The following is a 115,343-nucleotide window of genomic DNA, read 5'->3' as shown; positions in this document are numbered from 1 at the left end:
GGCGGCTCAGCACATTCACCGGCTTGCGGCCAACAATCAGCCTCGAGCCGTCCGTATATCCCTCTTCTCTTCCGCGCAGCTCGCCGATCAGCCGTCCGCGCCATAAATCCAGCAGCTCCTCGTGCTGCTGCTGCCCTGCCAGGTTGATTCGTTCCTGCGGGTCATGCTCCAGATCGAAAAACTGCTCTTCGCCCGTTTGCGAGAACCAGATATATTTGCGTTTACCGTCCGTCAAGAAGTGGTACGACAGCTTGTCATAGGCATGTTCCCCGTGAATGTACGCTCTCCATGCCGGCTGCTCATCCGGCCGGGCGAGCGGGATGATACTCTTGCCGTCGACCGTGCCTGGGATGGCTACGCCCGCCGCGTGGAGCAAGGTCGGCATAATATCCCGGAGCTCGATGACCTCATCGACGAATTTGCCTTTCTTCAAGCCGAGCGCGCCTGTCGGGTCGTTCAGAATGAACGGCACCTTCGCGCTGCCTTCATACGGCAAGATCTTCTTATACAATTGATGATCGCCCATCAAATCCCCGTGATCCGAGGTAAACAGAATGATCGTATTGTTCTGAACGCCATACTCGAATAGCGCATTCAATAGACGTCCGATTTGATGATCAATGTGGGTAATGAGCGCATAATAGGCGGCTAACGCGCGCTGGCGCATACGCTCGTGAACGATGCCGCGGCTTGTGGTCGGATTCATGCCGTCGCGTTCGTCATCGGACAGATCCGCCCAATCGCCGATCGGCGGAGACGGCAGCTCGATGCCGTCATACAAGTCCAGGAAGGCTTGCGGCGGATCCAGCGGCGGATGCGGACGGACGAACGACGTCCATAAGAAGAACGGCTTGCCGGGATCGCGCCGGCGCAGGAAGTCGATCGACTGCGTCACCGCCCAATTGGTCGGATGCAGCGATTCGTCCAGATGCCAAGGCCGCGCCACGGTCGAGGCGTTGCAATCCAGGCCGTTGTCCATGATATCGACGCCGGAGCCCGCTCTCTCCCGAAGCCAGACCGTATAATCATCGCATTGATCCCACCATTCCCGGGCGGACACCGCGGACCGGTTCCGGTTGTAATGCATGTAGCCGTCATGCAGCACCACGTTGTGGAAGCCGCATAGATTGCGCGTCGGATAGACATGCATTTTACCGACGCATTGGGTATGATAGCCGGCATTGGCGAATTCGCCTGCGATCGTATGCTCATAGTTCCACGGCACCTTATCCTGGTAGCCGACTCTGCCGTGATGCTCCGGCTTCATGCCCGTCATGATCGCTGCCCTGGCCGGCACGCAGGAAGGCGTTGCCGTATACGCATTCGTGAAGGCCGCCCCGTTCCGCGCCAAGTTGTCCAAATTCGGGGTCTGAATGACCGGATGGCCTAAGTAGTGGAGACAGTCCCCTCTCATCTGATCTACGGTAATCAACAATATATTCGGCTGCATATCGTACCTCCTTATTCGATGCTGAACCTCAGCAAATCTATCGTCTGAGCGGTTCGCCTTTCCTTACCCTGTTCGGTAACGCAGCATGGAACCGCATCGGCGGTTTTTTTTGACGTCTTCCGGCTATCGCGGGGATGCCGCTTTGGCGCCACCTCCGTCACGCACCAGAACGCATGCTGCGATCCGCTAATCCTCCGATCGCAATCCCGAGTATCGCCGTATGAGCCGGTCAGCCTGCTCAACGGTCTGCTTCACGATTTCCGCGGCCGTGACCTGATCTTGAGCCAATCGGATGCCTTGGCCGGCCCAGAGCGACATGTACTCGGGGTTGTGCAGCTTAGAAGCCGCCTGGCGGATATCTCTCGTCAAGGCGTTCTGGATCGGATACGCGGGAATCGTCCCCTCATAGTGGCGCATGTCCTTCATGAAGTCCGTGAGAATGCCGCGTGCCGCTTTGCCCGAGTAGAACGTGGTCACTTCGGTCTCGTTTTCTTTGGATGCGATGATTTTCCGCTTATGCACGGCGGGCGCCCCGCTTTCCCGGCAGGTTAAGAACGCCGTCCCCATCTGCACGGCGGAAGCCCCTAATGCAAGGCATGCGACGAGACCTCTCCCATCCATGATGCCGCCGGAAGCGATAACGGGAACCTGCACATGATCCGCGATTTGAGGAACAAGCGCCATCGTGCCGATCCGAGCGTCAGCGGCGCTCGGCAAGAAGGAGCCGCGATGTCCTCCCGCCTCGCTTCCCTGGGCGATAACGGCATCTACGCCGGCGTCCGCCAGCGCAAGCGCTTCGTCGACGGTCGTTGCCGTGCCCGCGACGACAATGCCCTGCCGTTTCATGGACCGGATGATGTCCTGCGGCGGTATGCCGAAAGTGAAGCTGAACACGGCGGTTTTCTCCTCAAGCACGGCTTGCGCTTGTTCTTCGAACGGCTCCGACAATGCCGGGACGGTTGAACGCGGAGCCATCCCCAGCTTCACGCGGTAAGTATTCAAGTGATTGTTCATGTCGGCAATAACGTCTTCAGGCATATGGGGCTGCTCAGGCACGAACAAGTTCACGCCGAAGGGCCGATCCGTTCTTTGCTTAATCTCCCTGATCGCAGCTCTGATTTGATCGGGCGACATATAGCCGGCTCCCAGGCTTCCCAGACCGCCGGCATTCGAAACGGCAGCGACCAGCTCCGGCGTCGTCGGTCCTCCTGCCATCGGCGCTTGTACAATCGGGTACTGGATCCCGAGCCTGCGAGTAAGTTCGGTCTTCATCCTATCGTTCTCCCTTCTTGCCCGAGCGGGCCAACTCCTGTAACGTTTCATCGCGATTGCTTGGCATTGTTGAGCATGGCCGTCAGACGGCTGCAATCGGCTGCATGGCGCTGCCCCTTCCCGCATACATCTAGGCTTAAGGATCAGGTTCATAAGGGGGCTCCCATGCGCGCGAAACCGAATTTCCTTCTCATCGTCGTCGACGAGGAGCGCTATCCTCCCGTCTACGAGAATGCCGAGCTTAACGCTTGGCGGATAGCGAACCTCCCGGCCCGCGAACGGCTGCGCGCGAATGCCGCGGAGCTGCGCCGGCATTATATCGGGAGCGCCGCCTGCTGTCCGAGCCGGGCTACGATGTTTACCGGCCATTATCCTTCGCTCCACGGCGTCACCCAGACGAACGGGATTGCCAAGGAGGTGTTCGACTCCGATATGTTTTGGCTGCCTCCGAATACGGTGCCCACGATGGGCAATTATTTTCGAGAGGCAGGCTATCAGACGTATTATAAAGGCAAATGGCATATTTCGTATGAAGATATTCTCGTGCCGGGAACCCACGATGACTTGACGAGCTACGATCCTGCGACAGGCGTGCCCGACCCGCAGCGGCAACAGCTGTACTTGGCCGCGGATCCGCTGCACGCGTTCGGCTTCTCGTCCTGGATCGGACCCGAGCCGCATGGCCGCAATCCCCGTAATTCCGCGTCCTCGGCGGCTTCGGGCTTAAGCGGCAGAGACATCGTCTACGGCTCCGAGACCGTTCGGCTGATCGAGGCGCTGGATCGCGAGCAGAGCGCAGATTCCGGCGCGCGGCCTTGGCTCGTCGTAGCCTCCTTCGTCAACCCGCATGATATTACGCTGTACGGTTCGTTGACCGCCCATTTGCCGCATCGCTTCCATTTCCAGGTCGATCCGATGCCGGAAGTCCCTCCTCCACCCACGATCGGCGAGCGGCTGCATACGAAGCCCGACTGCCAAGCCAGCTACAGGGACACGTATCCGAGAGCGATACAGCCTATCCTCAACGAGCCGTTCTATCGGAAGCTGTACTATCAGCTGCAGAAGAATGTCGATCGGCAAATCGCGCGGGTCTTGGATGCGCTCGATCGCTCGTCGTTCCATGACGATACCATCGTCATCTTCACGTCGGATCACGGCGATCTGCTGGGCGCTCATGGCCGGCTGCATCAGAAAATGTACTGCGCCTACGAGGAAGTGCTGCGCGTGCCGTTCCTCGTTCGCAACAAGCGCCTCTTCCCGAACGGGCGCAGCGTGTCCGCGCTAACCTCTCACGTCGATCTGCTGCCGACCATGCTAGGCCTCGCGAATGCGGACGTCCCCGGCATACAGCGCCGTCTGCAGAGCCGATTCAGCGAAGTCCGCCCGTTCGTCGGCCGCGATCTGACCTCTGTCTTGCTCGGCCGACAGAACGGCGGCGAAGCTCATTGCCCCGCTCCTGAGGAGCCGGTTTATTTCATGACGGACGACGATATTACCCGCGGTCAGCATCAGCGCAATCCATTGGGGAGAGCCTACGCCTCCGTCGTTCAGCCTAACCATATCGAGACCGTAATCGCCGATCTGCCCGGACCTCCCGGGCAGCCGAGCCGGCAGTGGAAATATTCCAGGTACTTCGATCATGCTCGATTCTGGAGCGAGCCGGGCGTGCGGGATGTTCGGATGCAGCTTGTCGAATCAAGCCCGTCGTCCGGGCAGCCCGGCTGCGCCGCTTGTCAGGTGGAGCATAAGACCGTGCCGGTTCCCGAACAATTCGAGCTGTACGACTTAACCGGGGATCCGCTGGAAAGGCGAAACCTCGCCCATCCGTCATGGGCCACGCCGCAATCGGAAGCCGTCCGGGCCCATATGGCCCGCTTGTTGGCGGAACAACGAAGCCGGAAGCGTCTGAATCCCCGTCCGTCGCCTTCGGCTAAGTGAGGGCATTCAGCTCCGGGCGCATAAGAACTGCAAGAAGATTACGAAGTATCGCCGATTCTTTCAGACAAGCAACAGGTTCCGACATGATTTGCAAGCGTTATCGGTTATAATGGCTGCATCACGCCATAATTGGGGGAACGGTATGGAGAACTATTTGCGATATCGCGTATGGTACAAATCCAACGGACGTTTCAACAACGCCATTATTTACGGACCTACGATCAAATCGCCAAGCGATGCGATCGCCTATTTTAAACGGCTGCATCTCATCGAACCCACGCACGCCGAATTGATGTCATCCTAGTAACCTATTGCCTCTTCCTCGAACAGAAGGGAAGCCCGCAGATGATGGACGCTGCGGGCTTCCCTTTTGTCCTAATGCGCCGCCATGGTCATCGATTTAGTCATAGTCATGGTCTCGGTCGTGGTCCGGTCATAGCAGCCCTCGGTTCGTCACCGACGGTTCGTCTTCAACGGTACCGCGTCCGCCGTCTCCATGTAGAACGTCAGCAGGCGCTCCTTGAGCGCGGACAGCACGTCCGCGAGTGCGGGATCTCCGATTCGATTATCGACCTCCATCGGATCCCGCTTCAAATCGTACAGCTCGTCCTGCTCGTAGAAGCGCCGCACGTACTTATAATCGCGCGTCCGGCACATGACCGCTTTCGTATGCTCGGGCCCTTCATGCTGCTGCAGGCTGACCCGCGGCCAATACAAGCCGCTCGGCACGCTCATCGACGCGCTCTCCAGCTCCATCGCCTGCGTCTCCCCGTGAAGCCGTCCGCCTTCGGCGAATACCGCGTCCCGATGCGTGTCCGTCTCCCCTGCAAGCAGCGGCAGCAAGGAGCGGCCAAAATGCGTATGGCCCGGCGTCAGACCCAGCAGCGCCTCGACCGTAGCGGGGAAATCGATCAGCTCGACCAGCGCTTCGCTGACGCGCGGCGCCACGTCCACGCCGCGCGGCGGCTTGATGACGAACGGCACGTTGGTCAAGCAATCCTCGAACGTATTCTGCGTCTTCTCGACCAAGCCGTAATCGCCGGTGAAATCGCCGTGATCGGAGAAGAAGAACACGGCCGTGTCGTCGTACATCCCCGTTTCCTTCATCGCATCCAGCAAGAGGCCGAACTGATGATCGACTCGCGCGCACATCCCGTAGTAAGCGGCGCGCAGCTCGCGCCAGCGTTCTTCCGTCCATCCCTGCAGCTTCTGTCTGTCGAAGATGCCCTTCAACAGGCTCGGCTTATTCGACCAATCCGGCGCCGGCGTTCGCAGCGGCAGCTTGTCGCGGTCGATCATGCCGAACCATGGCTCCTCGACGCCGTAAGGCGGATGCGGATAGAGCAGCGGCACGTACAGGCAGATCGGCTTATCCTTGGGCGCGCTGCGGATAAAATCGATCGCGCCGAGCACCGTCGCCCAGTCTCCGTCGTAATAGGACGCCTCGTCCGGCGCCTTCTCCAATTTGCCCGCGTAGAACGAGTAGTAGTTGTCCCCGGCGGGATCGCCGCGCCAACCGTCGGCGGCATGGAGGTTCGTCTCCGGCCGGGGCCGCTTCTCCGGCACGTATTTGACATCGCAATACGCATCGAACCCGTTCTCCGCCGGAACGAGATCGTTTTTGCCGCCCCACCATACCGTATACCCTTCGTCCTTCAGCGTCTTCAGCAGCACCGGTTCATCCTCATGCATCATGTGAAACATCGTCCGGTGGCCGCGGACATGGGGATACCAGCCGCTCATGAACGAGCATCGGCTTGGCGTACAGACGGGGTTCTGACAGAAAGCATTCCGGAACGATACCGCTTCGGTCTCCACGAGGCGGTCCAGATTCGGCGTGACGGCCGCTGGATTGCCGAGATGGCCGATGACGTCCGCACGCCATTGGTCGGGATTAAAGATCAAGATATGAGGCCTGTTGGACATGCCTTTACCTCCTCTTGCTTTATTGGACGGCGAATTGCTCTACGATGTCGTCCTCGAACCGGTGCGGCAATTCAATCCTGCCGCCGTATTTGGACGTATGGTAGATGGCCATCATCGCTTGAAACGACAGCATCGCATGAGCGAGATCGCAGAAGTGACCGGCTTGCGGATTGGCCACGTATTCGGGAATGGAATTCATATAATCGATCAACGCTTGCGAGTGGTGCTCATCCCAGCTGGACTTCTCGATCGTATGCAAGCCCGATGCGTAATTTCGCAGCTCCAGCGTCTGGTTAAGCGCGATCTTCAGGTGGCCTTCCGAACCGTACACATCGATTCCGATATGATAGAACGGATTCGTTTCGCCTTTGAGCGATCTAGCGAACGCGCCGCATTCAACGACAGCCCTTACGCCGTTGGCGAATAAAATCGAACCCAGCGCCTCGTCCGGCGCAACGATCGGAGAGCTGTCCTTGCCTTCGTACGGACCGGTCTGCCCCATTACCCATCGAATGGGATGATAATCGTTAAAGAACATCGCCATGTCAATCAGATGCGAGCCCTGTTCCATAATGTTGACCTTGGTGGTCGCGCGAATAAATTCGATCTCGCCGATCGCGCCTTCGCGCAGCAGCCGCTGCGCCTTGCGCCAGGCCGGCAAATATTTATGCTGATGATTGACCAGCGCCAGCTTGCCGGTCGCCTTGCAAAGCCGCTCGATTTCGTAAGCTTCCGACGGGGTTAGCGCCAGCGGCTTCTCGATATTAATCAGCTTCACGCTTGGACACCCGACGGCCGTCTTGATTAATTCGAGACGGGCGTCCGCGCTGCTGACGATGTCTACGATATCGGGACTCGTCTCCTGCAGCAATGCTGCCAGATCCAACGAACGGGCTGCGATACCATAACGGTCGGCAAGCGCTTTCAGACGCTCCGCATTCGAATGGCCGCACAGACCGACAAGCTCGAAGCTATCGCTTGCCTGATACGCCTTGGCATGCGCATCGGCCCAGCCTTTCGTTCCGACAAGCACGACTTTCAATTTCATCGTCTTTTTCCCTCCCTATTGAGCTGTCGGCTTGCGTTCTTCATCGCTCTTCTCTTAATCTTCTCTACCGCAATGAAATATCCTGTCAGCAGCAAACAAGAAGTGAACCCTGCTCCCGTTATTTGTCATCTTGTCGTCATGAGAGCCTTCCTTCCGGCGATTATCAGGCATAGGCGAACAAGAGCGTGATGACCGCTGGAACGGCTATCGTCGCGGCGGCAATCGTCTTGCCGGTCGGATTCGCCGGTCGTCTTGACGTTATAGTCATTCGCCTCTTTCTTACAATAGCCCATGCGACGGGGGCAGAACTACATATACTGCGATGTACCTACAACTAAAGGAGCTGGACTCATGGGATATGGTTATGGTAATGTCGGCGGCGTAGGTCAAGGCGGCAGCTGCGGCCCTGGCGTCGGCGCAGGATTCGGCGCAGGCGGAATTCTCGTACTGTTTATCTTGCTGGCTATTATCTCGCGTTCATTATTGTTCTAGCATCATGATTGCCGATGCCGAGCTGCACGATGGCGAATGCGGTAACCATAACCGACGCTTCTCGTGCCGGCGGAAGGTATTGTCCGAACGCGCAAACAAACGGCAGACGCGAGTCTGCCGTTTGTTTGCGCGAAAGTCGAAGGAGCAATGGCCGCATGTATGGGAAGGAAAGGAGAGGAGAGGATTCCCCTTCTAGGACTAACGGACAGAGGTCCCGCTATTGTGGCGAAATCGGGCTTGTGGGGCAGCGCACGGACACAGGATCCGTTAATGTCCCCGAATGACATCGAAAACAGGCAAATCAGCCGATATAACGGATCGTCTGTCCGCGAGCACACGAAAAAACGTCATCAAGCAGCGAATAACGGATCTCCTGTCCGCCTCCTTGCATCGACGGACGCACCGTGAACAAGCCGTCGCGAAGCCGGCTGGTTCGTAGCGGCACCAGCAGACCATGACACGCAGACGAACAGGAGCTGTTCGTGCGCCAAGAAGCCGTTTACCACGAGCCTGCTCGAAGCAGCGTATCGTTCTCAACAATCTGACCCGCTCATGGAAATCCGAGTCTGCCGTTTTTGTTGGCGCGCAAGCGGTGACAAGCCAGTCCATCACCGGCCAGAATTCCATCGGTCTGCACGTAACTTTGTTTCTAGCACGCCTCTGCTTCTTAGTTCCCTACCGCCTGGAGATTTCTGTCCATTACCCGTTCGATCGCCTCGGCCACAGAATGGACGACCTCGCTCGCCTGGGCGCGTACGGTCTCGGGACTTCCGCTCATGGCGAAGCTATGCGGCGTTATCGCGAACATGGACAGGTCGTTGAATGAATCGCCGATGCATGCCGCTTCTTCCGGTTCAAGACCAAGCTTCCGGATCAGCCGCGATAATCCTGCGCCTTTGGAGACATGAAGCGGCATCACATCGAGACAGTCCTTATCGCTGATGAAGGTTTCGATCTGCCCTGCAAATCGGTCAGCCAGAAGAGCCTGCAGCCCGTTCAGCTTCTCCAGTTCCCCGAAGAAGGATAGCTTGCTGCACCGCAGCGCATCGGCTGCCAGCGCCTGTTCCAAATCGGCATGAATCGAGGCGTCGATCATAATCCGTGCCTCATAAGGTATAGCTTGTTCATTGCGTACCCGGGCAAAATACGAATCGTCGGTGCAATGGATAAAGTTCACGAATGCGTCCTTGTCGACAGCTTGCAGCAATCGAACGGCCATGTCCGGCATGAATTCCGTCGTTGTCAGCAGCTGCCGGCTGCTGAGATGAACGGTTGCCCCATTCTGTCCGACAGCATGGTAACCGTGCGCAAACGGCTGCATGATAATTTGAATTTCCGCATTCATCCGGCCGGATGCGATGCACATCTCGAATCCGTTCGCTTGAGCCTTGGTGATCGCCCGCAGATCCCGGTCATCGATTTGTTTGCTGTGATTCAATAACGTACCGTCCAAGTCGCTCACGATGAGTTTAATCATCCGAATCTTCCTCCCCTATAACAAGCAGTTCCACATGATGCTCGGCAAGCTTTTCCATGAATTCACGTTCTGGCCTCCGGTCTGTAATAAGCAGATCAATGGCGTCCAGTCCGGCGATTCTGTAGAACATCTGGTCGCCGAATTTCGTATGATCGGCCAATACAATGACTTGATTCGCCTTCTTGATCATTTCGCGCTTCACCACGCCGTCGTCCACATCCGGATAAGACAAGCCGCTGGCCGTAATTCCGCAAGCGCCGAGCAATAATTTGTCGACTTGATAATTGGCCAAACTATCGATTGCGGCCTGCCCGAACAGAAACCGGTGCTGGGCATTCAATTCGCCGCCTAACAAGTACGTCCGTACCGACTTCTTCTTCGACAGGGCGTCCGCGATATCGATCGAGCTCGTCACGACGACAACTTGCTCCGCCGCCAGATGCTCGGCCGCGAACTGCACGGTCGTCGAAGCATCCATCATAATATAGTCGTCGTTGTTCACCAGCGAGGCGGCAAGCTTCCCGATGTCGTGCTTCACGCTTGATTCCATGACCAGCCGGTCCTTGTACTCTAGTATTTCTTTCGATTTCATCGGAAGGACCGCTCCTCCGTGCGTACGGAGAATCAACCCGAGCTCCTCCATTCGCAGCAGATCGCGGCGCGCCGTGTCGCGGGAAACCTCGAACTGCTGGCAGATGTCTTTAATATCGATCCGTTTGTTCCGGTTCAAATGCTCCATAATCCCGTTCATGCGTTCTTCTTGAAACATGTTTAAGCCCCCCTTCTAACCCGTGCTTATATAGCATCCATCATACAATATAATATAAGTCATTTTATGCGTATATCGTGTTTTATGCAACATATATTTAGAATCGGATTATAAATACTTAAATATGCGCACAAAAAAAAACAACCTCCAGCCTAGTGGAAAGGATAAGAGGTTGTTGCTTTATCTTCAGATCATCGCCAATCCGCCTGCCGCGTCGCGAATGGACAGGCTGCTCGGGAAGGTTGTGCCTGCTAGTTTACTACTTCCACTTCAACGATGTCTCCGTCTTGTAAGTTGTACCGGTCGCGTAATCTAACATCCGTTGCGATTTCGATAATGGTTCGGGGATGATCGCCGTTACCGGAAGCATTGCCGTCCGTTCGTAAGATGAAAGCCTCTCGTCCGAATATCGAGCATAATTGAATGCTAACCGAGACAGTCCCGTTGTATTCTTCTTTTTCCAGCCGAATGGCATGCATCGGTAAGTCATACGGTGCATTGAGTTCGATATTTAATGTTCCCGGGTACAGCTTCATCCCCGTCTTGGCTTCATAATACGCGCTTAGCTTCTCAATCCAATATGAAAAGTTCCCTATACCTGTTACCACTCTTCCTTTAAGCGTTGTCATCTCCCCACTCCCCTTATCCGCCATTGAGATTATTCATCGAGCGTCTTTCGGAATCCGTAGAAGCTTCGATAGCCCGATTTTTCGTAGTAGGCGCGTGAACTCTTCGTTGCCAATAACTCCATTCTCGTTTTTGGATATAAGCTGTGAACATATTGCAAGAGAACGGTTGCAATACCCAAACCGCGAAATTCCTTTTTAATTAATAGCTCGCATAGATAGATGGATATCTGCGTGTCTGTGAATCCTCTTACATAGCCTATTACATTGGCTTCGTCTGTGACGACGAATTTTATATTCGACTTAAGCCAGGCCTCTTTAGTTTCCTCGCCTCTGCCGACTAGATTACTCCATCCTTCTTCGAGGTTCAGTTGCTGGACGCCATCAAAGTCCAGCACCTCAAAGGGTCGAATCGTTACTTGATGATTGCTTTTCGTAATGACCTCCATGCGTGTATGCTCTCCTTTACCTGCTAACATGCTCCTATCGCCTATTATATGTTAGTTAAGAACTCTGCAGATTCAGTATATGCTTTCGCCCAATTAGCGAAAGAAAGCTTACTGTCCCAGGTAACATTATTAGTCGCATATTAACTTCCCGGATAAGCCCGGTTGCCAGCTCTTGTTCGCTAATATGCCTGCCCGAAAGGCGCGACATTATCGAATATTTCCATCCGAATATATCTTCTGCTTCATCAATAAAATATCTGCATTGCAGCGGTTATTTTAGTTCACCCAATTTGTTCGAAGAAAAGAAGATTTCCGTAGTCAAGCTCGATCACCACCGGTATTCATTCATTTTCCATGAGATGTATGATTTCAGTAAGCTGCGAGATTCGCAGATCTTCCCCGTAATCCTTAGTCGTGCTTTCCCTATTGATCAGGATCGAAACCGTTCCGGCATTAATTGCTGCTGCGACGTCTTTCTTTTCGTTTCCGACTACCGCGATTTTTGAAACATCGACGCCGAAGCGCTCTGCGATGATTTCGATTCCTTTTGCATTAGGCTTACGATATCCGCAGTCCGTTGAGGTTAGGAAGTAATCGATTTTATCTTCAAACGCACGAATATCCTGCATCAGAACCTCTGTCGGCATGCCGGTCGGTACATCCGTTAGAATCCCGATTTTATATCCCTTCACATGAAGGTAATCAATCACGCTGATGGTCTCCGGATAGATCATCACGGTCTGTTGGAAATAGGCGAAAAAAGCTGCGATTGCGGTATCGATCATCTCGTCTGCGATACGCCATCCATGAAATACATCGGCAAATATATAGGCGGGCTGGTACTCTATCTCTCGCGGGTACAGTCGGGGATTATATGTTTTAAGCGTTTCTGCAGCTGCGTGAATATGTTCTTCTGCGGCATGCAAGTTTAACTGGTCCGAGACCTGTTTAAACGCCGGCACGTAATAATCCCCCCAATATTGAGGGAATCCTTCGTAATCGATTAGCGTTCCGCCCAAATCAAAAATAAAAGCTTCCCGCCTCCAATCTCCCCGAGAGTCAATCGTAGTATGCTTAAGAAGTCACCAATGCCTTAATTTGATGCTCATGCTGTAGAACCCAGTGGATTCGCTTCAGCTTTATTTCCGTATCCCCCATCAGAATGTAATTGCTGGGAAGAAATAGGATTGCATAAATGAAGAGATCCGTTTCTTCACTTGTAAGGGTAATCTGACTGCAATAGGCCTTCATCAGCGCTTTGGCCGCCGTCCAATTAAACGCCAGCTCATCGGACAATAAACCAAACAAAGGGGCACCGAACTCGATTATTCTTGGCTAACCCGCATCCATCCCAATCGATCAGCGTGATATCGTTATCCGACTCGTTCAAGATCCAGTTACTCCTTCCTATATCGCCGTGGATAAGGGCTCGGGGCAGGGCTGATAAGGTGCCGAATGATTCCAGGCATCCCTTCAAAATCGATTGATGATGAGGTGCCGCATAGGGAAGTCGGTCGTACGCTGAGTTTCCCCTTCCATATAGGCGTATACGTAGCAGATCATGCCGTCGGATTCCAGAAAAATCTGCTTCCCCGAAGGTTTTCTGAGCTTGAAGAGGTGGGGATAATTGTGTTTATGCAGATGATTATAAACGGAAAACAAATCCGAATCGCGATTATTCTTGCCCTTAACGACATACTTCCCTTCATTCGTACGCAGGAGTGCTACATACGCTGAGCCATATCCTTCGAAGTACTTCTCGACCGTTAATGCAGCAAAGCCGTAAGCCCTTTTGATTTCTTCTTGAAGCGCTTCGGAAATCATGGTATCCCCCTTAATAGAGCGAAAAAAGAAAAGCGCCTCGGTACGACGGGAATCCTCGACGGGCCGCAGCCCAATACATCCCATCATCCAGCAAGACGCTCTACTTATGAAGTTTATAGCGCAATTGAATCGAAATCAACTGCCCGATCAACGCCGCTCCGTCCGCAGCAGCTCGGTCATGCCGTCCAGCTGCCATTCCAGCGCGATCGAGCCGTCCAGCGACCAAGACTCGTCCATGAAATAGACTCGCCCCCGCTTGGCGGCTTCCATGGCTGCCCACGCCGGATTGCGCAGCAGCTCCGACAGCGTCTCGCGGGCGACGGCGTGCCTGCCCGACACGACGAAGACGCGATCCGCTTCGTATGCTGCGAACGCATCGGCCGGCACGAACAAGCGCGTATCGCCGCGTTCGGCGATCAAGCGCCGCAGCGAATCCGGCGGCTCGAAGCCGAGCACGTCGTAGAGCACGGGCGCCTCTTCCGGCCGGTACAGATAGAGCGCCCTGTCGACGACGTGGAAGAAGACGGCTGTCTCGCGCCGACCGATTTCCTTGCGGAGCGCCGCCTTCAATCGCGCCGCCTTCACCCGGTACCGCGCCAGCCACTCGCGCGCTTCGGCTCGCTTGCCGACGATCTCCGCCGCGTCCGCCAGCTGCCGGAACATGCATCTGCCCGTCAACAGCGTCTCCGTCGGAGCGATCCGCTTCAACTCGTCCGCGAATGCCGGCGACGTATACGCATTCACGAGAATGAGATCGGGCCGCAGCGCCTGAACCTGTTCCAGGCCGTTCGCGTTCATGTCGATCGGCTGCACGCCGACGGTATGCGACCCGCGCAGCCAGTCCAACAGGCTGTGCTCGGCGGCCAGCGGCTTGCTGCCGAGCGAGAGCATATCGCCATAATGCGTGAACGCGACGACCCGCGGCTGCGAGCGCGCGTACGTGCGCGGCGTGTGACCCGTCAACTGCCGGAATCGACGGCTGAAATAATATTCATCGTGGAACCCGACCTTGCGGGCGACCGCGGCAAGCGGCTCGTCCGAAGCGAACAGCAGCTCCTTCGCCCGTTCGATTCGCAGCTCGGCAATATATTCATTCGGGTTCCGGCCTGTCAGCTCCCGGAAGAGGCGGCGGAATTGCCAGACGCCGAGATTGGCATCGCTCGCCATCCGCTCGATCGACCATTCCTCGCGGAAATCCCGGCTCAGCCGCTCGACGATCCGTTCGACCGCGGATCGCGAGTCCACCCGCGCGCCCAGCTCCGCGCGGAACTGCTCGAACGCGAACAGCAGCAGCTCCTGGAACCGAATATGCGCGCGCATCCGACTCAGCGCGTCATCCGGCGCTGCTTGATCGGCCGACAGGGCTTCCAGCTGACCGGTCAGCCGCGCGAACGCTTCGGACAAGGCGGTGATCCGGCCGCGCCAAGGCAGTTCCGCAAGTCCGGTATCGGTCGCGCCGCAGCCGGCGCCGGGCCACGCTGGCATCAACCGCACGAACGCCAGCTCATAATAGCGGAAGCCGCTGTCGCCGCCAGCGCCGATATGCCATTCATCGGCTCCCAGCAGGACGCAATCTCCCTGCCGCGCCGTGAAGTCGGACGCGCCGGAGCGGAAGCGGCCCGCCCCTTCCGTCACCGCGAATAGCCGGTACGCATTCGCGCCGATCGACGCCGCCTCAGTCCAGCCCGACGAGCGGGCATGCAGCGCCAAGCCCGTCTGCATGAACAACAGCCCGGACAGCCCGGGCGCTTCCGCCGATGGTTGCCGATCTATCATGAAGAAGCTCCTCTCTACAGGGAGTGAGATGATTCGAGAGTTAACAAAGAAAAAAGGAAATCCATCGACCGTGAAGTCGACGGCATTTCCTTATTGGATGAATCTCGGCGCTTATTTGCCCGTGAGATGGGCCGTAGTTTCGTCCAGCTGGGCGTCCAGCGACGTCGCGTCGCCGAGGCCCCATTTGTTCGTCACCTCATAGACTTTGCCGCTCTTGACCGCGGCGAGCGACTGCCAGACCGCGCTCTTCTTCAACGCTTCGAACGTCGACTTCGTTGCTTCGCCGGTATCGTCCATTTCCACGAAGAGGCGATCCGGCGCGAACGTCGTCAGGGATTCCAGCGTTACCGTTTCCCAGCCGAAGTTTTCGTCTTTCTTCAGCAGCGGCTCCATCTTCGCGGGCGGTTGGAAGCCCAGCTGACGATAGAGCGTGAAGCCTCCGTTGCGAACGCCGGAGATCCCCATGTCCTTGCCGGAAATGATGAGCAGCAGCGCCGTTTCCTTGGATTCGCCGTCCGGATGGATCAGCGCTTTGGTCGCGGCTGCCTTGGCTTCGTATTTGGCGATCCACTGCTCCGCTTCCGGTTTCTTGTCCAGCAGATCGGCGACGGCACGCAGATGCTCGTAAGGATCCGGCGTCCAGAATGGCAGGATGACGGTCGGCGAAATCTTCTTAAGCTGATCGACGACGTTCGCTTCGTCGGTATCGTCCGACACGATCAAATCCGGCGAAAGCGCGAGCAGGCTCTCCATGTTCACGGGCCGGTCGCCGATGCTGACGGCCCCGGACAATGCGTCGCCATACGTATCCAGCTCGTAAGCGGTCGTGTAGGCGGGCTTGACGCCAAGTGCGAGCATATCGCCGACATAATTAATCGCGACAAGCTTCTGCGGCGCCGATGGCACCGTAATTTCATTGCCCGCCGAATCCTTGTACGTGCGGGTCTCCGGCTGATCGGCGGCCGCGTTCCTCGCGCCGGCCGGCTTGTCGTTCCCGGCGTTGGCTGCCGTTCCGGCATTCCCGGCATTCGCCGAATCATCGGCTTTCGCCGTATCGCCGGCATTGTCGGCCGTCCCGGCATTGGCTCCGTTCTTGTTCGCCGTGTCCCCATTCGATCCGCACGCGGCGGTGAAGGTCAACAACGCCGCTGCGACGAGGACCAGTGATAACGTCTTCCATTTTGACATCGGTAGCTCTTCCCCCAATAATGATAATCAATCTCAATTGATTCTACTATACAGGATCGAACCGATACTCGCAAATGGACGAAACTGAGATTTCGCTTGTACAAAAAGAGGTTTTTCGGGCGAACGGCTTCTCGCCGAATGGGATGTAAGTATACGGGAGGCGCTGGCTGGTCGCCATGAAGCGCCATGGCCGGTCTGCCGGAGGTCGTCAGTTCAGGATCATCAATTCAGGATCGTCAATCCAGGATCGTCAGTCCCAGCTTGAGCTGCTGTTCGATCCAATAGACTTTCTACCGCCTTCGCTAGTCTTGCTCCCGTTGCCCGGCAACCGTCGCCGTCGTGACCGGGAATGAAATCTCGAATACGCTGCCTTTGTTGACTTCGCTTTCCACATGGATCGTTCCGCTCATGGCCCGAATAATACTGAAGGCGACCATTGTACCGAGGCCGGTGCCTTTCTCCTTCGTGGAATAGTAGGGCGTGCCGAGCCGCTGTATCTGATTCACGGTCATGCCGCAGCCCGTATCTTGGATTCGCAAGACGACGGCGCCGCGATTCATGAGCACCGCAATATCGACTTGGCCATTGGGGGCAGCCTCGATACTATTTTTGACGATGTTGATGATGCTTTGACGAAATTGCTGGCTGTCCCCGAGTATCGGCTGATCGGTTTCGACCGCAATCGTTAGCGCTGCTTGCTGCATGTTCGCGTACGGCGTCAATACGCTAACCACCTGATGAAGCTCTTCGCCAATAACGAGCGGCGTCATTTTGGCCATTTGCGGCTTGGCGAAAGTCAAGTAATCCGAAATGATGTTGATCGCGGTACTCAGTTCATGCAGCGCCACTTCGGTCAAGTTCACGCGTTTATCCCTGGATAGCTCCTTCTCTTTGAACAATTGCAGGAGTCCCTTGACGGTCGTAAGCGGATTGCGAATCTCATGCGATACGCTCGCGGCGATCTGGCTGATAACCCGCATCTTCTCGATCTCTTGCAGTTCGAGTTGAATGCGGTAATGGCTGCTGACCAGTTCTACGAGATATACCGTTACCCAGATCGCCGTAAACTCGATCCACTTGAATACGATGAGATGCATCAATTCGCTGAAGGTAAAGAGGCCGAGGCCGAACCAGACCAGCTTGAGCAGCATCGGAAGCAGCGCCGCGGACACGACGATCGCCTGGAATAGTCTCTTGGGGCTGTTTAATTGTACTTTCCATGTAATGGCGGCAAGGCTGAAGTAGGTTGCGGAAGCCGACAATAAAGCGAAGAAAGCTCCTTCCCCAAAGCCGATCATACAGCGGTATGCCATTAAGATAACGAGCAGCGCTGCGCCGACCCACGGACCGCCGTAGATAACGCCAAGCACAAGGGGAATAAGCCGAAAATCCAGCAAGTAACGCGTTCCGTATGGATACGGAAATGTCATGCAGAGGATGAGCGTGACGCTCAAAAAAGCGAACAAGACGATTTGTTGAACCTTCCCCGTCTTCTCACCGTATTTGGTCCAGAACACGAAATAGAGGATGGACGGGATGCAAATAAACATAAAGTTGCCGACGATGCCCTGCATGATTTCTGCCAATAGGTTCTCCACCTTTAAGAAGACATTACCTAGTCATTCGCTTTATCTGACCGTTTTCCTCTCAAATGACAACAAATTTCGGTAATAGATGCAATTTATGTATCCGGGCGGCGACCGGAATTTACAAACAAAAAACCGCAATTTATGCGGTCCATAAGCAGATCGGATCATGTTTATACCCCTTCTCGTTCTTCTTTCTCTAGCCCGCAGCCGGCCAAGACTAATAGAAGAATCCTCCGCCAAAACCGCCGACGCCGCCGAACCCCGCAAACAGGCCGATTGCGAGTAAATCGAAGAGCAGCAACGGAATCAGAAACTTCGCTTTCACCGTTTCCCCTTTTTCCTGCCTGTACTGCGTAAGAATCACGCGATTCCCCCGGATCTGCGTCACTGTGCCGGTAACGATCGTCCCGTCCTTCTTGACCGCGTAGATCTTCTTGCCGTAGTATTTCGAAATCTGTTTTTTGCTGACAGCCATACGTCATTCCTCCTCTTCAAATGGACAAGTACTGCATGATTATTCTATTCAACCGCATCGCGAATGGACTGGGATTCTGATAGATTCGGTTCGCGCATGCGCTATTTTGGGGCATGTGCATGCTCGGATGATGCGCTGCAAGCAAACAGGAAAAACCGCATGTCGGGCACAAAAGCCCGGACATGCGGCGTATGAACGCTAGGTCTCGACTATATCCATTCTTCGCGAAGCGTCGAGCTTGGCTGTGCTGACGCTTCGCGAGGCGCGTCGAACCTGCTAGTTCTGTTCCGTTAACCCTCGTAGGCTCGCTGCAAGGCCGCGAGATCGAACTTCTTCATGCTCATGAACGCCCGGGTTACCCGTGCTCGCTGTTCAGGCGTACCGTTTCGCGTCATCTCATCCATGCTCCGCGGCACGATTTGCCACGACAACCCGTATTGATCCTTCAACCAGCCGCATTGCTCGGCAGCCGGGACCGCCGAGAGACGTTCCCAATAATGGTCGATTTCCGCTTGCGTATCGCAATAGACCATGAAGGAGATGGCTTCGTTAAATTGGAAATTGTGCTCGCGCGCGCTGTCCATCGCGGCAAGCCAGAGCCCTTCGAGCCGAAAATCGGCAAACATGACGCTCCCCGCCTGTTCGGGCTCCATGCCCGGCGGATATCGAAGGAGATTCCCCGGCTTCGCATGCTCGAATACGGAGGTGTAGAAGCGAATCGCTTCTTCCGCCTTGCCGCAATTCTCGCCGACGAACATGAGCGACGGCACGATCGCCGGCCGCTCCTCTCCGTCCGGATCGGTCAGCATAAGCTGCCAAGACACCCCATACTTGTCCTGAATCCAGCCGAACCGCTTGCTGAACGGATACTCGCCGAGCGGCATCAGCGGCATGCCGCCGTCGGACAGATGATTCCACATCGACTGAAGCATGTTAGCCGCATCAGGCTCCCGGGACGGGTCGAAATTAACGATGAACGACACGGACGGATTGAACGCGAATACCGGTCCGGCGCTGATTGCGGCAAATTGCTGCCCCCAGAGCTCGAACGCGACGATGTCGCAGTCTCCCGACGGCGTGCCGCTGATCGTCGACACCTGCGTCACCTTGGCTTGCGGGAAGATGGACGCGTACCAGTAGGCGGCTTCCTTCGCCTCCTTGTCGAACCACAGATGCGGAATGATCGTTTGCTTGGTCGTCATTGCAATTCCTCCTTTTGGTTACCGTTTACCCCTTAATCCAGTCGCACAAGGTACATTTCGCCGTAGATTGACGAAAGCCCTTTGTCCCGCTTGAAGTGCCGGGCAAACATCGACATCAAGCCGGATTAACCTGTCGAACATGATAACAAACCGGAAACCGCCCGCCGTTCAAACGGCGGGCGATATCCTTATTCGTTCGTCTATGCAGGGCTTAACCGTCAACCATTCTTGAAATCCAGTTTGCCATTCTTGACCGTAATCACTCTTGGCTTGCCGGAGTTGTTCCACAGCTGCTGGGTGGTAACCGTATACTTGCCATCCTTGGTGATAATGGTGACCGTTTTGCCGATGTTCTTGAACAGGCTGACATTGATCGTTACTTTCACGGCGGCGGTATTGGCGGCAGAGAGGTCGATGGCGATGTCTTTGCCCGCATTGTTCAAGATACTTTGCACCAGCGACTTGTCGCTCAGGTCAAGCAGCGCCGTGCCGTTCTGCACCGTGAAGCGTACCTGCACGCCGCTAATGTTCACGGTGTCCGCCGGTGCCGCTGCCGCCCGAATGACGGTGATCGTGTAGATCTTCTTCGTACCGTCCTGGGCTGTCACGGTGACAGGGATGACGTTCGTGCCGATCGCCAGATCATGGGTTCCATCTCCAGCCACCGAGGCATTGGCGTCATTGGCCGCCGCGTGAATCACGATGGAATCGGTTGCGTTGTCCACATTGACCGTGTATGCGGTGCTTGCCGGGTCAAAGGCCGGAGCCAGCGCAGCCGCGTCAACCGTTAAGCTTCCCAGTGCCGCATCGTCGGAAAGCTGCTGCCGCGGTCCTTCCAGCAGCAATTCGCCCATGCCCGCGCCTTTCGCGCCGGTGGCAATCCCGTCGAAGTAGGCCAGGTATCCTCTGGCGCCGGAAGCCGAATCGTTCACCACTAAGGCGATATGATACACGTCGCCCGCAGCAACCGCAGCGCCGTCCACTCCGAGGTAGGACCACTTGACCGCGATTTCGTACGTCGTCGTACCGGCAGCAGCGTCGCGGACGATCGCGGTTGCAGCATCGGAAGCAGGTATTGCGCTGTTCGCGCCTGTCAGAGACCCGTCCGCGCCCCAGTTCCACTGCGTCATGCCGGAATCATTGCTGTTCAAGGCGAAGCCCAACTCGCGATAGCCGAGCGGACCTCGCAGCGCAGCCTGTATCCCATCCCCCATCCAGATATTGCCGCCGCTGTTGGTCTGGTTAAATGACGGCGTGTTGACCGTCACGCCGAGATACAAGTTCTGATTGTCCCAGGTCAGTTTCCCGGCCGCGGTGACGCCGGGATCCATGCTGGAAGCGGTCCCCTTGTTCAGATCGATCGTTTGGGCGTCAGCCCATGCCGCGTCGTTCAATGCACCGTCGACCGTCACCGGCTGGTTAGCAGGCGAGGCGTACACAACGCCTAGCGTCGTGCTTGCCGTGCCCGTCCCGGCGCCGATTACGGTCGTATCGGTATACGCTGCGGTATACTTCGTACTCACTTCGGTCGCGGAAGGCGTGACGTCGTAATAGAACTTCGCCGGCGCGCCCGCATTCACCGTGTACGGCTGCGTATTGCCCTGGAACGTCAATTCGCCGGATTGCGGATCTCCCGAAGCAGCCACGTTGGTCAGCGTCGCCACAACCTGCCATTTCGACGCAGCCTTGTCGTATGCCGTGCCCAGGTCCAGTTTTACGTAATCCGTCAGGTTAACGCGTTGATTCGGCGGAATCTGGACATGCTTCGGCTGATCGTAGACCTTCACGTAATCCACCAGCATTTGCGCGCCATTGAATCCTGCCGGCAGCGCGCCCGCCCAGCTCGCGCCCTCGACCGACAGAAGGATGTTCGTCGGATTCTGACAGATCCCGGGCGTATTGCCGTTCCCATCCTGCGTGTTCCGGTCGATGCGCGCGACTTCTACGTCATCCACGTAATAAATGTACTCGTACGGCGACCAATCCATCGCGAAGGTGTGGAAATTGCCGTCGTACACGCTTGGATAGTTGGTCGTGATACCCAATGATTTGTGATTCGATCCGTATCCGTCCCAGTGGATGGCGCTGTCAATATCCCCGGTTTCGTTATGGATCGACTCGACAATGTCGTTCTCGGTGCCGTCGATGCCTTGGTCCCCTTCGGCAAGCACGATCGAAGCGTATTTCCAGAATGCGCCCCACGTTCCCGAGACGACCGGGAACTTGATCCTGGCCTCGTAATAGCCATAGCCGCTGATGAAATCGTTCTTCTGCATGACTGCGCCCGCGTCGATGAAGTTGGCTTGATCCGATGCGGACAAGCCGGAATAGTAATCCGTGCCGCCGTTCGGATCCTTCTCGATGTTGATGGCCAGGTTGCCTTGGCCATCGACCGCTACCTCGTTCGGCAGCCATACGCTGCGGCCCTGACGCGGCTGCGCGGATTCCACCGTCCATTTGCTCGTATCGACGCTCGTTCCGTTGAACTCGTCCGCGAATACCAAGTCGTCTTCCCCGAACGGGTTTGCCGTGCTGCCCGTCGGCGCGAATTCGATCGTCTCCACGAGGTTGTCGCCGTCCGCCGCGACTGTCGCGTCGGTCACCGTTATCCCGTCTACTGCCGGAACGCCGGTTATATTCGCCGGATCGACCCCATCGAACGTCGTGGAGGCGATCATCGGCGTAAGCGTGACTTTGGCGGTATAGGCCGTGTCCGTATCGAACGTCGACGTAATTTCCGGACTCCATTCAACGGTCGTCTTATACGTGTTCGATGGATCCGGATATTGGTACCGGCCGACCGGATACTTGCCGGCCGCCGGTGCCGGGATCGGCAGGAAATTCGCCGTCGGCATCACGTTCTTGCTGCCGGTGTCGCCCGCGTGTCGAATGACATTGATGGTCGAGTTCGCGACAGCTAATGTATAGTTACCGTCGGTATGCATGGTCGCCCAGTTATCAAGCGAATAGTTCGGGTCGGAGTACACGGCCACGTTGCCGCCCAACAGTACCGGATGTCCGCCGCTTGAAGTCAGCGCGTTCGAGAACACAAGCGATTCCGATGCGCCCGGAAGGCTGTTATACAGCGAAATGTTGCTGCCGTCGGCCACGATCCGGTAATGGACGGTTTGGCCGACCTCCGGCGCGATTCCCGAGCCGCCCGGGCCGACGCTCTGCCAGGTCTGGTTGTCCGACATGGCCATCCAGGAATTGTCCATGCCAAGCAGGATGTAGTAGTAATGCGTGCCGTTGTCCCGCAACCAGAATTGCAGGCCTCCATGCTCGCCGGAGACAGGCGTGAGATCGAAATTCCATTCGTAGTCCGTCAGCGAAGGGTCGCCGAAATGCGTCGGGTTGCTCGCGTCGCTGCCCGGTAGGACCGTAGCGCTCGCGGGCGAAGCGACCAATGTTCCGATAACGTTATAAGGGATGGCCGTCGTGCCGTATCCCGTGATCGCGCCGGCGGAATCCGTCTGGTAAACCAGCAGCCACTTGTTAGGCGCGACATGCGTGCCGAAAGGCGCGCCAATCGTCAACGGAGCCGCCCCGCCGATCGCGCTGACGTTCGTGCCGGCAGCCGGTGCCGCTTGCTGCGTGGAAGAAATCGCGAAATAGTACGAGCCGCCCGCCGAACCGCCGGTCACGTCTGCCGCTTCGAGCGTGCCGTTCGGCAAGGTCGAGACGATTGCCGGATCGGATACGAGCACGGCGGTCAGCGCGCCGATTCCGTCGGGAAGCTCGGGATTCCACTTGCTGTACAGCGTGATGTCCGCGCTCACGGTGTCGGAGGCGAAGTGCCACGGCGCCGAAAGCGCGGAATCCTTGTACCATCCGCCGAAGATAAAGCCCGGACGGGTCGGGTCGGCCGGCTGCGCGATCAGGCTGCCGTTAGTCACGCCTGAAGCCGATGCGACCGCGGTCGCATCGAGCGGAGTGTTGAACGATACCGTATAGGTGTCGGGCTGCCTGGTCACCGTCTCGTCGCGAACGGCATGAATGACCGAATTCGAGATCGTGGCCGCCATCTCGCTGGCGCCGCTTCCGCCGTCGCATAGCGCGAGCGTGACGCCGCCGTTTGCGTACACCGGAACCGGAGAGCCGCCGTTATACACGGCCGTGGAAGTATCCGTCGTGAACGTCGTGCCGCCGACAGTCAACGAAATAACGGGACCTTCGGCTTTGACTTGCACATGCGTCGTTTCATTAAGCGGCGTTGCGCCGACGCCCCCGCCCGTTACCCACTCGCCTGCCGGTCCGAGCTGCAAGCCGGCAAACCAGGATTGCGGAGTTCCCAGCAGCAGATAGTAGAATCGGCCGTCGGCATCCCGTACGTGGAACTGAATATTGCCATCGGTCCACGTCGTCGGCGTGAAGTCGAGGTCCCAGACGTAGTCGGTCCACGAGTCGTCGCCGAGGAGACCGATCGTTTTGGAGCTCCAAGCCGCCCCTGCCGCATTAAAATCGATGTCGGTGGACGCTTCCGGCTGCTTGAAGAGCAATTTGCCGATATTCGCCCATGTCAGCGGGACCTCGGCATAACCGAGAATATGTCCTTCGCTGTCCGCATCGTACACGTACAAGTAATCGCCCTGCATTTGGGCGCTGCCAACGGGCGCGTTCAATGTCAACGGCTGCGCGCCGAGCGATGCTGCCGAATCGGTCGTGTCATCCGGCGGTGCTGCGGCCTGTCCTTCGGATATCGCGTAATACAAATTGCCCGTTGCACCGGTCACATCCGTGACCACGACCTGACCGTCGGCAATATTTCCGTTATCCGTCGACAACGCGACTGTAAGCGCTTCCGAATTTGAAGATGCGAAGACCGGTACGGCGCTCATCGATAGAACTAACGCAACGGAAAGCAGTAATGCAATCATACGCCTCATTAATTTGTACCTCCTGATTGATTTACCGGCGTCGGCCGGTAGTTTTCTGAATACGCCCTGCCTACTCTCTGTTACGGCACCTTCTTTCTATTTTCGATATAGGTCTCTGTCTTCTTCCACATCCTGTGTCAAGTTCCCTTTGACGAAAAAGCACTACGTTTAGCGATTTCTGCCGATCCTCGCAAATCGTCCCGATCCCGAATGGGGAATCCATCCAATATCGCATAGGCTAAACCGGCTCTGCCCATACTATCTTCCAATGACTTTCGAATTGCCGAGGTGGTCGTCCATGAATGCCCTAAGCAGCAGCATTGCAGAGAATGAAGCGTATCTCAGAGCGCAATTCGCCGGCTGCTCGGATATCGTATTCCGATCCTTCAAGCTGAAGGACGGTACGCTGCTATTGCTTGTGTACGTGGATGGTATGACGAAGATGGATAACGTGGAGGATCATATTTTAAAGCCGCTCCTCTTCGACGGCCTGCCGCGCGGCATCGATCGTCTTCAGACGCTCGCCGAGACGATCCAACGCGAATGGCTGCCCCTATCGAACGTCAAGACGGATCAATCCGCCGCCGACCTTGTCACCCATATTCTGCAGGGCAGTCTCGGATTGTTGGCGGACGGCGAAGCAGCCGCGCTTGTCGCGCAAGTTCAAGGCTACGAGAAGCGCAGCATTCAGGAGCCGCAGAAAGAATCGACCTTGCGCGGATCCAAGGAAGGCTTCGTTGAGGTTCTCCGTACGAATACGTCCATGATCCGGCGGCGGATCGTTCATCCGCACTTGAAGATGGAGTCGTATACGATCGGAAGCTATACGCAAACCGAGGTCGTCCTTGCTTTCGTTCAAGGACTCGCGGATGAACGGGTTCTCGCGGACGTACGCGAGAAGCTGGGCAAGATCGAGACGAAGGGCGTGATCGATTCCGCCTATCTCGAGGAATGGCTGGAGGGCAGTTCGTTCTCGCTGTTCCCGCAGATCCAGAATACCGAAAGGCCGGATATTGTGACCGCCTGCCTGCTGGAAGGGAAGGTTTCCCTGATCATGAACGGATCGCCCTTCGCTCTCATACTGCCCATTACGTTCTGGTCCGGGCTGCAGTCGGCGGATGATTATTTCGAACGCTTCGTCTTCGTCGTGCTGACACGGACGATCCGCTACATCATGACATTCGTTTCGTTTGCCTTGCCCGCCATCTATGTCTCCCTCTCCACGTTCCATCCGGAGATGATTCCGAGCAATCTGATGATCAGCATCGCGACCGCCAGAGAGAGCTCGCCGTTCCCGACCGTCATCGAAGTGTTCCTGATGATGTTCATTTTCGATGCTCTGCAAGAAGCCGGCGTTCATCTACCGAATCAGCTCGGTCCCGTAGTCAGCATCATCGGAGCGCTCGTCATCGGTCAAGCCGCCGTCGAAGCGGGCATTATCTCCACGCCGATCATCATCGTGATCTCCTTGACGGGCATTGCCGCCTATACGATTCCGCGCTACAGCGCGACCCTGCCTTTTCGCCTGATCCGCTACCTGATGCTATTCATTTCCGGGTTCCTTGGATTCGTCGGCTTCGCGTTCGGCCTTATTTTCCTGCTGATTCACCTGGTCATGCTGGATTCGTTCGGAACGCCGTTTATGAGCCCCGTAGCGCCGTTCGACGGCAAGCGTATCAAGGATTTGATCATCCGCTTCCCGTTCTGGATGAAGAACGGACGGAACATGAAGGAGTAACCTGGATGATGCGTGTTATGTTCCTCGCGGCATCTGCGCTGCTGCTCGCGCTGCCCCTGTCCGGCTGCACGGATTTCGTCGAACCGAACCAGTTGGCCTTCGTTATGGCGACGGCCGTTGATCATGCCGAGGACGGACAGATCGAAGTCAGTCATCAGATCGTCATCCCTTCCCAGCTCAAGGACGGCGGCAATGCGGATCAATTCATCGTCGTATCGGCGACGGGCAAGAATGTCTACGACGCCAGTTTGAAAATCCAGCGCAAGCTTCCCCGCAGGCTGATGACAAGCCACCGGATTCTGATTGCGATCGGGGAGTCGTTCTTCCATGCGAACGAAGTCGATCTGCTGTTCGATAAACTCGGCAGGGATCCTGCGAACAGTTTTCGGGATATCGTCCTTATGATCAGAGGAGGCAGCGCCAAAAGCTTCGTGATGCTCAAGCATCCGATGGAATACTTGTCCAGCCGCGCCGCAAGCAAAGAGCTTCAGATCAACGGGCTGAAGAACTTTACCTCGAGACAGTTCGTCATTGACAGCCAATCTGACGGTAACCGGCCGGTCGTACCGGTCTTCCGCGTCGAGAACACGGCGCTGGGCAGCGAGAAGCAAACGCCGCTCCCCGTATTCTCGGGGTTCGCCGTTCTGGACAAGCGACTGAAGGCCAGAGGCTTCCTGGAGGTGGACGAAGCCTTCGAAGCGATATGGATGGCCGGGAAAGGCTCGATCGACGGGCTGACAATTCCGTGGAAGTCCGGCCATGGCCTGCTCTCGTTCCGCTTGACCCATCTCGGACGCAGCATCCGCACCGTTCGAGGCAATCCCGGTCAGGTCGTCCTGACTGTCAAAGCGCAGTCCTATCTGCTGGAGAACACGGCTGATCTGGACATGGCCGATGTCGACAAGATAGCCAGCGTTCAGAAGTACGTGAACGCTTACTGCCAGAAGCAGCTGCAGCAAACGATGAATAAGGTCCAGCGCCGGGGAACGGATGTATTCGGCATCGGCGAACACCTCCATCGCCACTATCCTTCCTGGTGGAAACGGCATCGAACGAATTGGGACACGGATTTCAAGACGATCCGCGTGACCGTCAAAACCAATATTCAACTGCGCTCGGTCGGCGTAACCGGCGGGGAGCTCAAATAATGCATTGCGGGGAGCGTCGGATGCCTTGAAAGTCAGCGGGTACCAGCTGTTCTGGCTGGTCAACATCTCATCGATGATCGTCTTCTCTTATCTCCCCCTGCAGCTGGCCGCGAAGGAATCGCGCCAGGACTGCTGGATTTCCATCTTGCTGGGCGCGCTGATCATGATGGCCATAACCTGGCTCATGCTCAGGGTATGCAAGCAGCACGCGGACAAGACGCTCGTCGGCTTCGCGAAAATGCTGCTCGGCACCGTAATCGGCAAATGTATCGTCATGGGGTATTTCTTGTTATGGTTCATACAGATGTCCATGATCGCGAAAGGCATGGCCGAATTTCAAAATCTGGTCATGCTGCATAACACGCCGACGATCTTCATCCTGCTGTGCATGTTGTTCCTCGTCACGTACGCGGTATATCGGGGCGGAATCGTCGCCATCGGCCGATGCGCGGAGGTCATCGGTCCGTTCTTCGTGTTCCTGCTGTTCGCCCAGCTGTTTCTCAACCCACAGGACATGGATATGAAGCGAATGCTGCCCGTCTATGCCGATTCGGGGTGGCTGCATATCCTGAAGGGGACGTACTATTCGATCAACTACCTCGTGGATCCTTCGATTGTTCTCATGCTGTATTATTTCGCGGAGAACAAACGGTCCGCTGCACGCGGGATCATGTGGGGGACGGCCGTCGCGATGGCATGGGGCGTCATCATGTCGCTTGTGCTTCTATTCGTGACCGGGCCCAACATGGCCGCCGAAATGATCGTTCCCGTCTACTCGCTGACCAAATTTGTTTCCATTCTCAATTTCATCCAGAACATCGATGCCTTCTTTATCCCCCTATGGCTGCTCGGCGCTTTCATTAAGATGGGGGTGGATCTGTTCATTCTCAGTTACGGCATATCCGAGTGGACCGGCATCAAGAACTGGAAGCTGGTCGCCTGCCTGATGTCGGCGGTGTGGCTGGCCTACTTAATCTATAGCTCGCACGATATCCGGATGACGGCTTCGCTCAAGAATGTCTATTTAATCGGGGGCTTCTATCCGTTCGTCTACGTGATCCTTCCGATACTGCTATGGCTGCTCGGCAGCATCCGGCAGTATCGCAGATCATGCTCCGGTTCGTGACGGTTCATACCGGCTGTCACAATAAGCGTCTACGATTCGCTTTAGCGGAGGACGAGAAAACACAACAGGCTGCCTATGCGGCAGCCTCGGCATGTAGATAAACCCATGTTTGATGACACGGAATGGCTCGCAATACCTGAACGGCTGACCTTGGTCAGTTCTGGCGGCCGCATCCCCGATCCCCGGCTTAGACAGCTCTAGCTGTTTGGCTCACATCGCTTCAAGACAGATTGGCAGCTGCCTGTCCATGATATTCCCTATGCCTCCCGGCAATGCGATCAGGAGCGCGCGAGCCAATCCGCCAAGCGAGTTGCTGCAATGCACGCTTTGCCGTCATCCGCAGGAACGAGCGAGCTATCGTCCACTTGGCCGCCGAAATAGCCTGCCTCGTTGTCCGTGACGACCTCGCGCTTATCCCCGGCCGCCCGTAAGGATAAACGGACGAATTCGTCCATCCCGATCTTCTCCGGTCCGGCTAGGTCGACAATGCCATTCACGGGCTTGTCCAACGCATAAGCTGCCAAAGCTGCGCTCACATCCGCGGCGGCGATAGGCTGCATGGCGGCGGAAGGCAAACGGACGGTCTGACCTTCCGTCGCCGTATAAGCGATGGCGCCGGCAAATTCGAAGAACTGCGTCGCTCTTACGATCGTGTAAGGAATGCCGGCTGCCTGGATCAGCTTCTCTTGGGCGACCTTGGCGTTGAAATACGCATTTCCGGGCGGACGGTCCGTGCCGACGATCGACAGGGCGACATAGTGCTGCACGCCCGCGTTCGCCGCCTCGGCTAGCAGATTCCCGGTCGATGTTGCGAAGAACGTCAGCACCGCTTGCTCTTCGAACGAAGGCGAGTTGGTAACGTCGACGACGACCTGCGCGCCGGCCAGCGCCGCAGCCAGCCCTTCGCCCGTTACCGAGTTGACGCCTAGGGACGGAGAAGCCGCCACTGCTTCGTGTCCGAGATTGTTCAGGTTCTGAACGAGTCCTCTGCCGATAAGCCCGCTGCCGCCGATCACTGCAATTTTCATAAGATTCCTCCTGGATTATAGCCCTATCCGCTGGGCGATTAAGTTTCTTGAAGCTGTCGTCTTGCCCGACACGCTTGTCCGACTTGCTTGTCCGACATTCATAGAACGACAGAGCCTATCGTTCTGTGACACCGGACGGCGAATCTGTTCTTGTGAACAATCATCAAGCAAGGCTCCAGGCCGCGACAAAAAGCGGAAAAGCGCCGCATCTATGGAAGAGCGGCGCTTCACTTTCCGACATGCCCCAGCTTATCGGGATTACGGACGAAATAGAGGTTGCGAATCGAATTTCCTTCGACGTGGAACAGCCCGACCGTATGAATGCCATCTTCCGACCGAAGGATAAGGGCGGGCTGCCCGTTCACAGGGGCGATATCGAAAATCGGTTCCCCATCCGCCGCAGCAAGACGGCGCACCGGACCGAGCAGAAATTCCGCAACGCGCGCTCTCGTAACGATCGGCTCCACGGCGGCGCGCACTTTGCCTCCTCCGTCTGAGACCAGCACGACAGCTTCGTCGAGCATGGACAACACTTGATTCACGTTACCTTGTTTGATCGCCGCGAGAAACCCGCTAATCCACGCTTCGCTGGCTTCATCGGCATGAACCGTTTCCTCGGAATCGATTCCCATTTTCGACTTGGCCCGGCTGTACAGCTTCCGGCAGTTCGTTTCCGTTTTATCGACGATCTTCGCGAGTTCGGCGTATTCGAAGCCGAACGCTTCGCGGAGGACGAAGACCATGCGCTCCGTCGTCGACAGCCGTTCCAGCAGCACCAGCGTCCCGTACGACAAGAGATCATCGCGAATGACCGACGATTCCAACGAATCCTCCGGATTGCTATAAGGCTCCGGAAGCCATTCGCCGAAATATTGCTCTCTCTTATTCCGAGCCGCCTTCCGCAAATCCCGGCAGCGGTTCGTGATCATTTTGCATAAATAAGCCTTAGGTTCGGCAAGCTTCTCCGGCAGAACGTCATAAATCTTCAGGAACACGTCCTGCACCGCATCCTCTGCATCCGAAACCGATCCGGTCAGCTGGTAGGCAAGCTTGAACAGCAGACCTTTATATTGCTCGTACAGCTCTTGCATTTTCCCACTTCCATCCTCGGCCTTATGCCCTTTCGTGCTTCCTTACAGGAAACCGCTCTAATGAAACGAGATCATGCGCCATTTTGTGACAACCGGACGATTGCCGGCGATCGCGCGATAAAAATCCTACATATGATTTCCCTCATTCCGGTAAATATGTGTCCCGCGAGCTAGTAGGGATCAACCTAACGCAACAAGGCATGAAGCATTCATCAACCTTGGCCGCCGAATTGTTCGCTTATATCGCTCCATGCGCCGAAACCCGGAACCCGTATGCTGCCAATCTGTACTGCCTTCTTCTATTTCGCAATGGAATATAGGTTGTACTCCCCCGTTCTGCGAAAACCCAGCTTCTCAGCCAATCTCCAGGAAGCTTCGTTGCAAGGCGAACAGTCCCAATAGGGCGACAGCTGCCTGCTACGCAGTTCCTCTATGCATGCTTTCGCAGTTGAGTAAGACAGCCCTTGCTTCCGGAAGGGCTCCAATGTTTTCACGCCCAGCGTATGCGTATTCCCGGCTGCAAATCCGGAGTAGCAAATGCTGACTATCCGCTCTTCCTGCATCGCGCAGTAGGCAACGCCATGCGCCATGAACTGATGAAGACTTCCCCAGAAACCGAGAAGCTCCGACTCTACAAATTCAAGATCCTTCATCCGAACGGAACCAAGCAACGCCGCGGTCAAGCGCACCACTTGAACAGAATCAGCAGGGCCGTCAGCCTGAGCATGAATACCCTCTTGCCGGCTCTGCTCGTACCATTTATAGATCAGCTGCGTCGACTTCATCATGCGCTTCCGGGCATATCGCCGTTCGATGACTGCATTCCAACCTTCATGCATGCCGGCTACTTCGAACAAACCGTTATCCAGATGCCGATGAACGAAGCGATCCAGCCCATGAAGAAATGACACATTGGTTTCGTCGCCGAGAAGAAAGAAGCCGCCAAGTCCTTCTGCCCAAAGCAGCGCTGAAACGGGATGCGCTGGATCATCTGTAACGATCCACCCGCTATTGATAAGATCCGCCACCGCAATTACTTCCGGAAATTGAAATCCACTTGTAAGCAACGGTTCCAAGAGGGCGTAATCCTTAGTTTCTAACTCATACAGCATAGGTGTTCACCTCATCTGGTAGCAGTGTGTGATTAGTCAGTCATATTGAGCCTCGCGAACGTAATGTAATCCACTTGAACCGGCTCGGCCGATTCGATCCGAAGCGCCCGATTGATCTGTCCCCGATGATATTGCCCATGTAAGAGGACCTGCGACAGGATGTCCCGGGCGGATGTTTGGAATGGAACCCCGCTCTGGTTCGCATAGTCGATTAACTCGTCCAACTCGAATTCCTTGAGCCCTTCGATATAGGCGCGATAGTGCTCGGCGTTCTCTTCGAACATGTTCCGGATCGCCGTCAGGTCCTCCGCATCCCCCCACAACGAATATTGCGCGCTGCTCTTGCCCTGCAGCCGGGACAGCCAGACTCGTTCCGCGATAGCGACATGCCGAACCAGCTTCAGTAGGTCCTTGTTCTTCGTCCCGCTCTCTTCGAGCGCGTCCAGGATGCGTCCGTCCGCCCAATACAGATGCTCCATCATGCTTTTGATCGTTTTCACTTCGGTTTCCCCCTCGTCGTCTTATCGATTACTATTGATACGTTCAGGAGCCAATTCTTCTAAGGAAATAGGGTAAATGGTTTGTATTAGCTCTAGGACAGCCTTTGCATAGTCCTGGATTTCTTGCTGCGCGTCATGCTCTAATCGTTGCACCAAGAAGTGAGCAACGGATTGAAGGGATGCAGTCCAATACCAGCGAACATACATTCCGTATGAAGGCAGGAACAATCGTGCTTGCTCAGCGCATATGCCTTCTTCTAAAGCTTGATCATACTTCTTTATTCCTAATTCGACGTAGGATAATAGCTCCTGCGTATATTTCTGGCCCAGTTCCCAAGCAATTATGTCGCCGCTGCCTTGTTTGGAGTTTACAGGCCTTGCTCTCCATTCATCTGCCTTCGGAGTATAAAAAGCGGGCTCTTCGGTTATGTATCGACGACTAGATTCGTTCCAGGCATCCAAACTGTCACCCGTTCCTTCATAATGAGCTGAACCAATAACGTATTTCCACCATTGTCTAGCGACCATTAGCGGAGCGTAAACTTCAAACTGCGCTATAGCATGCCTGAAAGGCGAAGTATGTCCTTCTCGTGCCAGGAACTTAATTAGCTTTAGATCGCGATCACTTAGTTTTCGTGATTCCTTTGCATATGAAACACGAGCGGCATTCACAACGGTTAAATCTGATCCCATATGATCAACAAGCCGTACATAACCCTTGTCGAGTACATGAACAATTGACATAATTCCTCTCCTTTCGTGCAGTTTCAATCGGTTCGCTTCTTGGGACAATTGGCAATACGTATATTATATTTCAAAATAATACCACCCATAAAGTGAAAGCTTTAGATGTCCCTTCTTCATGTTTTCGAGTGCGTCATTCCGCGTAAACCGCCCGAAATTGAAAAACAGCCGATCGTCAAAAAACGACCGGCTGCGACTTTATTCCAATTCCACCTCGAACGCATGCAGCAAGCAGCACACAATTACAATCGAAAAGAGATACGCGGTGACAGGTCGACGGTGATGCAGGATCATCATCGGAAACATCATCAAATCGAACAAGATCGAATAGAGCAGGCTCCAATTGTTCTGATACGAAATTCGGCCCGTATGCACCATCGCCCATTCCGTCAAGGAATATATGGCCGTCCATATCGCAACATGAAGGGATTTCTTCCAGAACCCCCGCTCCGGGAGCCTGGAGAGAAAGAGAAAGATGTTTAGCGGCATCGTAGCGATCGCGTAGACAACGACCGTTACCGTATGGTTGTACAGGAAGTCGGGGTGAAACTTCCACATCGTTTGATCCTTCGTCAAATATTCATACAGGAATGCTCCCACGGCCATGAATAGCATCGTCGGGTGATACTTCTTCCAATGCTTCCAGTCCGCCCATTTGAAGGCTGTCATTACGCTGAGGATTGCCAAACCAAGATGCACATGTATTCGCCTCGACCGTGTTAGAATGAATGTTGATTTTATTGTCCCAAAAACCGATTACTCTAATCACAGATATTTACAAATTTTCCATTCATCCATTTAACTCGATTATTCGGTCGTTACTGTCGCCCATCCTCCGTAATCACATGGCCCGCAACGGGCTCGAACGGTATGAATCCGGCCATGTCCCGTGCCCGGTACTCGATTCGGCGATTCTGCCCGACCAGCAGGATGTTCCGCGCCTCGTTCGCCCGGTCCGAGGGCAGCATGAAGGCCGACACGCGGGCGAACGTCTCGCGCATCGTCGCGTGAAGGGCGCCCATCGAACGATCGCCGGGTCCCCTGCCCGTCACGTTCAGAATGATCATCCCTCCGTCGTCCAGCTTGTCCGCAGCCGTCGCGAAGAAACGGTCCGTCGTCAGATGCCGGGGCACGCCGCTGTCGGTGAAGGCGTCCACGACGATGGCGTCGTATACGCCCGCTTCCTCGCTCTCCAGAATACGACGGCCGTCGCCGATCGCAATAGCCTCCCCTGCGGAGCCGAAAAAGCGTTCGCTCGCCTGAACGATCCGCGAGTCCAGCTCCGCCGTCTTGAACCGGGCACCCCGGCAATGCCGGGCGATCGTCCCGATTCCATGGCCAATCTGGAAAACGCGCTCCAGCTGCGGATGATTATGCGCCAGCAGATGGACGATCGCACGCGTATATTCGAACACCATCCGCTGCGGATCGTCCAGATCGAGCGCCCCCTGCACCGCCGCATCCGAGAACTGCAGCACCCGATAATTCCCTTTCTCGCCGTAAAGCTCGTTCACGTCTCCCACGACAAACCCGTCGCGGCCTTCTGCGGCCGCCGCTTCATAAAGTACGCGCATAGCAATCGCCTGTACTGTGGTCTTCACAGGCAGGCATGCCTCCTAACATTGAAATGGTTGACTCTATCTCCCGGATTCATGCATCGTCCAGTTTAGGATAGCCACTTTGATAGAGGCATGGTAAATTATACTTGATGCCGAGCCTTCGCGTCCGGCAGATCATGCATGAACGGAGTGAACACATGAAATCTGTGATCGGATGGGGTTTTATCGGCGCAGGGGGAATTACGAAGCGCGTCATGAACGACTTTAAACAATTGGGCGATGCTAGATTAGCCGCCGTCTATTCCCGTACCGGCGCCAATGCGGAGCAGCTGGCGCAGCCATACGGGGCGAAGGCTTACACCGACGTCGAAACGATGCTGCGGGATCCGGAAGTGGACGCGGTCTATGTCGCCACGCCTCACCACCTTCACATGGAACACGCTTGCTTGGCGTTGTCTTTAGGCAAGCCGGTACTCTGCGAGAAGCCGATAGCGCCGAATGCCGCGCAAGTTCGGACGATGGTCGAGAAAGCGAGAGAGACCGGAACGTTTCTCATGGAAGCGATGTGGACCCGGTTCTTCCCGGTAACGCGCAGAGTCATGCAGTGGGTGTCGGACGGCGCCATCGGAGATGTGCATTACTTGACGGCGGATTTCGGATTCGGTGCTTCCGAGAACCCGGAATCGCGCCTGTTCAACCCCCATACGGCCGGCGGAAGCCTGCTTGATGTCGGCGTCTATGCGGTCTCCTACGCTTCGATGATTTTCGGCGGCAAGCCCGTCGAGGTGCTCAGCCGTTCACGCTCTACATCTACCGGCGTGGATGCGCGAATGGCCTGTTTGCTTGAATACGAGAACGGGCAAATGGCTTCGCTCTACTCCTCCATCTCGGGTTCGACGCCGCAGGAGGTCCGCATCATCGGAACCAAGGGACATATTGAAGTTCCTCGTTTCTGGTCCCCTAGAGAAGCGAGATTGTTCGTAGGGAACCAGCTCGAGGAGGAATTCAAGGATGAACCGACCGGAGAAGGCTTCGGCTATGAATTCGCGGCCGTGCATGAAGACCTGCGCGCAGGCAGACAAGAAAACGCGCTGATCCCGCTCGACGAATCGATCGCGATCGCCGAGACGCTGGACCGCATGCGCGCCCAGTGGGGGCTCGTCTATCCGTTCGAGGCATAGACCGCGAAGCAAGCCAACGCGCGAATCCTGCCAACCGTGCACGCGCTACCCGATCACGCGGCGGAGCCTGAAGACTCCGCCGCGATCGGGACTTGTCTGAGCTGCGCGCGAGCATGCGCTTCACCGCTTACGCGCTTACGTAATACTGCGCCTGGGCATTCCACAACTCGGCGTACTTCCCGCCTCTATCGCCTACAAGCTCATCGTGAGAGCCCCGCTGTATGAGCCGGCCCTCGTGAAACACCGCGATGTCGTGGCAGAACCGGCAGGACGAGAGCCGGTGGGAGACGAAGATCGCCGTCTTGCCGCCGATGATCTCATGGAATCGCGAGTAGATCTCGAACTCCGCGATAGGATCCAGCGCCGCCGTCGGCTCGTCGAGCACCACGAACGGCGCGTTCTTATACAGCGCCCTTGCCAGCGCCACCTTCTGCGCCTCGCCTCCCGATATCTCGACGCCGTCGTCGGAGAAATCCTTGTGCAAATAGGATTGAAGTCCGTTCTGCATCTCCTTCAGCTTCTCGCCGAACCCTGCCGTCGCCAGACATTCCTCCGCCAATTTCGCGTCATAGGATTCGGACGCGGCCACGTTTTGTCCAAGCGAGAACGAATACAGCATGAAATCCTGAAACACGACGCTGAAAATCCTCATGTACGATGCGTGGTCATACTCCCTGATGTCGACGCCGTTTAAGGTAATCATGCCTTCCGTAGGCTCGTAAAGCCGGCACAGGAGCTTAATCAGGGTTGTCTTGCCGCTGCCGTTCATTCCCACGATGGCCAGCCGTTGGCCGACATGTAGCTTCATATTCAACCGTTCGATCGCGTAACGGTCCGCGCCGGGGTACTTGAACGACACGTCGCGGAACTCGAATGCCAGCTCGCCTTGCGGGATCTGCCGGTCGCCGCCGGTCTTCCGCATGTTGTCCGGCAGGTCAAGATACCGGAACACCAGATCGAGATACCGATTGTTCGTCATATAATTGCCCAGAACGCCGATCAGAGCGGCCAATGCGCCGACAGCGCCGGTAACCGCGCCGATATACTGCACCACGCTGCCGACGGGATACATGCCATAGAGCGCCCGCAGGCCGATAAACAGGTAGACGCTGCCTGCCAGCGCGGCATTCATCGCCGCCGCGAGCGCGTTATTCTTGCCGAGCAAGTCGAAGAACTTGTACCAATACGAGAGCCCGTCCGATTTTCTGTAATGTTCCTCGATCGCAGGCGCTTGCCTGTACAAGCGAATGTCCTTCGCGGCGTTCTTGGCCTGCATATAGTCGCCAAAAAAATGGATGTAGGTGTTCGCCTTCGGGTTGACCTCGATGGCCTGCTGCAGAATTCGCTGCTCCCGCTTCTTGATGGCATACGTAAACGGCAGAATGAGCAGGACGAGCATGAACAACAGACCCGTGGCTAACGGCGATGTGACGAAGTTCTGCTCATGGGACGAGGCCGCTGCGAACATGCCGGCCACCAGCGCAATCGACGCTCCCAGCTCGAACAACGGCTGCAGCAGCTCGGGCAGGCCCCAGTGCAGGCGCAAGATGCCAAGGCCGTTGCCGTTCGTCTTCGCCTCGATATCCGCGAGCAGCTCGTTATTCGCGGCATCTTCGATCTGATCGTAATTCAACTGCATGTAGCGATTGCCGAGGAAGAAGTAGAACCGCGCCCACAGCGTGCTGTTCAAGGTCGCGATCCGGCGCGTCGCCACGGCATTCAATGCCTTCAGGATAAACCCGATCCCCACGGCAAGAGCGGCATACAGAACGATGCGCCCGGTATCGCGCGCGCCGGCCAGCTCGTTGATGATCCTGGCGGAGAAGAAGAGCACCGCGAACGGCTGCACGGCCTTGATGAACGACGTGACGAACGCAAGCGGGATATACGTTGGCGTCAGACGGTTGACAATGCCGTATCCGCGCAGAAGATTATGCCAGATTGAACGCGTTTTCATGTTCGGATACATCCCCTTCCTTATAGTAGTGCGACTGCACATGGAACATCTCGGCGTATTTTCCGCCGGCTCGCATAAGCTCGTCGTGCGTGCCGCATTCGGCAATGCCGCCGCCGTCGATCAACAGAATCCGGTCGCAGAAGCGCGTGCTTGCCAGCCTGTGGGAAATATAGATCGACGTTTTGCCGTCCGTCAGCTCGGCGTAACGCCGATAGATTTCGCTCTCGGCGATCGGGTCAAGCGCCGCCGTCGGCTCATCCAGGATGATGACCGGCGCGTCTTTGTAGAGCGCGCGCGCAAGCGCGAGCTTCTGCTTCTCGCCGCCGGAGAGCTCGACGGCATCGTTGTGAACGCGGCGCACAAGCTGCGTCAGCTCGCCTTTCTCAAGCCCGTTCACCTTGTCCGCCAGCCCTGATAGCGCCAGGCATTCCCTTACCTTCCGGTAGTCCGTTCGATCGGGCGACTGCTGGGATACGTTCCCGGCAATATCGCAGCAGAAGAGGTGGATGTCCTGGAACACGGTGGAGAGCAACGTGTAATACTCGTCCCTGTTATATCGCGCTATATCGACGCCGCCCAACATGATTTCCCCGCTTGTCGGCCGATAGAGCCCGCAAATCAGCTTGATTAACGTCGTCTTCCCTGCGCCGTTCGCGCCGACGATGGCGATGCGCTCTCCAGGCTTGATCTCAAGGTCGATGCCGCTGAGCGTCGGCGTCTCCGCATCCGGATAAGCATACCCCGCGTTCTTCAGCGTAATGGCCGGCGGAAGGCTGCTGCCGGCGGGCAGCGCATGGCCGGGGCCGGTATTGGAGCGATCCGGCACGTCAAGGTAGACGCGAATGTCGGACAGTTCGCTTATGGCGCGCAGCAGCTCGCTGGAATGGGTGACGATCCCCGACAGCCATCCCGCAAACGCGCCGATGGCGGCAAATGCCAGCACGAAGTTGCCCAGCGTGATATCGTCGTTCAGCAGCAAGTAGATCAAATACGCGTACGCGGCGCCGTCGCGGATCAGGCTGAGCAGCGCGTCCGACAGCTGCGCCTTCATATCCCCCGTGGCTACCTTGTGCTCCTTATCTTCGGCGGCGCCAAGCACGTTGCGGAAGATGCCGCCGAATAGCCCGCCAAGGTTATACAGGCGCATGTCCTTGCCGCCGGAAGGCTCCTTCGCTGCCCGATGGATATACCCGAGCTTGCCCTGAAGCTTGGACCGGTCCTCGCGCGTATCCTTCTCGATCTTGCGCGCTCGCGAGAGTGCGAGCCAATTGACTCCCGCCGATACGGCCAGGAAGAGAATGATGAGGGGATGCACGTTAATGATGATCGCTCCGTATGTAAGAAACCCCAAGACGTTCAGCAATAGCTGCGACAGGAAGCGAGGGATGTTGGAGGCCGGCGAGTGGTTGCTTTGCATCGCCCGTCCCGCCTTCTCGCCCAGCTTGGCGTAACCGGGACTCTCCAGCACCTCGAAATCCATGTGCAGCCGCTTGCGCATGGAGACTTGAAGGTGGCTCAATATGCTGATGGTGCCTACGGACTCATTGGTGATGAGATCCGCGTAGCTTTTGGCGCTGCTCAGTACGGCCAGCAGCAGCGCCATTACGCCCACCGCCAGGATAAACTCGCCGGGCGCGACGCGTGCGGCAAGATTGTCGATGACAATCTTGGGCATCAGGATATTGACGAACGGCAGGGCGACGCCGATCAGCGCCGAGCCGGCGCAGCAGATCAAGGTCATGGGCCTTGCCCGCCAATGCAGCCGCATGGAGTATGCGATGTTCGACCATGCGGAGTAGGCTGCTTTTTCTTGCGACACGCGAATACCTCCTTTAATGATGAACGTATGTACAGTGCGCACTGTCGTGAACAGCATAGCGTATCCCCGTATGCATGCCTATAAAGTGGTAGTTGAATCGCAGTCCGAGCCGTATATTCAACCGCTGGTTGAATGACCGGCTTCCGGCGACGGCTTTCGGGCGAATCTTCCGCATGGTTACGCCGCCTTACATCCGGAATAACGTTCGAAACCGCCGACTGTTGGACGATGAGCGCAAAATAAACCTAAAAAAAGCCCTTCAACCGAAAGACAGCGTCTTACCGGTATCCGGGCTTCGTCGGTTAGGCCGATCTTACGTCTCGGCCGCGATGCGGCCGTTCTCCATCATGAACGGCGTCGGCGTTGGACGCCTCCTTCGAGCGGCGCGATCGCTACCCGTCTCTTCTCGCGCGCGGAAGCCAGACAAGCTTCGATGACATGAACCGTTCGCACGGCGTCCCAAGGGCTGACCGGTTCAGGCTCTCCGTGAAGCACTGTCCGGGCGAACCTGTCCAGCAGCGACAGCTGCTGGTTTCCGCGCGCGAACGGCTCCGTCCGCATCTCGCCGCTCACGGTGACTTGAATATCGGGACTCAGGTCGCTGCGAAGCGAGAATGCCGACGGCAGCCGGATCATGCCCTGCGTGCCCCGGATTTCCAGCGTATTGGCGAATTCCGCCCATAATCCGCACTGGAACGTCAAGGCCGCATCGCCCGGAAATTCGACGAGACCGGAGGCCATCATATCGACGTCGTCATGATCCGGCGAGAAGAAAGCCTGCATCGTTGCGGCCACCGGTTCCATCTCCAGCACATAACGGGCCGCGCTGAGCAAGTAACAGCCGATATCGTACATACTGCCGCCGCCCATATCCCTGCGGAATCGGATATCGCCCTCCATCGCGGAGCGATCCGACGTGAAGACGCCGTGAACGGATCTAACCGCGCCGATCTCGCCGGAGCGGAGTATTTCCTTAATACGGTCGTAGCGCGGATGGCAGCGGTACATCATGTTCTCCTGAATGCGGACGCCGTACTGCTCGCATGCCTTGACCATCCGTGCCGCATCGCGCTCCGACATCGCCATCGGCTTCTCGACCAGCGCATGCTTGCCTGCCCGCGCGGCATGAATCGTCCATTCCAGGTGCAGATGATTCGGCAGCGGGATGTAGACCGCATCGACGTGCGGATGTTCGAGCAATTCCTCGTAGCTGCCGTAGGCGTCTTGTATGCCGTGAACGTCCGCGAACGCCCGGGCTTTCGACGTATCGCGGCTGGCAACGGCGACGATCTCATGCATATCCGAAGCACGGACGGCAGGTATGAATGCCTTTGCGGCAATTTGGGCGCATCCCATAATTCCCCAGCGCAGTTTCCTCATTAGCTCTCCTCCAGATCCGGCAGCCGCATGTCGCTCGACGGCTGCCCGCGAATGATTCGATCACCCTAGCAATACTTACGATCGCTGCCGTTCACCCGGTTATCATTGAAAATCATAACGTACCCCTGTCGAACGCTCGGTAACATCCCATAATCGTGCGGCGACCTTCGGATCGTCGATGCCGTTGATTGCAGGATCGAGCGCCGGGTATCCCCGCTTCGCGCCTTTGCCGTCGGGTCCGATATATTCGCCGCCATGGAGCAAGGGCGACGCCGCGGCGTACAGGCTCGGGAGCGCGCCCATTTCCGCGCTTTGGAACAGCCGCTTCATCAGGAAGAGGAGCAAGCCGTTCGATGTATTCCCCGACCCGCGCGACGTAATATTCGTCGCCGCGATGCCGGGATGGCAGGCGATGCTGATCGTGTCCGCGCCGGCTTGGGCGAGCCGGCGCTGGAGCTCCATGGCGAACAGCACGTTTGCGAGTTTGCTCTGCCGATAGAACGTAAACCCTTGGTAGCCTTTGGCGCCGTCGAGGTTATCGAAATCGATGCGGCCGCTTCTCGCTGCCAAGCTGCCGACCGTAACGACGCGGGATCGGGGCGTTCGAAGCAAGAGGGGCAGCAGATGACCCGTAAGCGCATAATGGCCCGCATGGTTCGTTCCGAATTGCAGCTCGAATCCGTCCTTGGTTCGCTGGTACGGCGGCATCATCACGCCAGCGTTGTTGATCAAGACGGATAAGCCGGCATAGCGCTCGCGATACGCCGCCGCAAACGAGCGAATGCCGCTCAGATCGCCCAGATCCAGCTTCATGACCTTCACTTTCGCGTTCGCGTGCCGCCGGCGAATTTGCTCTGCCGCCGCTTCGCCCTTCAGGACGTTGCGAACGGCGACGATCACTTCCGCGCCTTTGCCAGCAAGCGCCATCGCCGTATGCAATCCAAGCCCGCTGCTGGAACCGGTAATGACGATCGTTTTGCCGGATTGGTCGGGGATCATCGCTTCGTCCCATTGCTTTGCCATGTGTGAGCTCTCCTTTTCGCACGCCTGCCTATCATCTTCTATCATGGACGGAATGGCTCCCGATCTCAATAGATTTCTTCAATAATAACGAAGCTTCTGATTGCTTCATAACAAAAAAGACCCGAAGCGCCTTCGAGGAGGCGTCCGGGTTTCATTGCATGATCGTCAAGCTGGCTAGCCGCCGATGTCCTTCGACCGCGATCCGATCAAATAGCCGATAATCGTCGATTCGACGGGAAGCACCACGAGCGTCCACATCTCCTTCAAGCCGAAATCGGGCGAACGGAATTGGTCGGGAAGCAGCGTATACACCAGCGCGATGAGAAGCACGCCGAGCGTAATCGTGCCGACGATGTACAGGCGCACGTTCTCGCCCGAGCCGAAGAATTTGCCGAGGAAGCCGAGCTCCGCCTTGCGCTTGTCGTTCTCGGCGTTCGCCGCGATGATCTTGCCGGCTACCCGCGGATCCTGGATTTCGATTTTGTTCATGCCGTCCCTACCCCCTCGCCCGAGAAGAACGTGAAGGCCAGCGCCCAAGACGTCGCATCGTAATTAACGGTCACCTCGTAGCGCAGCGAGAGTTTGCGGTTGTTCAGCACGCCGAGTTGAATCATGTCTTGACTGCCGGTCGGTTTGCCTCGCGGGAAATTGATGCAGGCGATGCGGACTTCGTTATAACGGACCAGACGGATATCCGTCATGATATCGTCTCGCTCCGGTTCATGCTCCATGCAGAACACGAACGTCAGCGGATCGTTCTCTTCCGACAGTACGATTTCGATCGGATTCATTCCGTAGGCGAGCACGCGGCCGTAATACACGGCTTCGCATCCGCCGGACGTAATTCTCATCGTTATCCCTCCGCGGCGATCTGTCATCGAACAAGCTCTTACTACAGTGTACGAGCGATCGAACGAGTTCATGTCTACCGACGGACGACCGCATCGTCTGACGCGATTCAGAGCCTGAATCGCATCAGCCAGCAATTGACATGCAACCTATTGCGGCTTATCCGCGTCAAGAAAGTGAAATCGCGATGAATGCGGTCGCGCGAGTCCGACATCATGAGGAGGAAAGCAGAATGAACGTATTCGCATCGATGAAGAAAACGGCGATAGCCGCGGTAACGGTTGGAACGCTGGCGCTGTCCACGGCCGGAGCCGCCGCACCGTCTCACGCGGCAGCCGACAGCGCCGCTCCCGTTGACGCCCATATGCAAGCTTTTCAAACGCTGATGAGCTTCTACAAACCGGCTCTCCAAGGACAATTTCCGAACTTCCACGGCTTCGCCATAGGTTCCACGTCTCATGAAACGGTTATCAAAACGATCGGCAAAGCCGAAGCTCCGGCCACGGATGCCGACGGCTTCGACGTGTACCATGCCGAAATGGGCCATCCCGGTTACGCCATCAACTATAAGCTGGATAAAATCCGCGAAATGCGCTACTTCGGAACGAATGTCGAGCGCGAGACCAATCTGGGCGGCATCACCGTGCGGATGCTCGTTCAGCACTGGGGCGCCCCGCATGCATCGACCCTCTTCAAGACCGGCAAGACCGTGCAAAAGAAATTGACCTACGTCCGCGGCAGCTACCTGCTGGAATTCATCTTCAACGGCACGAGCGGAACGGGATTGGATCACATCAACCTCGTGCGCAAAGCAGTAAAGTAATGACGAGCGTCCGGTGACCGAATATCGGCCAAGCAAAGAGACGGCTTCTGATGAATCAGCGGCCGCCTCTTTGTTCGTTGCGCCGGTTCCCGCGAAAAAAACCGTTCGCTCCCACTTCTATTCCTGTCTTAACTCATGTATAATCATGAAAACCTTGAACAGGAGTGGAGATACAAGAACATGCTGCAAGAGAATAAGACGAATCGTTGGCGGCTTGTCCTGCTGTTAGGCGCCTTCTCGGCGCTGGGACCTCTGACGATCGATATGTATTTGCCCTCATTCCCCGAGATTACGGCGGATTTCGGCACGAAAGCGTCGCTCGTGCAGCTCAGCCTAACAGCCTGCCTGATCGGTCTCGGACTCGGGCAGATCGTGATGGGCCCCTTAAGCGACGTGCACGGAAGACGCAGACCGGTCATTTATTCGCTTGTGCTCTATTTGGCCGCTTCGTTCATCTGCGCGATATCCCCGAATATCTATTGTTTCATCGCCGCTCGGTTCATCCAAGGCTTCGCGGCTTCTGCCGGAATCGTGATATCCCGGGCGGTCGTTCGCGACTTGTACAGCGGGCCCGAGCTCACGCGGTTTTTCTCCATGCTCATGCTGGTGAACAATCTGTTTCCGCTCATCGCGCCGGTGGCCGGAAGCGGCGTCATCTCGTTTACGACCTGGATCGGCGTGTTTATCGTACTGGGCGCCGTAGGCATCGTGCTGGTACTGCTTGCAACCGCGGGGCTGAAAGAAACGCTGCCTCCCGAGAACAGGATGTCCAGCAATTTCGGCCAGCTGTTCCAGGGAATTCAAACCCTGCTGCGCGACCGCCAGTTTCTCGGTTACGCCTTAGCCCAAGGCATTATGATCGGCGGCGTATTCGCCTACGTATCCGGAACGCCGTTCATATATCAGAAAATATACGGCGCTTCGCCGCAGCTCTTCGCGCTGCTGTTCGGCTCGAACGGCATCAGCCTGATCATCGGTTCGCAGCTCGTCGGCCGCCTGAACCGCGTCGTGTCGGAGCGTCGTTTCCTTGTGATCGGCCTTCTCCTCTCGGCCGCGTCCAGCCTGATCGCTTTGACCGTCATTCTGCTGCACGGACCGCTGTTCGCGCTCGTGCCGCCGCTGTTTTGTTTCGTCGCGTCCATCGGGATCACGTCCACCGCTTCGTTCTCGCTCGCGATGGAATCGCAGAGCCATATGGCGGGAAGCGCATCGGCGGTGCTGGGGCTGCTGCCGTTCCTGCTTGGCGCGATTACGTCGCCGCTCGTCGGCATCGCCGGCGAATATTCAGCCGTGCCGATGGGCGTGATCATCCTGTCGACAAGCTTGTTGGCGCTGCTGGCCTACTTCGGACTGGCGCAAAAGCGCCGCATCATGAATCCGGCCGTGTTGAAAGAATTAGGCTCGTGATCGTGATGGGCGTATAATCGCATATCGCAAGGCAAGAAGGCCGCCTGGTTTCCAGTCGGCCTTCGCCATGCGATCAAGAGAGATTATAAGCCGGGATGGTGCTTTCCGGTTATCCCGTCTACGGTTGATACCCGATCTGAATCTCCGAGGCGGAAGCCCTGCTCGACGATTCGGATTGGTTCTGACCGGCGGTAAGCGCGACAAGCTTCACGTAGCGCGCGGTGACGGGATTGAAGTTGGATTCGTACCAGATGCCGGGCACGTTCGGCCACTCGCCTTCGTCGACTTTCGTCCAGTTCGCGTTGTCGACGCTGACCCATACCTGGTACTGCTGGATTCGCGCCACCCATTCATAATCGCTCAGGAAGTAGCGCAGCTGTTTGACGTTCGAGTACGATTGACCCAAGTCGACGGTGATGGATTGCGGAAGCCCCTGCGTCGTGCTGGATGCCCACTTCGTGCCAGGATTGCCATCCAGCACGTTGGCCGGCCCTTCGTTCCATCCGCCTCCGGTCTCGCTGGTCGCCGTCGCCGTGCTGGACGCTCCCGGGACGTAAGCAATCGAACCGTTATTGCCTCCGTTGTTCCCGCCGTTATTACCGCTGCCTGCCTCGTACACTCTCACCCAGTCGACATACATGTCGTTCGAGTTGCCGTAACGGAGGAAATCGGGGTCATACGAATACGTTCCGTCCGCATTCGCATGAATGACATGATCGGAGACGGCGCCGTTAATCAGGAAGTAATTGCCCAGCTGATAACTGAGCGCAAGCGTCGGATGGGAAGCGACCTCGACGTTGTCTACGTAATAATAGGTCGTGCTCTGCGTGATATACACCCCGAAGATGTGGAAGCCCATCGCCAGGTTGATGTTGCCGAACGTTGGCGTGTCGAGCTGCGCCCACGTTCCCCCGCCGTTGGCCGCCGACGGGTTCGGCGCGTTCGCGCCGCTCCATGGATGCCAGGCAATGGAGTATTGGTACGGCCACGCCATGTAGCCTTCCAGCACGTCCAGCTCGTCGACCGCGTAATTGCCGTTCCCGAGCGGATTATCGGCGTAATTGTTGGCCGTTAAGGTCCAGAAGGCCGGCCACATGCCCGGCGTCGGAGGCGCGAAGATCCGGGCTTCGAAATATTGATCGGTTCCGCCTTGCGTATGGAATCCCGAACCGTCCATGGCTTCCGAGGCGATCAACCCGGTGGTCGCCTTCTGCTGCCAGCCGGCCCTCGGGCTCGAGTAACCGTCTCCGCGGTACGTTGTCGTGATTTTCAAATACTCGTCGTCGGAGAGGCTGAACGGATCGTAGGCGCCTCCGCGATCTTCGAACGCGGCATAGCCGAACTGGCCGCCCGACCGCGTATCCGGCTTCACCGAAGCGTACGTCGTTCCCTCGCCGCTGAACGAAATCGACGGCATCGTTTTGAAGTCGTCGGAGAAGGTCAGGTTCATGTTCGCGGTAACGGGATTGACCGGCGCGTTCGCCAGCCCTGTTTTCCATGCCACTCCTCCCGTGTTGTAGAGCTGCAGATAAGCATCGTCCAGGTCCCCGCCGTTCTGCCATACCCGGATCCGCAGCGTAATCGGACCTTTCGGGTAATCGTTAGCCGGGAAGGTGACGGAACCGTGGCCGTTCGCATCCAGCGCAATGATGCCGCCGACGGATTCACGGGTGCCGTTGGTGTTCACGCTGCCGTCCGACGGCTGCTTCTGTACGTATAACGCCGCGGTCGTTCCGCCCGGGCAGACGAACTCGATGACCGTATTGCCGCTAATCGCAGAGCGATAAGCCGGGGATAGGACAGTGGTCTTGCCCGCCGCATCGTCGGCCGATACGATGGAGGGGAATAGAGCGATAAGCATCATCATTACCAATGAACCGTATAAGCTGTGCTTCGCGGCTCCTCTGAACCTCTTCATGTTATTCATCTCTCCTTTCATTCTCGCCTTGCCTCCTTGCAAATGCTCGATAAGAGCGCTTATTTCGGGGATTCGCCACCTCCTTGTCGGTTGTTGCTTACGGCTGCGGTCTTGCAATTCCATCGTAACCCCCGCTTATAACCGGTTTACATGGGGGAATCATCCGATTTTACCGGTCATTCTTAAGCAATTGCGGATGAGGCACGAATCGGGTCCCCTAATAAAAAGGCATGCGTCCGGCGCGATACCGAACGCATGCCTGTCAGGCCGCCCGTTGATGTTGTCGAGACTGGTCTGTTGATATTGCCGAGGCTGTTTGTCGATGCTGTCGAGCTAACGCGTCAGAACACTCTTCGCGCCGTCACGAATCGGTCCTTCCATTGTCCGTCGAAATCCTCGATATGCACGCCCAGCTTGTCCGAGTAGGTATGAAGGATTTTGCCGTCCCCGGCATAGATGCCCACATGTCCGATATCGAGCCCCCGCGCGCTGAAGAACAGCAAGTCTCCCTTGCGCAGATCGGCGAGCTTGACCTCCCTGCCCTCCTTCGCCTGATCGTAGGAGACGCGGGGCAGATCGATCCCGAGCACTTCGCCGAACACGCGCTTCACGAAAGATGAACAATCGAAGGCGTCGGTCTGATTCGCAGCCGCGCCGAATTCGTAATGCGTGCCGATGAAGGTCGATCCGAACGCGATAAGCGCATCCGCCTGCTTCATCGTTAGTTCCGGACTCGAATAATCCGAATACTTCGGCTTGGCCGACATGAATCCGATCTTCCCGTCCTCCGTCTGCACTTCGAGCCAATTCGCGTCGATGGCTCGGATCACATGGATCCGCTGTCCTTTGGCAAGCATCCGAATAAGCGTGGCGGCCTCTTCCGAGCTCGGTTCGCTTCGCAAGTTAACGCCGAATGTAATCTCGGTCTCGAACGCATGGGCGGACGAGATGCTGATCGACCGGTCGTAAGCATGCCATTGGACGACATTGCCCAGCATTTCGCTTACGAACCGCAGCGGTACCATGGAGAATCCGCCGATCAGCTTACCGGGAGCCGCTAAATCTTGTTTGTCCCGGTTCTTGTAAGCCGTATGATCGCCTAGCCGATAGGTAATGATCGTATTGCCTTTGGTCGCCGTAACCGATTGCGTACGCTCGTCCCAGATTACTTCAGCCCCCTCCGCCTCGAATATCGGACGAACGGGCACATAGCTGACCCCGTTCTCGATCACGGGCGGCGCGGGAAAATCCAGCGGATGACCGTCCAGCAGCAGCGACGGCGGCAGCTCCGGCTCCGCATGCGCGCGTTCAGCCTGCACCGGCGATATCGTCAAGAGCAGCAGCGCGCAAACGGCGTATTTAATTGTGCTTTGTTGCATATAGAGGACACCCTTTCCAGTCTGGTTAATGATTAGACGCGAATGAATTCCATTTGTTTTGAAATTATGCGAATTGGACGATTTTACCAAGCCAAAATGGCCGACCCCGAAGGATCAGCCATGACGGCAATACGGTATACGAATCAGCCTGCCGCGGCGATTACGACGATAATATGGACGACGTTTGACCATCTTGACCATCCGGCCGTCTTGATGGCGAAGCCGAGAGCGGCTGCCTGAACGCGCTAATGGGCATTCGACAGCCCGAATCGCGTAGCGATCAGAAAAAGATGCTCTTCAACACGTACAAGGCAGCGCCCAGCGTGACGTTCGTCCAGCCCAGGAACCGGGAGAGCATCTGTTCCGTTCGCATCTGCTCTTTCTTGTACCCGGCGGCGTCGAAACGTACCAGAATGAATCCGGTCACGAGCAGCAACGGCACCGCGTAACTGATGAAGCTGATGGTATAGCCGCTGAGAAAGCCGCTGAGCATCATTCATTCCTCCCGGTATCTGCGGTCAGCTCGCCTTCATGCCGACGCGTCTGACGTTGACGATAACATTGATATCGAAGTCCATGTCCTTGTACGTCTCCTGCCATTGTTCCTTCGTTTTGATCTTGGCGTTCCAGTAGCCAGGCTTCTTCGCGCGAATGTATTCGCCGAATCCGAAAATATCGCTGCCCACGCGCTGCGTCTGCTCGATCAACTGCCGGCAAAGCTTCTTGGCCTTGCCTACCTCGACGTCTTGAATTTGCTGGACAACGCCCGGTTGATCCAATTTGAACTCCTTGTTCAGCTTCTCTTCGATGTTGACTTCCAGCACGATCTGGATCGTGAAATGAGGCTTGCCGTCCCGGATGCTTGCCTTCCACTTCGTATTGCGATGCGTCGTGGTCGTCATCACCATCCGCTGAGGTCCCTCCAGCATGACGTAGACGTGGTAGCCGGCAGGATTAACGCCCTTGATCGCCATGAACGAGCCGATCTGCAGCGGCTTCGTCGTGCCCATCATCTTCGAGCCTTTGAAATAAGCCAAGCCCTGGATTTCGACATTCTGCTCCTCGCGAAGCTCCACGTACGGCAGAAAGCCCTCTTCGCCTTTCTTGGAGGAATTGCTCCAGAAGATGCCGATGTAATCCCGCGGAAATTTTCCCATGTTGATGCCTTCGTCCAGCGTGGACATGAGATACAGCGTCGGAATCCGCTCCAGCTTGGGCGCGGCCTTCAAGAATGCCATGGCGCTGCCTTTGGACACCATCAGCCAGGCCATTCGGCGAACCTCCGAATTGCGCCGGAAGAAATCGTTCACGTTGTCGATGCCGGTCTTGGCGTATTCCTGGGAGATGACGATGACGCGCAAATGGCCGAAGAAAATCCGGCTCGAGACCTGCTGCTGCAATTTCATGAACGCGTCATCGAGCGTGTAGCCGTCCACGTGGATCAACCATACCGTCTGCTTCGGATCCGACGTACCGCCGCCGCCTTCGCCGGGACCTAACGGAATCCTCCCCGGCAGGGCGATCTGCACCGCTACCCGGATCATGCCCAGCTGCGGTGCGGGCATAGTGCCGCTATAGTGGGTGACATCGTCGTTATCGCTGCCCCGTTTGGCCTTATCGATCGAAACGCCGAGCACGACGGCACGGTCTTCGATTTCGAGCCGGTCCCAGCAGCCCGCAAGCAGCGGGACGAGCAGTGCCATCGCGGCGGACAGCTTAACGAGACTGCTCCATCGCTTGTTCATTCGGTCGATTCCCCCGCTTCTTGCGGATAAGCGCCACGATCAGCAGCAATCCAGGGTAGCCGATCGTGATCACCAATCCGATCGTTCCGACGAGCTCGATGATGTCGTACATCTGAAAGACGTTCTTCGGAATGAGCGCCAGAATGAAGACGAACGGCATGAAGAAGCTGGAGAACGCCTTATGGTCCTTCAGCCGGAACAGCTCGGTCGTCATCCGGATCGTCAAGAAATAGGTGGTCAGCAGCGTCGTGAAGACCGCCATGACCCAGACCGCCAAGAAGGCTGCGTCCAGCCGCTCCAGTACGTTCGCGGGCAGCGTCGTCGCCTTCGCCAGCTCAAGCGTCGGCCAGAGCAAATGCTTGATTTCTTCGGGCCCGAACACGCTCACGGCGGCGATGACGATCGATACGTATAAGCCTCCGGCGATAACGATGCCCCAGAAGCTGGCCAGTATGGCCCGATCGGGCCGGCGCATGGCGGGGATGATGAGCGTCATCACGAACGAGCCCTGAAACAAGGACGCGACGGTCGTGATGCCGTGCAGCATGCCGCTCGGATCGTTGCCCCATATCGGCTGCAGGTTGATCCAGTCCGCGTTCTTCATGGAGAGCGCGACGATCAGGAAGCCCGGCCCTAGGAGCAGCGGAAAATAAAAATGGTGCATGTACGCGAACGTCCGGATGCCGTTCCTGCAGGAAAGGGTCGCCAGCGCCAGCATGACGATAACGGTAACCTCGACCGGGGTGCGCTTCAAGACGGAGGTGACGACGACTTCCCCGAATTCCCGCGCGGCCAGCGACGTCAGGATGGCGAAGAAGGCGATAATCGCAATACTGCCGATCCATGCCAGCCAGCGGCCGATAATCGCTTCGCTGTACCGAATGATGGACTGATTCGGGAACCGAACGCCTAGCAGGGTAATGATGAACAGGCCGACATAACCGAGCCCCATGCCAAGCAGCGTAACGAGCGGCGCCCCGGAGTCCGCCGCCTTGACGGCGAACAGCGGGAGCGCAAGCACGCCTACGCCGATAATACTGCTGGCTAATATCGCCGATGTCTGGATCGCCGTTATTTGACGCAAATTATTCATCGTTCAGTTCCCCTTTCCGTCGCCGTTCGCGTTGTCGGACTGCCGGTTCGTGCCGCCCTGCCGGTTTCCACTGTTCTGGCTGCCCTGATCGCTTTGCCCGTCTTGCTGGCCATTGTCCTGGCCGGCTGGCTGGTCTTGTTCGTCTTGCTGATCATTGTCTTGGCCGGCTTGCTGGTCTTGACCGCTTTGCTCGTTTTGCCCGCCTTGTTGGCCTTGCCCGCTTTGCCCGTCTTGTCCGCTTTGCTGGCCTTGGGCCTGGCTGCCTTGTTGGCCTTGCCCGCCTTGATCGTTATGCTCGTTAATCTTCCCTCGCCGATTGCCGCTCTGCTCAGCCTTGATCGTCATGGGATCCAGGGCGTCGTGCACCGGTTTATTCATCGCCTCGACCGTCGACTGGCCGATCCGGGTTTTATCCAGCGGCATCAAGAAGGACGGGCGTTCCTTCATCCACGACAACGGCGCGCGGATGACCGTATCTTTCATGCCCTGGAAATTGCCGGGCACGATCGGACTCAAATACGGAACGCCGAACGACTTCAGCGACAACATATGGTTCGCAATGAGAATGAAGCCGATCATGACCCCGTAGAGCCCGAATATGCCCGCCATGATGATGAGCGGGAACCGGAGCAGCCGCAGTGCAAGCGCCGCGTTGTAGGCCGGCGTCGCGAAGGAGCCGATCGTCGTAAGCGCGATGATGACGACCGTGATCGGGCTGGCGAAGCCCGCGGCAACGGCTGCCTGGCCGATGACGAGGACGCCGACGATCGAGAGCGCGCCGCCGACCTGCTGCGGCAGACGGATCGTCGCTTCCCGAAGTACCTCCATCGATATCTCGATGATCAGCACCTCGACGACAGCCGGCCATGGGACGCCTGCCCGTCCGCCCGCGACCGCGACGGCGAATTCCGTCGGAATGAGCTCCGGATTGAACGAAATGATGGAGACATACAGAGATGGAAAAATGAGTGAAAACACGAGCGCGATAAACCGCGCGACGCGAATGGCACTCATCAGGACGAAACGCTCCGTATAATCCTCGACCGTCTGATAGAACTGGTTGAATACCGTCGGCACCATCAGCGCGAGCGGCGACCCGTTGACAAGTATGGCGATCCGGCCTTCCAACAGATTCGCGGCTACTTTGTCGGGCCGCTCCGTATATTGCACCTGCGGAAACGGCGAGTAGTGATTGTCTTCGATGAACTGTTCCAGGTACCCGGAATCAAGCACGGCGTCGATATCGATGGCGGACAACCGTTTCTCGACCTCATCGACCAGCTCCGGACTCGTAATCCCCTGGATGAAGCAGACGGCAACGCGCGATTTGCTTCTGCGGCCGATCGTCATGGAGCGGAAGCGCAGATCCGGCGTTTGCAATCGGTACCGGATGAGCGCGATATTCGTATCCAAGATCTCGATGAAGCCTTCGCGCGGTCCGCGAATGACCTGTTCGGTCGCCGGCTGGTCGACCGCCCGCTTGTTGATGTTGCAGGTCCGGACAATGAACGCCTGATCCAGTCCTTCGATGAGCAGCGCCGTATTGCCGCACAGAATGCCTTCAATGACCAAATTCAGCTGACCTTCGATATTGACGTCGCTATGATAGAGCGTATCGTTCAGGATGAGATCCGGCAGCCGGCTCGTTTCGATCGTCTGGCACTCAAGTCCCGCCGTCTTCTGCATAAGCGGCTTCAGCAAATCATGGTTGATCATCACTTGGTCGATCATGCTGGAATAGTAGATCAGCGCGGCCGGGAAACGGCCGAACGCGTGAAAGCGGCGAACGATAAAATCGAATTCGTCCGCCATCGCGTCCTCGACCGTCTTGAGCGTGTTCTCCAGATTGCCGTCCATATGCTGCTCCGCCAGCTGTTCCAGTATAGGGGAAGACGATTTCCGACTCGGAGCTTTCACGCCTTTCGAAGTAAACCAGCTGCGCATAGACATGCGCGTCCTCCCCTTTCCGTAATCGCTCGGTGCCGCTTCATAATTATTCCAAGGTTACTATGCGCCGCCTTAGCCATAATTATGTATGCCAGGAAATAACGACCGCAACGCAATTCGTCAAGCGGATTCCCGGCGCATTGGCGCTCTCGCCGGAATCGCGCGCATGCAAACAGCCCCCATCAGAAGATGAGGGCTGTTCGACATTCACCAATCATTGAGCTCAACTGAAATTTCTTTCGGTTAAGAGCATACACAGACCGGGTACGCGCAAGCGCCTACAATCTAATCATCACTTCCGTACCGTCCTGCGCCCGGACATCGACCAGAACCGTCCCTTTGCAGCGCTGCAGCTCCCGAATGAGCTTCCGAATCGCCCGTTTCGTACGATGTTGTTCGAGCGTCGTCAGCACCAGGTTAATTCCGACCCGGCTGCGGTCCGGTCCGAATTCAGCCTTGCCGCCCGCTTGCAGAACCGTGTGTCCGCCACGCTTGTTCAGCCATACCTTCAGTTTGCGCATAACGAAACCTGAAGTCAGGATAATGCATCCCATTCGCAATACGATATAGGGAACCGGAATCGTAAAAGCGTGCTCCTTACTCTTCACCTTCACAGTAATCATGAGCGGTCACTCGATGATGACGGAGACGGTATCTTCGCCGGAGCGAATGTCGATGATTTGGCCGTCAAGCTCATGCTCGATCGCATCGATCAGCATGTTGATATCGATTTCCTTCACGTATTTCGCTGCCTGCGGAATATTGGCCGCGATGCTGTGCCCTGCCCCGAGCACCGCCTTCACCAATCTCATCGGCAAATTGACGTTGACCGTATCGTTATCTTGGGAGGTGACCCGTATTTTCAATATTTTGTTTAAGTATACGCCGGATGCCGATGACAATCTGGGCTGGACGGCCAGCGCCGCATTGGCCGGCTGCTTCTCCTTAAGCGCGGCAATAAGCTCGGATGCTTTGTCGGGATCAATCCTGCCATCCTGCACCATGGACAGCACCTTGCCGATTTCTTCTTTCATCGTCTCCGCCTCCTTATTCATCCTTTAACATCTTGACCGCTTCGTCGGCGCTGATCTCGCCGTTCTCCAGCATGGAAATGACCTTCTTCTCGTCGATTTCCGGCTTCTTCCGCGTATCGTATCCGAGAGCCGCAATGATGTCATTGAGCTTGCCGCGCACGGTCGGGTACGATATGCCGAGCTCTTTCTCCACTTCCTTGATATTGCCCCTGTTCACGAGGAAAGTGATCGCGAAATGGAGCTGTTCGGACGAGAGCAGAGCCAGCTTCGATAATTCAAAATTGTTCTCGATCGTCGTTCGGCAATGTCCGCACTGCAGCTTGACGGCGTGCAGCGGATGATCGCAAACGGGACATTGCGTGAGGATGGGATACTTCATACGCTGCTCCTTTCTTTGTAATTGAATTATAATTCAACCTTTTCAATTTGTAAATCACCAAAATCAATTATATTAATTCGAATGTTAATTTTATTGATTTTAGTGTTCTTAATAATAAATATTTTGAAACTAACGATTGAAAATAGAAATCCACTTCGCAACATTAACGCGGCAATCAAGTGAAGATAACGAAGAAAAAAAACAGCCTGCTGAGCGTTTCTCAACAGGCTGAGCCGAGCAATTTGATTGGCCGTTCTCCGACGCCTTCAGGCGCATGGAATTCAAGGCACGCCTTTGACGGCGAAGCGGCCGTCAGTCATGGAAATCGAGGCCCGAGTGCACTTCTTTCACGTATTCGGTGCGGATGCAGAAATCGCCGAAGCGTTCCCCATCGCGGCGTTCTTTCGCATACCGGAGCAGAATCGGGCGAAGCTCGCCCAAAATTTCGTTCTCCCCGATGTTTTCGCGGTACAGCTTGTTAAGCCGGTTGCCGGTAAAGCCGCCGCCCAGATACAGGTTGTACTTGCCCGGCGCTTTGCCGATGAGCGAGACTTCCGCTAGTGCCGGACGGGCGCAGCCGTTCGGGCAGCCGGTCATCCGGATGACGATCTCGTCCTCGCGCAGCCCGGCTTCGTCCATGATCAGCTCCAGCTTGTCGATCAGCGACGGCAGGTAGCGCTCCGATTCGGCCATCGCGAGGCCGCAAGTCGGCAGCGCGACGCAAGCCATCGAGTTGCGGCGCAGCGCCGAGTAAGCGGAGCCGTCGGTCAGCTTGTGCGTCTCGATCAGCTGCTCGATTTTCTTCTTCTTCTGGCCGGACACGTTGCCGATGATCAGATTCTGGTTCGGAGTCAGGCGGAAATCGCCTTTGTGGATCTTGGCGATCTCGCGCAGCCCCGTCATCAGCTGGTATCCGCCGTCGTCCTTCACGCGGCCGTTCTGAATGAACAATGTATAGTGCCAGTTATTGTTGCTGCCCTTCACCCAGCCGTAACGGTCGCCGTTATGCTCGAACCGGTAGGATCGCGCCTCCTGAAGCTCCCAGCCCAGGCGCTTCTGTAACTCGTCGACGAACCAAGGCACGCCGCGGTCGTCGATCGTATATTTGAACCGCGCATGCTTGCGCACCGCCCGGTCGCCGTAATCGCGCTGGATCGTCACCGTCTTCTCGGCGACCTCGATCAATTGCTCCGGCGCGACAAACCCGATGACGCGCGCGACCTGCGGATACGTCTTCGGATCGCCGTGCGACATCCCCATGCCGCCGCCGACCGCGACGTTGAATCCGAGCAATCGTCCGTTCTCGTGAATGGCGATGAAGCCCAGGTCCTGGGAGAAGACGTCCACCTCGTTCGCCGGCGGAATCGCGAAGCCGATCTTGAATTTGCGGGGCAAATACACTTTGCCGTAGATCGGCTCCTGCCCTTCCCCGTCGTCGCTGCTTGCGACTTTCTCCTCGTCGAGCCAAATCTCGTGATACGCGCGGGTATGCGGATCGAGATGGGCGCTCACTCGCTTCGCCCACTCGTATACCTCTTCGTGCACCTCCGACTGATTCGGGTTCGGGTTGCACATGACGTTGCGGTTCACGTCGCCGCAGGCGGCGAGCGTGCTGAGCAGCTCCGCGTTGACTTCCTGGATGACCTGCTTCATGTTCCACTTGATTACGCCGTGCAGCTGGAACGATTGCCGCGTCGTCAGGCGGATCGTATCGTTCGCATACTTCTGCGCGATCCGGTCCATCATCAGCCACTGCTCCGGCGTTACGATACCGCCGGAAGCGCGGACGCGCACCATGAATTGATAGGCCGGCTCCAGCTTCTGCCGGTTCCGTTCGTTGCGGACGTCACGATCGTCCTGCATGTAGCTGCCGTGAAATTTCATCAGACGGTTGTCGTCCTCGGAGATCGAGCCGGTGATCTGGTCTTTCAGCGACTCCTCCAACGTCCCCCGCAAGTAATGGCTGCGAAGCTTGATATCTTCTACGTCGCTGTGCGGCGCGCTGTTCGGCGACAGCAAGTTATTGTCTGACATGCGCTAACCTCCCTGCACTTAAGTTCGATTCGTTGGCTCAATAGACATCCCGTTGATAGCGTTTCTCCTGCTGCATCTTGAACAAGTACGCCGCGGCGTCTTCTTCGTTCAAGCCGCCTTCCCGCATCAGGATGGCAAGCAGCGTCGCGTGAACGTCATGCGCCATTTTCTTCTCGTCGCCGCAGACGTAGACGACGGCGCCTTCTTGCAGCCATTCGTACAAGTCCCTGCTATGCTCCAGCATCCGATGCTGTACGTATACCTTCTGTTCCGTATCCCGGGAGAATGCGACGTCCATGCGCGTCAGCACGCCGTCCTTCAGCCAGCGCTGCCATTCCACCTGATAGAGGAAATCCGAGGCAAAATGCTGATCGCCGTAGAACAGCCATGTCTTCCCTTCCGCGCCGAGCTCCTCGCGCTCGCCGAGGAACGCCCGGAACGGCGCGACGCCGGTTCCCGGTCCGATCATGATGATCGGCGTATCCGGATCGGCCGGCAGCTTGAAGTACGGATTGTCCTGCACGAACAACGGCAGCTGCTGCCCCGGCTCCAGCCGCTCCGAGACGAACGTCGAGCATACGCCGTAGCGGACTCTCCCCAGATGCTCGTAATGCACCTTGCGAATCGTCAGATGCACCTCGTCCGGGAAGGCTTTCGCGCTGCTGGCGATGGAATACAGCCGCGGAGGCAGCTTGCGCAGCCGGGCGACGAACGCTTCGGCCGTTATGCCTTTCAAGTCGTAATCCTGCGCCAGATCAAGCAGATCGCGTCCTTTGCAGTAGGCGCGCAGCTCCTGTTCCTTGCCGGGAACGAGCAAGCCGTTGAGCCCGCTGTCTGGCGCAAGCGCTGCCAGCTGCTCGATCAGAGGCGGCGTAAGCACGGTGATCTCGAAATGGTTCGCGAGCGCTTCGCGCAGCGGACGCCGTTCCGGGCTCTTCGGCAGCGGAACGGATTCATCGGGCTGCCACGCCATCGCTTCGATCAACTCGTCGACGAGCCGCGGATGATTCTGCGGATATATGCCGACGCTGTCGCCAGGCTCGTAGCGAATGCCGGAGCCTTCGATGGAAATTTCAAGGTGACGGGTTTCGCGGTCGGAACCGCGTCCGTTCAAATTCAAATTATCGAGCACGGTCGCCGGATACGGATTGGATCGCGTATATTCCGCAGACGGCTCGCTATCGGCCGATACGGCGCCCGCTGCGGCACTAGCCGAAGCCGCCGAGCCAGCCGCCGAAGAGCCCAGGGCGGCGAGAACGCTCGCCATCCACTGCCCTGCCGCGTCTTCGAAATCGACGTCGCAATCGATCCGCGGAGCGATTCGCGCCGCGCCCAGCTCTTCGAGACGCTGATCGAAGTCCCGGCCCGTCTTGCAGAAGAATTCGTAGGACGTGTCGCCGAGCGCCAGCACCGAGAAGGACATGCCGTTCAGCTGCGGCGCGCGCTTGCTGTGCAAATAGTCGTGGAACGAAATCGCATTGTCCGGCGGATCGCCTTCCCCATGCGTGCTTACGATGATGAACAGGTTCTCGACCTTCTTGAGCGCGTTCGGTTTAAAATCGATCATCGATGAAAGCGCGACCTGCAGCCCGTTCTCCTGCAGCTTGCCGGCCAGCTTCTTCGCCAGTTTCTGGCTGTTGCCGGTCTGCGAGCCGAAGAGCACGGTCGCTTCCCGCGCCGCCGCCGGCGCGCTTGCCGCCTGCGCCCCTTGCGCGGCTGCCGGGCTTCCGGTTTGTACGGCGACCTGCTGATAGGCCGCAGCCAAATATCCGCTTAACCAAATTTTCTGTCCTTCCGTCAACGTAGGCAGCAGCCGGTTAAGCAGCTCCACCTGCTCTTGTCCGAACGGACTGTTCGTTACTTGCAGCATCTCTCGCGGACACCTCGCTTCATTAACTGCGTTATTCGAGTTTTCGATAATTATTGCTAATATTCATCCTATCTACCGTAACACTTCTGGTTTCATTGAACAATACAGATGATCTTATAGCATTCATAAGGGAATCGAATAAAGCGAGCGGGCAGCGGCGGCCGGATTCAGAACAATCGGCGCCATTCGAACGGGCAGAGAAGTATAAAAGGCAGGATAAGGGCGCTCCCTGATCCTGCCTTCATTTCCTATTCGCTGCCTTCATTCCTATTGTGCGTTGCCTTCTTCTGCGTCGCTACCGCCGCCCGTTCGGCGCTTTGATCAATTCGCCCAGCCGGTCCGGGTAATCGGTGATGATGCCCGCCGCGCCGGCGTCCAGCAGCCGCTTCATCTCGGCAGGCTCGTTCACCGTCCACGGGTGATACGCGATGCACCGTTCCGCGGCTTGTGCCACCCATTCCGGCAGCACCGCATAATGATAGGCATGAAGCGCGTTCGCGCCGATCCGCGCGGCATATTCCCATGGCTCGTAGAGACCTTCCATGTATAGAATGCCGGTCCGGATCTCGGGGGCTAGCTGCTTGCAAAGCGCTAGCGAATAATGATTGAAGCTGGACAGTATGATCCGATCGCCCATCGCCTGGAACCGAATCTCTTCAATGACCGCTTTCTCCATGCCGGGATAGGGCAGGACGCTGTTTTTCAATTCCACGTTGATTTGCACGCCTTCGTACGGCTTCACCAGCTCGAGCAATTCACGCAGCATCGGAATGCGCTCGCCCGCGAATACCGGTCCGAACCAGGAGCCGGCGTCCAGCTCCCTCAATTCTTCCAATGTTACGTCTTTCACCAGGCGGGGCGACCCGGCCGTTCGCTGCAGCGATTCGTCGTGAATCAGGACCAGCTGTCCGTCCGACGTCATCTGCACGTCGGTCTCGATCCCCGTCGCGCCCAGCTCAAGCGCGCGGCGGAACGCGGCCATCGTATTCTCCGGACAATAAGCGGATGCTCCTCGATGAGCAATGTTAAGAACGGTGTTCAATGGCGTGGCCTCCAGTTCGATGATGGAATAGAATCATACCTGGATTATACCGGATTAAGATGCGGGACAGGTAAGCGTATTGTTAAAAATCGGTAACTTCCCGGCCGTCTTATAAATCCGCCGTATGAGGTTGACAGCCGTCATGCGCCGTCGCACCTCGCGCGGGGAGCCGCGAGTGGTGCCGAAAGCGCACCAAGGAGGCCGGCGTCATCGCCAGCCTCCTCATAAGTTGCCGCCCGTTCGGCAGCGATAGGCAAGACTCAGCCTTGGCCGATCCATTCGGCCGGCGCCTTCGCCTTCCATTGCGCGCGGATGGCCTCATAACGTTCGGCCGACAACAAGCCCTGCGCCAGCAAACGGGCGTTCTCCGTCCAGCGTTCCGGCTTCGTCGTGCCGACGATGGCGGCATGCACGCCAGGAACGGACAGCGTAAAGCGGAGCGCCGTTCCGATCGATTCGTTCAGGTCGCTGTCTTGCAGGAAGTCGTAGCCGAGCGACTGCAGCCTGTCCCAGTAGGTGTGATGGTATCCGGATTCCGGCTTCTTGCCGGTCTTCCAGGCCGCATTCGCAATCGGCCGTTTGGCGACGACGCCGATGCCCCTGCGCTGCGCCTCCGGAATCGTCAGCGTGATCGCCTCCTGGTCCGCGATGTTGACCGATGTCTCGAGCGAGTCGAAGGCGCCGCATTGCACGGCGTACAACGCGGCTTTATGGTCCCCGCTGTAGCCGATATAACGCGTCTTGCCCTTCTCCTTCGCCCGTTTCAGCACATCGATGACATCGCCTTGGCGGAGCAGCTCTTCGGAACAGCTGTGCAGATGCACGATATCGACGTAGTCCGTCTGCAGCCGCTTCAAGCTGCGGTCGATGCTCGCTTCCAGCATGGCCGGATCCCAGTCGGGCTGGTCGAAGCCGGAAGCGTGGCCGCATTTGGTGAACAAATAATAATCCCCGCGCCGCCGGCCGATCGTCTTGCCGATCAGCTCCTCGCTCGTGGCGTAACATTCCGCCGTATCGATGACGTTCAGCCCCGCGTCGAGCGCGCTGCCGAGAAGCTTGTCCGCCTGTTCGGCGCTGACGCCCTCGAAGCCGATCTCCGCGCCGCCGAAGCCGAGAATGCTCACGTTCATATCGGTTTTGCCGTACTGCCTTTTTTCCATCCTGCATGCCGCCTCGCTTTCGTCGATTGGACTTGGGTTAACGCTTTCATTATAGGCTGTCCGCTTACGCGCCGAAAGAAGTGAAAAATAATTCAGCAGGTAACCTGGCGTATAGTAGCTACACGCGGTCGGCCAGCATCTGTTCCCGTTGTCAGGGACAGACGCCACCTCTTATTACACCGTTCGCAGCAGATGCGAAGCGGCTCGTGCATGACCTGGCGACTGCTGACGCCGCATCGCATCGCGTTCGTTTGCCGCCATGGCACCCGCAATAATCCGGCCGATACAAAAACAGCCTGCCGGTTCATCAACCGGTAGGCTGCGCTACTTCGCCGATCCTCTCGAGCGAAGCTCGTTTCGAATAAACTCAATGAAGCGATTAGCTTCTTCGCGCGTCAGTCTTCTCTCTCCAATCGTAAATTGAAACCTTTCCAACAGGATTTCATTCGCGAGATGCAAAGAATCGACAAGCTCCTGCACATTCTGGTCCGTTATCTGCTTAACCACGACTATTCCTCCTACGGCAGCTGGCTGGCATTTCAGCCCCTATAGCTTTGCGTCTCCACTTTTCAATGGATTTGCCTTTATAGAGCTTAACGTTAGTTTGGAATCAACAATTATTCACAGTGTCTCGACTAGCTTCTTCAAGCTCCAATGGAGCCTTCGGTTCTTCCTTGCTGCCAAGGACGGTTTCTTTCCACTCGTTGAATTTCCGTGAGTCAATTCCTAATTGTTGGACAATATGTACTAAATCTAACGACAATATTATCCCCTCCATCCTACCCTTAAGTCAATATGCTAGTATAATAACAAAAGCGAACCGAATAACTTGTCGAAACGCGTCATATGATATTTTTTATCTATTAAATTCGTTTTCATGTCCTGTGAATGCGGCTCTCGCTGCGAAATCGCAAATCATCGATGAGACGTTCCACCTTGTTATGAGACGGAATTCAACCTATTAATGGTGGCTTCCACGACCTCCAGCGAAATACTTTTAAAATCCTTCCCATGGGCAGGATTTCGATGCTTGGCCTCGGGACATCGCACGAGTTCCTTCCCGAAGGCAGCTTCCTGATGCTTCGCGGTAAGCATTTCCTGCGAAATCCCAGTAGCCTAGCTTGCAACCTTACACGCCAGCCGCAAATGGCGAAAAGTCGAAAAGTTGCTACATGAGCAACTTTATTCGACTCATAGCGGCAAAATTGCCGAGAAAGTTGCTGGGCGAGCAACTTTCCCCGCCTCGGACCGGCAAAAATGCCGGGAAAGTTGCTGGGCGGACAACTTTTCCCGCCTCGGACCGGCAAAAATGCCGGGAAAGTTGCTGGGCGGACAACTTTTCCCGCCTCGGACCGGCAAAAATGCCGGGAAAGTTGCTGGGCGGGCAACTTTTCCCGCCTCGGACCGGCAAAAATGCCGGTAAAGTTGCTGGGCGGACAACTTTCCCCCCCCTCGGACCGGCAAAAATGCCAGGAAAGTTGCTGGGCGAGCAACTTTCCCCGCCTCGGACCGGCAAAAATGCCGGGAAAGTTGCTGGGCGAGCAACTCTCCCCGCCTCGGACCGGCAAAAATGCCGGGAAAGTTGCTGGGCGAGCAACTCTCCCCGCCTCGGACCGGCAAAAATGCCGGGAAAGTTGCTGGGCGGGCAACTTTTCCCGCCTCGGACTGGCAAAAATGCCGGGAAAGTTGCTGGGCGGACAACTTTTCCCGCCTCGGACCGGCAAAAATGCCGGGAAAGTTGCTGGGCGGGCAACTTTCCCCGCCTCGGACCGGCAAAAATGCCGGGAAAGTTGCTGGGCGGACAACTTTTCCCGCCTCGGACCGGCAAAAATGCCGGGAAAGTTGCTGGGCGGACAACTTTTCCCGCCTCGGACCGGCAAAAATGCCAGGAAAGTTGCTGGGCGGACAACTTTCCCCCTCCTCTTACCGGTAGCTTTGCAAACAGCCTGCCACAGGGAGTGGTAAACTTCACAACCAAAGAGAGTTCTCCCAAGGTGTGATTGTACGAACGCCGACGACAGGTTAGCTCCCCCACTAGGAAACGCAGTGTGTAAGGAATCTTTGCAAGTCTGCTAGCGAATTCCTTCCCATAAGTAGGATTTCGTTGCTTGGCGCTGGGAAATCCCGCGAATTCCTTCCCGAGAGCAGCTTTCGATACTTCGTGCCAGAATTTCCCGCGAATTCCTTCCCGAGGGCAGCTTTTCGATGCTTTGCGGTAGAATTTTCAGCGAATTCCTCCCCCTGGGCAACTTTTTGATGCTTCGCGCCGGGAAACCACACGAAATCCTCCCCCTGGGCAGGATTTCAATCCTTCCCACCCGGGAAACCCCGAACATACAAAAAACCCGCGTTCCATAGGAAACGCGGGCTTCTCGGGCGCTAATCAGCACCTGCTTGTAACCAGGGTCTTGGCATAGGCGAATGCACTCGCTGCTCGGACGTTACGGATTATTCGTATGCTGTTTGTTCTGCAGCTTTTGCGTTGGCGTGCCTTTGCCGTAATTTTCCTTGTTCTTCTGCTGCTTCGCCTGCGTGTCCTGCACTTTGTTTACGAATTCATTGGTCGAATCCATCTCCGCTTCCCTCCTTCGCCGTCGCTGTCCATAGCGTCTCCCCGTCTTCTCCGAGGTATGCAGCAGGCTAGACAGACAGCCACCTCGCCATTTCTCACCGCTACGCTGAGCCAGGCTGGACAGTCTCGCCGCCATTATGCGCCGCCAGGTCGGGCAGCCCCATCGCCATCTCGCCGCCACGCTGCAACAGGCCGGGCAGCCCCGCCGCCATCGCGCGCCGCCACGCTGAGCCAAGCCGGCCGCCGGCCTAATACATCTTGTTATGGTCCATGATCCATATAGACCCATAGACGACGACCACCACGATGATCAGACCGAGAACGAGCGTCGCCAGGTTATAACGCGGCCCTGCCTCTTCCCGCAAGTGCATGAAGAACAGCAGCTGCACCGCGAACTGCAAAACCGCCGTGACGAGCAGCACGGCGATCGACGCCGTATGCCCAAACCAATCGTTCATGACGGCAAGAATCGGAATGAGCGTCAGGACGATGGAGAGCGCAAAGCCGATCACGTATTCCCTCAGCGTGCCGTGATGACCGCGATGGCCGGCATGACCGCCATGGTCCCCATGGCCAACCGCATTGTGCGACATGTCACATCACCCCCATCAAGTAAACGAACGTGAAGACGAAGATCCATACGGCGTCCAGGAAGTGCCAATATAGACTCGTAATATGTACTTTGCGCTGCGTGACCGGCGTAATGCCGTGCCGGCTCAGCTGTATGATCAATGCCGTGATCCAGCAGATGCCGAGCGAGACGTGCAGCCCGTGCGTACCGACGAGCGTGAAGAAGCCGGACAGGAACGCGCTGGAATGTATCGTATGCCCTTCGTGCGCGAGCTTCGCGAATTCCGTCACTTCCATCGCGATAAAGCAGGCGCCGAGCAGGATCGTCACGACGAGCCAGCCGAGCAGACCTTTCCGGCTTCCCGCGTTCATCGCCAGCACGGCCAGACCGCTGGTGAAGCTGCTCGTCAGCAGAATGAAGGTTTCGGCGATAACGCCGGGCATTTCGAACAGTTCTTTCGGTCCGGGCCCGCCTGCCGTATTCTCGTGAACCACGAGGAAGGTGGCGAACAACGTCGCGAACAAGATGCAGTCGGTGATCAGAAAGATCCAGAAGCCGAACTTGCGCAGCTCCTCCAAATCGTGATGGCCCTCATGGCCTCCCTCATGCGGCAAAGCATGATAATGCGCGTGCGCCATCAGACACTCCTCCCTGCCTTCGCTTCCGTACGCTGAATTTCATCGACGGGAATATAGTAATCGGTATCGTAATTGAACGAATGAGCCAGCATCGTCGCCGCGATGCCGGCGAAGCCGGGGATCGCGATCCAGAGCCAGTGAAACACGAGACCGAAGCCGACCGTGAACCAGCAGATGGACTGAATGAACGGAATCGGCGAGTTCTTCGGCATGTGAATCGGCTCGAGCTCCGGCTTCCCCTTGGGCGCTTTGCCTGCGGCGATGCGCTCCTTCTCCTCCCACCAATCGTCGCGGTCCGTGACGAGCGGCGTGGTCGCGAAGTTATAGAGCGGCGCCGGCGAAGGAATGGACCATTCCAGCGTGCGCGCCCCCCACGGATCGCCGGTCGTATCCTTCTCCATGAACTTAATGCTGTGCGCGATCTGCCACACCTGGAAGAGGAAGCCGATACCCATGAAGAAGCCGCCGATCGTCGACGTGAAATTGAGCGCCCACCAGCCCGTATCCCAGCCGTACGAGCTGATCCGCCGGGTCATGCCGTCAAGGCCGACGATATATTGCGGCATGAAGCACACATAGAATCCGATGTTCCAGATCCAGAACGCCCATTTGCCGATCGTTTCGTTCAGCTTGAAGCCGAACATTTTCGGCCACCAATAATACAAGCCGGCGAAGTAACCGAACGCGACTCCGCCGATGAGCACCTGATGGAAGTGCGCGATCAGGAAGTAGCTGTTGTGAAATTGGAAATCCGCGGGCGCGACCGAGAGCATGACGCCGGTCATGCCGCCGACGACGAAGCACGGAATGAAGGCGATCGTCCACAGCATCGGCGAGGCGAACGAAATGCGTCCGCGGAACATCGTGAACAGCCAGTTGAAAATTTTCACGCCGGTCGGAATCGCAATGATCATCGTCGATATCGCGAAGAAGAGATTGACGTTGGCCCCCGAGCCCATCGTGAAAAAATGATGGAGCCAGGTGAAATACGCCATGAGGCTGATGCTCAGCATCGCGAATACCATGGATCCGTAGCCGAACAGGCGCTTTCGCGAGAAGGTCGCCACGACCTCCGAGAAAATGCCGAACGCCGGCAGCACGACGATGTACACTTCCGGGTGGCCCCACATCCAAATCAGGTTGACATACATCATGGCGTTGCCGCCGCCGTCCATCGTGAAGAAATGGGCGCCCAGGAACCGGTCGAGGAACAGCAGGGCCAGCGTAACCGTGAGGACAGGGAAAGCGACGATGATCGCGATGCAGCTGGAGAGCACCGACCACGTGAAGATCGGCACTCTCGACCAGGTCATCCCGGGCGCGCGCATTTTGACAATGGTGACGATGAAGTTGATGCCCGTCATCAGCGACCCGATCCCGGAGATCTGCACGCCCCAGATATAGAAGTCTTCGCCTACGCCGGGGCTGCCGGTCAGCTCCGAGAGCGGCGGGTACGACAACCAGCCGGCGTTCGCCGAACCGCCGATGACGAAGGACATGTTAAACAGCATCGCGCCCATGAAGAACAGCCAGAAGCTCAGCGAATTAAGAAACGGGAACGCCACGTCGCGCGCGCCGAGCTGCAGCGGTACGGCAATGTTGAAAAGGCCGAACATGAGCGGCATCGCCATGAACAGGATCATGATGACGCCATGGGTGGTGAACACCTCGTTGTAGTGCTCCGGCGACAGAAACTTCAAATCGGGAAACGCAAGCTGCGTCCGCATCAGCAGCGCATCGACGCCGCCCCGGAACAGCATCAGCAGCGCGGCGATGATGTACATGATCCCGACGCGCTTATGATCGACGGTCGTCAGCCATTCCCGCCACAGCCAGCTCCACTTGCCGAAATAGGTAAGCACGAAGACGATCGCCAGCGTCGTCAGCAGGATAGCTACGTCCGCACCATAAATCAACGGGTCGCCCGTGACAAAGAACCATGAAACGAAATCAGTTATTGAATCCATCACGGAAGCCTCTCCTCTCATTTGCCATGATGATGCATGTGCGTCGTGTCCAGCGGCCGGCCGGATTGCCCGAAGCTGCCGATGTCCGGCGCATTCTTCTGCGCGCCGTTTCCGGGCGGCAGCTGGCCGCCTTCCGAATGCGCGGTCGACTTCTCGCCGCTGAGCGTCTGCGCCTTCAGCGTATAGCCCGGAGGCGCGCCGCGGCTCATCGAATAGTCATGGACGATTCGTTCGAACAGGCCGGACGGGATGGCGGCGAACGTCATCCGTTCGGCAGTCCCCGGCTGGGCCAGCATGCGGTACCCGTCCTCGGAGAGCTCATTCCCGCTCGCCTTCGCTTCCGCCACCCATTGATCGAAATCCTGCCGCGATACGGCCTTGGCGGTAAACCCCATCTTCGCGAAGTCGCGGCCCGTAAAATTAGCCCCGGTGCCCATATAGTTCCCGGGCTCATCGGCCTGCAGATGCAGCGTCGTCGCCATGCCGGACATCGTATAGATCATCCCGCCGAGCTGCGGCACCCAGAACGAATTCATCGGGCCGTCCGAGGTCAGCTCGAACTTAATCGGCGTCTTCTCTGGAATGACCAGGTAATTGACGGTTGCGATGCCTTGTTCCGGGTATTGGAACAGCCATTTCCAGTCCAGCGACGTCACTTGAACGGTGATGGTCTTATTGTCGGATACGAGCGGCTTGGCCGGATCCAGCTTGTACGTGTACCGTGCGGTCACGATGGCCAGGATCAGGATAACGGCGATCGGTATGCTCCACCAGACGATTTCCAGCTTGGTGCTGTGCGACCATACGGGCTGGTACGGCGCATCATTATTCTTCTTGTCCCGGTAACGCACGACGATCCAGGCCGTTATCGCCAACACCGGAACCAGGATAATCAGGCATAGCAGCATGGTGATGTAGATCAGGTCGCGCTGATGGATGCCGACCGGCCCCTTCGGATCGAAGACGATCATCGACTTGCAACCCGTCGCGAGCAGCACGATGCCGGTCAACGCGCCGCTTGTCTTCAACAGCCGCACGAGATTCGAAGTATTCATAAGTTCCTCATCTCCTAAACTTCGCCTTGGATTGACTTATTTTTCCCCGGAAGACGGCGCAATATTACAGCGATTATATTGCAGGTCATTTCAATTAAATAAGGACTGCTCCCCGTGCGAGGGAACAGCCCTTAACCGTAAAGCTGCAGTTGTTACTCGGATTCGCTCTTGCGTTTATGTACGAGATTGATCGCCGTGCCGATCATGTAGATGAACACGCTGCCCACCATGAAGCCGATCCCGGTCATCAATTGCCTGTTACGGTCGCTGAAATCAGCGAAATTGGTGATGCACATCACGCCGCCAATGATAAGCGCGATCCATGCGGCAATCTTCATGGTCAGGAACAGCGCGTTCCCTTCGCGTTCCGGTTTTCCGTTCGCAGCAGATTTTGTCGTCAAGACGCTTCACTTCCTTCCGGTAGATCGCTTTGTATGCGCATTCCTGACTATTATGTACCTACATCGGCGCATACATACCGCAACAAGCGACGGATTCGTTCCGTCGCTTGCGCAAGTTCGATCTTGCCCGCAGTATGCCGGCCGCGAGTTTATCAGTTCGGCCGCAGCTCTTGAGCTTCCTTACGAGAAAACGGCCGACGCGGCCTTCCACGTTCGGCGCATCCGCGCCAGGACGCTCTCATGGCCTTCGAGCTGATCGGCCAGTTCCGAGAACGCCCGCTTCACCTGCGGCGCGGATTGGCGAAAATCGCGTTCGGGACGCAGCTCCGCCCCCTCGCGGATGACCGCATCCGACAACCGGAGCGCGGGAGACGTCGGCACGACGCGCATGCGGAGCCGCACCGCGACCCTGCGCAGCTGTTTGCCGCATCGGCCGCCCCCGTGACCGCCGTAAGTTACGATCATGACGGGCTTGTTCCGCCACTCATGGTAGAGATGATCGATCGCGTTCTTAAGGACCGCCGGATATCCCCAATTGAACTGAGGCGTAACGAAAATGACCCCGTCCGCTTGCTGGATCTTCTCGCTCCACGCGATCGTGTGCGGCTGGCTGTAGCCGCCCAATGCGGGTATCCCCGGTTCGTCGTCCATCGGCAGCGGCCATTTCGCCAGATCGATCATCTCGTACTCGTAATCGGAACCGGCTCGGCCGACGGACGCGACCCATGACGTGATTGTCGGACAATTCCTGCCTGCCCGTGTACTTCCCATAACCAGTAGCACGGTCTTCTTCCGATCCATTGCTGCACCTTCGTTTCTTGGATAGAGTCATCGTATACGACCATCCGACGCGAGACTGACGAGGTGCTCCGGCGCCTTGTCGCATCGGAAATATAGTACGCGATACAAACAATATAGTTTGTGTCACGTACTATGTCAATGACTTTATCCTGCTTCAACCCCGGCAGGTAATTTTTGGTTGCCCGTACAATCACGCCGAAGCGTACCGGAGTTGGCAGCGGACCGGACTTGCCATTGACATGAAACCATTTGGTGTTATAACAACAAACGAAACCAAATGGTTTCATATCATGGACGATACGTCTATAGAAGGCCATGCGCATGGATAAGCAAGGACAAGAGATGTTTGCTCAGTTCATTTTGCAGCGGGTACAAGAAGGCAAGGAGGATGAAGCCAAAGCCGTGCTTGCCGACAATTTTAGAAAGCAGGACGAAGGATCGTTTGCCAAGGATGATGTGGAAGGGTTTATTCCGAAGATGCTCTCCCTGTTGAAGCCGGACAAAGTGGCGGAAGTGCAGGCCGTCGTTGCGCAGTTTTCCGGTAATTTCAATAAATAGACGGATGGGTTGTTTCAGACCCGCTTCCTGTATGCCCGCATGGCAAGCATATAAGCCAACAGCGCGATTCCGACGCACCATGCAAGCGCGATCCAGATATCGCCGCCCGGCTGCCGGCCCGAGAGCAAGGCGCGGATCGATTCGACGATCGAGGTCACCGGCTGGTTCTCGGCGAAAGCGCGAACGATGCTCGGCATCGACGCGGTCGGCACGAAGGCCGAGCTGATAAAGGGCAGGAAGACGAGCGGGTAGGAAAAGGCGCTCGCGCCATCGACCGATTTGGCGGACAGTCCGGCAATCGCCGCGACCCAGGTCAAGGCGAGCGTGAACAGCGCGAGTATGCCGGCGACGGCTAACCACGGCAGCACGCCGGCGGACGAACGGAATCCCATGGCGAGCGCGACAAGGATGATGACGACAACCGAGATGGCGTTGGATACAAGCGATGTCAGTACATGCCCCCAAAGCAGGGCCGAGCGCGAAATCGGCATCGTATGGAACCGTTCGAATATTCCCCGCTGTACGTCGGTAAACAAACGGAAAGCCGTGTAGGAGATGCCGCTCGCTATCGCCATAAGAAGAATGCCGGGCAGCAGGTAATTCACGTAGTTATCCGCGCCCGATTGAATCGCGCCGCCGAATACGTAGACGAACAGCAGCAGCATCATGATCGGCATGACGGTAACCGTGATGACCGTATCCATACTGCGGGTAATATGACGCATGGAGCGCCCGAGCATGACGCTAATGTCGGTGAAGAAATGTTTCTTGGCCGCTTCCATTCACTCTGCCTCCTTCTTGCCGACGATTGCGAGGAAGATCTCCTCGAGCGTAGGCTGTTTCTCGACGTATTCCGTCTTAGCGGACGGGAATAGCCGCTTGAGCTCCGCGAGCGTGCCGTTCGCGATAATCCGGCCATCGTGGAGAATCGCAATCCGGTCGGCAAGCTGCTCCGCCTCCTCCAGGTACTGCGTGGTCAGTAAGACCGTCGTGCCGCCTTCGGCAAGCGCTTTAACGATGCTCCACACCTCGATCCGCGCCTCGGGGTCAAGTCCGGTGGTAGGTTCGTCAAGAAAAATAATTTGCGGGTTCCCCACGAAGCTTAGGGCAATGTCGAGTCTGCGGCGCATCCCCCCGGAGTACGCGGACACCTTGCGATCAGCGGCGTCCGTCAGGCCGAAGCGCTGCAGCATGTCATCCGCGACCCGGCGCGGGTTCTTCAGGTAGCGCAGCTTGGCGATCATGACGAGATTCTCCCGTCCAGTTAATAGTTCGTCCACGGCGGCGAATTGTCCGGTCAGGCTGATCGCCTGCCGCACGCGATCGGGTTCAGCCGCGACATCGCAGCCGTTAACGGCCGCGGTTCCGCCGTCCGGTTGAAGCAGCGTCGCGAGAATTTTGACGACCGTCGACTTGCCGGCCCCGTTGGAGCCGAGCAGCGCGAAGATACTGCCCTTCTCCACCTCGAAATCCACGCCCTTCAGTACTTGATGCTGCTTGTAGGATTTGCGCAGCCCTTGGACCTGAATAGGCTTCGTTGGCACGGTTTGCATCGGAGTTCCCTCCTCTTATTGAATCCCGCTATGAAATAGCCGTTACTTTGGACAAGTCGGCTCCCATGCCTTTGAGCAGCGCAAAGGTCAGTTTATCCATCCTCGCGCCGTCGAAGCAGATCGTTGCGATCATCCGGTAATACTTGTTCGTAAGCGTAAACCCCGGCTTGAAGGAAACGTTTCTGAGCGTAGCGTTCCTGAATGAGGCTCCGGTCAACGCCGCTCTGTCGAACTTCACGCCGATCAGCGTCTGTCCGTCGAAACGCAGTCCGGTCAGATCGGTGTACTTGAAGTCCACCCCGTCGAAGAGACAGCCTTCGAATACGGTTTTTCGAAGATCGGTCATCGTCAGCGTCACATCGGTCAGTTTGGCGCCGGTGAATACTGCTCCGTCCAGACCCGACTTGCTGAAGTTGGTTCTGACGAGGATGGTCCGATTGAAGCTGGCATTCGTCAGGTCGAGCGTGGACAGGCTGCAGTCCGTCAGGTTCGCGCCGTCGAAATTCGCTTCGCGCACATCGCTGCTCCTGAAGGTGCTGCCGGTCAGATCCGCACCGGAGAAGTCGGAGCCGCGCAGCGCGCTTGCGTTGAACCGGCTTTTACGAGCCGTAACGCCTGCAAAGTCGCTCTCCTGCAGATTGCTGCCGCTGAAGTTCGTCAGCAGTTGCCGCTCCAGCGAGCGGGAGAGGTTCGCGACCTCCAGAATCGTCTGTTCGATGTCGCCGATCCCGTCAATGGTTTTCTTGAACGCGGTTTCGTCGTCTATGCCCTCGGCTCTCAGCTCGCGATAGCGCTCCTGCAAATCGGACAGCAAGTCGGCCTTCAATTCGCTCACGCTCTTGAGCCCGTCGTACGGCGTGAACACGCCGTTCAGAAAGTCATTCAGCTTCTGGTTCATCCTCATCAGTCTCCTTATAATAAGTTTTCTAACACGCGTTTGGCGTACTCCCAATTGCTCTTGTTCCGGGCGTAGGTTTCCTTGCCCTTCCCGGTCATTCTGAAATACTTCCTTCTTCCGCCCTGCGATTCGTCGCCCCAATACCATTCGATGTCCCCGTCCGCTTCAAGCCGCCGGAAGCTGGAGTACATCGTCGCTTCCTTCAATTCGTATTCGCCGCCCGAACGTTCGGCAATCAGCTTGACAATCTCGTACCCGTAACGATCGGCTTCGGACAGAAGCCGTAAAATCATCGTGTCCGTGTGTCCTCTCAGCAGGTCGGATGTGATCTTGTTCTCGCTCATTGCATCACCTCCATGACCTCATGATACGCCATAGTACTATGACAGTCAAGGTACTATTGTAAACAAAATACTCGGTTTATGATATTTCGTGCCCAAGAACAGGAAAAACGCGCAATTGCCCATGACATCGAAAAGGCAGCAGACCATTGGCCTGCTGCCTTCAAGCTTCGTATGATAACCTTCCGACACGAAGAACCGTTACAAGACGATCTTCTTCAGTCCCGAATTCAATGTGGAGACATACATGCAATCCGCTGAGCTGCACATATCGGTTACCGGATACCCGGCAAGCATGGATCGCAGGATCATGCGGGCTCCCAGCTGCTGCAGCCGATACAGACCTCGGCTCGTACAAGCGTACACGCCGCTTTCCGTCGGCTTCAGGGCGTAAACGGTCATGTCCGGGAAGCCGCAGCGGACGAATCCGCCCTGCTGGTTTCCTTGAAGCAGCTCGCCTTCCATGCTTGCGCCGACCAGTTGGCCGTGATGCACGGCTATGCTGGTAACCGATGTTCCGAGCGCGAAGTCCGCCCAAGAATCCGTGTATTGATCATAGAGGGAGATGCCTTGATTAGTGCCGAGAATGTAATAGTGCGGCGTAAGAAGCAGATCGTAGATCGGCAGGTTCGGCGCCGCAATGCGCTTCCAGTGCGTGCCGACCTTATACCATATCCCGTATTCCGTCGCTGCGGCGAGGATCGGTCCCCGCTGCACGACTTGATAGCATGGACAAGTAATATCGGTCGGATACCAGGCATTCGCGTCGTAATAAAACAAGCCTTTATTCGTACAGATGAACATCGACCCGTTAATTTCCTGCAGCCGGTTAACCGTGACGCCTTCCGGAAGCCCCTGCTCCGCGGGCTGCCAATGCTCTTCGCCGCTCTTGCGGAAAATACCCTTTCCGAAGGCGGCAGCGAACATGGCCGACTTGCTAGAGCACACGGACAAAATATCAGGCGATGGACAATCGGTCACATCGGAAACCTCTTTAAATGGTGCAAACACGCTGCCACATCCTTATGAGTGAAAAATGATCTTATTCCCACATCATAAGTGATAATGATTATCATTGTCAAATCGTCCTGCCATCACTCTAACAGCTGCGGTCATCACGCCTGTTCGGTCGCATTCCGCAGTCCCCGCAAACGGCAATAGCGAAACCCGTGGCGCTCTGTGGCATCCGCGAAGCTTCGCTCCATGGTCTCTTTTCGTTTGCGGTACGAAATCGTTTACCGGATTTGCCGAGCCGTTTATTCTCAACAATCTGAGGAGAAACAGATAAGCTGCTTCGAGCAGGCTCGTCACAACCCGCGCTCTGGATCACGAACAGAGCCTGTTGCCGCTTCGCCGGCGTGGCATGGATGGCCGTAACCGTTCGAAACGGCTTCATGACGGTTGGTTCCGGTATGTCCCTCGATGCAAGGAAGTGGACAGGAGATCTGTTATTTGCTTCTTTATCATGTTTTTTCGTGTGCTGGCGGACAGGAGATCCGTTATAGCGGCTGATTAGCCTGTGTTCGATGTCATTCGGGAACATTAACGGATCCTGTGTCCGCCCACTCCTTCAATAGCCCGATTTCCCCCATAATTACGGAACCTCTGTCCGCCAGTCTTGGAGAGGGGACCTTTTCCTTTCAATAGAATGCGGCATATGCGGCGTCTGACTTTCTCGACGGCTGAAGCCCCTTATCGGATCTCTTCTTCCTCATCGGCACTGCGGTTCATCGGCTACTTCAAGGCGCGGCCCGACACGTACACGTACCTTTCGAATCGTGCCGGTACATGACTCTTCTGCGTCGGATGGTTCTCGTACAAATAATCGACGAAATATCCAGGATGCTCGCCGTTCCCCGCGAACATGTCGTAATGCGCGGGAATGACGGTGTCGATGCCGGTCGCTGCCGCAAATTCGGCCGCTTCGCGGAAATTCATGTTCCCGACGATGTTGCGCGCCAGCCGGAACGGATCGCGCCCGTTGATCGGCAGCAGGGCGCAATCGACCTGTTCGGCTTTAACCGCCTCGATCATCCCGGGATAGATCGTCGTATCGCCCGCATGGTAGAACGTCACGCCGTTCAGCTGAAGGATGTAGCCGACGAACCGGTGATCGAGCGCCGGATCGTATTCCAGCTCCTCATGCGCCGACGGAATCGGCTTATAGCGCAGTTCCTTCACTTCCCGCCACTCCCCCGTCTTCGCATGCACGCGCTTCTCCGGAGGGACGCCGAATTCAGCGAGACTGTCCAGACAATAGCCTGGCGCCACATATACGGTATCGTTGCCGAGCTCGGCCATCTTCGGAATCGTATCCGGGTCCAGATGGTCGATATGATCGTGCGTAATCAGCACGCAGTCGGCATTCGCCGCTTCTTCCGGCCGAAGCGGCGGCTCGAATCGCCGATAAGGCGAATTCGCCAAGTACGGATCGATGTACACGACGGTATCGCCCCCTTTCACGATCACGCTGACCTGTCCCAGAAACCAAATGGCCAGCATGCCATACGGGACGCGGGTTTCATTGACCTCTCGAATCAATAATTCGCCTGTTCGAACGTTAGGAATGATCATCGCTCTGCTCCTTTATGGATCGTGTAGTACCGCATGAAGTACATATTCGCCCGCTTCCGCCCGATCCCTCCGTCGGGATCCAATAATGTTGCGCGTCATGCACTTCCGAATGAGCATGAAAGTTTCGACAAAACTATTGACGGCTCGCCACCTGCGGTTCGACGTACTTTTCAGCCGAAATCACATAAAATTCTATTCATCCCATATACAAAGCATGACGATAAGGTAAAGGAGATTCGACCTACCCAATGAGAAAAAGAGATTCCGGCACGCAGGCGATTTTTGAGGCGCAGCTATCGCGCATGGTCATCACGGGAACGAAAAAGCAAGCGATCCATAAGGCCGCGTACGAGTTGAACAGATCCAACCTCCCGCTCGATTGGTTGATCCTGGAGAGCGAGCAAGGCGAGTCGAGAGAGTTTCGGGTGAATCAGGTGGAACAGCTGGAATGGCATGACGCGGAATTTACGGATGCATGCCATCAATTCAAGGTGGTTGGACGGATCGTCTTATCCATCAGCCCCCGGCAGACGGCTTTCGATCATGAGGAGCTGGAGCAAGCCGTCTATCGGCTGCCCCGGTCCTCTGTGTACGATAAACCGGTGATTGTATTATCGGAAGGCACGAATCACTACTTCCTGACGGTACTGCAGCAGAACCTGATATGGAAATCCACGCTGAACAACGTCGTCAATCCGTTAAGCAAGCTTGCATAATGGCAAAATCCTTACGACACAGGGAGTTGAAAGCATGCGAAATATTTATGGCAATTACAGAGGCTTCAAGGTGTACCAGCACACGGACAAATACTATGCGATCTGTAACGAGACGGACGAGGACGAACATGAGGTCGTGTTCTGCCAATGGCAGTTAATCGAGGTCTTGAATACGATCGATGACTATATGGATCAATAACAACGGATCCATAACATTGGATCCATAACGGATGAACGGCAAGCACGAAGCACGATAGGCTCAGACTAGAACGGCGACTGGTTGATACCAGCCGCCGTTTTCGCCGTTGTGCCGCTCTTCCCTCTCGTGAAACATCGTCTATCGCACGGCGGCGTCCTTCAACGAGCCGGCTGCGATCGTTCCGCCGACTAACACCGCCTCGCGCTTCGCTCTCCGCGCTACGGCTTCGGCGGAGCAGCCGGCCTGCACGAAGACGGCATCGGCCTTGTCGCCGACCGCGGGCCATATGCGCTTGCCGCTGCCGTCAAGCGGAATCACGCCGCCGGTAATATAACCGAGCGACTCGCCAAGGGAGCGTTCGTCGACATGCCGGTACAGCTCGGCGAGCCGCCCTGCTTTCTCCAGGCAGTCCCCGGTGCCGAACGGCGACCAATGATCGGTGATGCTGTCGTTGCCCAGCTCGACACGGACGCCTTTCGCGCGCAGCATCGGAATCGGCATGATCATCGAGCCGATCGGCACGGTCGAGGTGATGGAGATGCCTAATGCCGCATAACGTTCCGCCAATTCGGCGGCGGCTTCGATCGCGCCGGCAAAGCCGAATGCATGGCTGACGGTCACCCGGCCTTGCCGGCCCGCCTCCTCCGTAAGGTCGGCAAGCCGGTGCATCGTCGCTAAGCCGAGCTCGCCCCGGTCGTGGATGTGAATGTCCACGCCTGCATCCGCCTCCACGGCGATGTCCATGATCGTCTGCAGCGACCGCTCGATATTCTCGTCCACGGTTGCCGGATCGACGCCGCCGACATGGGTGGCGCCATGCTTCATCGCTTCCCGGACAAGCCCCGCCGAATCGGAGCGAAGCAATCCGTGTTGAGGGAAGGCGACGACCTCGCCGGATATTTTGCCGGCGTACGTCCGCAGCGCCCGAATGGTGGCCTCCAGGTTGTTCAAGCCGACGACCGGATCGATGTTGCAATGGGTTCGGACATGGGTAGAGCCGTATCCGAGCAGCATGCCGAGCATGTTCTCCGCCCGCTGCTGCGCCGTCGGCAGCAATTGCGGCAGCAGCCTGCGCTCTTCCTCGAACCGGTCGAAGATGCTGGCCGCAGGCCGGACGGCCTTCCACGGTCCGCCGTAGTAGGTTTTGTCGATATGAATATGCATTTCCTTGAACGCGGGCAGCATGAGGAGCCCGGCAGCATCCTGCTGCGGCAGCCCATCGGCGGGCTTAGCGCCCGAGGCGGCGATGGCCGCGATCACGCCATCCTCCACCCGGATATGACAGATATCCGTAGCGGTTCCGACAATTGCGCCATCCTCATAGCAGTAGCCGCTCTCCAATCGAACGTTGACCAGCCAGTACGCCGAACGGGTCATGACATGGCCTCCTTCAGCGATCCCGACACGACCTTGCCCTGATACAGAACGGCCGGCCGGTTCGCTCTTCTGGCGACCGCCTCCGCCGAACAGCTTGCTTCCGCCAGAACGATGCTGGCTTCGTCTCCCGGCTTCGGCCACGCTTGTCCGCCCTGCCGATCAAGCGGCGTTCTGCCGCCCGTAATATAACGGAGCGAATCGGCCAGCGCCTGCTCCGTGCTCCAACCGAACCGTTCTGCCAGGCGGCCCGCCCGCTCGAGGATGTCGCCGTTGCCGAAAGGCGACCATGAGTCGAAAATATTGTCGCAGCCGACCGCGACCGCTACCCCCTTCGCCTGAAGGAACGGAACCGGCGGGATCACCCGCCCCATCGGCACGCTGGTGATGATCGTCATGCCGAGCCCGGCCAACAGCTCCGCTATCTGCTCGGCTTCCGTTCCTGCCATATCGCCGAGCGCGAACGCATGGCTGATGGCTACCCGGCCCTGCCAGCCGGCTTCTTCCGTCAATTGCGCCAGCCGCTTGATCGTCGCGAGTCCGACGCTGCCGCCGTCATGCAGATGCAGATCGACATCCGCATCCGCCTCTACGGCCAGCTCCATCATCCGCTGCAGCGATCGCTCCATGTCGCCGTCCACGGTTGCCGGATCGACGCCGCCGACCAGCCTGCAGCCCCGGGCAAGCGCCTCGCGAACGAGACCGACGGATTGCGTGCGGAGAAGTCCGTGCTGCGGGAAGGCGACGATCTCGACGTTCAGTTTGCCCTCGAAGGCGGCGATCGCTTCCTGAATGGCTTCCAAATGGCGAAGCCCGGCTTCGGGGTAGACGTCGACATGCGTGCGAACATGCGTCGACCCGGCCCGAAGCAGGGTGCCGAGCAGCGTTTCGGCGCGCGCCTTCATCGTCGTCGCCAGCTTGGGCAGCGTGTTCTTCTCGATGTCGAAACGCTCGAATAGCGAAGATGCCGGTCGGACCGGCCGCCAACGATCGCCGAGCAGCGTCTTGTCCAGGTGGCAATGCCGTTCGACGAACGACGGCAGTGCAAGCAAGCCTTGCGCATCGAGCGCGGGCAGCGTCCCGAATGCCGTTGATTCTTCCGTCCCGATTCCCGTTGATTCTCCCGTCCCGCATCCCGCCGATTCTCCCGCCTTGGCAGCATCCTGCGTCTCGCTCGCTAACGCGATAACGGCAATCCTGCCGTTCTCGATCAGGAGATGATAGTTATCCGTCGTCGTCCCCGTAATGACGCCATCTTCGATGACATGCCCGGTTTCGAGCCGGACATTCTTCAGCCAATAGGTTTCGTGCATGCTCTTCACCTCTTCGTAGTATGCTTCTATTCGGTATTCTTCTTCTATTCGGGCTGCGCCGCTTGCAGCAGGATGCGCTCGATCTCGCGGAAGCCTCTTCTCTTCGCGTGCGCGAGCGGCGTTACGCCGTCTTGATCGGCGATGCCCGCATCGGCGCCATGGTCGAGGAGCAGCTTCACGATGGCTTGATGCCGTGCTCCTCCGTCGCCCAAGATGACCGCTTCTAGCAGCGCCGTCCAGTGCAAATTGTTAATGTGATTCACGTTAACGTCCGAATGCGCAAGCAGCTCGTTGACAATGTCGACATGTCCGCGGTCCGCGGCCGGGATCAGCGCCGTGCCTCCGAACCGGTTCGTAAGCCTCGTATCGGCGCCGGCGCCGATCGCGAGCCGAACGATTTCGAGATAGCCTGCCGCCCCGGCGTGCAGCAGCACGTTGTCCAAATGATGGTCGCGAATATTAATATCCGCTCCCCGCCCGATCAACGCTTCGACGACGGCGGCTTGATTCCGATACGTTGCCGCTAGAACGGCCGTTCTTCCGCGCCGATCCGTCGCATTGATGTCGATTCCGTCTTCAAGCAGTTTCAGCACCTGTTCCAGGTTGCCGTTCTCCGCCGCAGCTATCCATTGCTCGTTCATCGCTTCCATCCTCTGCCTCCTGCAATACGAGATACCACTATGCTATCATGGCTGAATCTGAACGAATAATATATATTCCATTCGGTTTTCTAAGGTTTTTCATATAGGTGAAGGAACTCATTTCGCTCTAGGACATCCGTCCAGGCGGCTAAGCAGAGTAGATAACGCAAAGAACCGCACCAGCCTCATGCTTAGGTACGGTTCATCTGTTTCACGAATTCGGGTCACTCCGACTCGATCCGCTGGAAATAATCGATAATGAATTGCCGGAACCGCTGGGCCGCGACCGACATATAATGCTTCTTGGACCACACCAGGCCTGTCGTCACGACACAGCCCGGAGGATCTGCGATCCGCAATCGGTTCGGCATGAACGCGGCCCTCTTCTCCCAGGCCAGCTGCGGCACGAACGCGATGCCAAGCCCTTTGCGCAGCAGGAGGACGACGGCGTCCGCTTCGTCGAGCTCGATCATCGTCTTCGGCACGAAGCCTGCACCGATGCACAGTTCGTCCGTAAGCGTCCGGAACCAATAACCCGGCCGCAGCCCGATGAACGGCTCTTCCTTCAGATCGGTGAGCTTGACGCTCTCCTGCCCTGCCAGACGATGCCGTTCGTGCACGATCACGAAAATCTCTTCCGTCCGCAGCGGCAGCCATGCCATATCCGGCCCTTCGACGGGTGCGGTCGAAATGCACAGATCGATCTCGCCGTTCTCCATCATGCGCCTCATCTCCGCCGTAGGCTCCAGAAACTGGCGGATATGCACGTTCGGATTCGCCGTCAGGAAATCCCCCAGCAGCTCCGGCAGCACGCTCGTGATGGACGCCGCCAGCGTAATGCTGCCGCGATTAAGTCCCGCCATGTCGAGCACTTCCCGTTTGCCTTCCTCAAGCTCGCGGAAAATCCGCTCCACCCGCTGAAGGAAGGCTTTGCCGAACGCATTCAGCCGAATATTCCGCCCATGCCGATCGAACAGCGGCACGCCGATGCTGCTTTCGAGCCGCGAGATCGTCTTGCTGAGCGACGGCTGCGCGATATTGAGCGCCTCCGCCGCCTTCGACATATGCTCCAGTTTCGCGACCGTTTGAAAATATTGCAGCTGCAGCAGCTCCATCGCCAACCACCTTTTATATATAGACTAACAGCTATAATAACATAATTAATTATGTATTATACATCAATAATGCCTCGGCCTATAATAGGAGTCGCACTGAACATTCTACTCAGGGAGATGACCCTTCATATGAAAGCAGCAGTATTGGAAGCCTACAATCAACCCCTCGTCGTCAAGCAGGTTGCCGATCCGGAGCTCGCGCCCGACGGCGTTATTCTGAAGCTGGAAGCGACGGGCATTTGCCGCAGCGACTGGCACGGCTGGGCCGGTCATATGCCGTCGTCCATCCGATCGTTCCCGCATATTCTCGGCCATGAAATGAGCGGCGTCGTCGAGCAGGTCGGCAGCGGCATTCGCAACTTCAAGAAAGGCGACCGCGTCATCGTGCCGTTCAGCCAAGGCGACGGCACCTGTCCGCACTGTCAAGCCGGACATCATAATGTATGCGATTCCATGAAAATGGTCGGCTTCAGCTTCGACGGCGGCTTCGCGGAATACATTCATATTCCGAACGCGGACTTGAACCTGCTCCACCTGCCGGACGGCGTCGATTTCTTGACCGCCAGCGCAATGGGCTGCCGGTTCATGACCGCTTTCCACGGCGTCGTTGCCCAAGGCAGCGTGCGGCCGGGCGAATGGGTTGCGGTATACGGCGCCGGCGGCGTCGGACTCTCCGCGATTCAAATCGCTACCGCGGCGGGAGCCAACGTCATTGCCGTCGACATCGCGGACGATAAACTGGAATTCGCGAAGCGGCTTGGCGCCGTCGCCACGATCAACAGCAAGAACGTCAAAGCGCCGGAAGCCGTCAAGGAATTGACGAAGGGCGGCGCCAACGTGACGATCGACGCCCTGGGCATTCAAGATACGTTCCTCAACTCGCTCTTCAGTTTGAACAAACGCGGCCGCCATGTGCAAATCGGCCTCAGCTCGAACCCGAACGGCGGCATGACGCCCGTGCCGCTCAATCTGATGATCATGAACGAGCTGACGATCGCCGGCTCCGTATCGATGCCGATTCCGGAATACCGCGAAATGCTGCAAATGGTCGAGACGGGCAAATTGGAGCCGGGCAAACTGGTCACGAAGCAAATCGCGCTGGAAGAGATCAACGCCGCATTTGACGACATGACGAATTATGCCGGCTTCGGCGTAACGGTGATTACGAAATTCTAAGCAAGGAGGCAGGCTCATATGATGGCACATTACGACAAACAATATATCAACGGCGAATGGCGCGAAGGCGCGAGCACGCAAATCTTCGATAACGTCAATCCGTTCGACAACGAGCTCGTCGCCCGGATTCGGCTGGCCAACCGCGCCGATATCGACGAAGCGTACGAGGCAGCGAAGCAAGCCCAGAAGCGCTGGGCCCGCTCTACCGCCGAGGAGCGCAAGCAGGTTCTCGGGCGCGCAGCGAAGCTGCTTCAGGATCGGAAGGACGAGATCGTCGGCATCATGATCCGGGAAACCGGGGCGTCTGCCGTGAAGACCGTCTCCGAATTCATGGCTTCCGTCGCTTCGGTCTTGACGGCCGTGAATTACGTGGACGCGATGTTCGCGCCGCAAGTGTTCCCTTCCGTTCTGCCGAACAAGGAGAACCACGTCTTCCGTGCCCCTGCGGGCGTCATCGGCTTGATTAACGCGTTCAACTTCCCGCTGTACATGGCGATGCGCGTCGTCGCGCCGGCCATCGCCGCGGGCGATGCCGTCGTGCTGAAGCCCGATTCGCAGACGTACATCTCGGGGGGCCCGATCGTGGCCGAAATCTTCGAAGAAGCGGGCTTGCCGAAGGGCGTCCTGAACGTCGTCTGTTACGATGTCGCGGAGATCGGCGATTATATGATCGAGCATCCCGTTCCGCGCGTCATTTCATTCACGGGCTCGACCGGCGTCGGACGCCGCATCGGCGAACTGTGCGGGAAACATCTGAAGCGCGCCTCGCTCGAGCTCGGCGGCAACAACCCGTTCGTCGTTCTCGAGGATGCCGATCTGGATCAGGCGATCGATGCCGCCGTCTTCAGCAAGCTGCTCAACGCCGGACAAGTCTGCATTTGCACCAACCGTTTCTTCGTCCATCGCAAGCATTACGACGCCTTCGTAACGCGGTTCGCGAATCGGCTGCGGCAAGTGCCATACGGCAATCCCGCCGATCCGGCCGTCATCGTCGGCCCGCTCATCAACGAGCGCCAGGTCGAGAAGGTACTCGGCCTCGCGGAGATCGCCAAGCAGGAAGGCGCCCGCCTGGTGCTCGAAGGCCAGCGCATCGGCAATATCATTACGCCGTTCGTCTTCGCGGACGTGAATCCGAACGGCAAGCTGGCGCAGACCGAAGTCTTCGGACCGATCGCCACGATCATTCCGTTCGATTCCGAAGAGGAGGCGCTGGCGCTGGCGAACGACACCGAGTACGGCTTGTCCAGTGCCGTGTTCACGCAGGATGCGGCGAAAGGCATGGCGTTCGCGCGCGCAATCGAAAGCGGCATGACGCATGTGAACGATACGACCGTCAATATGGACCCGAACGCGCCGTTCGGCGGCGAGAAAGCGTCCGGTATCGGCCACTACGGCGGCGAGCTCGGTTTCGAAGAGTTTACGACGAGCAAGTGGGTGTCCGTCCAGAAGGAAAGACGGACATTCCCGTTCTGAAGCGGACCCTAAGGCGATAGCGGAGCATAACAAGGCGATGAAGGAGCAGCTCCTTCATCGCCTTGTCGCGTCCTTATGGATTCGCCCGCTGCGAGGCTCGCTTCTTGAAGCTTGCGCGCTTCATTCCGCGACGCGCGCAAAAGGAGCAAGCCCTCATAGATGAGCGCTTGCTCCCGATGCGCGTGCTCTCCCGATGTCCTCGAAAGAGAGGCTGTTATGTGTGCGAACCGTTAATGCATGCCGCCGCCGAGGCTTTGCTCCGCGATTTGAACGAGACGGCGCGTAATCGAGCCGCCGATCTTGCCTGCTTGATAGGTCGATAAATTACCGTTGTAGCCGTCGGGAGAAAGCTGAATGCCGAGCTCTTGAGCGACTTCGAACTTCAACTGATCCAGTGCCTGCGATGCTTGCGGAACCAGTAGTGTATTGTTGTTTGCCATGTCATTTACCTCCTAGATGGGATATAAATTACTATCCTCCGGTCCGAACCATTTTATTCGGCATTTATAAAACTTCCGCCAAACCCGCTTCCTCCTCCCCATCGTGCCGGTACATTACCAAACGGCAGCCTGAGGCCGGCTGCCGTTTCTTATGAAACCTATTGATAGCTTGCGTCTCCGAATCTTACTGCGCGAGCCAGTCGTCCAGGATGAGACGAGCTACCGCGGCAAGCGATTGAATGGTGATTTCGCCATTGTCGAACATATCGGCGGCCGCGACCGCGGACCAGTCTTCGTCCGACGATGTAATGCCGAAGTGCTTGATGAGCAGCATGAGATCCTGGATGGTCACGCTCGTCTCTCCCGGAACAAGCGTAATCAGCTTCGTCAGGAACGTCTGCAGCGCCGCGTTCAAGGTACCGGTCGCCTGATTGACCTGCGCTTGCGAAGGCTTGGCGCTTGCATAGACGACGTTCGCGGCATCGATCGCGGCTTGCAGCGCGGATTTCGAGCCGGCTGCGTACGTACCGATCTTCGCGCCTTCGACGGAAGCGTCGTGTTTGGCTTGCGCGGCGCTGATCGCTGCGGCCAACTCGGACTTGTTGGCCGGCGCGGTGATGACCTTCGCGTCGAAATCGCTCACCGCCGCCGCGAGCGCCGCTGCGGCATCGTTGATTTGCTGCTGCGTCGCGGACGCGTTATGGAGCACGGCCGATGCGCTGTCGATCGCGTCCTGCAGCGCCGCCTTCGCTCCAGCGATGTATTGGCCGATCCCGGTGCCCTCGACCGCCGCGTCATGCTTCGCTTGAGCGGCTTCGATCGCCGCGCCGAGCGCGCTGCCGTCGATGCTGACGGCGATGCTTACGGAAGCGCTCGTTACGTCGGCCGTCACTGTCACGTCCTCTTGCGTCAGCGACAAGGACGCCACGGAAAGCGCAGCCGAACCGGCCGTCGCCGTCTCCTTCACCTTGCCGTGCAGCTGCAAGAGCGCGCCGTCGGTCGATATGCCCTGGCTGCCGGTCCGGGCCAGCAGCAGGCGAATTTGGCCAACTGCCGGCTTGACGGCGCTGCCGATGACGACGATGCCGCTGCGCGGCGACGTATACGCGTCCCCGGCAAGGATCAAGCTGCCTTTGTCGTCCGTCGTCGTGGCGAATTCCAGACGCGACGGATCGTAATCGACGACAAGGTCGCCGACCGCGTACGCCTGGCTCACGCCGGACACGGCGATGGCGGCGTCGATCGCCTGACCGGGCGCGGCGGCAGAAGGCGCCGTCAGGCTGCCCGTCAGTACGGCCGGCTCCGTCGGCACGGATGAGTAAGCGATCCGGATTTCCGTGGCGGATGCGCGCGCGGCCGGTTCGGTTTCATTTTGTCCGGCGGCGGTAGCGACGAGCTTCACGTAGCGTGCCGTTACGGGAGCAAAATCGTCCGTGCGCCACTGCCCCGGAACGTTCGGCCATACGCCCTCGTAAGTCTTCGTCCAGTTCGCGTTGTCGGTGCTGACCCAAATTTCGTGGCTCGTGATCCGTCCGGTCCATTCATATTCGCCCAGGAAATAGCGAACCTCCGAAACGCCGGCATACGCCGCGCCCAGGTCGATGACGAGCGATTGCGGCATGTCTTGCGAAGGGCTGGACGCCCATTTGGTATAGGTGTTGCCGTCAATGGCATTGGCCGGCCCTTCGTCCCAGCCGCCGCCGGTTTCGCTGGATGCCGAGGCGGTGGCATGGGTCAAATCGATGTCCGTTACGCCGCCGCTATCCCCTGCGGCGAAAGCGCCCGAGGCGAATACCGAAGCCAACAGCGTCGCGCTTAACAGCGCGAGCATCGTTTTCTTGAAATATCGTCCATAATTCGTCATCCCTACTGTTCTCGCTCCCCTAATAATCGATTTGCCTGCGCGAATTGTCGTATCTAGGCATGGTCGATGCTATGAATGCGGATGCGGCGTGCTTCCCTCCCTCCAAGCTTATCGACGGCGGTCGTCCGGCAGTGCCCGTCATTCCCATCATAGCGCAGCTTGTAAGCCTTTACATCCGGTAATCATCAGATGTTTACCGGGTAATCATACACTTTGTATCATTCCTGCCGCTGATCTTGCGGGCCGCCAGCGCAAAAAACGGCAGCCCTCATGCCGGCCGCCGTTATCTGTCACTTCTATTATCCATGTTCTATATCAAGACGTGCTACTCCCACTGTCCGAGCTGCCGTTTCGCGTTTTCTTTCGTAATCGTTAACTTCTGCAAGGCATGATGAGGAACCGTGCCATTGTACTTGCCAATCATCGCGTTGATCTCGGCCAGCTCCCGATCCATCGCAGTGCCGCCGTCGTTGTCGAGCCGCAGGATCCATTGCCGGAGCTTGTCTCTGATTTCATGCTGCAGCGTCAGCCAGCTCGGCAGGAAATTCGCTTGTTTGAGCATGCTGTTCGTGACATCGCCCGACGGCACTTCGATTGGTTTGCCTTTGCCTGCCAGATCGTCGAACGCGCCTCGCTTCCATTCTTCCTTGAACATCTCGCTGACCCAATCGTCAACCGACATCCCGGCATTCCAGTATTGTCTCGCGCCCTCTTGCGAATCGCAGCGTTCGAGCTCGGTTCCCGCTTCCATGTCAGCGCTGTCATTTGTCGCTGCGCCTTGGGGCGTTTCGCTTGCATCCGTCCGTTTCGTCTTGTTGCTTTTCTGTTTCTTCGAGCTCCAGAACATATCCTCACCGCCTGTTCCGATTAATCGATCCATCGAGCTGCATGTCTGGTCTTGAGGCAACCGTATCTGTAACTGCATTTGTAACTGTATAAAACTGTCATTACTTTCAGTATATCGAAACATCCATGGCGGGAACGGGCAACCTTTGAAGATTCCATGAATTCATAACGAATAAACGAAAAAGCCGCAATGTCTGCGGCTTCAGATTGTAGAGAACGACACGTTGCTTCGAGCAGGCTCGCGGCAAACCGCGCCCTGAACGCCTCGGAGCAAGAACAATTCCTGTCGGCGCTTGGCCGGCATGGCGGGGACTGCCGTGACCGTGTCGAACCAGCCGGCTTCATGACGGCTGGTTCGCGGTGCGTGCGCCGATGCAAGGAAGCGGACAGGAGATCCGTTATCCGCTTCTATATTACGTTTTTCCGCGTGCTCGCGGACAGGAGATCCGCTATATCGGCTGATTAGCCTGTTTTCGATGTCATTCGGGGACATTAACGGATCCTGTATCCGTGCGCTCCCTCTAAAAGCCCGATTTCGCCAAAATAGCGGAACCTCTGTCCGCGAGTCCTGGAGGTGGATCCTTTCCTTTCCTTTCCAAACATGCGGCTAGGCGGCGGCGAACTTTCCCGACAGCCAGCCTGAAGCCGCGATATATGTGGCTTGGCTGCGTCGTTCCGTTATGCGAACCGTCTTCTGCGTTCCGTCTACTTCGTAAGCGAGGTCCGATGCTTGATGACGAACTCCGGATGCGTGACATAGTCCATGTAATTCACCGTGCCGTTATCATCCAAATACGCCTGGTACCGGGCCCGAATCGCCGGATGCGTAATGAAATCAAGGACGCGCTCCTTCGCCACCCAACGGCTGTCGGACGTTTCCTCCGAGACGGCCAGCTCCCCGCCGACGGGGCTGCAGACGAATTCGAAAATCACTTGCGTCGGCACGACGGTCACGCCGTCATGCCAAAGGAACGTCCCCGTATTCGAGTAGACGCCGATAAGGCTGCAAACCTCGGCGTCGATGCCGCTTTCCTCTTTGATTTCCCGAACCACGGCGTCCATCGGATTCTCGCCCGTTTCCACCTGTCCGCCCGGGCATACCCAGCCGTCGTTATGCGTCCTGACGATTAGGATATTGCCTTGTCCGTCTTCCACGATTCCGCCTGCGGACACGATATGCGTCGGAAATCGTACAGCCACTTCATCGCCTCCCTTTGCGCTGAATTACCTGTGCATGTGAATCCGGTCGGACAGCTCGCCCTCATCCAGCTCCCTCAAGGAGAGCTTGGCTCCGATGGAGCGGAAGCTGCCGATGATGTCCTCGTAACCGCGTTCGATATGATCGACGCCTGTTATGCAGGTGCTGCCCTCGGCAGCTAATCCGGCCAGCAGCAAGCAGGTGCCGGCGCGCACATCCGTCGCATGCACCCAGCCGCCGCGGAGCGGACGTCCGCCGCGGATATGGGCGACTTCTTGCCGCTGCTCGATCTCCGCGCCGAGCCGGCGAAGCTGCGGGACATGAGCGAACCGCTTCGGATAGACGCGGTCGGCGACGATGCTTCTGCCCTTGGCTTGCAGCAGAAGCGCGGTCATCGGCTGCTGCAAATCGGTGGCGAAGCTCGGATACATGCCTGCGCGAATCCGTGTGGCCTTCAGCTTGCCCGTGCCGTAAGCCGTAATGCGATTCTCGCCGCGGTGCAGCTGCAGCCCGATCTCCTCCAGCTTGGAAAGGCAGGCGGTTAGATGCTCGGGGATGACATCCATCACCGTAACTTGCCCGCCGTTCAGTCCGGCGGCCATCAGGAAAGCTCCGGCGATCAGCCGGTCCGGAATAATCGTGTGCGTTCCCCCGTTGAGATAGGCGACGCCTTCGATGCGGATCGTATTCGTGCCCGCTCCGTATCTCCGCGCTCCCAGCCTGTTCAGGAAGGCCGCCGTATCGACGACCTCGGGATCCACTGCGGCGTTATGCAGCTGCGTGCGCCCTTTGGCCCTTACGGCCGCCAGCATGGCGTTCATCGTCGCGCCCGAGGTGACGGTGTCGAAATAAATATCCGCGCCCTTCAGCTCGGCAGCCTGAACGCTGTAATACTCCGGATACAACCGCACCTTCGCTCCGAGCGCTTCGAATACCTTGATATGTTGATCGAACGGCCTTGACACGAAATCGTCCCCGCCCGGGAAGCCGATGGTGACGCTGCCGAATTTGGACAACAGCGCGCCGGCGAAGTAATACGACGCCCGATAGCCCGAAGCCTTGCCGGGGTCGATGGCCGCGCTATGTATCCATCGCGGGTCGAGGACGACTTGTCCGCCGGTTTGTCTCGCCTCCATGCCGATATCGCGGCAGATTTCCGTTACGAGGCGGACATCGTCAATGCACGGGATGCCTTCCAGCGTGACTTGATCGTCCGCCAGGCACGCGGCGGCGAGCACGGCAAGGGAGCTGTTCTTCGCTCCCGGTATATGTACGGTTCCGTTCAGTTGCCCGGAATACTCCGCTTGGATGACCTTCATGTCGGTACGCCTGCTTTCGTTGAGTTTGATTCCGTTTCGAGCATGTATCCGCTGCCGCGCACCGCGCTGATCATAAAGCTGTCCTTGCCGAATTTTTTGCGCACCCGGTAGATGAGGGTGTTCAATTCGTCGAGCGTCACATCCGGTACGCCTCCCGCTCCCGGAGACCGTTCCGGCCACACGCGGGATTTGATTTCCTCAAGCGGCACCAGCCGGTTCTCATGCTCGTGAAGCACGCGAATCAGCAAATATTCTTTCTCCGACATCGGGATCCGCTTGCCTTCCACGACGCATTCCCTCTTCTCCCAATTCACCGTGAGCTGATCCGGGTTTTCCAGCTGCCTGGCGATGCTGAACGGTTCGAGCTCAAGCGTCTGCTCCGCAAACATATAGGAGAAATGGAGAACCGTCATCCCTTTGGCGAGCTTGATGATGTCGAACGTGTTCAGCGGATAAGGCGTATGCGGCGTTAGCCGTATGCCGTTAATCTCCGTGCCGTGACGGCTCCCGAGATCATAGAGCACCGCCTTGTCCTGCTCTCTTCGGATGATGAAATGCTGCCTGGAGATAAAGGGGTTCGAGAATGCCAAATCCGGCTGTAATTGAACGGATTGCCGGCCGATCAGCGTGCCGTTCAGGTTCAGATTGATGCAAGTGCCCGGCTGGTAGGGCTCGCCGCGAATGACATACAAGCATGCAAAGTTATCCATATTCGTCCCTCCAAGCATAATGGAAGGCGCCGCCGGGATCGGCCAATGCCTCCATGTATGATGGTAACCCAAACCGAATCCGATTAAAACCTCTTCGCACTGACACCCTACTCACAGTTTGGTCACATCGGCGGCCTGTATCGATCGCCTCGCTTGGCGGACCAGGAAGAGAACCCGTGCGCTCGCCAGGAACCCGGCCGCCCCAAGAAGCAGCATGAACCAGATCGCATCCGACTTTAGGACGTTCATCAGGAAGGGCAGAAGGAACAGGCTTGCGCCATTGATCGCGAGCAGCGCTATCCATGTCGAACGGGCGGATTGGACGAGCGGCTGCGCTCCGTTCGCCTCGGCTTCGGCCTGAATGCCGGAGCAAAGACCGAACATCGTAACCAGCAAGGCAACGATCGATGCAGATATGCGAAGCAGCTCAGGCACTGTCACGACTTCGTTGCTCAGCAAGGGCAAATCCATGCGCAGTCCCGTCATCGCGGCGGCGCAGGCCAGAATCTCCTGCAGCAGCGAACCCGCCAACGCGATGCGGTAATAACGATTGGTTTTCCCCAATCGATAGGCTCCCCGCATCAGCAGCAGGTAGCCGATGAAGGCAAATCTGAAATATCCGATATGGATGTCGATCAGACTGAGCGCGATGCCCCAAGCGATGAGGGAATATGCCGGCTTTGTCATTTCCGCTCCTCCCGCTGTGCTCGGACAAAATACTTCATTTGCGATTCCGTGAAGACAGGCTCGTAACTCGCATAGATCGGATCGTTCAGCCGACGTCCGCCGTCCTCCTCGAACGTATGCGCCAGCAGCAAGCGGAATACATGGGTCGCAAGCGGATCGCTGCCTGCAAAATCGAACCGGTAGTTCGTTATGACGCTGTCGCCTTCGGCCAGCTTCATCGGATAGGCCGCTTCCGTTTCGTGGATGCCGCTGGCGTCCGTAATGTTGATGATCCGTTTCACGTCGAATTGAAAGTCCTTCCCGAGCAGGCCCAGCCAGGCTGAAGAAGTCGCGGTTAATGCAGCAGGCCGGGTCATGCGCATTGAGTTATACCCGCTATGATCCGACGAGCTCCCTCCGGAAGAAAATTCAACCGGTGAATCCAAGGACGGGTTCCGATCCCGATAGACGATAATATCGCCGACCTCCATCTCTTTCGTTAATCCGTCATTGAACGTAACGGTAACGGCATGAAGGCGAAGCGGCGGCTGCGCCGTTGTCCGTTCGGCTGCGCTTTGGTAATAGCAGGTAATCGCGTAGATCGTTTGCCGGTTTAATTCCTGACGCACTTGAACGGGGTAGACGGCCAAGGCCGGCAAGCCCGCTGCCTGAATGGATTGAATCGTCCGCTTGTCTCCCTTGTTGGCGACATAGTATAGATCGAAAGCAATGCCGAGCGAGTCCATCGCTTCGATATGATGCTGCAGAAACCGCCCCTCCGGCAGCCGATAGTACCGGTTATAGCCGATATTGCCTAGCCAGCTCGCTACAATTAGCGTCGCGGCAAGACCATAGATCACGTAGGATTTTATCATCATGGGTACTCCCCCTCCTGCAAATGCCGTTCGCAGACCATACAGGATAATACTTCCAATAGGGCGAAATGTTGCGCGAATACGAATATTCGCTCTTCCTTGTTCCGTTCCTTTTCACGCCCGTCATGCGCTATCGCCTACATGTACTGGATTCGCTCGGCGGCTTCAGCCTGGTACCATGCCGCCTGCGCGCGAAACATCGATGCATATTCGCCGTTGGCCGCCATCAGCGTATCGTGAGCGCCTTCTTCGACGATTCGCCCTTGGCGCAAGACGACGATTCGGTCCGCATGCCTTGCCCAGCCCAGCCGGTGCGACACGAACAGCACGGTTCGTCCGGCCGCCAGCTGCCGGAACGTCCGGTACAGCTCAGTTTCGTACTGCGGATCGAGCGCGGAAGTGGGCTCGTCGAGCACGAGCAGCTGCGCATCGCGCAAGGCCGCGCGGCTAATCGCGAGCCGCTGCCATTGGCCGCCGCTCAGTTCGCGGCCGCCTTCCGTAAGCCTGCCGACGCGCCTATCGAGCCCTTCCGCCTGCCGTTCAAGCGATTCCGCGCGGCAAGCCCGCAAGGCCGCTCGCAATCTGTCGTCGGAAGCGGCCTCCTCCGGCAAGCCGAAGCCGACATTATCGCGCAAGGTCGTCTCGTAGCGGACGAAATCTTGAAATACGGCCGACATCTCCCGGCGAAGCGATCGCGGGTCCATGTCCTGCAGGTCGATGCCGTCCCATGTGATTCGGCCCGACGTCGGCGCGTACAGCCCAAGAAGCAGCTTGACGAGCGTGGACTTCCCTGCTCCGTTCTCGCCTACGAGCGCCACCGTCTCTCCCGGCTTCAAGGTCAGGTCGATGTCCTGGAGCACCGCCCGATCATGCCCGGGATATCGATAAGCCGCCTTAGCGAAGGCGATCTGACCGTACGGCCCGGGCTTCTTCATCGGCAGCTGCTCGATCGGTCTTGTATCGCGTCCCGCTGCCGGGATTTCCGCGATGAATTGAACCAGGTCGATGATTTTGGCGCTTTGGATGTACACTTTCCCGACCGGGAAGACCATCCTTCCGGATATGCCGTATGCCTGCCGCATCGCCTGGAAGACGACGACGAATGCGCCCGCGGACAGTCCGCCCGCTCTCATCCGGAGCACCATCCACGCCATGGCGGCGCATAAGCCGGCGATCTGGATCGAGCTCACGAAGATGCCTCTGCGAATTTCCCGCCGGTTCGCGTTCATTCGAAGCCCGAGCGAGCGCTGCATGACGGCGCCCCATTTTGCGATCAAGTAGGACATCGACCCGGAGATTCGCATATCCCTTACGGTTTCCGGCTTTCTCATGATGCCGCTTAGATAATCGGCTTCCCTGCCGGGCCGCGTTAAATCGCGGTTCAATCGGCGTTTGACCAGATCCGATTCGAGACGTATCGCGAACGACGCCGCGAATACAACGGCGAGCATGACGGTTAGAAGCGGGCTGCACAGCGCGGTAACGGTCAAGCAGCCGAACAGTTCGAATAGGAAGCGGACCACGCTGATCAGATTGCTCAAGACGCCGAATACATCCGTTCCCGCCACGCTCTCCGCCCGATGCAGCCGGTCGTAATATTCCGGTTGATCCAACAGCTCGAGAGGCGCCGCAGCCGCCTTGTCGTGAACTTCGGCTTGTATATAGCGCGAGACTTGATCGCGAAGCGCGGTATCGAGCACGCGCTGAAGCGCGTTCAGCAAGCAGCGGGCAACGGCGGTGCCGGTGAAAATAATGAGGAACGGCCAGGCATTGGCGATCCTGTCCGCCCATGCCGAAGCGGCGTGACTGCTCATGAACAGATCGATCAGCCGCTGCTGCGCCGAATAGCCGGTGACGACGAGCGCGCCCAATAATAGCGGAACGCCGAGCCAGATAAGAGATAGTACGGGGATATAGCGATAGATGCGGTATAACAGCCGGAATGAGCCGCGAAATGCCGTGCCCAAAGCGTTTTGGTTCATTTTCCACCTCTGTCAGCGAATTATTGATACCAGGATGCTTGAAGCGCAAACATGCGGCTGTACTCGCCTTGCCGCTGCATCAGCTCCTCGTGCGTGCCTTCTTCCACCAGCCTGCCGTCCTTCATGACCAGTATGCGATCCGCCAGTCTCGCGGCCCCCAATCGATGGGTCACGAGGAGCGCCGACCGTCCCTTGGTGACGTGCAGGAACAGATCGAACGCCTGCCTCTCCGCCGCCGGGTCCAGAGCCGCAGTCGGTTCGTCGAAGAAGACGAACTTCGCGTCGCGAAGCAGCGCGCGGGCGGTTACGATTCGCTGCCACTCCCCGCCCGACGGCTCTATCCCGCCAAAAGCCGCACCGAGCTGCGCATCGAGATCGCGATAACCGGCGCCGACGGCTTGCAGCGCCGCAGCCAGCTTGCCGTCGTTGTTCAATTCCGGCAGCGCGCCGATTGCCACGTTCTCCCGGAGCGTGATCGCCAGCTTGGTGAAATCCTGGAATACGGCCGACATCAACCGGTTCCGTTCGCCATGATTCAAGCTCGCACCGTCTGCTTGCCGCCAGAGGATCTCTCCTGCATCGGGCGCATACAAGCCGGTCAACAGCTTCACCAGCGTCGACTTGCCGGAGCCGTTGTGTCCAACCAATGCCGCGCGGCAGCCGCTGGGGATGACGAACGAGACGTCTTGTACCGCTTGTTTCTCCGATCCCGGGTAAGCGAAGCTCACTTGATGCACACGCAAGTCAAGGCCGTGTATGTGCCGGTCGGCTGCATCGATCGCCGGAGCTTCGATTGCTTCGGGCGATCCGGGAGCTTCGGAGGCCCTTGGAGTTGCGGGCGTTTCGGGGGCTTCGGGCGTTTCGGGAAAATCTGGAGTTTCATGATGCATAAAAGGTTCGGACGAAGCCTTCTGTACGCCATCCAGCCTCATATACGCGTTGTATTCCTCCCACCTCATGAATTGCGTACGCATGTTCATTCCCTGCGCGATCCATCCCGGCAGCTGCGACAGGAGCATCGTGAAGGCCATGAACAACAGCGTGAAATCCCCCGCCGAGAGATGCGATGCATTCGGAAGCAGCACGAGCATCGCGATCAGTATTCCGCCGAGCAGCGCCATGAGCAGCTCCGGCCCCAGCTTGCGGAGCTCGGAGCCGCGGGCGGCTTGCAGCGATTGTCGGGCCTGCTGCTTGTGCAACTGCGTCCAGCGGGCCGCAAGCAGCGGCTGCAAGCCGAACAGCCGCAGTTCTTTCGCCGACTCCCTCCCGGTCATCAACGCGGCGTAATGGCCGAGCAGCCTGCGGCCGCTCGTCTGGCTGCGGTCCGTCTGCTCGATGCTTTCGGCCGATTTGCCGGATACGCGGACAAGCAAGAGCCCCGCTGCGACGAGCAAGAAGACCGGCAGCCATTGGCCGAAGAACAGCATCATCGCGATTAAGACTGCCGCTTGGAGACAGGACTGCAATAATTGCGTCCCCGTGTTATAAATGTCGTAGAACGAAATTTTGGCGGCGCGGTCGTAGAGGTCTTGGGCTGCCGGCGTCTCGATGACCGCGAGCGGGAGACTTGCATGACGGCGCATCAGCAGCCGCTGCTCCTCATGCGCGCCGATTTCCATCAGGCGGGTCATCGCCATCGGAATGGGCACGCCGAGCACGATATTGTTGAGCACCATGAGCGCGCCGAGCCATGCTGCTTCCAGAAGGATCGGCGTTATCGAGTCGGGGGAATGCCACTGCCGAATGCGGTCGACCAGCGATTTCACCAGCCACAGCTCGATCGGCATTAATGGAATCAAGGCCAGGCTGCAAAGCAAGAGCACGAGCACGGGACGTTTCTCCAGGCGGTACAGCATCTTCGCCGCGGCGTTGATACAGAGGATATACTTGAAAATATCGGTTCACCCCATCTTGGAAGAGAATGATCTAACGATAGGGGTTTTTCCAAAAAAAGTATAGACTTATAATGAACCGCGATTTATAATACGAATATAGGGAGCTGAAATTAGCCCCCCTCTGCTTAAAATCACTCATAAACAGCCAACTGACACCTGAAAAGGTGTCTTTTTTGTTATGCGCAGGTTATTCGAAGCATGGTCGTAGAGCCGTGCGAGCGCCAAGCTGGCATACCGAGCAAGGATACCGAGCAGGGATATTGAATCAGAACTGCCTGCTTTCAGACCGGCCGTTCTGTGCTAGGATAGAAACTGTCTGTCCCCGATCGGAAGGAGTGCTGCAAGTGGAAGCTTACTTATTCGTTCTATTCGTCGGGCTGCTGGCCGGCGCGATAAGCGGCGTGATCGGCACGGGGTCCTCCATCATGCTGCTTCCCGTGCTCGTCATCACTTACGGCCCCAAGCAAGCCGTACCGATCATGGCGCTGGCAGCGATCATGGCGAATGTCTCCAGAGCTTTCGCGTGGCGTAACGAGATTGACTGGAAAGCGTGGGCCGCCTACTCGGTCACGGGCGTACCGGCCGCGGCGATCGGCGCCAGAACGCTGTTGGCCCTGCCGGCATCCGCCGTCGATGCGGCGCTCGGTTTGTTCTTCCTCGTCATGATTCCGGCACGGCGCTGGATGAATGCCAGGCAGCTGCGCATTCGCTGGTGGCAGCTGTCCGCCGCAGGAGCCGCGATCGGTTTTCTGACCGGCCTCGTCCTCTCCACCGGACCGCTCAGCGTGCCGGCGTTTACCTCGTACGGCTTAACCAAGGGCGCCTTTCTGTCGACGGAAGCGGCAAGCTCGCTGGCGCTCTATATCAGCAAGGCGGTGATGTTCCGGGAATTAGGCGCGCTCTCGCCCGCCATCCTGGCGCAGGGCGCGATCGTAGGCGCTTCGCTCATGGCCGGGACGTTCCTGGCGAAGCGGCTCGTACAGCGAATGAGCATGATTTCGTTTCGATTCGTGCTCGACATCCTGCTGCTAATCTCGGGCGTTTCCTTGCTGTGGACGGCGGTACGTTGATTAACGGTAAGGCGCAGCCCTCCCAACCCGCACAGGCATCGGCCGTTTAACCTTCGTTATCGGATTCCGGCCCCTATTGTCACTTCATTACTCATCTTCGGATCTCGCTTGACGCCGCATTACCGCTCGCTTATTCTTGCTTCTGACCGTTAATCCGATTGCTGGAGGGAATGTATATGATGGACGAACGCAAGCTGCCGGACATGCTGCTGGCATTGAGCGGCGAACGAATCAAGACCGCCGGCCAATGGCGGCAGACGCGGCGCCAGGAAATACTGGACTTGTTCCGCGAACATGTCTACGGATGGGAATCCGCCGGCCGGCCGGAAATCATGGAATTCGACACGAAGGTTACGCCTGCCATGATGGGCGGCAGCGCGGTCCGCAAGCAAGTCGACATTCGCTTCGAAGGACCGGGCGGAGCGGGCAGTATCCGGATGCTGCTGTTCCTACCGAGCACCTGCTCGAAGCCGTGTCCGGCTTTCCTGCTGCTGAATAACCGGGGATCCCAAGTGATGGACCCGGAGCGGGATGCCATCGCCCCCTTCTGGCCCGCGGAGCGAATGATCGCGCGCGGCTATGCAGCGGCCGTCCTGGACGTCGAGGACGCGGACCCGGACTTCCATGACGGCTTCCGGAACGGCGTGCACGGCATCTTTGACCGCTTGGACGGCGAGCGCCCCGCGAATGCCTGGGGAACGATCGCGGCTTGGGCATGGGCCGGAAGCCGCGCGATGGACTATCTGGAGACGGATCCCGACATCGACGCCTCGCGCGTCGCGGTCGTCGGACACTCGCGCGGCGGCAAGGCCGCGCTGTGGGCAGGCGCCCTGGACGAACGCTTCGCGTTCGTCGTCAGCAACGATTCCGGCTGTACGGGAGCCGCGATCGCCCGGGGCAAGCAGGGCGAAACGATCCGAAACATTAACGATCAGTTCCCGCATTGGTTCAACGGGAATTACAAGACGTACAACGACCGCGAAGAGCATCTTCCCGTCGACCAGCACATGCTGCTCGCGCTGATCGCTCCGCGCCCGTTATATGTCGCAAGCGCATCGAAGGACGAATGGGCCGATCCTCGCTCGGAATTTCTCTCGCTCCTCCATGCCGCTGACGCGTACCGGCTGTTCGGCTGCGAAGCGCTTGCGGGGATCGGCTTCCCGAATCCCGAAGAACCGCTTGCGAGCGAACGAACGGGCTATCATGTCCGGACCGGCGAGCATGATTTGAAGGAATACGACTGGGACCGCTTCATGGATTTCGCGGACAGGCATGCCTTCAAGCGTCATTAATCCGTGTTAGGCCGTGATTACGCGGCGCGCTCTGCCATTGACCGGCGGAACGAATGAAATTAATCCGCCTGCCCCGTGGAGAGCCGAATCGGCCGCAAAAGCTTCCCAGCGGTAGGAATTGGCAGCCAGCCGAGCCAAACCCGCTTCCGTGCAAGTCATGACAAAAAGGACACCTTTCACAAGTGGAAGGTGTCCTTCGCTTATATATTGAACGGAGCCGGCTGCTCAGACGGCATGTCTTGGACTTACCGGCATGTCTTAGTCTTACCGTCATGTCTTGGATTACCGTCAAGGGAACATTTCGTTCCCGCCGGCGGATGCCGAGATTTCCTCCGGCAGCTGCCCGAACGCCATGCCGGGCACCGAGCGCGGCTTGTATTCGATCACGTCCGAGGAATAGAGGGACACGTACAGTTTGCCGGGTACCGCCAGCGCGCGGATGAGGATCGGCTGATTGTACTGGTTATGGAAGACGAAGTCGGGTCCGCCCCAGCTGACCGTCGCATCGCGCCCCGGCCTCACGTACGGAACGTTCCGGCTGTGCGAGTACCGTTTCACGATTCGCAGCCCTGCGCGGTCGCTCGCGTTGAACAGCGTCGAGGAGACTTGGCATATCCCGCCGCCGATCCCTTCCGATAATTCGCCCCTGACGATGATCGGCGCTTCGAGGTAGCCTTTCTCCTTCGTTCGCTGGCCGACGATCTTGTTGAACGAGAACGTCTCCCCGGGGAAAATAACGGTATTGTTGATCGCCATCGCCGCCAGCTTGATGTTATGCGACCGGTTCTTGTTGCGGCTGTTGTAATAGGTGGCATACTGGCCGATCGGCTTCTCCCTGATTTCCGCCAGCAGCTCGCGGTCCACCCGCGGAAATACGGGCGCAAGCGGCGCATCGATCGCCGCAGCACCCGTGCCGTAGAAGAATGCGAAGAACTTCTCGGTAAACGCCTGCCGGTTGAGCCTATGCCCGATCTCTTCGGGCACGATGCCCCCGTGATCGCCGATGATGGCGTTGCGGGGAGCTTCGTAGCTTCTCTGATCCAGCGCGGTTACGAGCCGGTCGAATTTGTCCAAGTCCACCATCGTGAATCCGGGCGACGCGTAATCCGCCCGATCGATCACGGCAGCGTTCTGCCCCCGAAGCGTGACCGACAACCGGCCGTCCGTCTGCTCTTCGCCGCCGGCTGGCTGGTGCTGGTTCGACCACTGCCACATGATGCTTGCTAGTAAGAGCCATTTCATAAGGCATTCTCCACCTGTTCGATCGTCCATGGCTGCCAGACGGAGCTGCGGCGCAGTTGAAAGACGAGCGTCTTCTCCGTCTTGCGGGACCCTTCGCGATAAATGACCGATCTGGCCGGCACTTCGACGGCGAGCAGATCGGAAGCGGAGCTATCCGCGTAGTCGGACACTCTCCGGATGGCGATAACGCCGGACATCTCCCGCTTCAAGCGCTCCAGCTGTTCATGATTGCGAAACGGGAAAATCGCGCTCATGATCTCGGGATCCCGCTGATTGATCGCGATGAAGAACAGCTCCGCCACGCTGCCGGGCGAAGCCTGCTGCACGTATTGCGGAAGCTTGCCGGCCGCCTTGTGCACCATCGTCTGGTGATCCGGGTCGACGGTTCCCGTTTTGTGCGTGCTGCTGCCCAGAAAATGAATGCAGAAATGTCCGTCAAAGCCGTTGTCCGGGATACCGTCGCCGCCGTGCGGCATGCCGTGCATCGAAGCGGCGATCGTCTGGCCGTCCTTCTCGACGAGAATCGCCCTCCTTCTCCAGCTCCACTTTCCTTGATAGATCCGCTTCATGATTTCCGTGTCCTGTCTCGTCAGCGGCTGAACGTCGGCATGCGTGCTGCCCGCTCTCCGTTGTACGTCGAACCGCTGGCCAGTCTCCAGATCGACAACAGTGACGACCGACTTCATCGTAACGATTTCCTTGACTTCGGGCCACGACAGCAGTTTGCCGTAGTGCTTCGCTTTCAATGCGGACACTTGCGCGATCAGCTTCTGTTTCATGCTGCTGCAAAGCTGAATCGCCTTGGCGTTCGCTGAATCGTACAGCTGGTAGGCCGGATCGATCGTATAGGTTGTATCGTTGACCGCTAGATAAGTATCCGAGACGGGGGCATATGCGCTGGGATACGGCGTGCCCGCCGCGATCGCATCGGCCCATGCTTCCGAATCGAGCTTCAAATCGGAGGCCAGTGCCGCCGTTGGCGAAGCCTTGACGATCAGCCGGATGGAAGGTTGTTCCGATTGGCGCGACATGCCTTGCGCCGATTCGCAGAACAACGCCGCCAACGCGGCGACGATCAGGCATATGGAATAGCTGTTGCCTCTCATCCAATGTTCTCCTTTTTTTAGGAGGTAGTATACCCCCCGCTCCAGAGGCTATGCTGATTGATGTCGTCAATGAAAGCGAACAAGCCTTCCTTCCGCGCGAGAAGGAGGCTTGTTACTTGCTTAGATGAACTTCACGTCCGCCACGCGGCCGGCTTCCGTGAAGGCGATGTTCCGGTACACCTTATTCGAATCGGGATTCGCCGCTTCGGCATACAGCATCGGCACGAGCCGTTCCGCCGCAAGGGTCGCGCACAGTCCGCTGCGATCGATCGCGCTGGGATAACCCCGCTTGCGGCAGTATGGATCAGATTGTACGGCACTTCATCCACCTTAAACGTGGCCTTGTTCAAACGATCGTCGTTCGCATCGAATGACCGGAACATGCCCCCCTCATTGTCTCGTATAAACGCCAAAAAGCCCCGTCCCCAAAGGGACGGAGCCCGCTCCGCGTTACGTTTCGGCTGACCGCTGCCTTGCACCGACCGGCAGTTCTCTGTACGCAAACCATCATTTACGCAATCTGTCATTTAAACAATCTGTCATTTAAGCAAAATGAACGATTACGGCGGATATGGAGACGGGTACGCTCAATCGTCGCTTCTTCCGGCAATCGTTCCGTCTGCAAAGCCTTGCTTCACGGCGTAGATGGCGGCCTGCGTACGATCCGCCATGCCCAGCTTATCGAGCAGATGGCTGACATGGGTTTTGACCGTCCTCTCCGTAATGAACAACGCCTCGCCGATTTCCTTGTTGCTCTTCCCCTGCGCGATGTGCGCGAGCACCTCCCGCTCCCGTCTGGTCAGCTCGGACAGCGGGTCGGCTGTCGCGGCGACCGGATTGGAAGGCCGCACATCATCGGGAGCGGCCATCATGTCCATCAGCTGGCCGGTAATGCTGGGATGAAGCTCCACCTGACCAAGATAGACGCGCCGAATGGCCGACGCCAGCTCGTCGGGCTCGATGTCCTTGAGCAAGTACCCGCGAGCACCGGCGCGAATGGCGGGCAGCGCATGATCCTGATCGGCGAACGAAGTAAGCACGATCACCTTGATCGCCGGATGCGCGCGCTTCAGCTGCCTGGTCGCTTCGATCCCGTTCAGTACCGGCATGTTCAAATCCATCAGCACGATATCGGGCTGCAGCAGAGCCGCCTGTTCGAGCGTCTCCTGTCCGGTTGCCGCCTCGCCTACCAATGTCATATCCGTCTGCGTCGCCAGGAAGACATGCAGCCCTTTGCGAACCATCGCATGATCGTCGGCGAGCAGCAGTTTGATCTTCATCTCCACCCTCACCTCAGCTAGAATAGTTTGGCGCCGGCAGCGGGATGGCCGCTTCCACGATCGTGCCTTTCCTGCCGGCGCCGATGGCCTTGAATCGCCCGCCGAGCGCCTCCGTCCGCTCCCGCATGCTTGCCAGGCCGATGGAATCTTGCCGCGCCCGTTCGCCCGCTCCCCCCATGCCGCATCCGTTATCGGCAATGCGCAAGATCGCGCGGTTATCCTCCAGCTCCAGGCTGACGTCCGCCGCGGATACGCCCGCATGCTTGCGCACATTGTTCAATGCTTCCTGGCCGATGCGCCACAGCGCCTCTTCGATCAAGCCGGGAATCTCGCGAACGCCGGACAGCTGCGAGCGAATCTGCAGCCCGAGCTTATCCCCGTACATGCTCAGTGCGGCAACCAGACCGGTTTCGAGGCCTGCCGGCCGCAGCTGCATGATCAGCTCGCGCATTTCCTTCAACGCCTGCTGGGACAGGGCTTGCATATCCTGGACCGCAAGCAGCGCGGCTTCCGTCTTCCGCTCCTCTCCGTCTCCGGCCGGAGCCAGCAAACTTTCGGTCCCCTTGGCCGTCATGGATAGCGAGAACAGCATCTGGCATACGGAATCATGCAGATCGCGGGCGATCCGGTTCCGCTCGTCCAGACGGGCCAGCTCGCGGCGGTTCGCTTCCAGGCAGACGCTGTCGAGCGCGACGGCGAAATGCTCGCCAAGCGCTTTCAGCGCCTCGTTCTCGATGTCCGCATGCCCGCTCTCCTCTTCGTCTCCGACGATGATGACCCACGGCAGGCTTAGCCCCGAGTTCGGGACATGCACGGCCGCGATCGCCGCAAGCGACAGCGGCGGCTGCTCCCGGTTCCGCTGTTCCACGACTGCAGCCGCTTCCTTGCCGGAAGCTCGCGCCAAGCGCCACTTCTCTCCGATCCGGCGAAGCCATGCCGCGCCTTCCGGGCGCAGCTGCGAAGGCTCGATGCACACGCGGCCCCGCGCGTGGCTTGCCCGTACGATAAAATCATCGCCGACGCGCTCCATGATCGCCGCGAACTTCCATTCGAACTGTGCGGCAATCAGGGCGATCGCCTGTTCCCCCAGCGCAGCGGAACCGGCATGCGACATCGTCGCCACGCGAAGCGATCTGCTGAAATTGCCGAGACGCTCGAACAAGTCCGCTCTGCGCTGCTCGGCCGAATAGAGGCGCATCCGTTCCACCGCGCCGCCGATCTGAAACGCGACCGATTGCAGCAGCGCCAGCTCCTCGTCGGAGAACTTCTCCTTCCCCGGGGCGGCGACGTTCAGCACGCCTACCTTGCGGCTGCCGGACCGAAGAGGCACGGTTGCGTGATGGGTGATGCCCCGCGTATCGCCTGAGCGGTAAGCCACCGCGTCCTCCAGCCTTTTGCAGCTCATGATGTTGACGGCATTGTTCAGTTTACCGTCCCTGTACCGGTCCATGCACCAGCAGCGGCCGGTTCTCATGGGCTGTCTATTCAGATGGAGCAGCGCCGGGGGCAAGCCGCAGTCCGCTGCCAGCACGTAGTCCGATTGGCCGTCCGCAAGAAAAATCCAACCCGATGCGAGCCCGGTCAGCTCCAGTAATTTGTCCAGCACGAGCGTGAGCATGGGGGCCAGCTCTCCGGGTTGGTTGAGCGTTTCGGCGATCGTCTTGAGCGTGATCAGCTCATGAACCCGCGGTTCCTTGGACAAGATTAGGTCTCCTCTCTATCTGGGCGTTTCTGCGTACCGATTGCGATCGACACCTAATCAATCCTACACTTATTCGCCCTTCGGGGCCGGTTCTCCTGCGCTAACGCGACCGCTCGATAGCCATGCTGGCCGTTCGTCAGATACCCGGCACCGAATCGGCTACCGTTTCTTCAGCCTCGATGAATTCTAGGAGCTCGCCGTCCGGTCCGGTCAGAAAGGCGCTGCGCCATCCGTTCCCCCACCGGACAGGCCCTTCGACGAGCACGCAGCCGGCACGCGGCAGACGATCGAGCCACGGGATCAATTCTTCCACCTCGAGCGCCAAATGCATCCGGGACGCGGGCGATATGGCCGATGCGGACTGAACCAGCTCCAATCGATGCCCGCCCAGCGCGAGAAAGACGATCCGCTCGCCGTTCAGATCGATCCGCGATGTCAGCGCGAAGCCGATGACATTCGCATAGAAATCGGCAGAACGTGCCAAATCCCGAACTTCAATTGCAAAGTGATGTACCTTCATCGTCACGGCTCCTTCCGTTACAGGATCACGTTCATATCGCCGAACTCATGCCAGAGGTAGCCGTATTCGATGGCTTCCCGGTACGCATCGGACAGCAGGGCGGGATCGATGAAAGCAGCCAGTAGTTCCAGATGGCTTGCTTCCGGCTCATGAAATCCGCTGATCAGCCCGTCCGCGATCCGCAATGGCGTCGTTGCTTCGATCATCAGATTGGTCCTTCCCGTTCCGGACGCCAATCGGCCGCTGCCGTCCGCAGCCGATTCCAGCGCCCTTACGACCGTCGTACCGACCGCGATCACCCTGCCGCCGTCCGCTTTCGTCCGCATGATCGCTTCTGCCGTATCCGGCGGTACCTCGTAGGATTCGAAATTGCGGCGCGGATCCGGAAATCCGTCTCCGTCGAGCAGATAGCTGAGTCCGGTATGGAGCTGCACGTACGCAATGCCGACGCCGCGGCGTTGCAGCTTGAAGAGCAGTTCCCAGCTGAATGCTCTGCCGGCGGAAGGCATTTCGACGGAGCCGGGCGTAGATGCATACACGGTCTGATAGTAATCCAGCGCCCAGGGATGCGAGATATATTCGTAACGAATCGGTTCGGCAAGGGCATACAGCTGGTTCGTCAACAGCGTACCCTCCAGCGAGAAAGTAAGGATCGCCATCGACTTCGACACGACCTCCGTTACGCTGGCCGCCAATGGGCCGGCGAACGCGAACCTATCGCCCTGGAGCGGCCGAATCCCGGTCGATACGACGAGTGCCTGCCATGTACGGTCGTCGATTCGGCTGGCAAGCCGGATCTCGATGTCTTCGCCGAGCACGGAACCGCTTCTGCTCCAAGTGCCGCGAAGCACGGCCGGTATCGTCCGGCTGGCATTCAGGACAAGCAAATCTCCCGGACGCAAATAGTCATCCAATTGATAAAACAATCCATGCGCCACGCTTCCGGTGCGCCTGTCCAGCACCATCATTTTCACATGATCGCGCCGGATGCCTCTTCGTTCGGGAGGCGCTGCCGCATTCAGCTCCTCCGGTATGTGAAACGCGGGAATGCTAGCTCTGACGGTCATGATCCTCAACTCCTTCCGGCCATTCGAATTGCTGCGCGAGTAAACGCTGGCCGTTAACGCTTCTGGATGCGCCGGAGGCCAAGTACAGGAACGCGTCCGTCACCTCGCGCGGATCCGCAAGGGCGTAGTCGCAATCCGGTACGGCCAAGGCATGCATTTCCGTATCCATCTCCCCCGGATCCACCATGTTCACGCGCACTGCCGTTTCTTGCAGTTCATCCGCCCACGTTTCCGTCAAGCCTTCCACGGCAAACTTGGAGATGCCGTAAGCGCCCCAGCCCGCATATCCCGTCTCGCCCGCTTCGGACGTGACGTTAATGATCGAGCCTTCTCCGCGTACCAGCATATTGGCGAGCACGCGGCGGGTTACCAGGAACGGGCCGACCGCGTTCACGCGCAGCACATCGGCGTAATCCTCCTCCGGATAGTCGAGCAGAAGCGGTATCGGACTCGGGCCCAGGATAGCGGCGTTATTGATCAGCACGTCGACTCCGCCATAGACGACCTCGGCCGCGGCGACGAACCGTTCCACGTCGCGGGACAGCGACATATCTCCCGCGATTGCCAATACTTGCGCACCCAGCGCTTCAAGCTCCTGCTTGACTTGCATGAGCGGCGCTTCGCTTCGCGCCGACAGCGCAAGCCTTGCTCCGTTCCTGGCGAATGCGCCGGCCAGCGCTTTGCCTAGCCCTCGCGAAGCGCCGGTAATCATGACCGTTTTTCCTTGTAAGTCCAACATAGTCTCCCTCCTCGATGTGAGGCCGAACCTGCTTAAGATGCGGCGTTTCATAGTTGTATCTTAACGGTTCGGCGCCGAATCGGCGTCAGCAGCAAGGATGAACGTCAAACGTAAAAATGCCCATCCGACGGATGAGCATGTTCTACGACTTTGGTATGAGGCGGCGGCGCGGATCGTTCCGGGCGACTTCGATAATCCGTCATCGCTTCATGCGTGATCTGCAATCAAGCATCGCTTCGCGCGCTATCTGCGCTTCAGAATGCCCAAATACTGTTCCCATGGCCCTACGTCGGATCGGTACCGCCCGGCCATGACGCGGACGATCTGGGCGATGTGCGTGAAATCATGAACGGCCCAAGCCGCGATCAGCTCGCTCAGCCTGACTTCGCCGAACTCCGGATGACGGCCGGTCTGTTCGAAGTCGGTGTCCGGCGGTACAAGCGCCCTCAGCAGGTCGATGTTATGCGATCGTATATCCCTGAACTCCTGCAATTTCGATTCAAGCCCGCCCGCCGCGCCGCTGCGCAAATGCGCGAATCGGTCAAAGGGCGGAAACGGCTTGCCGGCCCCTTCCCGCAGCAGAAAGGAAATCCGCGGAATCCAGTTCGTCCGCTCGGCTTCGAGCAGATGATCGATGACTTCCGCCGCGTTCCACGTTCCGTCGCCTTCCCTGACCTGCAGCCAGCCTTCGGATAGGCCGGACAATAACTGCTCCAGCGAACGGGGCGCGCGTTCGAGTACTTCGATCGCTTCTTCGAGATTGAAATTCATCGGAACGCTCCTTTTGCTCGTCAGGACGATGCGGCTTGCGAACAGGCCAGCCCCAACGATTGATGCGGCTGCGGCGCAGGCACAATTCCAAGCGGCTGTGCCTGCGAGGAAGCCTTCTCATACGCACTCGTATCAGGCCGTCCCTCGGACTTAGACGCGCGGGCCTTGGCCGGCAGCTTGCAGGCGGCGCTTCGCTTCTTCGTAGACCTCCGCAGGAAGCGCACCTTTCTCGGCAATCCGGATATTCTCGGCCAGATGCTCCGGATTCTTCGTTCCGACGATCGTTGTCGTCATTGCCGGATGGCTGAGCGTATAGCGCAGCATGAACCCGGTCCGGCTCTCGCCTTCCTCCAGCAGCTCGTCCAGGCCCGCCTTCTCCCAGACGTCCCACCGGTCTTCATTGCCGAGTCCCGCTCCGGGCTCTCCGCGGCCTACGCCGCCGCGGATAATCGTGCCGGCGCCGGCTGCCGCCGCTTCCGAAATGATGTTCTCGTGATCTCGTTCAAGCGCGGAATACGGAATTTGGAAGCTGTCGAACACGCCGGACTGAATGTAGCCGGCGATATGCGGCAGCGTCGAGGAAATGCCGATCCAGCGCACCTTGCCGGAAGCCTGTATCTCCCGCAGCACTTCGACCAGGCCGCCTTCTTCGGTTTGCTCGATTGTCGGGTTATGAAGCTGCAGCAGGTCGATATAGTCCGTATTCATGCGCCGCAGGCTGGTCTCGATGTTATGCAGCAAATTATCCCTTGTCCATACATGAGGCGTCTCATCGTGATCGCCGCGGTCGACGACCGTGCATCCGCATTTCGTTGCCAGAATATACTCGCTGCGGCGGCGGCTGACGAAGCGGCCGATGTACGCTTCGCTTAAACCGTAATCATAGGACGTGTCAATGAAGTTAATCCCCGCATCCAGCACGGCGTTCAAGATTCGATCGGCTTCGTCGTCCGTAACGGGACGTCCGCCCCAGATCCGCGGACCGCGAATTTCCATAGCGCCGAACCCCAGCTTCGTTACCTCGAGCCCCGTTCTGCCTAAATTTGACTTAAGCATGTGTGCTTCCTCCTCCATGATCGGATATATTCGACATGCAAGCGCTTCGAATCTATTCATTATACCAATAGGATCTACCGGATTTAAGCAGTGAAAAAATGATTACTCACTATCCTTGAAGTAACCCTCCTATGCAAAAGTCCGCGTATCCGCGGACTTCGGCTGGTCAAGCACATGCTATTCCTCGCGATCATGCTATGCGCGCGTATTGTTGCGGATCATGTCGCCGCGCGACTGGCTATGCCCGATAAGGCTCATGCGGACGGTTCCTTGCCTCCACGTCGCGCTCCCCGAGCTGACCGTGGTCGTTGCTGCCCCATACCCAGAAGCGGCCGTCCTTCGTCATGGCCATGGCATGCTTGGTGCCCGCCGCGATATGCACGACATCGGCAAGCTTCCCGATCGGCGCGGGCACGCTTCTGCGTTCATTCGTTCCGTCGCCGAGCTCGCCGAACGAATTGGCTCCCCAGGACCATACGGTTCCGTCCGTACGCAGGGCCAGCGTGAACGCGCCTCCGGCCGCGATGGCAGCGACATTCGTCAATCCGGGGACCTTCCGCGGCTCGGGCGACGAGCCGTTCATCACCGTTCCGTCCCCCAGCTGGCCCTCATTGTTGTAGCCCCATGTCCATACGCTCCCGTCGTCTTGCAGCGCGACGCCGTGAGATCCGCCGGCGGCGATGAATGCGATATGCGCCAGCGCGTCCAGCCGGACCGGAGCCAGGCTCTCGTTCAAGATCGGGAACGCAGGCGTGCTGTCGCCGAAGCCGCCCCAGCGCCACACCGTGCCGTCCGCCTTCAACGCCATCGAATGGAAGAACCCGGCCGCGACCTCCAGCACGTCCGTCATTCCGCTCACCATCGCCGGTTCGCTCCGCTGCGCTGTCGTGCCGTCGCCAAGCTGGCCGTACCAGTTCTGCCCCCATGACCAGACGGAGCGGTCCGTGCGCAGCGCCAGGGCGTGGAATACGCCGGCCGACACGGCTTCGACCGCATCGATCCCTGCGACCGGAATCGGCTTCTCCACGTATTCCCGGTCCTTGCCGCCGCTTCCAAGCTGACCGTGGCTGTTACTGCCCCAGCCCCATACGGTGCCGTCGCTTCTCACGGCAAAGGAATGGTAGTGGCCCGATGCGCCAGCCACCATTTTCACGTCCGACAGCAGCTGAACCGGAGCTGCCACCGCTCCGCCGGAGCCCTCCCCGAAATTGCCCCAGCCCCACGCCGTACCGTCCGCCTTGATAGCCAAGGTATGCTCGTAACCGCCGGCCGTATACTTCTTCTTCTGCTTCGTAAAGTTTCCTCCGGTGAAGCCTTCGAACATTTCATGCGCGTTCATTGGCATGCCCCCCGCCGCGAATTGGATCGTGCGATCGACCGTTTCGATGATTTCTTCCAACCGTCTCTTCTTCTGCAGCAGCAAGTCCCTGTGAACGACGAGCGCCCGATAACGGTCGAAGTCCGGGCGGTCCAGGATGTTCTTGATCTCCTCCAACGAGAAACCGAGCTCTCTGAAAAACAAAATCTGCTGCAGCCGTTCAAGCTCCCTGTCCGAATACAGGCGATGACCGGCAGCATTCACCGTTTCCGGCATCAGCAGGCCGATTTCGTTATAATGATGCAGCGTCCGGATACTCACGCCGATCAAAGCCGCGGCCTCCTTCACCTTCAAAGACATCACCATCACCTCCGACTCGATCATATAACCTCACGCAGCGTGAGAGGCAAGAGGTAACTTAAGACTGCATCATCGCTGCCGAAATCACCGCAAGCGCCTTGCGCGCGGACTCCTCGGTCGAGTCCATGCTCGTGTCGAGCGTTGCGATCGCAGGCGTATTGGCCGGACCGTGCCCGATCAGCCATTGGTTGTAGCCGACCATGGCTTGAACGAATTCATCGCTGCCGCTGGCTCTCCAAGACGGGCGGCGCTTCAGCCGTTCCTCCAGCAAGCGGCTTTCGCATACAAGCGCAATATAATGGATCGCTTCAAAATAACGCCGCTCCTCGCAATTCTCCAGCTGATCCGGCATGGCCGTACCGCATAAGACGACGGGCTTCCCCGCTTGCGCGATATTCTTCGCCGTACGCAGCCACATCTCCCGGTAAGCCCGGTAGTTGGTCTCGGGCTCGTTGTAGCGGTTATCCCACAGAATATCCGTTTCCATGACGACGACGTCCTTGGTCAGATTCGAGAGCTGCAGCGCCAACGTCGATTTCCCGGTTCCGCTGGCGCCCGTCACGACGAACAACGGCAGCCGGAGAAAGGGATGCGGATGATTGCACGAGGGACAGATCGCACAGGCGCCGTCCTTGGTTTGCCGAATGGTTTTGTCGACACGGTATTCACCGCATGAAGGGCAGACATTGAACATCCGCTCCACCTCCTGTCTATTTGAATACAAGTATAGAATAGATGCCGAACGCCGGTCTACGCCATCATTGACGCCGACTTTAAGCATATTGCAGCCGGTAGAGCTGCGCGTATCGTCCGGCTGTCCGAAGCAATTGATCATGATTCCCTTCCTCGACGACTTCTCCGTTCTCCATGACGATGATCCGGTCCGCGCTCCGGATCGTGGATAACCGATGCGCGATCACGATGGCCGTGCGCCCTGCCATTAGCCGTTCCAGCGCATGCTGAACGAGCGCCTCCGATTCGCCGTCCAAGGCGGACGTCGCTTCGTCAAGCAGCAGCAGCGGCGCATCCTTGACCATTGCGCGCGCAATCGCGATGCGCTGCCGCTGGCCGCCGGATAGCTGCGCGCCGTGATCGCCGACGCGCGTATCCATCCCGTCCGGCAGGCTGCGGATCAATTCCGCCAAGCCCGCTTCGCGCGCGGCATGCCAGATCCGCTCATCGGCGGTATCCGCGTTCCCCCATGCGATATTGTCGCGAATCGTGCCATCGAACAGGTAGTTGTTTTGCGGCACATACGCGATCAGGTCGCGTACCGCGTCCTGCGAATACCGCTCGCGCGGATGCCCGAATAAATGAACGGAACCGGCATCCGCCGGAGCGAGCTCCAACAAGCAGCGAATCAACGTCGACTTCCCGCCGCCGCTGCCGCCGACGATAGCGAGCCGCTCCCCGTTTCCGACCTGCAAGGACAGCTGATTGATGGCAGGCGAATCGTTCCCGTAGGATACCGTGACGTGCCGAATATCGATCGCATGCGCCGCTTGGGCATCCGGTATCGCTTCAAGCTTGCGCATCGTATCGTCGGGACAATCAAGAACTTCCTTGACGCGCACCGCGGCGATCGTCGCGAATTGAAGCTGCTGGTAGGAGTTGGTCATCAACAGCACATCGTTGTTGATTTGGGACTGCAGGAGCACGATGAACACGATGGTGCCCAAATCGGATACGCCCATGTGCACCAGGACGCCGCCCGCGACCAGCGTAAAAATAATCGCGCTCCACTGGATCGCGGAACTCGACGACGAGCGCATCGCGTTATAGGCCGCGCCGCGCATGGCATAGGAACAGACGTCCGCGGAATCCTTCTTGTACTGCTCCTGCAGATGAGAAGCAAGCCCGAACATCCGCACGACGATGCTGCCGGATATCATGTCGATCATGCGCTGCGTCAGAGAGGACATCATCCCCATTCGCTTGGTTTGCCACGCATACTCGCTGCGAATGCAAGCCAGGTTCGCATAGATGCTGATGAACGCGAAGAGGAGATTGATGATGCCTATGACAGGCTCCTTCACGATGCAGATAACCGTGCAGATCAGGATGCTGACGGGGATGGCGAACAAGCTGCTATCGCCCGTCATCATGGAACCGAAGAACGAGGCCGCGCGTTCCGTATCCATGCTCAAGCGGGCGGACAGGTCGCCGGATCGGTGCCGATCCGCTTCCGCTGCGGGCATCGCGGTCAATTTGGCGAACAGCGCTTTGCGAATCTGCGCAAGGCCAAGGACATGAATACGCGCGGCATGGTAATTCACTGCCGTAATGACGGCGATGCCGGCGATCGCGCTGACGGCGACAATGCCGATCGTTCGCAGCATCGCAGCGAAATCGCCTGCTGCGGCATGCGCCGTCGTCTGACCGACGAGATAAGCGGTGGTAATCGACATCCAAGCGTTCTGCAGGATGCCGAGCGCGGCGCACAGAATATATCCCGATCGCCACGTCCGTATGAAACGCCAAGACCATGTCATCATTCGAAACGTATGCCTTATGCCGTCAATCGCCGATTTCATGATAATCCGCCTCCTGTGATCGATAGAGCCGATAGTAGACGCCCTGCATCGACATGAGCCGTTCATGCGTACCGCTCTCTGCCGCTCGGCCGTCTTGCAGGCACACGATGCGGTCGATATGGCGAAGCGCCGACAGGCGGTGAGCGATGACAATCGCAGTGCGTCCTTGCATAAGGCGTTGGAGCGCTTCCGACACCAGCGCCTCGCTTTGCGTGTCAAGCGCGGAGGTCGGTTCGTCGAGCAGGAGAAGCGGCGCGTCCTTCAGCATCGCGCGGGCGATCGCGACCCGCTGCCGCTGACCGCCGGACAACCGCAGCCCGCGTTCGCCGATTTCTCGATTCACGTCGATGTCGGATAGCAGCGCGGCTTGAATGGCCGCTTGGATTTCCGCGTCCGTCGCGCTACGATTGCCCAATGCGACATTGTCCCATATACTCCCGGCGAACAGATACGTGTCTTGCCCCACATAGGAGATACACGCGCGAAGCCCGTCAATCGACCAATCCTCTATGGCATGACCGAATAGCGAGATATCGCCTCCCTGCTTCCGGTATAGCGCCATGAGGAGCTTGATGGCGGTCGACTTGCCCGAGCCGCTTGCGCCGACGAGCGCGATCCGCTCGCCGCGTTGGACCGAGAATGACAGATCTTCTATTACCGGAGGCTTACCCGGGTAAGCGAACGATACGCGGTTGAACACGATGTGATCTCCTTCCGGCTTCCGCTCCGTCCCGCCCTCCGGTTCGGGCGGCATATCCCACAGTTCGAATACGCGAGCGGCACAACCGCGCGCCGTTCTGAAGCTGGACAGCACGGCGCCGAAATCGCCGATCGGATTGCCGATGAACACGCTCAGGATGACGACCGACATGACGCCGCCGGAAGTAATCCGATCGATGCTTGCCAAATAAACGCCGAATCCGCAAATGATCATTTGCGGAATGAAAACTAACAGCTGCCCTAACGGAGATAGCAAGATCGTCGCGCGGTTGGCATGAATGCCGCTCTCGGCAGCCCGATCGACCGCCGCATCATAACGCCGGCGCAGTACGTTGCCCATGTTATACGCCTTCGCAACCTCGAAGCCGCCCATCAAATTATTCGCGATGGACAGCGATTCGCCCGCCGCCTGCTGCCATTGCTGCGCGAAGCGGGTTAACGGCGCAGAGACGATCGCTTGCAGCAGCATGATCGCCGGCACGATCGCAAGCGAGAACAGCGTCAATTGCCAGCTGATGATCAGGGATGCGATCAGTGCCGCAATGCCGATGATTTGCTGCGGCAGACGGACGGAGAAATAATTTTGCAGGGAGCCGTTGATTTGGGCAAGGTCGCTGTTGGCGCGAGACAGGAGATCGCCGATTCGCTGGGCATCCAGCGTCTGCTTGTCGATACGGGATACGGTTGCAAAGGTCATGTCGCGCATGCTGCGATCGCATAGCTCGCTGTATTTGAGCCCTAGATATTGCTGCAGGTACTGGGAGGGAACGAAGAGTCCAAGCGATAGCAGCAGAATAACGGTCTGTTTGTTCATGACCGTGCCGACTGCGCCGAAATGATCGATCGTGAGGTGAAAGCACTGTGTCATGATGCTTAATAAGGCCGATGTGAGCAGCGAGCAAAGTATCGCGGCTGCGAGCGTGGAATTGTATCTGGCATTGACGGTCAAATAACGCCGCATGACATGTACGGCGCTTGGAGCGGCTTCTTGTGAATCCGGTACACGTTCTTCATTCATTTCCTTGATCCCCTCTCCGACATTTCTTTGGTTCCCTCTCTGTCATTTTCTTGATGAATGAATAATTCACTCATTTTCATTCATTTAATTAAGCACGCCGAAGCGTGCCCATATGGTTGCTGTATTCACTTGTTGTCAATCAAGTATGCTCTGGTTACGAGGTCTACGGCAATTTCGCGGGCCGTATCGCGCGGAACGGATAAATCGGGCATTAAAATATTGGCGTTCATCGCCCACCAAGTCAAAATATCGTTGATGCATTGTACATGGACGCGCGGGTAATCCAACTGTCGAATTTCGCCGGCTTCCTTATAGATCGTCAAGTTATGCTCGAATACACGAAAGAACCGATCCCTCACCGGGAAGAAGCCGTTCGCCAGTTCCCGCAGAATGTTTGCGTTCGTCTCGACATTGCCGGTTGCGAGCAAGATATCCGCGCTCATGTCGAAAATATCGGCCACCATTTGCTTGAAGCGCTTGGTAATCGCTCCTGTATCGTCCGTGACCCGCAGAATTTCGTTGAAGATCCGCTCATTCAATTGCTCGCTAAGCGCTAGAAGATGGTTCATATCGGCCTCTTCGACGGGCAATGGAATGTCGCTTTCAAGGTAGTCCTTCTCGAGCGACGCGCGGATGACGAAGGTCAGGATCGCTTTCTTGCTTGCGAACAGATTGTAGATCGTGCCCGTAGCGACGCCGGCTGCGGCGGCAATCTCGGATACTTTGGTATTCGCGTACCGCTGCGTATTGAACAGCCGGCCCGCATGGAAATAAATGCTGTGAAGTCTTGCGTCTGCCATCATACACCTCGAAATGAATTATTCATTCATATTGTATGCACGGATCCGAATGCTGTCAATCCTATCCAGTCGATTTTACGATCCGGCAACCGCGCCGCAACGTGCCATCGCCCATTCAAGAAACCGCATATCCCCTGCCGCCGCGCTTTGATAGATGACGTCCAGTCCGATCCGAAGCTGATAGCTCCGCAAAGCTTCGGCATGCCGCGCGATCTCGGGATGCTGCCGTTCGAAATACCGCGCCTGCACCTCCATGCAGTCGAGCCAGGTGCGCCAATAGAATATATTCGCCACGTCGTAGAGCGGGTCGCCGAACAGCGCTTCGCTCCAATCGATAACGCCCGTAATCCGGCCGCCATCCGTCAATAGATTGTTCGAGCCAAAGTCGCCGTGAACGAGCCGCCGAACCTCCGGGCAGCGCGGCGCGAACGCTTCGAGCGGCTGCATGTATCGCGCGATTCGCTTCCGGTCAAGGATCGGCATGACAGCTTCCCAATCGTACACGTTCGTATCCAGGATACTCATCATGTAATCGCGCCAGCTCGCAAAGCGTCCAATGCCCTGCGCATTGAAGGGACCATACCGTTCGGTTCCCGTCATGTCCGCGCCCGCGATCGCTTCCATGACGCGCGCGACAGCTCCCGCAACGGACGGCAACTCCGCAGGCGAGGTGTCCTGCACGGTTATGCCAGGCGCCCGCCGGGATACGCAGTACGCATACTCGTCATCAAGCCGGCCGATCGCAGCGATTTCGGGAATCGGCAGCTTCGGCGACGCGAAGCGGCGATAACAGAAGCCGTCTTTATGGAAACCGTCGGCAGATCGATTGATGCGAACGATATATTCATCGTCCCCGAAGCGGACGGCGAATGCTTGCGACTCCTCTCCTTCGGCTACGGGCGACCAGTCTGACGAGCCGTTCATGTCCATATCCCGCGCAACCGCGGCTATGATCGATTCCGGCGACAATCGAGGTTTCATCTCTGCAGACCCCTCCTTTGCTGGCAAAATAAGAAAATAAGAAAAAACGAACGGGCAAGTTTCGCTTTATCGTGAATGCGGTCCGCCTCTATCATAGGAATATGGAAGCCGATCGCATCATTCATTCAGGCTGGCTCGTATTCTAATCCCAATCGAGGTGAACCGTGTTATGACGGAACGACTGCCGGAAACCGTCGGAAACGCCATGCGAAGCTTGGGCGAAGCGCTGCGGCTGCGGATACCCGACACTGTGGAAGCCATCTACGTATATGGCTCGACCGCTCTCCAGGCTTATATCGAGGGCTCCAGCGACATCGACTTTCTCGTCTTCGTGAATCGAACGCTTACGCCAGCCGACATCGACCGGATTCGCGACGCGCACGCGGAGACCGAAGCGGCGCTGGCCGGCATCGACATCATGGGCGCCTATATCCGGGTATCGGATGCGGGGAAGTCCCTTCGGGAGCTCGGCCCCGTCCTCTCCTATTCGGACCGGCGGTTGACAACGGAAGGCGCCGGAGATATCAACCCGATTACCTGGTGGATCCTTCGTAAGCATGGCATCTGCGCATACGGCCGGCAACTGCCCTTCCAATACGAGCTGTCGTCCGATGCGCTCGTCCGGTACGTGATCGATAACATGAATACGTACTGGGCTTCGTGGATCGAGCGGTTGGATCAAATGCGCGCCTCGCCGGAATTGGCGGAACAGGGCCTGCCTGCCGCGAAGCTGGATTTTGCGGTGGAATGGTGCATCCTCGGCATGCTGCGGCAATTGTATACGATTCGAGAACGCGACGTTACCAGCAAGATCGGCGCCGGAATGTACGGTCTGGCAATGCTGCCCGAGCGCTGGCATGAGCCGATCCGCGAAGCGATCGCGATCAAGCGAATGGAGCCTGCAAGATGCTATGATTCGCAATTATCGCGGCTGCAAGACCTCATCGCGCTGCTGCGCCTGATCCATGCGGAGTGCAACCGCTCAGACCTTGCCCGATGAATATCGCAATCGGAATTACGCAATCGGAATTACGCAATCGGAAGCACGCCTGTTCATCGACCAGGCGTGCTTCGCTTGTCGATCTGTTTATTCGATTATCGCGGCTCAGCCTCCCTCCTGCCGCTTCCGCAGCTTTCGGAAGACCATGACGAGAGGCAGCAGCAGACATGCCGACAGGACGATCGATACGCGAATCGTATAGCGTACGCCGGCCCATCCGACGAGCGGTCCGCCCGCCGTCTGGCCGATGGCGTTCGCCTGACTCAGGAACGACAGCAGCGTCGAACGCGTACGCGATTCAAGCTGCTGATTGAGCCAGGCCGCGTAGAGCGGATTGAAGACGGAATTGAGCATCCCGAGGAAACAGAAGCCGACGAGCGCCCAAGCCAGGTTCGGCGCAAGGGCGAACAGGATCAAGCCCATGATTTTCAGCGCGGCCAGCACGAACATCATGTTGCGTGCGATCGCATGATTATCCAGGTTCGCCTTGCGGATGACGGCCTCGTTGGTCAGCAAGCCCAACAGCATGCTGACGATACTGAATGCGCCGAACCAGACGGCGTCATTCCAGC

102 protein-coding genes, 2 pseudogenes and 1 riboswitch (2 of these 105 running past the window's edge) are annotated in these 115,343 nt (G+C 57.6%); of the genes and pseudogenes, 17 read left to right on the top strand and 87 right to left on the bottom strand.

Annotation, left to right across the window (positions count from 1 at the left end; genetic code table 11):
• Window positions 1-1,450, bottom strand: partial view of an arylsulfatase gene (locus tag GXP70_RS14500; protein WP_162357478.1) — the 5' portion only. 23 nt of this gene lie to the left of the window's left edge; the window shows 1,450 of its 1,473 coding nt (coding positions 1-1,450); it begins with the start codon at window positions 1,448-1,450; its stop codon lies off the left edge, out of view.
• A 186-nt stretch (window positions 1,451-1,636) separates the two neighbouring features.
• Window positions 1,637-2,722: an NAD(P)H-dependent flavin oxidoreductase gene (locus GXP70_RS14495; RefSeq protein ID WP_162357477.1), complete on the bottom strand. Its 1,086-nt coding sequence runs from the start codon at window positions 2,720-2,722 to the stop codon at window positions 1,637-1,639.
• Between the two features lie 165 nt (window positions 2,723-2,887).
• On the opposite strand from GXP70_RS14495, the gene GXP70_RS14490 reads away from it, so the two are divergent.
• Both GXP70_RS14490 and GXP70_RS14485 read left to right on the top strand, forming a co-directional pair.
• The gene (locus GXP70_RS14490) at window positions 2,888-4,660 is read left to right on the top strand and encodes a sulfatase family protein (RefSeq protein ID WP_162357476.1); all 1,773 of its coding nucleotides are present in this window, start codon (window positions 2,888-2,890) and stop codon (window positions 4,658-4,660) included.
• 142 nt (window positions 4,661-4,802) lie between these two features.
• Entirely contained in the window at window positions 4,803-4,964 is a 162-nt protein-coding gene (locus GXP70_RS14485) for a hypothetical protein (protein WP_162357475.1), read from the top strand.
• 149 nt (window positions 4,965-5,113) lie between these two features.
• Here GXP70_RS14485 and GXP70_RS14480 read toward each other — a convergent pair whose 3' ends face one another.
• Window positions 5,114-6,586 carry a sulfatase family protein gene (locus GXP70_RS14480; protein WP_162357474.1) on the bottom strand — a complete coding sequence of 491 codons (1,473 nt, stop codon included), beginning with the start codon at window positions 6,584-6,586 and terminating at the stop codon, window positions 5,114-5,116.
• A 19-nt stretch (window positions 6,587-6,605) separates the two neighbouring features.
• Complete coding sequence (locus GXP70_RS14475) at window positions 6,606-7,634, bottom strand: Gfo/Idh/MocA family protein (RefSeq protein ID WP_162357473.1); 1,029 nt, start codon at window positions 7,632-7,634, stop codon at window positions 6,606-6,608.
• 351 nt (window positions 7,635-7,985) lie between these two features.
• On the opposite strand from GXP70_RS14475, the gene GXP70_RS29575 reads away from it, so the two are divergent.
• Window positions 7,986-8,126: a hypothetical protein gene (locus GXP70_RS29575; protein WP_192043455.1), complete on the top strand. Its 141-nt coding sequence runs from the start codon at window positions 7,986-7,988 to the stop codon at window positions 8,124-8,126.
• A gap of 667 nt (window positions 8,127-8,793) precedes the next feature.
• Here the strand turns inward: GXP70_RS29575 and GXP70_RS14470 are convergent.
• From GXP70_RS14470 to GXP70_RS14410, 12 genes are all read right to left on the bottom strand, one after another.
• Window positions 8,794-9,603, bottom strand: coding sequence for a Cof-type HAD-IIB family hydrolase (locus GXP70_RS14470; protein ID WP_162357472.1), 810 nt, complete (start codon window positions 9,601-9,603; stop codon window positions 8,794-8,796).
• Window positions 9,596-10,372, bottom strand: a complete 777-nt coding sequence (locus tag GXP70_RS14465) for a DeoR/GlpR family DNA-binding transcription regulator (protein ID WP_162357471.1) — start codon at window positions 10,370-10,372, stop codon at window positions 9,596-9,598. Before GXP70_RS14465 ends, GXP70_RS14470 begins: the two co-directional genes overlap by 8 nt.
• A gap of 251 nt (window positions 10,373-10,623) precedes the next feature.
• On the bottom strand, window positions 10,624-11,001 hold the full coding sequence (locus tag GXP70_RS14460; protein ID WP_225442803.1) for a DUF120 domain-containing protein: 378 nt from the start codon (window positions 10,999-11,001) through the stop codon (window positions 10,624-10,626).
• Between the two features lie 29 nt (window positions 11,002-11,030).
• A complete protein-coding gene (locus GXP70_RS14455; protein WP_162357470.1) occupies window positions 11,031-11,447 on the bottom strand; it encodes a GNAT family N-acetyltransferase in 417 nt (138 codons plus the stop codon).
• A 341-nt stretch (window positions 11,448-11,788) separates the two neighbouring features.
• Window positions 11,789-12,466, bottom strand: a complete 678-nt coding sequence (locus GXP70_RS14450) for an HAD family hydrolase (protein ID WP_162357469.1) — start codon at window positions 12,464-12,466, stop codon at window positions 11,789-11,791.
• Between the two features lie 454 nt (window positions 12,467-12,920).
• Window positions 12,921-13,358, bottom strand: a complete 438-nt coding sequence (locus GXP70_RS14440) for a hypothetical protein (RefSeq protein WP_162357467.1) — start codon at window positions 13,356-13,358, stop codon at window positions 12,921-12,923.
• A gap of 60 nt (window positions 13,359-13,418) precedes the next feature.
• Window positions 13,419-15,047 carry an AraC family transcriptional regulator gene (locus GXP70_RS14435; protein ID WP_162357466.1) on the bottom strand — a complete coding sequence of 543 codons (1,629 nt, stop codon included), beginning with the start codon at window positions 15,045-15,047 and terminating at the stop codon, window positions 13,419-13,421.
• Window positions 15,048-15,158: 111 nt separating this feature from the next.
• Window positions 15,159-16,235: an ABC transporter substrate-binding protein gene (locus GXP70_RS14430; protein ID WP_162357465.1), complete on the bottom strand. Its 1,077-nt coding sequence runs from the start codon at window positions 16,233-16,235 to the stop codon at window positions 15,159-15,161.
• 302 nt (window positions 16,236-16,537) lie between these two features.
• Window positions 16,538-17,821 (bottom strand): ATP-binding protein, encoded by a 1,284-nt coding sequence (locus tag GXP70_RS14425; protein ID WP_162357464.1) that lies wholly within the window; start codon window positions 17,819-17,821, stop codon window positions 16,538-16,540.
• Window positions 17,822-18,041: 220 nt separating this feature from the next.
• Entirely contained in the window at window positions 18,042-18,299 is a 258-nt protein-coding gene (locus GXP70_RS14420) for a 50S ribosomal protein L33 (protein ID WP_162357463.1), read from the bottom strand.
• Window positions 18,300-18,589: 290 nt separating this feature from the next.
• The gene (locus GXP70_RS14415) at window positions 18,590-19,501 is read right to left on the bottom strand and encodes a VOC family protein (RefSeq protein ID WP_162357462.1); all 912 of its coding nucleotides are present in this window, start codon (window positions 19,499-19,501) and stop codon (window positions 18,590-18,592) included.
• A gap of 218 nt (window positions 19,502-19,719) precedes the next feature.
• Entirely contained in the window at window positions 19,720-24,387 is a 4,668-nt protein-coding gene (locus GXP70_RS14410; RefSeq protein ID WP_162357461.1) for a family 16 glycosylhydrolase, read from the bottom strand.
• A 289-nt stretch (window positions 24,388-24,676) separates the two neighbouring features.
• Between GXP70_RS14410 and GXP70_RS14405 the strand changes: the two genes are divergently transcribed.
• From GXP70_RS14405 to GXP70_RS14395, 3 genes are read left to right on the top strand one after another with little or no spacing between them, the layout of a single operon-like run.
• Window positions 24,677-26,116 (top strand): spore germination protein, encoded by a 1,440-nt coding sequence (locus tag GXP70_RS14405; protein ID WP_162357460.1) that lies wholly within the window; start codon window positions 24,677-24,679, stop codon window positions 26,114-26,116.
• A 5-nt stretch (window positions 26,117-26,121) separates the two neighbouring features.
• Window positions 26,122-27,264: a Ger(x)C family spore germination protein gene (locus tag GXP70_RS14400; protein ID WP_162357459.1), complete on the top strand. Its 1,143-nt coding sequence runs from the start codon at window positions 26,122-26,124 to the stop codon at window positions 27,262-27,264.
• A 25-nt stretch (window positions 27,265-27,289) separates the two neighbouring features.
• Window positions 27,290-28,390, top strand: coding sequence for a GerAB/ArcD/ProY family transporter (locus GXP70_RS14395; protein WP_162357458.1), 1,101 nt, complete (start codon window positions 27,290-27,292; stop codon window positions 28,388-28,390).
• 278 nt (window positions 28,391-28,668) lie between these two features.
• Here GXP70_RS14395 and GXP70_RS14390 read toward each other — a convergent pair whose 3' ends face one another.
• From GXP70_RS14390 to GXP70_RS14360, 7 genes are all read right to left on the bottom strand, one after another.
• Window positions 28,669-29,418, bottom strand: coding sequence for an SDR family oxidoreductase (locus GXP70_RS14390; protein ID WP_162357457.1), 750 nt, complete (start codon window positions 29,416-29,418; stop codon window positions 28,669-28,671).
• Window positions 29,419-29,645: 227 nt separating this feature from the next.
• On the bottom strand, window positions 29,646-30,509 hold the full coding sequence (sigJ, locus tag GXP70_RS14385) for an RNA polymerase sigma factor SigJ (protein WP_162357456.1): 864 nt from the start codon (window positions 30,507-30,509) through the stop codon (window positions 29,646-29,648).
• A gap of 299 nt (window positions 30,510-30,808) precedes the next feature.
• Window positions 30,809-31,621 (bottom strand): GNAT family N-acetyltransferase, encoded by an 813-nt coding sequence (locus GXP70_RS14380; protein WP_162357455.1) that lies wholly within the window; start codon window positions 31,619-31,621, stop codon window positions 30,809-30,811.
• A 32-nt stretch (window positions 31,622-31,653) separates the two neighbouring features.
• Window positions 31,654-32,121 (bottom strand): DinB family protein, encoded by a 468-nt coding sequence (locus tag GXP70_RS14375; protein ID WP_162357454.1) that lies wholly within the window; start codon window positions 32,119-32,121, stop codon window positions 31,654-31,656.
• Window positions 32,122-32,142: 21 nt separating this feature from the next.
• The gene (gene thyX, locus GXP70_RS14370; protein ID WP_162357453.1) at window positions 32,143-32,865 is read right to left on the bottom strand and encodes an FAD-dependent thymidylate synthase; all 723 of its coding nucleotides are present in this window, start codon (window positions 32,863-32,865) and stop codon (window positions 32,143-32,145) included.
• Window positions 32,866-33,063: 198 nt separating this feature from the next.
• Window positions 33,064-33,534, bottom strand: coding sequence for a CBO0543 family protein (locus GXP70_RS14365; protein ID WP_225442802.1), 471 nt, complete (start codon window positions 33,532-33,534; stop codon window positions 33,064-33,066).
• 149 nt (window positions 33,535-33,683) lie between these two features.
• A complete protein-coding gene (locus tag GXP70_RS14360) occupies window positions 33,684-34,466 on the bottom strand; it encodes a spermidine synthase (RefSeq protein WP_225442801.1) in 783 nt (260 codons plus the stop codon).
• A gap of 155 nt (window positions 34,467-34,621) precedes the next feature.
• On the opposite strand from GXP70_RS14360, the gene GXP70_RS14355 reads away from it, so the two are divergent.
• Window positions 34,622-35,605, top strand: a complete 984-nt coding sequence (locus tag GXP70_RS14355; RefSeq protein WP_162357451.1) for a Gfo/Idh/MocA family protein — start codon at window positions 34,622-34,624, stop codon at window positions 35,603-35,605.
• A gap of 127 nt (window positions 35,606-35,732) precedes the next feature.
• Here GXP70_RS14355 and GXP70_RS14350 read toward each other — a convergent pair whose 3' ends face one another.
• From GXP70_RS14350 to GXP70_RS14325, 6 genes are all read right to left on the bottom strand, one after another.
• On the bottom strand, window positions 35,733-37,562 hold the full coding sequence (locus tag GXP70_RS14350; protein WP_162357450.1) for an ABC transporter ATP-binding protein: 1,830 nt from the start codon (window positions 37,560-37,562) through the stop codon (window positions 35,733-35,735).
• The gene (locus tag GXP70_RS14345) at window positions 37,537-39,381 is read right to left on the bottom strand and encodes an ABC transporter ATP-binding protein (RefSeq protein ID WP_162357449.1); all 1,845 of its coding nucleotides are present in this window, start codon (window positions 39,379-39,381) and stop codon (window positions 37,537-37,539) included. Before GXP70_RS14345 ends, GXP70_RS14350 begins: the two co-directional genes overlap by 26 nt.
• 345 nt (window positions 39,382-39,726) lie before the next feature.
• Window positions 39,727-40,761: a Gfo/Idh/MocA family protein gene (locus GXP70_RS14340; protein WP_162357448.1), complete on the bottom strand. Its 1,035-nt coding sequence runs from the start codon at window positions 40,759-40,761 to the stop codon at window positions 39,727-39,729.
• 102 nt (window positions 40,762-40,863) lie between these two features.
• Window positions 40,864-41,784, bottom strand: coding sequence for an oxidoreductase (locus GXP70_RS14335; protein WP_162357447.1), 921 nt, complete (start codon window positions 41,782-41,784; stop codon window positions 40,864-40,866).
• A gap of 174 nt (window positions 41,785-41,958) precedes the next feature.
• Window positions 41,959-42,273 carry a hypothetical protein gene (locus GXP70_RS14330; RefSeq protein WP_162357446.1) on the bottom strand — a complete coding sequence of 105 codons (315 nt, stop codon included), beginning with the start codon at window positions 42,271-42,273 and terminating at the stop codon, window positions 41,959-41,961.
• Window positions 42,270-42,635 (bottom strand): DUF6864 domain-containing function, encoded by a 366-nt coding sequence (locus GXP70_RS14325; RefSeq protein ID WP_162357445.1) that lies wholly within the window; start codon window positions 42,633-42,635, stop codon window positions 42,270-42,272. Before GXP70_RS14325 ends, GXP70_RS14330 begins: the two co-directional genes overlap by 4 nt.
• A gap of 230 nt (window positions 42,636-42,865) precedes the next feature.
• Here GXP70_RS14325 and GXP70_RS14320 point away from each other — a divergent pair, with 230 nt between their 5' ends.
• Together GXP70_RS14320 and GXP70_RS14315 are read left to right on the top strand one after the other, a co-directional pair.
• Window positions 42,866-43,456 (top strand): YjgB family protein, encoded by a 591-nt coding sequence (locus tag GXP70_RS14320; protein WP_162357444.1) that lies wholly within the window; start codon window positions 42,866-42,868, stop codon window positions 43,454-43,456.
• A 180-nt stretch (window positions 43,457-43,636) separates the two neighbouring features.
• The gene (locus tag GXP70_RS14315; RefSeq protein ID WP_162357443.1) at window positions 43,637-44,863 is read left to right on the top strand and encodes a multidrug effflux MFS transporter; all 1,227 of its coding nucleotides are present in this window, start codon (window positions 43,637-43,639) and stop codon (window positions 44,861-44,863) included.
• Window positions 44,864-44,981: 118 nt separating this feature from the next.
• Here the strand turns inward: GXP70_RS14315 and GXP70_RS14310 are convergent, their stop codons facing one another.
• The 21 genes and pseudogenes from GXP70_RS14310 to GXP70_RS14210 form a co-directional block, all read right to left on the bottom strand.
• Window positions 44,982-46,781: a discoidin domain-containing protein gene (locus tag GXP70_RS14310; protein ID WP_162357442.1), complete on the bottom strand. Its 1,800-nt coding sequence runs from the start codon at window positions 46,779-46,781 to the stop codon at window positions 44,982-44,984.
• A 341-nt stretch (window positions 46,782-47,122) separates the two neighbouring features.
• Entirely contained in the window at window positions 47,123-48,160 is a 1,038-nt protein-coding gene (locus GXP70_RS14305; RefSeq protein WP_162357441.1) for a stalk domain-containing protein, read from the bottom strand.
• A gap of 280 nt (window positions 48,161-48,440) precedes the next feature.
• Complete coding sequence (locus GXP70_RS14300) at window positions 48,441-48,653, bottom strand: CLC_0170 family protein (RefSeq protein ID WP_162357440.1); 213 nt, start codon at window positions 48,651-48,653, stop codon at window positions 48,441-48,443.
• A gap of 25 nt (window positions 48,654-48,678) precedes the next feature.
• On the bottom strand, window positions 48,679-49,905 hold the full coding sequence (locus tag GXP70_RS14295) for a Ger(x)C family spore germination protein (protein ID WP_162357439.1): 1,227 nt from the start codon (window positions 49,903-49,905) through the stop codon (window positions 48,679-48,681).
• Window positions 49,877-50,998: a GerAB/ArcD/ProY family transporter gene (locus tag GXP70_RS14290; RefSeq protein ID WP_162357438.1), complete on the bottom strand. Its 1,122-nt coding sequence runs from the start codon at window positions 50,996-50,998 to the stop codon at window positions 49,877-49,879. The genes GXP70_RS14295 and GXP70_RS14290 overlap by 29 nt, the downstream gene beginning before the upstream one ends.
• A gap of 309 nt (window positions 50,999-51,307) precedes the next feature.
• A pseudogene (locus tag GXP70_RS14285) lies at window positions 51,308-52,855 on the bottom strand (spore germination protein); the annotation flags it as partial.
• Window positions 52,856-53,223: 368 nt separating this feature from the next.
• Window positions 53,224-53,568 (bottom strand): hypothetical protein, encoded by a 345-nt coding sequence (locus GXP70_RS14280; protein WP_162357437.1) that lies wholly within the window; start codon window positions 53,566-53,568, stop codon window positions 53,224-53,226.
• Window positions 53,569-53,574: 6 nt separating this feature from the next.
• Window positions 53,575-53,979, bottom strand: coding sequence for an SHOCT-like domain-containing protein (locus tag GXP70_RS14275; RefSeq protein WP_162357436.1), 405 nt, complete (start codon window positions 53,977-53,979; stop codon window positions 53,575-53,577).
• Between the two features lie 13 nt (window positions 53,980-53,992).
• Window positions 53,993-54,358, bottom strand: coding sequence for a DUF2089 domain-containing protein (locus GXP70_RS14270; RefSeq protein ID WP_162357435.1), 366 nt, complete (start codon window positions 54,356-54,358; stop codon window positions 53,993-53,995).
• A 312-nt stretch (window positions 54,359-54,670) separates the two neighbouring features.
• Window positions 54,671-56,392, bottom strand: a complete 1,722-nt coding sequence (cysI, locus tag GXP70_RS14265) for an assimilatory sulfite reductase (NADPH) hemoprotein subunit (protein ID WP_162357434.1) — start codon at window positions 56,390-56,392, stop codon at window positions 54,671-54,673.
• 37 nt (window positions 56,393-56,429) lie between these two features.
• Window positions 56,430-58,262 carry an assimilatory sulfite reductase (NADPH) flavoprotein subunit gene (locus GXP70_RS14260; RefSeq protein WP_162357433.1) on the bottom strand — a complete coding sequence of 611 codons (1,833 nt, stop codon included), beginning with the start codon at window positions 58,260-58,262 and terminating at the stop codon, window positions 56,430-56,432.
• A 295-nt stretch (window positions 58,263-58,557) separates the two neighbouring features.
• The gene (locus GXP70_RS14255) at window positions 58,558-59,304 is read right to left on the bottom strand and encodes a glycerophosphodiester phosphodiesterase (RefSeq protein WP_162357432.1); all 747 of its coding nucleotides are present in this window, start codon (window positions 59,302-59,304) and stop codon (window positions 58,558-58,560) included.
• Between the two features lie 260 nt (window positions 59,305-59,564).
• Window positions 59,565-60,464, bottom strand: a complete 900-nt coding sequence (locus GXP70_RS14250) for an aldo/keto reductase (RefSeq protein WP_162357431.1) — start codon at window positions 60,462-60,464, stop codon at window positions 59,565-59,567.
• 324 nt (window positions 60,465-60,788) lie between these two features.
• Window positions 60,789-60,971, bottom strand: coding sequence for a hypothetical protein (locus GXP70_RS14245; RefSeq protein ID WP_162357430.1), 183 nt, complete (start codon window positions 60,969-60,971; stop codon window positions 60,789-60,791).
• Between the two features lie 12 nt (window positions 60,972-60,983).
• A riboswitch (cyclic di-GMP riboswitch) is annotated at window positions 60,984-61,057 on the bottom strand.
• 1,848 nt (window positions 61,058-62,905) lie between these two features.
• A complete protein-coding gene (locus GXP70_RS14240; RefSeq protein WP_162357429.1) occupies window positions 62,906-63,037 on the bottom strand; it encodes a DUF4023 domain-containing protein in 132 nt (43 codons plus the stop codon).
• Between the two features lie 247 nt (window positions 63,038-63,284).
• On the bottom strand, window positions 63,285-63,629 hold the full coding sequence (cyoD, locus tag GXP70_RS14235; protein ID WP_162357428.1) for a cytochrome o ubiquinol oxidase subunit IV: 345 nt from the start codon (window positions 63,627-63,629) through the stop codon (window positions 63,285-63,287).
• A 1-nt stretch (window position 63,630) separates the two neighbouring features.
• Window positions 63,631-64,245 carry a cytochrome o ubiquinol oxidase subunit III gene (cyoC, locus tag GXP70_RS14230; protein ID WP_162357427.1) on the bottom strand — a complete coding sequence of 205 codons (615 nt, stop codon included), beginning with the start codon at window positions 64,243-64,245 and terminating at the stop codon, window positions 63,631-63,633.
• Window positions 64,245-66,212: a cbb3-type cytochrome c oxidase subunit I gene (locus GXP70_RS14225; RefSeq protein WP_404822341.1), complete on the bottom strand. Its 1,968-nt coding sequence runs from the start codon at window positions 66,210-66,212 to the stop codon at window positions 64,245-64,247. The genes cyoC and GXP70_RS14225 overlap by 1 nt, the downstream gene beginning before the upstream one ends.
• A gap of 17 nt (window positions 66,213-66,229) precedes the next feature.
• Window positions 66,230-67,267 (bottom strand): ubiquinol oxidase subunit II, encoded by a 1,038-nt coding sequence (gene cyoA, locus GXP70_RS14220; RefSeq protein ID WP_162357425.1) that lies wholly within the window; start codon window positions 67,265-67,267, stop codon window positions 66,230-66,232.
• 152 nt (window positions 67,268-67,419) lie between these two features.
• On the bottom strand, window positions 67,420-67,668 hold the full coding sequence (locus tag GXP70_RS14215; protein WP_162357424.1) for a hypothetical protein: 249 nt from the start codon (window positions 67,666-67,668) through the stop codon (window positions 67,420-67,422).
• A gap of 180 nt (window positions 67,669-67,848) precedes the next feature.
• Window positions 67,849-68,439, bottom strand: coding sequence for an NADPH-dependent FMN reductase (locus GXP70_RS14210; RefSeq protein ID WP_263864114.1), 591 nt, complete (start codon window positions 68,437-68,439; stop codon window positions 67,849-67,851).
• A gap of 351 nt (window positions 68,440-68,790) precedes the next feature.
• Here GXP70_RS14210 and GXP70_RS14205 point away from each other — a divergent pair, with 351 nt between their 5' ends.
• Window positions 68,791-69,027 carry a hypothetical protein gene (locus tag GXP70_RS14205; protein ID WP_192043454.1) on the top strand — a complete coding sequence of 79 codons (237 nt, stop codon included), beginning with the start codon at window positions 68,791-68,793 and terminating at the stop codon, window positions 69,025-69,027.
• Window positions 69,028-69,041: 14 nt separating this feature from the next.
• Here GXP70_RS14205 and GXP70_RS14200 read toward each other — a convergent pair whose 3' ends face one another.
• From GXP70_RS14200 to GXP70_RS14170, 7 genes and pseudogenes are all read right to left on the bottom strand, one after another.
• Window positions 69,042-69,809, bottom strand: a complete 768-nt coding sequence (locus GXP70_RS14200; protein ID WP_162357421.1) for an ABC transporter permease — start codon at window positions 69,807-69,809, stop codon at window positions 69,042-69,044.
• On the bottom strand, window positions 69,810-70,580 hold the full coding sequence (locus GXP70_RS14195; protein ID WP_162357420.1) for an ABC transporter ATP-binding protein: 771 nt from the start codon (window positions 70,578-70,580) through the stop codon (window positions 69,810-69,812).
• Between the two features lie 28 nt (window positions 70,581-70,608).
• Complete coding sequence (locus GXP70_RS14190) at window positions 70,609-71,478, bottom strand: pentapeptide repeat-containing protein (protein ID WP_162357419.1); 870 nt, start codon at window positions 71,476-71,478, stop codon at window positions 70,609-70,611.
• A 14-nt stretch (window positions 71,479-71,492) separates the two neighbouring features.
• Entirely contained in the window at window positions 71,493-71,822 is a 330-nt protein-coding gene (locus tag GXP70_RS14185) for a PadR family transcriptional regulator (RefSeq protein WP_162357418.1), read from the bottom strand.
• A 198-nt stretch (window positions 71,823-72,020) separates the two neighbouring features.
• Window positions 72,021-72,830 carry a hypothetical protein gene (locus GXP70_RS14180; RefSeq protein ID WP_162357417.1) on the bottom strand — a complete coding sequence of 270 codons (810 nt, stop codon included), beginning with the start codon at window positions 72,828-72,830 and terminating at the stop codon, window positions 72,021-72,023.
• Window positions 72,831-72,940: 110 nt separating this feature from the next.
• Window positions 72,941-73,045, bottom strand: a pseudogene (locus tag GXP70_RS14175) (transposase); the annotation flags it as partial.
• Window positions 73,046-73,553: 508 nt separating this feature from the next.
• Window positions 73,554-74,393: an MBL fold metallo-hydrolase gene (locus GXP70_RS14170; RefSeq protein WP_162357416.1), complete on the bottom strand. Its 840-nt coding sequence runs from the start codon at window positions 74,391-74,393 to the stop codon at window positions 73,554-73,556.
• A 248-nt stretch (window positions 74,394-74,641) separates the two neighbouring features.
• Here GXP70_RS14170 and GXP70_RS14165 point away from each other — a divergent pair, with 248 nt between their 5' ends.
• Window positions 74,642-75,109 (top strand): hypothetical protein, encoded by a 468-nt coding sequence (locus GXP70_RS14165; protein WP_162357415.1) that lies wholly within the window; start codon window positions 74,642-74,644, stop codon window positions 75,107-75,109.
• Window positions 75,110-75,143: 34 nt separating this feature from the next.
• Window positions 75,144-75,308, top strand: coding sequence for a hypothetical protein (locus GXP70_RS14160; protein ID WP_162357414.1), 165 nt, complete (start codon window positions 75,144-75,146; stop codon window positions 75,306-75,308).
• Window positions 75,309-75,446: 138 nt separating this feature from the next.
• Here the strand turns inward: GXP70_RS14160 and GXP70_RS14155 are convergent, their stop codons facing one another.
• The 4 genes from GXP70_RS14155 to GXP70_RS14140 all read right to left on the bottom strand — a co-directional run bounded on the left by GXP70_RS14155 (window position 75,447) and on the right by GXP70_RS14140 (window position 79,751).
• Window positions 75,447-76,685, bottom strand: coding sequence for an amidohydrolase family protein (locus tag GXP70_RS14155; protein WP_162357413.1), 1,239 nt, complete (start codon window positions 76,683-76,685; stop codon window positions 75,447-75,449).
• Window positions 76,682-77,995 carry an amidohydrolase gene (locus GXP70_RS14150; protein ID WP_162357412.1) on the bottom strand — a complete coding sequence of 438 codons (1,314 nt, stop codon included), beginning with the start codon at window positions 77,993-77,995 and terminating at the stop codon, window positions 76,682-76,684. The genes GXP70_RS14155 and GXP70_RS14150 overlap by 4 nt, the downstream gene beginning before the upstream one ends.
• A 44-nt stretch (window positions 77,996-78,039) precedes the next feature.
• On the bottom strand, window positions 78,040-78,636 hold the full coding sequence (locus GXP70_RS14145; protein WP_162360478.1) for an ankyrin repeat domain-containing protein: 597 nt from the start codon (window positions 78,634-78,636) through the stop codon (window positions 78,040-78,042).
• 224 nt (window positions 78,637-78,860) lie between these two features.
• A complete protein-coding gene (locus tag GXP70_RS14140) occupies window positions 78,861-79,751 on the bottom strand; it encodes a LysR family transcriptional regulator (RefSeq protein ID WP_162357411.1) in 891 nt (296 codons plus the stop codon).
• Window positions 79,752-79,880: 129 nt separating this feature from the next.
• Here GXP70_RS14140 and GXP70_RS14135 point away from each other — a divergent pair, with 129 nt between their 5' ends.
• On the top strand, window positions 79,881-80,927 hold the full coding sequence (locus tag GXP70_RS14135; protein ID WP_162357410.1) for a zinc-dependent alcohol dehydrogenase family protein: 1,047 nt from the start codon (window positions 79,881-79,883) through the stop codon (window positions 80,925-80,927).
• 18 nt (window positions 80,928-80,945) lie between these two features.
• On the top strand, window positions 80,946-82,400 hold the full coding sequence (locus tag GXP70_RS14130) for an aldehyde dehydrogenase family protein (protein WP_162357409.1): 1,455 nt from the start codon (window positions 80,946-80,948) through the stop codon (window positions 82,398-82,400).
• A gap of 230 nt (window positions 82,401-82,630) precedes the next feature.
• On the opposite strand, the gene GXP70_RS14125 is transcribed toward GXP70_RS14130, so the two are convergent.
• From GXP70_RS14125 to GXP70_RS14080, 10 genes are all read right to left on the bottom strand, one after another.
• Complete coding sequence (locus GXP70_RS14125; RefSeq protein WP_162357408.1) at window positions 82,631-82,840, bottom strand: alpha/beta-type small acid-soluble spore protein; 210 nt, start codon at window positions 82,838-82,840, stop codon at window positions 82,631-82,633.
• 184 nt (window positions 82,841-83,024) lie between these two features.
• Window positions 83,025-84,704 (bottom strand): discoidin domain-containing protein, encoded by a 1,680-nt coding sequence (locus tag GXP70_RS14120; protein ID WP_162357407.1) that lies wholly within the window; start codon window positions 84,702-84,704, stop codon window positions 83,025-83,027.
• 325 nt (window positions 84,705-85,029) lie between these two features.
• Window positions 85,030-85,551 (bottom strand): DnaJ family domain-containing protein, encoded by a 522-nt coding sequence (locus GXP70_RS14115; RefSeq protein ID WP_162357406.1) that lies wholly within the window; start codon window positions 85,549-85,551, stop codon window positions 85,030-85,032.
• A 704-nt stretch (window positions 85,552-86,255) separates the two neighbouring features.
• Complete coding sequence (locus tag GXP70_RS14110) at window positions 86,256-86,750, bottom strand: NUDIX hydrolase (protein WP_162357405.1); 495 nt, start codon at window positions 86,748-86,750, stop codon at window positions 86,256-86,258.
• A gap of 24 nt (window positions 86,751-86,774) precedes the next feature.
• A complete protein-coding gene (gene murA, locus GXP70_RS14105; protein WP_162357404.1) occupies window positions 86,775-88,067 on the bottom strand; it encodes a UDP-N-acetylglucosamine 1-carboxyvinyltransferase in 1,293 nt (430 codons plus the stop codon).
• Window positions 88,064-88,777 (bottom strand): FHA domain-containing protein, encoded by a 714-nt coding sequence (locus GXP70_RS14100; protein WP_162357403.1) that lies wholly within the window; start codon window positions 88,775-88,777, stop codon window positions 88,064-88,066. Before GXP70_RS14100 ends, murA begins: the two co-directional genes overlap by 4 nt.
• 111 nt (window positions 88,778-88,888) lie before the next feature.
• Window positions 88,889-89,464, bottom strand: a complete 576-nt coding sequence (locus GXP70_RS14095) for a hypothetical protein (RefSeq protein WP_162357402.1) — start codon at window positions 89,462-89,464, stop codon at window positions 88,889-88,891.
• Window positions 89,461-90,321, bottom strand: a complete 861-nt coding sequence (locus GXP70_RS14090; protein WP_162357401.1) for a hypothetical protein — start codon at window positions 90,319-90,321, stop codon at window positions 89,461-89,463. The genes GXP70_RS14095 and GXP70_RS14090 overlap by 4 nt, the downstream gene beginning before the upstream one ends.
• Window positions 90,322-90,455: 134 nt before the next feature.
• A complete protein-coding gene (locus GXP70_RS14085; protein WP_162357400.1) occupies window positions 90,456-92,300 on the bottom strand; it encodes an ABC transporter ATP-binding protein in 1,845 nt (614 codons plus the stop codon).
• A 20-nt stretch (window positions 92,301-92,320) separates the two neighbouring features.
• The gene (locus tag GXP70_RS14080; protein WP_225442800.1) at window positions 92,321-94,129 is read right to left on the bottom strand and encodes an ATP-binding cassette domain-containing protein; all 1,809 of its coding nucleotides are present in this window, start codon (window positions 94,127-94,129) and stop codon (window positions 92,321-92,323) included.
• 410 nt (window positions 94,130-94,539) lie between these two features.
• Between GXP70_RS14080 and GXP70_RS14075 the strand changes: the two genes are divergently transcribed.
• On the top strand, window positions 94,540-95,265 hold the full coding sequence (locus GXP70_RS14075; RefSeq protein ID WP_162357399.1) for a sulfite exporter TauE/SafE family protein: 726 nt from the start codon (window positions 94,540-94,542) through the stop codon (window positions 95,263-95,265).
• A gap of 176 nt (window positions 95,266-95,441) precedes the next feature.
• A complete protein-coding gene (locus GXP70_RS14070; RefSeq protein WP_162357398.1) occupies window positions 95,442-96,557 on the top strand; it encodes a dienelactone hydrolase family protein in 1,116 nt (371 codons plus the stop codon).
• 288 nt (window positions 96,558-96,845) lie between these two features.
• On the opposite strand, the gene GXP70_RS14065 is transcribed toward GXP70_RS14070, so the two are convergent.
• The 15 genes from GXP70_RS14065 to GXP70_RS13995 form a co-directional block, all read right to left on the bottom strand.
• Window positions 96,846-97,799, bottom strand: coding sequence for a VanW family protein (locus GXP70_RS14065; RefSeq protein ID WP_162357397.1), 954 nt, complete (start codon window positions 97,797-97,799; stop codon window positions 96,846-96,848).
• Window positions 97,796-98,905 (bottom strand): hypothetical protein, encoded by a 1,110-nt coding sequence (locus GXP70_RS14060; protein WP_162357396.1) that lies wholly within the window; start codon window positions 98,903-98,905, stop codon window positions 97,796-97,798. The genes GXP70_RS14065 and GXP70_RS14060 overlap by 4 nt, the downstream gene beginning before the upstream one ends.
• A 587-nt stretch (window positions 98,906-99,492) precedes the next feature.
• Complete coding sequence (locus GXP70_RS14055; protein WP_162357395.1) at window positions 99,493-100,185, bottom strand: response regulator; 693 nt, start codon at window positions 100,183-100,185, stop codon at window positions 99,493-99,495.
• Window positions 100,186-100,198: 13 nt separating this feature from the next.
• Window positions 100,199-101,887: a GAF domain-containing sensor histidine kinase gene (locus GXP70_RS14050; protein WP_225442799.1), complete on the bottom strand. Its 1,689-nt coding sequence runs from the start codon at window positions 101,885-101,887 to the stop codon at window positions 100,199-100,201.
• 136 nt (window positions 101,888-102,023) lie between these two features.
• Window positions 102,024-102,407: a VOC family protein gene (locus GXP70_RS14045; protein WP_162357394.1), complete on the bottom strand. Its 384-nt coding sequence runs from the start codon at window positions 102,405-102,407 to the stop codon at window positions 102,024-102,026.
• 17 nt (window positions 102,408-102,424) lie between these two features.
• Complete coding sequence (locus tag GXP70_RS14040) at window positions 102,425-103,474, bottom strand: S-adenosylmethionine:tRNA ribosyltransferase-isomerase (protein WP_162357393.1); 1,050 nt, start codon at window positions 103,472-103,474, stop codon at window positions 102,425-102,427.
• Complete coding sequence (locus GXP70_RS14035) at window positions 103,458-104,213, bottom strand: SDR family NAD(P)-dependent oxidoreductase (protein WP_162357392.1); 756 nt, start codon at window positions 104,211-104,213, stop codon at window positions 103,458-103,460. The genes GXP70_RS14040 and GXP70_RS14035 overlap by 17 nt, the downstream gene beginning before the upstream one ends.
• A gap of 243 nt (window positions 104,214-104,456) precedes the next feature.
• A complete protein-coding gene (locus GXP70_RS14030; RefSeq protein ID WP_162357391.1) occupies window positions 104,457-104,984 on the bottom strand; it encodes a DinB family protein in 528 nt (175 codons plus the stop codon).
• Window positions 104,985-105,134: 150 nt separating this feature from the next.
• Window positions 105,135-106,040 carry an aldo/keto reductase gene (locus tag GXP70_RS14025; protein ID WP_162357390.1) on the bottom strand — a complete coding sequence of 302 codons (906 nt, stop codon included), beginning with the start codon at window positions 106,038-106,040 and terminating at the stop codon, window positions 105,135-105,137.
• Between the two features lie 238 nt (window positions 106,041-106,278).
• Window positions 106,279-107,718 carry an RCC1 domain-containing protein gene (locus tag GXP70_RS14020; protein ID WP_162357389.1) on the bottom strand — a complete coding sequence of 480 codons (1,440 nt, stop codon included), beginning with the start codon at window positions 107,716-107,718 and terminating at the stop codon, window positions 106,279-106,281.
• Window positions 107,719-107,776: 58 nt separating this feature from the next.
• On the bottom strand, window positions 107,777-108,412 hold the full coding sequence (locus tag GXP70_RS14015; protein ID WP_162357388.1) for a P-loop nucleotide/nucleoside kinase family protein: 636 nt from the start codon (window positions 108,410-108,412) through the stop codon (window positions 107,777-107,779).
• 79 nt (window positions 108,413-108,491) lie between these two features.
• On the bottom strand, window positions 108,492-110,252 hold the full coding sequence (locus GXP70_RS14010) for an ABC transporter ATP-binding protein (protein WP_162357387.1): 1,761 nt from the start codon (window positions 110,250-110,252) through the stop codon (window positions 108,492-108,494).
• Window positions 110,236-111,990, bottom strand: a complete 1,755-nt coding sequence (locus tag GXP70_RS14005; RefSeq protein ID WP_162357386.1) for an ABC transporter ATP-binding protein — start codon at window positions 111,988-111,990, stop codon at window positions 110,236-110,238. The genes GXP70_RS14010 and GXP70_RS14005 overlap by 17 nt, the downstream gene beginning before the upstream one ends.
• A gap of 125 nt (window positions 111,991-112,115) precedes the next feature.
• Window positions 112,116-112,790, bottom strand: a complete 675-nt coding sequence (locus GXP70_RS14000; RefSeq protein WP_162357385.1) for a TetR family transcriptional regulator — start codon at window positions 112,788-112,790, stop codon at window positions 112,116-112,118.
• 75 nt (window positions 112,791-112,865) lie between these two features.
• The gene (locus GXP70_RS13995) at window positions 112,866-113,714 is read right to left on the bottom strand and encodes a phosphotransferase family protein (RefSeq protein ID WP_450091390.1); all 849 of its coding nucleotides are present in this window, start codon (window positions 113,712-113,714) and stop codon (window positions 112,866-112,868) included.
• 226 nt (window positions 113,715-113,940) lie between these two features.
• Here GXP70_RS13995 and GXP70_RS13990 point away from each other — a divergent pair, with 226 nt between their 5' ends.
• The gene (locus GXP70_RS13990) at window positions 113,941-114,771 is read left to right on the top strand and encodes an aminoglycoside adenylyltransferase domain-containing protein (RefSeq protein ID WP_162357383.1); all 831 of its coding nucleotides are present in this window, start codon (window positions 113,941-113,943) and stop codon (window positions 114,769-114,771) included.
• A gap of 105 nt (window positions 114,772-114,876) precedes the next feature.
• On the opposite strand, the gene GXP70_RS13985 is transcribed toward GXP70_RS13990, so the two are convergent.
• Window positions 114,877-115,343 carry the final stretch of an MFS transporter gene (locus GXP70_RS13985; protein ID WP_162357382.1) on the bottom strand. It continues 754 nt past the right edge of the window, so only the last 467 of its 1,221 coding nucleotides appear in the window; the start codon falls outside the window, past its right edge; it ends in the stop codon at window positions 114,877-114,879.

It is taken from the genome of Paenibacillus lycopersici, assembly GCF_010119935.1.
Classification (GTDB): Bacteria; Bacillota; Bacilli; order Paenibacillales; family Paenibacillaceae; genus Paenibacillus_Z; species Paenibacillus_Z lycopersici.
Note: the sequence above shows the minus strand (reverse complement) of the source record. Positions and strands in the feature narration are given on the sequence as shown.

Bases quoted from the DNA above. Each gene is read 5' to 3' on its own strand.
- GXP70_RS14495 (WP_162357477.1), bottom strand. From the start codon at position 2,722: ATGAAGACCGAACTTACTCGCAGGCTCGGGATCCAGTACCCGATTGTA.
- GXP70_RS14490 (WP_162357476.1), top strand. From the start codon at position 2,888: ATGCGCGCGAAACCGAATTTCCTTCTCATCGTCGTCGACGAGGAGCGC.
- GXP70_RS14485 (WP_162357475.1), top strand. From the start codon at position 4,803: ATGGAGAACTATTTGCGATATCGCGTATGGTACAAATCCAACGGACGT.
- GXP70_RS14480 (WP_162357474.1), bottom strand. From the start codon at position 6,586: ATGTCCAACAGGCCTCATATCTTGATCTTTAATCCCGACCAATGGCGT.
- GXP70_RS14475 (WP_162357473.1), bottom strand. From the start codon at position 7,634: ATGAAATTGAAAGTCGTGCTTGTCGGAACGAAAGGCTGGGCCGATGCG.
- GXP70_RS29575 (WP_192043455.1), top strand. From the start codon at position 7,986: ATGGGATATGGTTATGGTAATGTCGGCGGCGTAGGTCAAGGCGGCAGC.
- GXP70_RS14470 (WP_162357472.1), bottom strand. From the start codon at position 9,603: ATGATTAAACTCATCGTGAGCGACTTGGACGGTACGTTATTGAATCAC.
- GXP70_RS14465 (WP_162357471.1), bottom strand. From the start codon at position 10,372: ATGTTTCAAGAAGAACGCATGAACGGGATTATGGAGCATTTGAACCGG.
- GXP70_RS14460 (WP_225442803.1), bottom strand. From the start codon at position 11,001: ATGACAACGCTTAAAGGAAGAGTGGTAACAGGTATAGGGAACTTTTCA.
- GXP70_RS14455 (WP_162357470.1), bottom strand. From the start codon at position 11,447: ATGGAGGTCATTACGAAAAGCAATCATCAAGTAACGATTCGACCCTTT.
- GXP70_RS14440 (WP_162357467.1), bottom strand. From the start codon at position 13,358: ATGATGGGATGTATTGGGCTGCGGCCCGTCGAGGATTCCCGTCGTACC.
- GXP70_RS14435 (WP_162357466.1), bottom strand. From the start codon at position 15,047: ATGATAGATCGGCAACCATCGGCGGAAGCGCCCGGGCTGTCCGGGCTG.
- GXP70_RS14430 (WP_162357465.1), bottom strand. From the start codon at position 16,235: ATGTCAAAATGGAAGACGTTATCACTGGTCCTCGTCGCAGCGGCGTTG.
- GXP70_RS14420 (WP_162357463.1), bottom strand. From the start codon at position 18,299: ATGGCTGTCAGCAAAAAACAGATTTCGAAATACTACGGCAAGAAGATC.
- GXP70_RS14415 (WP_162357462.1), bottom strand. From the start codon at position 19,501: ATGACGACCAAGCAAACGATCATTCCGCATCTGTGGTTCGACAAGGAG.
- GXP70_RS14410 (WP_162357461.1), bottom strand. From the start codon at position 24,387: ATGAGGCGTATGATTGCATTACTGCTTTCCGTTGCGTTAGTTCTATCG.
- GXP70_RS14405 (WP_162357460.1), top strand. From the start codon at position 24,677: ATGAATGCCCTAAGCAGCAGCATTGCAGAGAATGAAGCGTATCTCAGA.
- GXP70_RS14400 (WP_162357459.1), top strand. From the start codon at position 26,122: ATGATGCGTGTTATGTTCCTCGCGGCATCTGCGCTGCTGCTCGCGCTG.
- GXP70_RS14390 (WP_162357457.1), bottom strand. From the start codon at position 29,418: ATGAAAATTGCAGTGATCGGCGGCAGCGGGCTTATCGGCAGAGGACTC.
- sigJ (WP_162357456.1), bottom strand. From the start codon at position 30,509: ATGCAAGAGCTGTACGAGCAATATAAAGGTCTGCTGTTCAAGCTTGCC.
- GXP70_RS14380 (WP_162357455.1), bottom strand. From the start codon at position 31,621: ATGCTGTATGAGTTAGAAACTAAGGATTACGCCCTCTTGGAACCGTTG.
- thyX (WP_162357453.1), bottom strand. From the start codon at position 32,865: ATGTCAATTGTTCATGTACTCGACAAGGGTTATGTACGGCTTGTTGAT.
- GXP70_RS14365 (WP_225442802.1), bottom strand. From the start codon at position 33,534: ATGACAGCCTTCAAATGGGCGGACTGGAAGCATTGGAAGAAGTATCAC.
- GXP70_RS14355 (WP_162357451.1), top strand. From the start codon at position 34,622: ATGAAATCTGTGATCGGATGGGGTTTTATCGGCGCAGGGGGAATTACG.
- GXP70_RS14350 (WP_162357450.1), bottom strand. From the start codon at position 37,562: ATGAAAACGCGTTCAATCTGGCATAATCTTCTGCGCGGATACGGCATT.
- GXP70_RS14340 (WP_162357448.1), bottom strand. From the start codon at position 40,761: ATGAGGAAACTGCGCTGGGGAATTATGGGATGCGCCCAAATTGCCGCA.
- GXP70_RS14335 (WP_162357447.1), bottom strand. From the start codon at position 41,784: ATGGCAAAGCAATGGGACGAAGCGATGATCCCCGACCAATCCGGCAAA.
- GXP70_RS14330 (WP_162357446.1), bottom strand. From the start codon at position 42,273: ATGAACAAAATCGAAATCCAGGATCCGCGGGTAGCCGGCAAGATCATC.
- GXP70_RS14325 (WP_162357445.1), bottom strand. From the start codon at position 42,635: ATGAGAATTACGTCCGGCGGATGCGAAGCCGTGTATTACGGCCGCGTG.
- GXP70_RS14320 (WP_162357444.1), top strand. From the start codon at position 42,866: ATGAACGTATTCGCATCGATGAAGAAAACGGCGATAGCCGCGGTAACG.
- GXP70_RS14315 (WP_162357443.1), top strand. From the start codon at position 43,637: ATGCTGCAAGAGAATAAGACGAATCGTTGGCGGCTTGTCCTGCTGTTA.
- GXP70_RS14310 (WP_162357442.1), bottom strand. From the start codon at position 46,781: ATGAAGAGGTTCAGAGGAGCCGCGAAGCACAGCTTATACGGTTCATTG.
- GXP70_RS14305 (WP_162357441.1), bottom strand. From the start codon at position 48,160: ATGCAACAAAGCACAATTAAATACGCCGTTTGCGCGCTGCTGCTCTTG.
- GXP70_RS14300 (WP_162357440.1), bottom strand. From the start codon at position 48,653: ATGCTCAGCGGCTTTCTCAGCGGCTATACCATCAGCTTCATCAGTTAC.
- GXP70_RS14295 (WP_162357439.1), bottom strand. From the start codon at position 49,905: ATGAACAAGCGATGGAGCAGTCTCGTTAAGCTGTCCGCCGCGATGGCA.
- GXP70_RS14290 (WP_162357438.1), bottom strand. From the start codon at position 50,998: ATGAATAATTTGCGTCAAATAACGGCGATCCAGACATCGGCGATATTA.
- GXP70_RS14280 (WP_162357437.1), bottom strand. From the start codon at position 53,568: ATGATTACTGTGAAGGTGAAGAGTAAGGAGCACGCTTTTACGATTCCG.
- GXP70_RS14275 (WP_162357436.1), bottom strand. From the start codon at position 53,979: ATGAAAGAAGAAATCGGCAAGGTGCTGTCCATGGTGCAGGATGGCAGG.
- GXP70_RS14270 (WP_162357435.1), bottom strand. From the start codon at position 54,358: ATGAAGTATCCCATCCTCACGCAATGTCCCGTTTGCGATCATCCGCTG.
- cysI (WP_162357434.1), bottom strand. From the start codon at position 56,392: ATGTCAGACAATAACTTGCTGTCGCCGAACAGCGCGCCGCACAGCGAC.
- GXP70_RS14260 (WP_162357433.1), bottom strand. From the start codon at position 58,262: ATGCTGCAAGTAACGAACAGTCCGTTCGGACAAGAGCAGGTGGAGCTG.
- GXP70_RS14250 (WP_162357431.1), bottom strand. From the start codon at position 60,464: ATGGAAAAAAGGCAGTACGGCAAAACCGATATGAACGTGAGCATTCTC.
- GXP70_RS14240 (WP_162357429.1), bottom strand. From the start codon at position 63,037: ATGGATTCGACCAATGAATTCGTAAACAAAGTGCAGGACACGCAGGCG.
- cyoD (WP_162357428.1), bottom strand. From the start codon at position 63,629: ATGTCGCACAATGCGGTTGGCCATGGGGACCATGGCGGTCATGCCGGC.
- cyoC (WP_162357427.1), bottom strand. From the start codon at position 64,245: ATGGCGCACGCGCATTATCATGCTTTGCCGCATGAGGGAGGCCATGAG.
- GXP70_RS14225 (WP_404822341.1), bottom strand. From the start codon at position 66,212: ATGGATTCAATAACTGATTTCGTTTCATGGTTCTTTGTCACGGGCGAC.
- cyoA (WP_162357425.1), bottom strand. From the start codon at position 67,267: ATGAATACTTCGAATCTCGTGCGGCTGTTGAAGACAAGCGGCGCGTTG.
- GXP70_RS14210 (WP_263864114.1), bottom strand. From the start codon at position 68,439: ATGGGAAGTACACGGGCAGGCAGGAATTGTCCGACAATCACGTCATGG.
- GXP70_RS14205 (WP_192043454.1), top strand. From the start codon at position 68,791: ATGGATAAGCAAGGACAAGAGATGTTTGCTCAGTTCATTTTGCAGCGG.
- GXP70_RS14200 (WP_162357421.1), bottom strand. From the start codon at position 69,809: ATGGAAGCGGCCAAGAAACATTTCTTCACCGACATTAGCGTCATGCTC.
- GXP70_RS14195 (WP_162357420.1), bottom strand. From the start codon at position 70,580: ATGCAAACCGTGCCAACGAAGCCTATTCAGGTCCAAGGGCTGCGCAAA.
- GXP70_RS14190 (WP_162357419.1), bottom strand. From the start codon at position 71,478: ATGAACCAGAAGCTGAATGACTTTCTGAACGGCGTGTTCACGCCGTAC.
- GXP70_RS14185 (WP_162357418.1), bottom strand. From the start codon at position 71,822: ATGAGCGAGAACAAGATCACATCCGACCTGCTGAGAGGACACACGGAC.
- GXP70_RS14170 (WP_162357416.1), bottom strand. From the start codon at position 74,393: ATGATCATTCCTAACGTTCGAACAGGCGAATTATTGATTCGAGAGGTC.
- GXP70_RS14165 (WP_162357415.1), top strand. From the start codon at position 74,642: ATGAGAAAAAGAGATTCCGGCACGCAGGCGATTTTTGAGGCGCAGCTA.
- GXP70_RS14160 (WP_162357414.1), top strand. From the start codon at position 75,144: ATGCGAAATATTTATGGCAATTACAGAGGCTTCAAGGTGTACCAGCAC.
- GXP70_RS14155 (WP_162357413.1), bottom strand. From the start codon at position 76,685: ATGACCCGTTCGGCGTACTGGCTGGTCAACGTTCGATTGGAGAGCGGC.
- GXP70_RS14150 (WP_162357412.1), bottom strand. From the start codon at position 77,995: ATGCACGAAACCTATTGGCTGAAGAATGTCCGGCTCGAAACCGGGCAT.
- GXP70_RS14145 (WP_162360478.1), bottom strand. From the start codon at position 78,636: ATGAACGAGCAATGGATAGCTGCGGCGGAGAACGGCAACCTGGAACAG.
- GXP70_RS14140 (WP_162357411.1), bottom strand. From the start codon at position 79,751: ATGGAGCTGCTGCAGCTGCAATATTTTCAAACGGTCGCGAAACTGGAG.
- GXP70_RS14135 (WP_162357410.1), top strand. From the start codon at position 79,881: ATGAAAGCAGCAGTATTGGAAGCCTACAATCAACCCCTCGTCGTCAAG.
- GXP70_RS14130 (WP_162357409.1), top strand. From the start codon at position 80,946: ATGATGGCACATTACGACAAACAATATATCAACGGCGAATGGCGCGAA.
- GXP70_RS14125 (WP_162357408.1), bottom strand. From the start codon at position 82,840: ATGGCAAACAACAATACACTACTGGTTCCGCAAGCATCGCAGGCACTG.
- GXP70_RS14120 (WP_162357407.1), bottom strand. From the start codon at position 84,704: ATGACGAATTATGGACGATATTTCAAGAAAACGATGCTCGCGCTGTTA.
- GXP70_RS14115 (WP_162357406.1), bottom strand. From the start codon at position 85,551: ATGTTCTGGAGCTCGAAGAAACAGAAAAGCAACAAGACGAAACGGACG.
- murA (WP_162357404.1), bottom strand. From the start codon at position 88,067: ATGAAGGTCATCCAAGCGGAGTATTCCGGGCAACTGAACGGAACCGTA.
- GXP70_RS14100 (WP_162357403.1), bottom strand. From the start codon at position 88,777: ATGGATAACTTTGCATGCTTGTATGTCATTCGCGGCGAGCCCTACCAG.
- GXP70_RS14095 (WP_162357402.1), bottom strand. From the start codon at position 89,464: ATGACAAAGCCGGCATATTCCCTCATCGCTTGGGGCATCGCGCTCAGT.
- GXP70_RS14090 (WP_162357401.1), bottom strand. From the start codon at position 90,321: ATGATGATAAAATCCTACGTGATCTATGGTCTTGCCGCGACGCTAATT.
- GXP70_RS14085 (WP_162357400.1), bottom strand. From the start codon at position 92,300: ATGAACCAAAACGCTTTGGGCACGGCATTTCGCGGCTCATTCCGGCTG.
- GXP70_RS14070 (WP_162357398.1), top strand. From the start codon at position 95,442: ATGATGGACGAACGCAAGCTGCCGGACATGCTGCTGGCATTGAGCGGC.
- GXP70_RS14065 (WP_162357397.1), bottom strand. From the start codon at position 97,799: ATGAAATGGCTCTTACTAGCAAGCATCATGTGGCAGTGGTCGAACCAG.
- GXP70_RS14060 (WP_162357396.1), bottom strand. From the start codon at position 98,905: ATGAGAGGCAACAGCTATTCCATATGCCTGATCGTCGCCGCGTTGGCG.
- GXP70_RS14055 (WP_162357395.1), bottom strand. From the start codon at position 100,185: ATGAAGATCAAACTGCTGCTCGCCGACGATCATGCGATGGTTCGCAAA.
- GXP70_RS14045 (WP_162357394.1), bottom strand. From the start codon at position 102,407: ATGAAGGTACATCACTTTGCAATTGAAGTTCGGGATTTGGCACGTTCT.
- GXP70_RS14040 (WP_162357393.1), bottom strand. From the start codon at position 103,474: ATGACCGTCAGAGCTAGCATTCCCGCGTTTCACATACCGGAGGAGCTG.
- GXP70_RS14035 (WP_162357392.1), bottom strand. From the start codon at position 104,213: ATGTTGGACTTACAAGGAAAAACGGTCATGATTACCGGCGCTTCGCGA.
- GXP70_RS14030 (WP_162357391.1), bottom strand. From the start codon at position 104,984: ATGAATTTCAATCTCGAAGAAGCGATCGAAGTACTCGAACGCGCGCCC.
- GXP70_RS14025 (WP_162357390.1), bottom strand. From the start codon at position 106,040: ATGCTTAAGTCAAATTTAGGCAGAACGGGGCTCGAGGTAACGAAGCTG.
- GXP70_RS14020 (WP_162357389.1), bottom strand. From the start codon at position 107,718: ATGTCTTTGAAGGTGAAGGAGGCCGCGGCTTTGATCGGCGTGAGTATC.
- GXP70_RS14015 (WP_162357388.1), bottom strand. From the start codon at position 108,412: ATGTTCAATGTCTGCCCTTCATGCGGTGAATACCGTGTCGACAAAACC.
- GXP70_RS14010 (WP_162357387.1), bottom strand. From the start codon at position 110,252: ATGAAATCGGCGATTGACGGCATAAGGCATACGTTTCGAATGATGACA.
- GXP70_RS14005 (WP_162357386.1), bottom strand. From the start codon at position 111,990: ATGAATGAAGAACGTGTACCGGATTCACAAGAAGCCGCTCCAAGCGCC.
- GXP70_RS14000 (WP_162357385.1), bottom strand. From the start codon at position 112,790: ATGGCAGACGCAAGACTTCACAGCATTTATTTCCATGCGGGCCGGCTG.
- GXP70_RS13995 (WP_450091390.1), bottom strand. From the start codon at position 113,714: ATGAACGGCTCGTCAGACTGGTCGCCCGTAGCCGAAGGAGAGGAGTCG.
- GXP70_RS13990 (WP_162357383.1), top strand. From the start codon at position 113,941: ATGACGGAACGACTGCCGGAAACCGTCGGAAACGCCATGCGAAGCTTG.